Annotated in this window: 96 protein-coding genes and 1 tRNA gene (1 of these 97 running past the window's edge); 68 read left to right on the forward strand and 29 right to left on the reverse strand. The window is 66.5% G+C overall.

The genetic code is table 11. The annotated features are described in order from the left end of the window. The 3 genes from ACEYYA_RS10090 to pepN all read right to left on the reverse strand — a co-directional run. A protein-coding gene (locus tag ACEYYA_RS10090) for a TfoX/Sxy family DNA transformation protein (protein WP_374800212.1) crosses the window boundary here: on the reverse strand, positions 1-101 show its 5' portion. The gene continues 256 nt to the left of window position 1, outside the view; only the first 101 of its 357 coding nucleotides appear in the window; the start codon lies at positions 99-101; the stop codon falls past the left edge of the window. 38 nt (positions 102-139) lie between these two features. Continuing rightward, positions 140-604, reverse strand: a complete 465-nt coding sequence (locus tag ACEYYA_RS10095) for an RrF2 family transcriptional regulator (protein ID WP_374800214.1) — start codon at positions 602-604, stop codon at positions 140-142. 193 nt (positions 605-797) lie between these two features. Next, positions 798-3,350 carry an aminopeptidase N gene (pepN, locus tag ACEYYA_RS10100; protein ID WP_374800216.1) on the reverse strand — a complete coding sequence of 851 codons (2,553 nt, stop codon included), beginning with the start codon at positions 3,348-3,350 and terminating at the stop codon, positions 798-800. 169 nt (positions 3,351-3,519) lie between these two features. Here pepN and ACEYYA_RS10105 point away from each other — a divergent pair, with 169 nt between their 5' ends. The 4 genes from ACEYYA_RS10105 (at position 3,520) to ACEYYA_RS10120 (ending at position 7,370) form a co-directional block, all read left to right on the forward strand. Beyond that, positions 3,520-3,915, forward strand: coding sequence for a hypothetical protein (locus tag ACEYYA_RS10105; RefSeq protein ID WP_374800218.1), 396 nt, complete (start codon positions 3,520-3,522; stop codon positions 3,913-3,915). Positions 3,916-4,091: 176 nt separating this feature from the next. Next, complete coding sequence (locus ACEYYA_RS10110) at positions 4,092-4,562, forward strand: hypothetical protein (RefSeq protein WP_374800220.1); 471 nt, start codon at positions 4,092-4,094, stop codon at positions 4,560-4,562. Between the two features lie 52 nt (positions 4,563-4,614). Further along, the gene (locus ACEYYA_RS10115) at positions 4,615-6,822 is read left to right on the forward strand and encodes a M10 family metallopeptidase C-terminal domain-containing protein (protein WP_374800222.1); all 2,208 of its coding nucleotides are present in this window, start codon (positions 4,615-4,617) and stop codon (positions 6,820-6,822) included. A gap of 89 nt (positions 6,823-6,911) precedes the next feature. Further along, a complete protein-coding gene (locus ACEYYA_RS10120) occupies positions 6,912-7,370 on the forward strand; it encodes a phage regulatory CII family protein (RefSeq protein WP_374800224.1) in 459 nt (152 codons plus the stop codon). A 61-nt stretch (positions 7,371-7,431) separates the two neighbouring features. On the opposite strand, the gene ACEYYA_RS10125 is transcribed toward ACEYYA_RS10120, so the two are convergent. Then, positions 7,432-8,754, reverse strand: a complete 1,323-nt coding sequence (locus tag ACEYYA_RS10125) for a DEAD/DEAH box helicase (RefSeq protein ID WP_374800227.1) — start codon at positions 8,752-8,754, stop codon at positions 7,432-7,434. A gap of 291 nt (positions 8,755-9,045) precedes the next feature. Between ACEYYA_RS10125 and ACEYYA_RS10130 the strand changes: the two genes are divergently transcribed. The 33 genes from ACEYYA_RS10130 to ACEYYA_RS10290 all read left to right on the forward strand — a co-directional run bounded on the left by ACEYYA_RS10130 (position 9,046) and on the right by ACEYYA_RS10290 (position 40,641). Then, entirely contained in the window at positions 9,046-10,206 is a 1,161-nt protein-coding gene (locus ACEYYA_RS10130) for an acyl-CoA dehydrogenase family protein (protein ID WP_374800230.1), read from the forward strand. Next, positions 10,203-11,762 (forward strand): AMP-binding protein, encoded by a 1,560-nt coding sequence (locus tag ACEYYA_RS10135; protein WP_374800232.1) that lies wholly within the window; start codon positions 10,203-10,205, stop codon positions 11,760-11,762. Before ACEYYA_RS10130 ends, ACEYYA_RS10135 begins: the two co-directional genes overlap by 4 nt. Continuing rightward, on the forward strand, positions 11,759-13,363 hold the full coding sequence (locus ACEYYA_RS10140; protein WP_374800234.1) for a carboxyl transferase domain-containing protein: 1,605 nt from the start codon (positions 11,759-11,761) through the stop codon (positions 13,361-13,363). Before ACEYYA_RS10135 ends, ACEYYA_RS10140 begins: the two co-directional genes overlap by 4 nt. Before the next feature lie 2 nt (positions 13,364-13,365). Further along, positions 13,366-13,779: an ASCH domain-containing protein gene (locus ACEYYA_RS10145; protein ID WP_374800236.1), complete on the forward strand. Its 414-nt coding sequence runs from the start codon at positions 13,366-13,368 to the stop codon at positions 13,777-13,779. Further along, entirely contained in the window at positions 13,776-14,198 is a 423-nt protein-coding gene (locus tag ACEYYA_RS10150) for a thermonuclease family protein (protein WP_374800238.1), read from the forward strand. Before ACEYYA_RS10145 ends, ACEYYA_RS10150 begins: the two co-directional genes overlap by 4 nt. 9 nt (positions 14,199-14,207) lie before the next feature. After that, entirely contained in the window at positions 14,208-16,130 is a 1,923-nt protein-coding gene (locus ACEYYA_RS10155) for an ATP-binding protein (protein WP_374800240.1), read from the forward strand. A 45-nt stretch (positions 16,131-16,175) separates the two neighbouring features. Further along, positions 16,176-17,027, forward strand: a complete 852-nt coding sequence (locus tag ACEYYA_RS10160; RefSeq protein ID WP_374800242.1) for a hydroxymethylglutaryl-CoA lyase — start codon at positions 16,176-16,178, stop codon at positions 17,025-17,027. Then, complete coding sequence (locus tag ACEYYA_RS10165) at positions 17,020-17,805, forward strand: crotonase/enoyl-CoA hydratase family protein (protein WP_374800244.1); 786 nt, start codon at positions 17,020-17,022, stop codon at positions 17,803-17,805. The genes ACEYYA_RS10160 and ACEYYA_RS10165 overlap by 8 nt, the downstream gene beginning before the upstream one ends. Positions 17,806-18,070: 265 nt before the next feature. Continuing rightward, the gene (locus tag ACEYYA_RS10170) at positions 18,071-18,436 is read left to right on the forward strand and encodes an NADH-quinone oxidoreductase subunit A (RefSeq protein WP_374800246.1); all 366 of its coding nucleotides are present in this window, start codon (positions 18,071-18,073) and stop codon (positions 18,434-18,436) included. Next, entirely contained in the window at positions 18,427-18,960 is a 534-nt protein-coding gene (locus ACEYYA_RS10175; RefSeq protein ID WP_374800248.1) for a NuoB/complex I 20 kDa subunit family protein, read from the forward strand. Before ACEYYA_RS10170 ends, ACEYYA_RS10175 begins: the two co-directional genes overlap by 10 nt. A gap of 4 nt (positions 18,961-18,964) precedes the next feature. Then, positions 18,965-19,597 carry an NADH-quinone oxidoreductase subunit C gene (locus tag ACEYYA_RS10180; RefSeq protein ID WP_374800250.1) on the forward strand — a complete coding sequence of 211 codons (633 nt, stop codon included), beginning with the start codon at positions 18,965-18,967 and terminating at the stop codon, positions 19,595-19,597. Beyond that, positions 19,597-20,028 (forward strand): thioesterase family protein, encoded by a 432-nt coding sequence (locus ACEYYA_RS10185; protein ID WP_374800252.1) that lies wholly within the window; start codon positions 19,597-19,599, stop codon positions 20,026-20,028. Before ACEYYA_RS10180 ends, ACEYYA_RS10185 begins: the two co-directional genes overlap by 1 nt. A 3-nt stretch (positions 20,029-20,031) precedes the next feature. Beyond that, a complete protein-coding gene (locus tag ACEYYA_RS10190) occupies positions 20,032-21,276 on the forward strand; it encodes an NADH-quinone oxidoreductase subunit D (protein ID WP_374800254.1) in 1,245 nt (414 codons plus the stop codon). Continuing rightward, a complete protein-coding gene (locus ACEYYA_RS10195) occupies positions 21,276-22,463 on the forward strand; it encodes an NADH-quinone oxidoreductase subunit E (protein WP_374800256.1) in 1,188 nt (395 codons plus the stop codon). The genes ACEYYA_RS10190 and ACEYYA_RS10195 overlap by 1 nt, the downstream gene beginning before the upstream one ends. A 24-nt stretch (positions 22,464-22,487) precedes the next feature. Continuing rightward, positions 22,488-23,537, forward strand: coding sequence for a helix-hairpin-helix domain-containing protein (locus ACEYYA_RS10200; RefSeq protein ID WP_374800258.1), 1,050 nt, complete (start codon positions 22,488-22,490; stop codon positions 23,535-23,537). Then, positions 23,534-23,767 carry a DUF5337 family protein gene (locus ACEYYA_RS10205; protein WP_374800260.1) on the forward strand — a complete coding sequence of 78 codons (234 nt, stop codon included), beginning with the start codon at positions 23,534-23,536 and terminating at the stop codon, positions 23,765-23,767. The genes ACEYYA_RS10200 and ACEYYA_RS10205 overlap by 4 nt, the downstream gene beginning before the upstream one ends. Positions 23,768-23,771: 4 nt before the next feature. Then, positions 23,772-25,067, forward strand: a complete 1,296-nt coding sequence (gene nuoF, locus ACEYYA_RS10210) for an NADH-quinone oxidoreductase subunit NuoF (protein WP_374800262.1) — start codon at positions 23,772-23,774, stop codon at positions 25,065-25,067. 107 nt (positions 25,068-25,174) lie between these two features. After that, positions 25,175-25,573, forward strand: a complete 399-nt coding sequence (locus ACEYYA_RS10215; protein WP_374800264.1) for a DUF5333 domain-containing protein — start codon at positions 25,175-25,177, stop codon at positions 25,571-25,573. 1 nt (position 25,574) lies between these two features. Next, positions 25,575-25,976, forward strand: coding sequence for a hypothetical protein (locus ACEYYA_RS10220; protein ID WP_374800266.1), 402 nt, complete (start codon positions 25,575-25,577; stop codon positions 25,974-25,976). A 117-nt stretch (positions 25,977-26,093) separates the two neighbouring features. Further along, positions 26,094-28,115 carry an NADH-quinone oxidoreductase subunit NuoG gene (gene nuoG, locus ACEYYA_RS10225; protein ID WP_374800268.1) on the forward strand — a complete coding sequence of 674 codons (2,022 nt, stop codon included), beginning with the start codon at positions 26,094-26,096 and terminating at the stop codon, positions 28,113-28,115. After that, complete coding sequence (locus ACEYYA_RS10230; RefSeq protein ID WP_374800270.1) at positions 28,115-28,915, forward strand: hypothetical protein; 801 nt, start codon at positions 28,115-28,117, stop codon at positions 28,913-28,915. The genes nuoG and ACEYYA_RS10230 overlap by 1 nt, the downstream gene beginning before the upstream one ends. A 12-nt stretch (positions 28,916-28,927) precedes the next feature. Further along, positions 28,928-29,971 (forward strand): NADH-quinone oxidoreductase subunit NuoH, encoded by a 1,044-nt coding sequence (gene nuoH / locus ACEYYA_RS10235; RefSeq protein ID WP_374800272.1) that lies wholly within the window; start codon positions 28,928-28,930, stop codon positions 29,969-29,971. Between the two features lie 3 nt (positions 29,972-29,974). Next, complete coding sequence (gene nuoI, locus ACEYYA_RS10240; RefSeq protein ID WP_374800274.1) at positions 29,975-30,466, forward strand: NADH-quinone oxidoreductase subunit NuoI; 492 nt, start codon at positions 29,975-29,977, stop codon at positions 30,464-30,466. Then, the gene (locus ACEYYA_RS10245) at positions 30,463-30,852 is read left to right on the forward strand and encodes a carboxymuconolactone decarboxylase family protein (protein WP_374800276.1); all 390 of its coding nucleotides are present in this window, start codon (positions 30,463-30,465) and stop codon (positions 30,850-30,852) included. Before nuoI ends, ACEYYA_RS10245 begins: the two co-directional genes overlap by 4 nt. Next, a complete protein-coding gene (locus ACEYYA_RS10250) occupies positions 30,849-31,256 on the forward strand; it encodes a carboxymuconolactone decarboxylase family protein (RefSeq protein WP_374800278.1) in 408 nt (135 codons plus the stop codon). Before ACEYYA_RS10245 ends, ACEYYA_RS10250 begins: the two co-directional genes overlap by 4 nt. Continuing rightward, positions 31,253-31,855, forward strand: coding sequence for an NADH-quinone oxidoreductase subunit J (locus tag ACEYYA_RS10255; RefSeq protein ID WP_374800280.1), 603 nt, complete (start codon positions 31,253-31,255; stop codon positions 31,853-31,855). The genes ACEYYA_RS10250 and ACEYYA_RS10255 overlap by 4 nt, the downstream gene beginning before the upstream one ends. Before the next feature lie 2 nt (positions 31,856-31,857). Further along, a complete protein-coding gene (gene nuoK / locus ACEYYA_RS10260; protein WP_374800282.1) occupies positions 31,858-32,163 on the forward strand; it encodes an NADH-quinone oxidoreductase subunit NuoK in 306 nt (101 codons plus the stop codon). A gap of 6 nt (positions 32,164-32,169) precedes the next feature. Next, the gene (nuoL, locus tag ACEYYA_RS10265; protein WP_374800284.1) at positions 32,170-34,374 is read left to right on the forward strand and encodes an NADH-quinone oxidoreductase subunit L; all 2,205 of its coding nucleotides are present in this window, start codon (positions 32,170-32,172) and stop codon (positions 34,372-34,374) included. Next, on the forward strand, positions 34,374-35,945 hold the full coding sequence (locus tag ACEYYA_RS10270) for an NADH-quinone oxidoreductase subunit M (RefSeq protein ID WP_374800286.1): 1,572 nt from the start codon (positions 34,374-34,376) through the stop codon (positions 35,943-35,945). The genes nuoL and ACEYYA_RS10270 overlap by 1 nt, the downstream gene beginning before the upstream one ends. 15 nt (positions 35,946-35,960) lie before the next feature. Next, positions 35,961-37,400 (forward strand): NADH-quinone oxidoreductase subunit NuoN, encoded by a 1,440-nt coding sequence (gene nuoN, locus ACEYYA_RS10275; RefSeq protein ID WP_374800288.1) that lies wholly within the window; start codon positions 35,961-35,963, stop codon positions 37,398-37,400. Beyond that, positions 37,390-38,187: a biotin--[acetyl-CoA-carboxylase] ligase gene (locus ACEYYA_RS10280; RefSeq protein WP_374800290.1), complete on the forward strand. Its 798-nt coding sequence runs from the start codon at positions 37,390-37,392 to the stop codon at positions 38,185-38,187. Before nuoN ends, ACEYYA_RS10280 begins: the two co-directional genes overlap by 11 nt. A gap of 1 nt (position 38,188) precedes the next feature. Then, a complete protein-coding gene (locus ACEYYA_RS10285) occupies positions 38,189-38,968 on the forward strand; it encodes a type III pantothenate kinase (protein WP_374800292.1) in 780 nt (259 codons plus the stop codon). Continuing rightward, positions 38,965-40,641, forward strand: a complete 1,677-nt coding sequence (locus tag ACEYYA_RS10290) for a ribonuclease J (protein ID WP_374800294.1) — start codon at positions 38,965-38,967, stop codon at positions 40,639-40,641. The genes ACEYYA_RS10285 and ACEYYA_RS10290 overlap by 4 nt, the downstream gene beginning before the upstream one ends. Before the next feature lie 148 nt (positions 40,642-40,789). Here the strand turns inward: ACEYYA_RS10290 and ppk2 are convergent, their stop codons facing one another. After that, positions 40,790-41,956, reverse strand: coding sequence for a polyphosphate kinase 2 (gene ppk2, locus ACEYYA_RS10295; protein WP_374800296.1), 1,167 nt, complete (start codon positions 41,954-41,956; stop codon positions 40,790-40,792). A 114-nt stretch (positions 41,957-42,070) separates the two neighbouring features. Here ppk2 and ACEYYA_RS10300 point away from each other — a divergent pair, with 114 nt between their 5' ends. The 8 genes from ACEYYA_RS10300 to ACEYYA_RS10335 all read left to right on the forward strand — a co-directional run bounded on the left by ACEYYA_RS10300 (position 42,071) and on the right by ACEYYA_RS10335 (position 50,532). Further along, the gene (locus ACEYYA_RS10300) at positions 42,071-42,718 is read left to right on the forward strand and encodes a glutathione S-transferase family protein (protein WP_374800298.1); all 648 of its coding nucleotides are present in this window, start codon (positions 42,071-42,073) and stop codon (positions 42,716-42,718) included. A 59-nt stretch (positions 42,719-42,777) separates the two neighbouring features. After that, on the forward strand, positions 42,778-43,023 hold the full coding sequence (locus ACEYYA_RS10305) for a type II toxin-antitoxin system Phd/YefM family antitoxin (RefSeq protein WP_374800300.1): 246 nt from the start codon (positions 42,778-42,780) through the stop codon (positions 43,021-43,023). Then, the gene (locus tag ACEYYA_RS10310; RefSeq protein WP_374800302.1) at positions 43,020-43,403 is read left to right on the forward strand and encodes a type II toxin-antitoxin system death-on-curing family toxin; all 384 of its coding nucleotides are present in this window, start codon (positions 43,020-43,022) and stop codon (positions 43,401-43,403) included. The genes ACEYYA_RS10305 and ACEYYA_RS10310 overlap by 4 nt, the downstream gene beginning before the upstream one ends. 75 nt (positions 43,404-43,478) lie before the next feature. Continuing rightward, the gene (gene parE / locus ACEYYA_RS10315; protein ID WP_374800304.1) at positions 43,479-45,428 is read left to right on the forward strand and encodes a DNA topoisomerase IV subunit B; all 1,950 of its coding nucleotides are present in this window, start codon (positions 43,479-43,481) and stop codon (positions 45,426-45,428) included. 182 nt (positions 45,429-45,610) lie between these two features. After that, the gene (locus ACEYYA_RS10320) at positions 45,611-47,182 is read left to right on the forward strand and encodes a Re/Si-specific NAD(P)(+) transhydrogenase subunit alpha (RefSeq protein WP_374800306.1); all 1,572 of its coding nucleotides are present in this window, start codon (positions 45,611-45,613) and stop codon (positions 47,180-47,182) included. A 10-nt stretch (positions 47,183-47,192) separates the two neighbouring features. After that, positions 47,193-48,674, forward strand: a complete 1,482-nt coding sequence (locus ACEYYA_RS10325; protein ID WP_374800308.1) for an NAD(P)(+) transhydrogenase (Re/Si-specific) subunit beta — start codon at positions 47,193-47,195, stop codon at positions 48,672-48,674. A 170-nt stretch (positions 48,675-48,844) separates the two neighbouring features. Continuing rightward, the gene (locus ACEYYA_RS10330) at positions 48,845-50,116 is read left to right on the forward strand and encodes a DUF3422 family protein (RefSeq protein ID WP_374800310.1); all 1,272 of its coding nucleotides are present in this window, start codon (positions 48,845-48,847) and stop codon (positions 50,114-50,116) included. A gap of 95 nt (positions 50,117-50,211) precedes the next feature. Next, on the forward strand, positions 50,212-50,532 hold the full coding sequence (locus ACEYYA_RS10335) for an arsenate reductase family protein (protein WP_374800312.1): 321 nt from the start codon (positions 50,212-50,214) through the stop codon (positions 50,530-50,532). A 54-nt stretch (positions 50,533-50,586) separates the two neighbouring features. Here the strand turns inward: ACEYYA_RS10335 and ACEYYA_RS10340 are convergent, their stop codons facing one another. Both ACEYYA_RS10340 and thrS read right to left on the reverse strand, forming a co-directional pair. Next, complete coding sequence (locus tag ACEYYA_RS10340) at positions 50,587-50,793, reverse strand: cold-shock protein (RefSeq protein WP_374800314.1); 207 nt, start codon at positions 50,791-50,793, stop codon at positions 50,587-50,589. A gap of 199 nt (positions 50,794-50,992) precedes the next feature. Further along, positions 50,993-52,951 (reverse strand): threonine--tRNA ligase, encoded by a 1,959-nt coding sequence (gene thrS, locus ACEYYA_RS10345; protein WP_374800316.1) that lies wholly within the window; start codon positions 52,949-52,951, stop codon positions 50,993-50,995. 198 nt (positions 52,952-53,149) lie between these two features. Here thrS and ACEYYA_RS10350 point away from each other — a divergent pair, with 198 nt between their 5' ends. Together ACEYYA_RS10350 and ACEYYA_RS10355 are read left to right on the forward strand one after the other, a co-directional pair. Further along, positions 53,150-53,902: an alpha/beta hydrolase gene (locus tag ACEYYA_RS10350; RefSeq protein ID WP_374800318.1), complete on the forward strand. Its 753-nt coding sequence runs from the start codon at positions 53,150-53,152 to the stop codon at positions 53,900-53,902. Beyond that, positions 53,890-54,852 (forward strand): alpha/beta hydrolase, encoded by a 963-nt coding sequence (locus tag ACEYYA_RS10355; RefSeq protein WP_374800319.1) that lies wholly within the window; start codon positions 53,890-53,892, stop codon positions 54,850-54,852. Before ACEYYA_RS10350 ends, ACEYYA_RS10355 begins: the two co-directional genes overlap by 13 nt. Positions 54,853-54,867: 15 nt before the next feature. Here ACEYYA_RS10355 and ACEYYA_RS10360 read toward each other — a convergent pair whose 3' ends face one another. The 7 genes from ACEYYA_RS10360 to ACEYYA_RS10390 form a co-directional block, all read right to left on the reverse strand. Then, positions 54,868-56,211, reverse strand: coding sequence for a branched-chain amino acid ABC transporter permease (locus ACEYYA_RS10360; RefSeq protein WP_374800321.1), 1,344 nt, complete (start codon positions 56,209-56,211; stop codon positions 54,868-54,870). An 11-nt stretch (positions 56,212-56,222) separates the two neighbouring features. Continuing rightward, positions 56,223-57,233, reverse strand: coding sequence for a branched-chain amino acid ABC transporter permease (locus ACEYYA_RS10365; RefSeq protein WP_374800323.1), 1,011 nt, complete (start codon positions 57,231-57,233; stop codon positions 56,223-56,225). Continuing rightward, positions 57,233-57,604 (reverse strand): hypothetical protein, encoded by a 372-nt coding sequence (locus ACEYYA_RS10370; RefSeq protein WP_374800325.1) that lies wholly within the window; start codon positions 57,602-57,604, stop codon positions 57,233-57,235. Before ACEYYA_RS10370 ends, ACEYYA_RS10365 begins: the two co-directional genes overlap by 1 nt. 3 nt (positions 57,605-57,607) lie before the next feature. Then, on the reverse strand, positions 57,608-58,435 hold the full coding sequence (locus tag ACEYYA_RS10375; RefSeq protein WP_374800327.1) for an ABC transporter ATP-binding protein: 828 nt from the start codon (positions 58,433-58,435) through the stop codon (positions 57,608-57,610). Then, a complete protein-coding gene (locus ACEYYA_RS10380; protein ID WP_374800329.1) occupies positions 58,432-59,214 on the reverse strand; it encodes an ABC transporter ATP-binding protein in 783 nt (260 codons plus the stop codon). Before ACEYYA_RS10380 ends, ACEYYA_RS10375 begins: the two co-directional genes overlap by 4 nt. A gap of 107 nt (positions 59,215-59,321) precedes the next feature. Further along, a complete protein-coding gene (locus tag ACEYYA_RS10385; protein WP_374800331.1) occupies positions 59,322-60,503 on the reverse strand; it encodes an ABC transporter substrate-binding protein in 1,182 nt (393 codons plus the stop codon). 119 nt (positions 60,504-60,622) lie between these two features. Beyond that, complete coding sequence (locus ACEYYA_RS10390) at positions 60,623-61,660, reverse strand: GlxA family transcriptional regulator (protein ID WP_374800333.1); 1,038 nt, start codon at positions 61,658-61,660, stop codon at positions 60,623-60,625. Between the two features lie 153 nt (positions 61,661-61,813). Here ACEYYA_RS10390 and ACEYYA_RS10395 point away from each other — a divergent pair, with 153 nt between their 5' ends. Next, positions 61,814-63,184 (forward strand): class II 3-deoxy-7-phosphoheptulonate synthase, encoded by a 1,371-nt coding sequence (locus ACEYYA_RS10395; RefSeq protein WP_374800335.1) that lies wholly within the window; start codon positions 61,814-61,816, stop codon positions 63,182-63,184. A 59-nt stretch (positions 63,185-63,243) separates the two neighbouring features. On the opposite strand, the gene ACEYYA_RS10400 is transcribed toward ACEYYA_RS10395, so the two are convergent. Next, positions 63,244-63,993, reverse strand: coding sequence for a PAS domain-containing protein (locus ACEYYA_RS10400; protein WP_374800337.1), 750 nt, complete (start codon positions 63,991-63,993; stop codon positions 63,244-63,246). A 223-nt stretch (positions 63,994-64,216) separates the two neighbouring features. Between ACEYYA_RS10400 and gmk the strand changes: the two genes are divergently transcribed. The 8 genes from gmk to ACEYYA_RS10440 all read left to right on the forward strand — a co-directional run bounded on the left by gmk (position 64,217) and on the right by ACEYYA_RS10440 (position 75,022). Then, entirely contained in the window at positions 64,217-64,846 is a 630-nt protein-coding gene (gene gmk, locus ACEYYA_RS10405; protein ID WP_374800413.1) for a guanylate kinase, read from the forward strand. Next, positions 64,843-65,364 carry a gamma carbonic anhydrase family protein gene (locus ACEYYA_RS10410; protein ID WP_374800339.1) on the forward strand — a complete coding sequence of 174 codons (522 nt, stop codon included), beginning with the start codon at positions 64,843-64,845 and terminating at the stop codon, positions 65,362-65,364. Before gmk ends, ACEYYA_RS10410 begins: the two co-directional genes overlap by 4 nt. A 1-nt stretch (position 65,365) precedes the next feature. Further along, entirely contained in the window at positions 65,366-66,427 is a 1,062-nt protein-coding gene (locus ACEYYA_RS10415; RefSeq protein WP_374800341.1) for a sensor histidine kinase, read from the forward strand. A 165-nt stretch (positions 66,428-66,592) separates the two neighbouring features. After that, the gene (locus tag ACEYYA_RS10420; RefSeq protein WP_374800343.1) at positions 66,593-68,941 is read left to right on the forward strand and encodes a glycogen/starch/alpha-glucan phosphorylase; all 2,349 of its coding nucleotides are present in this window, start codon (positions 66,593-66,595) and stop codon (positions 68,939-68,941) included. A 21-nt stretch (positions 68,942-68,962) separates the two neighbouring features. Next, entirely contained in the window at positions 68,963-70,867 is a 1,905-nt protein-coding gene (gene glgB, locus ACEYYA_RS10425; protein WP_374800345.1) for a 1,4-alpha-glucan branching protein GlgB, read from the forward strand. Between the two features lie 18 nt (positions 70,868-70,885). Continuing rightward, the gene (glgC, locus tag ACEYYA_RS10430) at positions 70,886-72,151 is read left to right on the forward strand and encodes a glucose-1-phosphate adenylyltransferase (RefSeq protein ID WP_374800347.1); all 1,266 of its coding nucleotides are present in this window, start codon (positions 70,886-70,888) and stop codon (positions 72,149-72,151) included. Between the two features lie 216 nt (positions 72,152-72,367). Beyond that, entirely contained in the window at positions 72,368-73,597 is a 1,230-nt protein-coding gene (gene hemA, locus ACEYYA_RS10435; RefSeq protein ID WP_374800349.1) for a 5-aminolevulinate synthase, read from the forward strand. Between the two features lie 135 nt (positions 73,598-73,732). After that, on the forward strand, positions 73,733-75,022 hold the full coding sequence (locus tag ACEYYA_RS10440) for a helix-turn-helix domain-containing protein (RefSeq protein WP_374800415.1): 1,290 nt from the start codon (positions 73,733-73,735) through the stop codon (positions 75,020-75,022). A gap of 726 nt (positions 75,023-75,748) precedes the next feature. Here the strand turns inward: ACEYYA_RS10440 and ACEYYA_RS10445 are convergent. Continuing rightward, positions 75,749-76,498 (reverse strand): helix-turn-helix transcriptional regulator, encoded by a 750-nt coding sequence (locus ACEYYA_RS10445; protein ID WP_374800351.1) that lies wholly within the window; start codon positions 76,496-76,498, stop codon positions 75,749-75,751. 171 nt (positions 76,499-76,669) lie between these two features. Here ACEYYA_RS10445 and ACEYYA_RS10450 point away from each other — a divergent pair, with 171 nt between their 5' ends. Continuing rightward, positions 76,670-77,836 carry an NAD(P)/FAD-dependent oxidoreductase gene (locus ACEYYA_RS10450; protein ID WP_374800353.1) on the forward strand — a complete coding sequence of 389 codons (1,167 nt, stop codon included), beginning with the start codon at positions 76,670-76,672 and terminating at the stop codon, positions 77,834-77,836. Here ACEYYA_RS10450 and ACEYYA_RS10455 read toward each other — a convergent pair. The 5 genes from ACEYYA_RS10455 to glgA all read right to left on the reverse strand — a co-directional run bounded on the left by ACEYYA_RS10455 (position 77,833) and on the right by glgA (position 84,215). Then, positions 77,833-78,261: a protein tyrosine phosphatase family protein gene (locus ACEYYA_RS10455; protein WP_374800355.1), complete on the reverse strand. Its 429-nt coding sequence runs from the start codon at positions 78,259-78,261 to the stop codon at positions 77,833-77,835. The two genes, ACEYYA_RS10450 and ACEYYA_RS10455, sit on opposite strands and share 4 nt — an antisense overlap. Further along, positions 78,261-78,815 carry a thioredoxin family protein gene (locus ACEYYA_RS10460; RefSeq protein WP_374800357.1) on the reverse strand — a complete coding sequence of 185 codons (555 nt, stop codon included), beginning with the start codon at positions 78,813-78,815 and terminating at the stop codon, positions 78,261-78,263. Before ACEYYA_RS10460 ends, ACEYYA_RS10455 begins: the two co-directional genes overlap by 1 nt. A 410-nt stretch (positions 78,816-79,225) precedes the next feature. Further along, the gene (locus ACEYYA_RS10465) at positions 79,226-80,857 is read right to left on the reverse strand and encodes an alpha-D-glucose phosphate-specific phosphoglucomutase (RefSeq protein ID WP_374800359.1); all 1,632 of its coding nucleotides are present in this window, start codon (positions 80,855-80,857) and stop codon (positions 79,226-79,228) included. Next, positions 80,854-82,785 carry a glycogen debranching protein GlgX gene (gene glgX / locus ACEYYA_RS10470; protein ID WP_374800361.1) on the reverse strand — a complete coding sequence of 644 codons (1,932 nt, stop codon included), beginning with the start codon at positions 82,783-82,785 and terminating at the stop codon, positions 80,854-80,856. The genes ACEYYA_RS10465 and glgX overlap by 4 nt, the downstream gene beginning before the upstream one ends. Then, positions 82,782-84,215 (reverse strand): glycogen synthase GlgA, encoded by a 1,434-nt coding sequence (gene glgA, locus ACEYYA_RS10475; protein ID WP_374800363.1) that lies wholly within the window; start codon positions 84,213-84,215, stop codon positions 82,782-82,784. The genes glgX and glgA overlap by 4 nt, the downstream gene beginning before the upstream one ends. Positions 84,216-86,606: 2,391 nt before the next feature. On the opposite strand from glgA, the gene ACEYYA_RS10480 reads away from it, so the two are divergent. Continuing rightward, entirely contained in the window at positions 86,607-87,983 is a 1,377-nt protein-coding gene (locus ACEYYA_RS10480; protein ID WP_374800365.1) for a M20/M25/M40 family metallo-hydrolase, read from the forward strand. Positions 87,984-88,045: 62 nt separating this feature from the next. Here the strand turns inward: ACEYYA_RS10480 and ACEYYA_RS10485 are convergent, their stop codons facing one another. Further along, positions 88,046-90,271, reverse strand: coding sequence for a ComEC/Rec2 family competence protein (locus ACEYYA_RS10485; RefSeq protein ID WP_374800367.1), 2,226 nt, complete (start codon positions 90,269-90,271; stop codon positions 88,046-88,048). Between the two features lie 154 nt (positions 90,272-90,425). Between ACEYYA_RS10485 and gltX the strand changes: the two genes are divergently transcribed. Further along, positions 90,426-91,823 carry a glutamate--tRNA ligase gene (gene gltX, locus ACEYYA_RS10490; protein WP_374800369.1) on the forward strand — a complete coding sequence of 466 codons (1,398 nt, stop codon included), beginning with the start codon at positions 90,426-90,428 and terminating at the stop codon, positions 91,821-91,823. Positions 91,824-91,892: 69 nt separating this feature from the next. Next, positions 91,893-93,188 (forward strand): citrate synthase, encoded by a 1,296-nt coding sequence (gltA, locus tag ACEYYA_RS10495; protein ID WP_374800371.1) that lies wholly within the window; start codon positions 91,893-91,895, stop codon positions 93,186-93,188. 304 nt (positions 93,189-93,492) lie between these two features. On the opposite strand, the gene ACEYYA_RS10500 is transcribed toward gltA, so the two are convergent. Next, positions 93,493-93,939 (reverse strand): DUF2087 domain-containing protein, encoded by a 447-nt coding sequence (locus ACEYYA_RS10500; protein WP_374800373.1) that lies wholly within the window; start codon positions 93,937-93,939, stop codon positions 93,493-93,495. Between the two features lie 62 nt (positions 93,940-94,001). On the opposite strand from ACEYYA_RS10500, the gene ACEYYA_RS10505 reads away from it, so the two are divergent. Continuing rightward, entirely contained in the window at positions 94,002-94,427 is a 426-nt protein-coding gene (locus tag ACEYYA_RS10505) for a DUF1284 domain-containing protein (protein WP_374800375.1), read from the forward strand. Here ACEYYA_RS10505 and ACEYYA_RS10510 read toward each other — a convergent pair. Further along, entirely contained in the window at positions 94,424-94,975 is a 552-nt protein-coding gene (locus tag ACEYYA_RS10510; RefSeq protein ID WP_374800377.1) for a biotin transporter BioY, read from the reverse strand. The two genes, ACEYYA_RS10505 and ACEYYA_RS10510, sit on opposite strands and share 4 nt — an antisense overlap. A gap of 232 nt (positions 94,976-95,207) precedes the next feature. On the opposite strand from ACEYYA_RS10510, the gene ACEYYA_RS10515 reads away from it, so the two are divergent. From ACEYYA_RS10515 to ACEYYA_RS10530, 4 genes are all read left to right on the forward strand, one after another. Next, positions 95,208-95,876 (forward strand): SDR family NAD(P)-dependent oxidoreductase, encoded by a 669-nt coding sequence (locus ACEYYA_RS10515; protein ID WP_374800379.1) that lies wholly within the window; start codon positions 95,208-95,210, stop codon positions 95,874-95,876. 24 nt (positions 95,877-95,900) lie between these two features. After that, positions 95,901-96,704 (forward strand): 5'/3'-nucleotidase SurE, encoded by an 804-nt coding sequence (gene surE, locus ACEYYA_RS10520; RefSeq protein ID WP_374800381.1) that lies wholly within the window; start codon positions 95,901-95,903, stop codon positions 96,702-96,704. A 95-nt stretch (positions 96,705-96,799) separates the two neighbouring features. Continuing rightward, positions 96,800-97,417, forward strand: a complete 618-nt coding sequence (locus ACEYYA_RS10525) for a protein-L-isoaspartate(D-aspartate) O-methyltransferase (RefSeq protein WP_374800417.1) — start codon at positions 96,800-96,802, stop codon at positions 97,415-97,417. Between the two features lie 60 nt (positions 97,418-97,477). Beyond that, a complete protein-coding gene (locus ACEYYA_RS10530; RefSeq protein ID WP_374800383.1) occupies positions 97,478-98,503 on the forward strand; it encodes a peptidoglycan DD-metalloendopeptidase family protein in 1,026 nt (341 codons plus the stop codon). 16 nt (positions 98,504-98,519) lie between these two features. On the opposite strand, the gene ACEYYA_RS10535 is transcribed toward ACEYYA_RS10530, so the two are convergent. The 3 genes from ACEYYA_RS10535 to ACEYYA_RS10545 are packed head-to-tail and all read right to left on the reverse strand — an operon-like array spanning position 98,520 to position 100,664. Then, complete coding sequence (locus tag ACEYYA_RS10535) at positions 98,520-99,317, reverse strand: iron chelate uptake ABC transporter family permease subunit (RefSeq protein ID WP_374800385.1); 798 nt, start codon at positions 99,315-99,317, stop codon at positions 98,520-98,522. Further along, positions 99,307-100,146 (reverse strand): ATP-binding cassette domain-containing protein, encoded by an 840-nt coding sequence (locus ACEYYA_RS10540; protein ID WP_374800387.1) that lies wholly within the window; start codon positions 100,144-100,146, stop codon positions 99,307-99,309. Before ACEYYA_RS10540 ends, ACEYYA_RS10535 begins: the two co-directional genes overlap by 11 nt. After that, positions 100,143-100,664 carry a Fur family transcriptional regulator gene (locus tag ACEYYA_RS10545; RefSeq protein WP_374800389.1) on the reverse strand — a complete coding sequence of 174 codons (522 nt, stop codon included), beginning with the start codon at positions 100,662-100,664 and terminating at the stop codon, positions 100,143-100,145. The genes ACEYYA_RS10540 and ACEYYA_RS10545 overlap by 4 nt, the downstream gene beginning before the upstream one ends. 83 nt (positions 100,665-100,747) lie before the next feature. Here ACEYYA_RS10545 and ACEYYA_RS10550 point away from each other — a divergent pair, with 83 nt between their 5' ends. Then, complete coding sequence (locus tag ACEYYA_RS10550; RefSeq protein WP_374800391.1) at positions 100,748-101,731, forward strand: zinc ABC transporter substrate-binding protein; 984 nt, start codon at positions 100,748-100,750, stop codon at positions 101,729-101,731. Between the two features lie 131 nt (positions 101,732-101,862). Then, positions 101,863-102,060, forward strand: a complete 198-nt coding sequence (hemP, locus tag ACEYYA_RS10555) for a hemin uptake protein HemP (protein ID WP_374800393.1) — start codon at positions 101,863-101,865, stop codon at positions 102,058-102,060. 7 nt (positions 102,061-102,067) lie between these two features. On the opposite strand, the gene ACEYYA_RS10560 is transcribed toward hemP, so the two are convergent. Together ACEYYA_RS10560 and ACEYYA_RS10565 are read right to left on the reverse strand one after the other, a co-directional pair. Then, positions 102,068-102,141, reverse strand: a tRNA-Gly gene (locus ACEYYA_RS10560). Positions 102,142-102,186: 45 nt separating this feature from the next. After that, on the reverse strand, positions 102,187-102,651 hold the full coding sequence (locus tag ACEYYA_RS10565; protein WP_374800395.1) for a nucleoside deaminase: 465 nt from the start codon (positions 102,649-102,651) through the stop codon (positions 102,187-102,189). Positions 102,652-103,117: 466 nt separating this feature from the next. On the opposite strand from ACEYYA_RS10565, the gene ACEYYA_RS10570 reads away from it, so the two are divergent. After that, a partial coding sequence (locus tag ACEYYA_RS10570) for a pseudouridine synthase (RefSeq protein WP_459349877.1) occupies positions 103,118-104,313 on the forward strand: 1,196 nt, incomplete at its 3' end.

Here is a 104,313-nt window from a genome sequence, read left to right on the forward strand (position 1 = left end):
TCGGCATCGCGCACGCCGCCGCGCCGCATTGCCTGCGCCGTGGCGGGGCCGATGCTGCGCAGCGCGATCAGGCTGGCCAGGGCGGGGTCGGTCTCATCCATGCCGCCATCTGACGCGACGGGCAGGGGCGGCGCAAGGCCTAACCGGCGCAGGCCAGTTCCGGGCTGCGCGCGGCCAGCCGCAAGAGATGCTCCAACTGCCGGTTGTCGGCCACCAGATCGGCCAGCGTCAGCCGATCCAGCGAGGCATGGAACGCATCCAGCGCCGCAATCAGCGCATCGCGCAACCGGCAGGCCCCGACCAGCGGGCAGGTATTGCCGCCCTGATCGAAACATTCGGCAAAGGGAATGCCGGTCTCGAAGGCGCGAAACACCGCGCCCACGCCGATCTGATCCATCGGCCGCGCCAGCTGCATCCCCCCGGCACGGCCCCGCTGGGTGTCGATGAAATCAAGCTGCGCCAAGGTGTTGACCACCTGCGCCAGATGGTTTTCCGACGCATTGCAGGCCTGGGCGATTTCGTGTTTGCGCACGATCCGACCGGGGTTGACGGCGCAGACCATCAACACGCGCATCGCCAGATTGGTTCGGGTTGTCAGACGCATCGGCCATCCTTTGCGGAACGTGCCGCGATCCTGCGCGGGCAGGATCGATCTGTCCTTGATGCAAATCAAGCATTTCCGATGGTTCTTTACCGCGACGCCGGGCGCGCGCGGGGGGCGCTGCCCCCCGGTTACGGGCTGTCGGGGGGCGGGCTTGGGCCTGCCCCCCGGATGTTTTGGTCAAGACGAAAGCCCGTCAGCTACCCAGGATGCGGTCGACCATTTCCTGCGTGTCGGGCGACAGGCCCGGCGCGGCTTGCAGGCGGGTCATCGCGGCGCGGGCGCGGGTCTGGCGGGTGGTGTCATAGCGCGGCCAGGTCTCGAAACCGGCGGTCATGCGGGCGGTGGTCTGCGGGTTCACCGGGTCCAGCCGGATCAGCCAATCGGCATAGAAATCATAGCCCGCGCCGGATGCGTGGTGAAAGCCCGCGTGATTGGCCAGAAGCCCGCCCATCACCGCGCGGAACCGGTTGGGATTTTTCCAGTCGAAGTCGGGCCGTTCCGTCAGCGCGCGGGCGATCTGGGCGGCGCGATCGGCAGGGGCATGGGCGACCTGAACGGTGAACCATTTGTTCATCGCCAGCCGGTCGCTGCCGTAGCGGGTGGCGAAATCCGCGAGTTCCGCCTGCGCCGCATCGGCACGCACAAGCGCGGTCAGCGCCGCCAGACGCTCGGTCATGTTGTCGGCTTGCGCGTAAAGCGCGCGGGCGCGGGTGCCGCCGTCCAGCGGCGTCAGCAGCGACAGCGCCGCCAGCCGCAGCGCGCGCCGCCCGGCCGGTTCGGCCTGCGGCGAATAGGGGCCGGGGGTGGCCATCTGGTCATAGATCGCGGCGAGCGCGTCCTGATGCGCCGTGGCAATGGCGCGCGCCAGGGCGCGGCGATCGGACTGGATCGCATCAGGATCGGGGGTGCGGCCCGCAGCATGAAGGCTGGCTGCGATCTCATCTTCGGGCGGCAGCGCCAGGCAAAGGGCGCGGAAGGCCGGATCAAGGCTGTCATCGACGATCAGCCGCCCCAGCCCGTCGATCAGATCGCGCGGGTCTTGGCGGTCAACCAGCACGGCAAGCGCCAGATCGCGCCCGGCCTGCCAGCGGTTGAACGGATCGGTGTCATGGGCCAGCAGAAACGCCGTGCGCGCCGGATCGGGTTCGCGGTGCAGCACCACCGGCGCCGAGAAGTCGCGCAGCACCGAGGCCGTGGGCCGCGCCGGATAGGGACCGAAGCGGAAGGATTGCTTATCTTGCGTCACCTCGCACAGGGTGGTCGGCAGCACCTCATCGCCATTGGGGTTCAAAAGGCCGATGGCGACCGGAATATGGCGGGCGGGCTTTTCGGGCTGGCCCGGCGTCGGCGCGGTTTCCTGGCGGAAGGTCAGCGTCAGGTGGCTGCCGTCCCAATCCTCGGTCAGGTGCAGATGCGGGGTGCCGGCATCGGTATACCAGCGCATGAATTGCGCAAGATCGCGGCCCGATGTGTCGGCAAAGACCTGAAGCCACTGCTCGACCGTGCAGGCCTGGCCGTCATGGCGCGCGAAATAAAGGTCGAGCGCCGCGCGATAGCCCGCAGGCCCGACCAGACGGCGCAGCATGCCCACGATTTCCGCGCCCTTTTCATAGACGGTGGCGGTATAGAAATTGTTGATTTCCACAAAGTGATCGGGGCGCGGCGGATGCGCCAGCGGCCCTGCATCCTCGCGGAACTGGCGGGCGCGCAGGGTGGCGACATCCTCGATCCGCTTGACGGGATGGCTGCGCAGATCGCCGGTGAACTGCTGGTCGCGGAACACCGTCAGCCCCTCTTTCAGGCAAAGCTGGAACCAGTCACGGCAGGTGATGCGGTTGCCGGTCCAGTTGTGGAAATATTCATGGGCGATGATCGCCTCGATCCGTTCGAAATCGGCGTCGGTCTCGGTCTCGGGGGCGGCAAGGACGCGGGCGGCGTTGAAGATGTTCAACCCCTTGTTCTCCATCGCGCCCATGTTGAAATCATCGACCGCGACGATGTTGAACACGTCCAGATCATATTCGCGGCCATAGGCGGCCTCGTCCCATTTCATCGACCGGATCAGGCTGTCCAGCGCCCAGTCGGTGCGGCCCTCGTCGCCGGGGCGGACCCAGACGGCCAGATCGACATCGCGGCCCGACCGGGTCTTGAAGGCCCCGCGCGTGGCGCGCAGATCGCCCGCGACCAAAGCGAACAGATAGGCGGGCTTCGGCCAGGGGTCGTGCCATTCGGCAAAGCCCGCGCCCTGATCGACCGGGTTGCCGTTCGACAACAGCACCGGCAGGTCGCTTTCGATGCGCACCCGGAACGGCGCCATCACATCGGGGCGGTCCGGGTAGAAGGTGATGCGACGAAAGCCCTCGGCCTCGCACTGGGTGCAATAGATGCCGTTCGACAGATAAAGGCCCGACAGCGCGGTGTTGGCCGCCGGATCGATGCGCACCAGCGTTTCAAGGGTGAAGTCGCCCTCGGGCAGGGCGGCGGGGTGGATCGTCAGGGCGCGGTCGGTCAGGTGGTAATCGGCGCGGCCCAGCTTGCGGTCGTCGATGCGGGCGGCCACCAGATCCAGCGCCTCGCCATCCAGCACCAGCGGCTGACCGGGTTCCAGCGGCGACAGGCGAAGGCGCGCCAGCACCTCGGTCGCGGTCGGGTTCAGCCGGAATGTCAGCGCCACACGATCGATCCGCCAGGGATAGGGGCGGTAATCGGCCAGGTGGATGACAGGCTGCGGGCTGGTGGTCGACATCGGGGCCTCGGACGGTTGGGGATGGGTTGGGGCGCAAACAGGCTTACCATGGCGATAAAGGCAGGTTAGACTTGGCGCAACCCGGTGCGACGGCATGTCTTGGATGAGATACGGCCCCGCAGCGGTCCTGCGCGCCATCCCGGCCCGCCCCCGCCATGAGGAGTGAAATATGGCTGATCCGAACAACCGCCCGACCAACAGCTATCGTGCCGAGCCGGTCAAGAAGTCGTCGCCGCTGCCGCTGATCATCGGCATCCTGCTGGCTTTGGCCGTGGCCTATTTCGTGTTGCAGAAGTTCATGACCACCGAAGAACCGGTCGTGGCCCCGGCCGAACAAACCGGGATGACCGGCATGTCGGGCATGGACGGGATGTCGGGCATGAGCGGGATGGATGGCATGTCGGGCATGTCGGGCACCACGGCGCCCGAAACCGCGCCGACCACGACCACGACCACGCCCGCGCCGACCACCACCGCGCCCGCGACCCCAGCGCCGACCACCACCGAGCCGGCGACCCCGGCCCCGACCACGACCGAACCGGCGACCCCGGCGCCGTCGAACTGAGACCCTTGGCGGCGCGCTGAAGCGCCGTGCAACAGGCTGAAAACATGGGGCGCGTGCCGGGAACGGTGCGCGCCTTATGCATGGCTGGCAGAAGGTGATCGGCGGTTTGGCGCGCGACCTGCGGTTGTGCGCCGCAGGGGACTTGTCGTCCCTTGGGTGCGGCGCATAATGACGTCATGACGATGCGACCGCGCCCCCTGCCTGCTGCCCTGATCGCGCCCTTTGGCGCGCGGCTTCTGGCGGGTCTGGCGCTTGGCTTGGGGGCTGCGATGATCCCGACGCAGGCGGCCTTGGCCGCGCAGAGCGTCCAGTATGACTGCCAGGCCGCGGCAGATGTCGCGCCCGCCCGCGCCGCCGAGGCCTGCGCGGCGCTGGCGCTGGCCTTGCAGCGCCGCATGGCCGGCGCCCAGCTTGTTGCGGCCCCCGCGCCCGATGCCGGTTCGGCGCTGCATGTCACGCTGTACCTGGCGCGGCTGGACGGCAACAGCCTGCTGGGCCATATCGGCTGGCAGCAGGGCGCCGCGAAAGGTGCCAGCCCCGAGGCCGGGGCGATGCTGGCCGGGCGCGATCCGGCGGCGGCCTTTCCGGGCGACAGCCTGACGCGGTTTCTGGATCTGGCGTTGCAGCAGGCAGGGCTGCCGCCATAACGCGAACCGCTTTGAATACCCCTGATTTTTCACACATTTTTGGATGACGCCCATGTGCCAGATCTGCACCCAGTTCCGCCCCACCACCCATGATTGCGATTACGCGAACCTTGCCGCGACCGGCGCGACCCAGCCCCGCGCGGCGGGTGAGGTCTGGTCCATCGACCAGATCGCCACGCAACTGACCACCGGCTATTGGGCGCATGCCTGGGGGGGGCGCGGCTGGTCGGCGACCGGCAATGGCACGATCGCCTTCGACGTCAGCACCAGCAAGACGATCACCTGGTCAGGCGCGACGATGACCGCCGATCAGCAGCGGATGATCGGCTGGGCGTTCGAGGCCTGGTCCGAGGCCACCGGTATCACCTTTCAGCGCGTCGCCTCGGGCGGGCAGATCGCCTTTTCCAATACGGGCAGCGGCGCCTATGCCGGGCCGGAATACTATGTCGGCAACACCACCCAAAGCGCCACGGTGAACATCGGCACCGCCTGGTCGGCGACCTATGGCCGCACCATCGACACCTATTCGATGGTGACATTCGTGCATGAGATCGGCCATGCGCTTGGTCTGGGCCATGCCGGGAATTACAACGGATCGGCGCAATACGGCGTGAACCGGCTTTATGACAACGACACCTGGTCGTCCTCGGTCATGAGCTATTTCGCGCAATCCGACATTGGCGGCGTCGATGCCTATCCGCTGACCCCGATGATCGCCGATATCGTGGCGATCCAGCGGCTTTACGGCGCGGGGTCGGTGCGCGCGGGCGACACGACCTATGGCGTCGGCGGCAATGTCGGCGGCTATATCGGCGCGATCCTGGGGCAGATGACCGGGGCGCAACCGCGCGATGGCAATATCTGGTCGGGGGCCAGCCCGGTGGCCTTTACCCTGATCGACACCGGCGGGCGCAATGCGATCAACTTCTCGACCGACACTGCCGCGCAGACGGTCAATCTGAACGCGGGCAGCCAGTCCAGCGTCTATGGCGGCACCAGCAACATGGGCATCGCGCGCGGCACGGTGATCCACGATTACACCGCCGGGTCGGGCAACGACACGATTGTGGGCAATGCGGCGGCGAACCGGCTGGTCGGCGGGGCGGGGAATGACCGGCTGTCGGCGATGGCAGGCAATGACACGCTGGATGGCGGGGCAGGCAACGATTACCTGTCGGGCTACGACGGCAATGATGCGGTCCATGGCGGGGCAGGCGACGATACGCTGGGAGGTGATGGCGGCAACGACACGCTGTGGGGCGGGGCGGGGCGCGACTATCTATTCGGCGGTGCGGGCAACGATCTGGTCATCAGCGGCGGGGGCGGCGATTCCCTGTTGGGGGGCGACGGCAATGACTATCTGATCGCGGACAGCGGCGACGACGTGATCATCGGCGGTGCCGGGGGCGATACGCTGGTGATGAACACCTCGGTGGGTGTCAGGGTCCAGCTTTACATCAACGGCCCGCAATCGACCAACCAGGGCACCGACCGCATTACAGGGGTCGAGCATCTGACCACCGGCGCGGGCAATGACAGCCTGTGGGGAACGGCGGATTCCAACCTGATCCAGTCGGGCGCAGGCAATGACCAGATTTATGGGTTTGACGGTAACGACCTGCTTCTGGGCGGCCTGGGTGATGACCGGATCTGGGCTGGCAACGGCAATGACTCGATCCGGGTCGAGGACGGCGCTGATTATGTGGATGGCGGCGCGGGGGCAGACGTGCTTGAGCTTTACGGCGCCGCAGCCCTGCGGGTGGATCTGGCCGTGACCGGGGCGCAGAATACCGGCTACGGCCTCAAAACCCTGCGCGGCATCGAAAACCTGACCGGTGGCAGCGGCAATGACACGCTGGCGGGTGACGGGCTGGCCAATGTGCTGCGCGGCGGGGCGGGGGCGGATGTGCTGTCTGGCCGGGCGGGCGATGATGTGCTGGTGGGCGGCGCTGGGCGCGACGTGCTGTCGGGGGGTGCGGGGGCGGATACCTTTGTCTTTGCCAGCCGCGCCGATTCCGGTATCGGCGCGAATGCCGATCGCATCACCGATTTCGACGCGCTGGACCGCATTGACCTGCGCGGCACCGGCGTGACCGCCTATCTGGGGGCTGGCGCCTTTACCGGTCAGGCCGGGCAGTTGCGGATGACCGCGACCAGCGGCCAGACCCTGCTGGAGGCCGATCTGAATGGCGACCGGCTTGCCGACTTCGCCCTGGTCGTGGTCGGCACCGGTTTCGATGCGGGGGATCTGCGGTTTTGATCGGTCGCGGCATGTCATGGAATAATCCATGACAATCGTCACGGCATTTCGTATGTAAATTGCGTTTGAACACCACACCGGGAAATGCCGTGTCCGACCCTATTGCCAGCTATCTGAAGAAACATGCCGAAACCCTGGTCAAGGACGTCGGCATCGAAAACGCCGCGCGGCTGTCGGGCAAGTCCAAGGCCACGCTGGGGCGCTATTATTCGGGCGATCCCGAACATGCCGACCGCTTCATGCCGGTCGATGTCGTCGCCCGGCTTGAGGCGGCGGCCAGCTTTCCGCACATGACCTCGGCTTTGGCCGATCTGCGCGGCTTGCAGGTGTCCTACGATCAGGCCAACCGCGATGAGCCGCGCAACATCAACGCCAATGTGGTGTCGCTGTCGCAGCGGTTCGCGCAACTGATGGCCGAATACAACCAGTCGATCGCCGATGGCGTCATCTCGATCAACGAGGCCAAGCGCCTGCTGGCCGAGACCCAGGACATGCAGCGCGTGCTGGTCGAGATCAAGCTGAGCCTGGAACATAACGCCCAGACCTGAGGCGCGCATGAAAACAGCCGCCCCAAGGGGGCGGCTGCGAGGGTGGAGAGCGGCGCGGGGATCAACCCGCGCTTTTCTGTTCCGCCTTCGGCCTGCGCGAGGGGCGGCGCGCCGGGCGCGACTTGGCCTTGGTCGGCGCGTCATGGGCGGTGTTGCGCGGCGCGGGCGCGGCGTCGGCCTTGGGCGCGCCGGTCCCACCCCGGCGCGGACCGCCGCGACGCGGGCCACCGCGACCGGGCTGGGGCGCGGCGGCCTCGGGCGGGGCCTCGCCGCCGATCACCGGGATCTTCGCCTTCATCGCCTTTTCGATGGCGCGCAGATCGCCCACTTCGGCGGGCGAGCAGAACGCCACGGCCCGGCCATCACGACCGGCGCGCGCGGTGCGGCCGATGCGGTGAACATAGTTCTCGGGCACGTTCGGCAGGTCATAGTTATAGACATGCGCAACCTCGGGGATATCCAGCCCCCGCGCCGCGACATCGGTCGCCACCAGCACCTGCGTCTGCCCCGCGCGGAACGCCGACAGCGCCCGTTCGCGCTGCCCCTGGGATTTGTTGCCGTGGATCGCATCCACCGAAAAACCCCATTTTTCCAACAGCTTCGACAGCTTTTCCGAACCATGCTTGGTGCGGCCAAAAACAATCGCCAATTCGCCCGGATGTTTCGAGATATACTCGGCCAGCAGCGTCGCCTTGTCGCCCTGATTGACGAAATGCACGCCCTGGTCGATCGCCTCGGCAGCCTTGCCGGGCGGGTTCACGGCGACGCGCACCGGATCGGTCAGATAGGTCTCGGCCAGCTCATCCATCAGCTTCGGCATGGTGGCCGAAAACAGCATGGTCTGACGCTGTTCGGGCAGGCCGCGCGCGATCCGGCGCAGCGCATGGATGAAGCCGATGTCCAGCATCTGATCGGCCTCGTCCAGCACCAGATAGCCGGTTTCCGACAGGTTGACCGCATGGCGATCCATCAGGTCGATCAGGCGACCGGGGGTGGCCACCAGCACGTCGACGCCGCGCGCCAGCCGTTCGGCCTGGGCGTTGATCGAGGCCCCGCCCACCACGCGGAAGATGCGGATCGGGCTGCCATCGGCAAAGGCGGTCAGATTCTGCGCGATCTGGGTGGCCAGCTCGCGGGTCGGCGCCAGCACCAGGGCGCGCACGGTTTTCGGCGCGGGCTTGCGGCCATAGCTGACCAGCCGCGTCATCATCGGCAGGCCAAAGGCCGCCGTCTTGCCGGTGCCGGTCTGCGCCAGCCCCAGCAGGTCACGCCCCGCGACGATGGCGGGGATCGCCTCGCGCTGGATCGGGGTGGGTTCGTTCAGGCCCAGCTTGGGCAGGTTTTCCAAAATCCGGGGCGCAAGGCCCATATCCTTGAATTGCATCGGTTCTTTCATCCGGCTGCGGCGGCACGATGGCCGCATGGCCCCGGCGTGAAGGTCATTGCCCTGGGAACCTGTTGCGTGGCCCCATCCGCATCATGCGGGGCTGCTCACGCGGCAGCAGGGCAAGGCGGCAGATGTGAGCGCTGCGGCGTGAAAAGTCAAGCCTGTTGACGTATCGCGGCGCCGCCCGGTTTTTGCAGGCTGCGCCTGTCCATACGCAAACGGCGCTTGACCGACTCAGGCGTTTTCGCGCATTATTGAACGGGCGTTCAATAACGGGGGATAACGGCCATGTTCACGGCGGGAATGCAGTTCGATCTGGGCGAAGATGTCAACGCGCTGCGCGACATGGTGCATCGCTGGTCGCAGGACCGGCTGAAGCCGATCGCGGCCGAGGTCGACCAGAGCAACGCCTTTCCGAATGAGCTGTGGTCGGAAATGGGTGAACTGGGCCTTTTGGGCATCACCGTGGCCGAGGAATATGGCGGCTCGGGCATGGGTTATCTGGCCCATGTCGTCGCGGTCGAGGAGATCGCGCGGGCCAGTGCCAGTGTCAGCCTGTCTTACGGGGCGCATTCCAACCTCTGCGTCAACCAGATGAAGCTGAACGGGTCGGATGCGCAAAAGGCCAAATACCTGCCGGGCCTGTGCGATGGCAGCGCCATCGGCGCGCTTGCGATGTCCGAGGCCGGGGCCGGTTCGGATGTCGTCGGCATGAAGCTGCGCGCCGAAAAGCGCAACGGTTACTATGTGCTGAACGGCCACAAATACTGGATCACCAACGGTCCCGATGCCGATACGCTGATCGTCTATGCCAAGACGGACCCCGAGGCGGGGTCCAAGGGCATCACCGCCTTCATCGTCGAAAAGGGCATGAAGGGCTTCACCCAGGCGCCGCATTTCGACAAGCTGGGGATGCGCGGGTCGAACACCGGCGAGCTGATCTTCGACAATTGCGAAGTGCCGTTCGAGAACGTCCTGGGGACCGAGGGCAAGGGCGTGCGCGTGCTGATGTCGGGCCTTGATTACGAACGTCTGGTGCTGTCGGGCATCGGCACCGGCATCATGGCCGCCTGCCTGGATGAGGTCGTCCCCTACCTGAAGGAGCGCCACCAGTTCGGCCAGCCGATCGGCAATTTCCAACTGATGCAGGCGCTTGTGGCCGATATGTATGTCGCGCTGAACACCGCACGCGCCTATGTCTATGAGGTGGCGAAGGCCTGCGACAAGGGCCAGGTCACGCGCCAGGACGCGGCGGGGGCGGTGCTTTACGCATCCGAACAGGCGATGGTGCAATCGCACAAGGCGGTGCAGGCGCTTGGCGGCGCGGGATTCCTGAACGACAGCGTGGTCAGCCGCCTGTTCCGCGATGCGAAGCTGATGGAAATCGGCGCCGGCACCAGCGAGATCCGCCGGATGCTGATCGGCCGCGAGATCATGACCAAGGAATGACCGCCTGGGCCGACCTTGGCTATGAGGAGATGCGCCAGGCCTTCGTCTGGCGCTTTCCCGAGCGTCTGAACATGGCCGATCAATGCCTTGCCGGTGATCCGGGCGATCTGGCGATCATCGACATGACCGAGGGGCGGCGCGATCACACCCGCGCCGAGCTTGCGGCGATGACCGACCGGATGGCGCATCATCTGGCGCCGCATGTCGCGCGGGGCGACCGGGTGGGGGTGTTGCGCACGCAATCCGCCTGGACCGCCGCCGCGCATCTGGCGATCTGGAAGCTGGGTGCGATCTCGGTGCCGCTGTTCAAACTGTTCGGGGATGAGGCGCTGCGGCTGCGGCTGTCCGACAGCGACGCGCGCGTGGTGGTGACCGACCCCGAGGGGCAGGGGATGCTGGCCCCCTTTGCGGTGCAGCCCGTCGTGCCCGAGGCGCTGGATCTGCCCGACGTTGGGCCGTTCCGGGCGGCCGACACCGGTCCCGAGGATCCGGCGGTGCTGATCTATACCTCCGGCACCACCGGCGCGCCCAAGGGGGCGCTGCATGGCCACCGGATGCTGACCGGCCATCTGCCGGGGGTTGAGATGAGCCATGACCGCCTGGGCCAGCCCGGCGATGTGATCTGGACGCCTGCCGACTGGGCCTGGATCGGCGGCCTCTTTGACGTGCTGATGCCGGGCCTTGCGCTGCGGGTGCCGGTGGTGGCCGCCCGCCTGCCGAAGTTCACGCCCGAGGCCGCCCGCGCGGTGATCGACGGATCGGGCGCCAACTGCCTGTTTCTTCCGCCGACCGCGCTGCGCATCCTGAAGGCCGCCGATTTCGCACAGGCCGGGCTGCGCAGCGTCGCCTCGGGCGGCGAACCCTTGGGGGCCGAGATGCTGGCCTGGGGGCGGCGCGCCTTTGGCCTGACCATCAATGAGTTCTACGGCCAGACTGAATGCAACATGGTCGCCAGCAACGCCTGGACGATGTTCCCGCCGCGCCCCGGCTGCCTTGGCAAGGCGGTGCCGGGCTTTGACGTGCAGGTGATCGACGCGCAGGGCCAGCCCACCAAGGCCGAGGGCGACATTGCCATCCGTCGCGGCGCGGGGTCGATGTTTCTGGGCTATTGGAACCGCCCCGATGCCACCGCCGACAAGTTCCGCGACGAGTGGATGGTGACCGGCGACCGCGGCGTGATCGAGGACGGCTACATCCGCTTCCACGGCCGCGACGATGATGTGATCACCAGTGCCGGTTATCGCATCGGTCCCGCCGAGATCGAGGATGTGCTGCTGCAACACCCCGCCGTCGCGGCGGTCGGCGTTGTTGGCAAACCGAATGAACTTCGTACGGAAATTGTCAAGGCGTACATCGTCTTGCGGGATGATGTTCAGGGCACGTCTGAACTTGCGCAGGCGCTGATCGATCATGCCGCCACGCATTGCGCCCGCCATTCCGCGCCGCGCGAAATCACCTTTCTGGATGCCCTGCCGATGACGGTCACGGGCAAGGTCATGCGCCGCGAGCTGCGCAAGATGGCCGAAGACGAACTGCAACAGGGGACCAGTGCATGAAACTTACCTCCTCCGTCCTGACCAATTCCGACGCCTTCCGCGCCAATCGCGCCGCCCATCTGGCGATGCTGGACACCATCGCCCAGGCCGCTGCGGCGGCGACGGCGGGGGGCGGCGACAAGGCGATGGCGCGGCATGTGGCGCGCGGCAAGATGGCGCCGCGCGAACGGGTGGCGAACCTGCTGGACCCCGGCAGCCCGTTTCTGGAAATCGGCGCGACCGCCGCGCATGACATGTATGACAATGCCGCCCCCGGCGCGGGCGTGATCGCGGGTATCGGCCAGGTCCACGGGACCGAGGTGATGGTCGTGTGCAACGATGCCACCGTCAAGGGCGGCACCTATTACCCGATGACCGTCAAGAAACACCTGCGCGCCCAGGAAATCGCCGAACAGAACCATCTGCCCTGCGTCTATCTGGTCGACTCGGGCGGCGCGAACCTGCCCAACCAGGATGAGGTATTCCCCGACCGCGACCATTTCGGCCGCATCTTCTTCAACCAGGCGCAGATGAGCGCGAAGGGTATTCCCCAGATCGCCGTGGTGATGGGTTCGTGCACCGCCGGCGGCGCCTACGTTCCCGCCATGTCGGACGTCACCATCATCGTGCGCGACCAGGGCACCATCTTTCTGGCCGGCCCGCCGCTGGTCAAGGCCGCGACCGGCGAGGTGGTCAGCGCCGAGGATCTGGGCGGCGGCGATGTCCACACCCGCCTGTCGGGCGTGGCCGATTACCTGGCCGAGGATGACGCCCATGCCCTTGCGCTTGCCCGTCGTGCGGTCAGCCATCTGAACCGCCGCAAGCCGACGACCGTGGTCTGGCAGACCCCCGAAGACCCGGCCTATGACCCCGATGAACTGCTGGGCGTCGTGCCGGGCGACCTGCGCACCCCCTATGACATCCGCGAGGTGATCGCGCGCACCGTCGACGGTAGCCGCTTTGACGAGTTCAAGCCGCGCTACGGCGAAACGCTGGTCACGGGATTCGCGCATGTGATGGGCTGCCCGGTCGGCATCGTCGCCAACAACGGCGTGCTGTTTTCCGAGGCCGCGATCAAGGGCGCGCATTTCATCGAACTGTGTTCGCAGCGCAATATCCCGCTGATTTTCCTGCAAAACATCACCGGCTTCATGGTCGGTCGCAAGTATGAAAACGAAGGCATCGCGCGCCACGGCGCCAAGATGGTGACGGCGGTGGCCACGACCAATGTGCCCAAGATCACCATGCTGGTCGGCGGGTCGTTCGGCGCGGGCAACTATGGCATGGCGGGCCGCGCCTACAGCCCCCGGTTCCTGTGGACCTGGCCCAATTCGCGCATCAGCGTGATGGGCGGCGAACAGGCGGCGGGCGTGCTGGCGACGGTCAAGCGCGACGGCATCGAACGCGCGGGCGGGCAATGGTCGGCCGAGGAGGAGGCGACCTTCAAGCGCCCGACGATCGAGATGTTCGACCGCCAAAGCCACCCGCTTTATGCCAGTGCCCGGCTGTGGGACGATGGCGTGATCGACCCGCGCAAGACCCGTCAGGTGCTGGCGCTGTCACTGTCTGCCAGCCTGAACGCACCGATCGAGCCGACGCGCTTCGGCGTGTTCCGGATGTGATGATGACGGTTTGGTCCCGCTATCCCGGCGCGCAGCCGACACGCTTTGGCGACAGTCCCGACCTGTCGGCGCGTCTTTTGTCGCTGATCGCCAGTGGCGCCAAGACCGCGACCTGCGGCGCGCTTGCGCATTATCATGAGGACGGCGATCCGCTGCCCGAGGCCGGGCAGATCATCGTGGCCCTGGATCACGCGGGCCACCCGGCTTTGGTCTATGAGGTGACCGAGGTCGCCATCCGCCCCTTCCGCGACATCCCCGAGGACTTCGCTTTGGCCGAGGGCGAGGGGGATTTCGATGACTGGCGTGCAGGCCATATCGACTATTTCACCCGCAATGGCGGCTTTGACCCCGACATGCCCATCGTCTGCGAACGCCTGCGCCTGATCGAGGTTCTGGAAGGGGGCCGATGCGGATGACCTGGCTGATCCTTCAGGCCCTGGCGATCACCGCGCTGACCGTGGCGGCGCTGTGGCTTTATGTCCATGCGCCGGGGGTGGGGGACGATTGCCGGCTGACCCATGTCCATGACGGCGACACCATTGCGATGGACTGCGGGCAGGGGCAGCTTACGGCGCGGATCGACGGGCTGAACGCGCCTGAAACGCGCGACGCGCAATGTGAAGCCGAACGCGCCGCAGGTCAGCGCGCAACCGCGCGGCTGCGCGCGCTTGTGAACGGTGCTGATCTGAAGATCGTGCGGCAAGGCACTGAAAAATATGGCCGGGATCTGATCCGGCTGTGGATCGACGGGCAGGATGCGGCGGCGATCCTGATCCGCGAAGGGCTGGCCGAACCTTATTTCGGCGGCCGCCGCCGCGACTGGTGCGGACAATAGGGGGACGCGATGTTTTCAAAGATTCTGATGGCTAACCGGGGCGAGATCGCCTGCCGCGTCTTCGACACCTGCCGCCGTCTGGGCGTGGCGACGGTCGCGGTCTATTCCGATGCCGATCGCGGCGCGCGCCATGTGGCGATGGCGGATGAGGCCATCCATATCGGCGGCCCGGCCCCCAGGGACAGCTACCTGCGCGGCGATGCGATCATCGCGGCGGCGCTTGCCACCGGCGCGCAGGCGATCCATCCGGGCTATGGCTTTTTGTCGGAAAACCCCGATTTCGTCGATGCGGTGGAAAAGGCCGGGCTGGTGTTCATCGGCCCGTCCTCCTCGGCGATCCGCGCCATGGGGCTGAAGGACGCGGCCAAGGATCTGATGGCCAAGGCGGGCGTGCCGGTGGTGCCGGGCTATCAGGGCGACAACCAGGACGCCGATCACCTGCGCGATCAGGCCGGTCAGATCGGTTATCCGGTGCTCATCAAGGCCGTCGCGGGCGGCGGCGGCAAGGGGATGCGGCTGGTCGAACGCGAGGCCGATTTCGCCGCCGCCCTGGCCAGTGCGCAGGGCGAGGCCGCGACCGCCTTTGGTAACCCGAACGTGCTGATCGAGAAATACATCACCGCCCCCCGCCATATCGAGGTGCAGGTCTTTGGCGACGGCCAGACTGCGGTGCATCTGTTTGAACGCGATTGCTCGCTGCAACGCCGCCACCAGAAGGTGATCGAGGAAGCCCCGGCGCCGGGCATGACCGAGGCCGTCCGCGCCGCCATGGGCGCTGCCGCCGTCCGCGCGGCCGAGGCCATCGGCTATGCGGGCGCGGGCACGATCGAGTTCATCGTCGACGGCTCGTGCGGCCTGCGCGAGGACGGCTTCTGGTTCATGGAGATGAACACCCGCCTTCAGGTCGAACATCCGGTGACCGAGGCGATTACCGGCGTCGATCTGGTGGAATGGCAACTTCGCGTCGCCAGCGGCGAGGCTTTGCCCAAACGCCAGGACGAGTTGACCATCACCGGCCACGCCTTCGAGGCCCGGCTTTACGCCGAGGATGTGCCCGCCGGCTTCCTGCCCGCCACCGGCACGCTGACGCATCTGCATTTCGCCCCGCAGGCCCGCAACGAGACCGGCGTGCGCCCCGGCGACACGATCAGCCCCTGGTATGACCCGATGATCGCCAAGGTCATCACCCATGGCCCGACCCGCGCCACCGCGCTGCGGTCGCTGGAACGCGCGCTGATGGAAACCGAAGTGGCCGGGTCGGTTACGAACATCGACTTTCTGATCGCGCTGACCCGGCATCAGGGCTTTGGCGCGGGGCAGGTCGATACCGGGCTGATCGGCCGCGACCTTGACGATCTGGTGGCCGCCCGCGCCCCCGAAACGGCGGCGACCGCGCTTGGCGCGCTTGGCCTTGCCGGGCTGACCTCGGGCCAGCCGCTTCAGGGATTTGCGCTGTGGGCGCCGCTCAAACGCACCGTCATGTGGCAGGACGGTCAGGCGCAAGTCGAGGTGCTTGGCCCCGGCCATGCCCGCGTCACCACCGGCGACACCACCCATGAGGCGCACCGCAAGCAGGGCCGCTGGTGGATCGACGATGCGCCGACCTCGGCGCGCGTCGTCAACCATGCGGCGGGCACCTCGGTCTTTGGCTCGACCACGCTGCACCTGACGCCCACCGACCCGCTGGATCGCGCCAGCGAAGACGCCGGATCGGGGCTGACGCTGGCGCCGATGCCGGGCCTCGTGAAGGCGGTATTCGTCAGCGCCGGTCAGGCTGTCGCCACCGGCGACCGGCTGGCCATCCTCGAGGCGATGAAGATGGAACACACCCTGACCGCCAGCCGCGACGGCACCGTGGCCGAAGTGCTGGCCGCTGCGGGCGATCAGGTCGAGGCCGGCGCCCCCCTGATCCGGCTGGAGGATGAGGCGTGATGCCTATTTCCTCTTTGTCCAAATACTCATGCGACGGTGGATCCCATGAACACGGTTGAGATCTTCGAGATGGGCCCCCGCGACGGGCTGCAAAACGAAAAGCGGCTGATTCCGGCGGCGGACAAGATCGCACTGGTCGACCTTCTGTCCACAGCAGGCTTTCGCCGCATCGAGGTCACCAGCTTCGTCAGCCCCAAATGGGTGCCGCAGATGGGCGACGCGGCCGAGGTGATGGCCGGGATCACCCGCCGCCCCGGCACCCGCTATGCGGTGCTGACCCCCAACCTCAAGGGCTATGAGGGCGCGCGCGCCGCCCGCGCCGATGAGGTGGCGATCTTCGCCAGTGCCTCGGAAGGTTTCTCGAAGGCCAATCTGAACGCGACGATTGCCGAAAGTCTGGACCGCTTCGCCCCGGTCGCGGCGGCGGCGCGCGCCGATGGCATCCCGCTGCGCGGCTATGTCAGCGTGGTCACCGATTGCCCCTTTGACGGGCCGACCCCGCCCGCCAATGTCGCCCGCGTCGCCGCCGCGCTGCGCGATCTGGGCTGTTACGAGATCAGCCTTGGCGACACCATCGGCCAGGGCCGCCCCGAGACGATCGACGCGATGCTGGCCGCCGTGCTGGAGGAACTGCCCGCCGACCGTCTGGCGGGCCATTATCACGACACCGCCGGCAGGGCGCTGGACAATACCGACGCAAGCCTTGCGCGCGGCATCCGGGTCTTTGATGCGGCGGTCGGCGGGCTTGGCGGCTGCCCCTATGCGCCGGGTGCTGCGGGCAATGTCGCCACCGAAAAACTGGCCGCCCATCTGGCGGCACAAGGGTATGACACCGGGCTGGAGATGGGCGTTCTGGCCCAGGCCGCCCGCATGGCACAGGAGATGCGACATGGCTGAGACGATCCGGCTGACCACCGATGCGCGCGGCATCGCCACGCTGACGCTGGCGCGGCCCGAGAAGCACAATGCGCTGTCGGGGCAGATGATCGCCGAGATCACCGAGGCGGCGGCGGCTCTGGGCGCGGACGCGGGGGTGCGCGCGGTGATCCTTGCGGCCGATGGCGCCAGCTTTTGCGCGGGTGGCGATCTGGGCTGGATGCGCGACCAGATCGGGGCCAGCGGCGCGCAGCGCGCACTTGAGGCGCGCAAGCTGGCCGGGATGCTGGGGGCGCTGAACAGCCTGCCCAAGCCGCTGATCGGCCGCGTGCAGGGCAATGCCTTCGGCGGCGGCGTCGGCATGGCCTGCGTCTGCGATGTGGCGATTGGCGTGACGGGCGCGAAGTTCGGCCTGACCGAGACCAAGCTGGGCCTGATCCCCGCCACCATCGGCCCCTATGTGCTGGCCCGCATGGGCGAGGCGAACGCGCGCCAGGTGTTCATGTCGGCGCGTCTGTTCGCCGCCGACGAGGCCGCGCGGCTGGGGGTGCTGTCGCGTGTGGTCGCGCCCGAGGATCTGGACGCGGCGATCGAAGCCGAGGTGATCCCCTATCTGTCGACCGCGCCGGGCGCCGTGGCCGAGGCAAAGGCGTTGACGCGCCGGTTCGGCATGGTGATCGACCCCGCCGCCATCGACGATTCCATTGCGGCCCTGGTCGCGCGCTGGGAAAGCCCGGAATCGGCCGAAGGGATCGCGGCCTTCTTTGACAAGCGCAAGGCCAGCTTCGTCGCGGGCTGATCGGGCGGCAGGGGTGCGGGCAGGGGGCTTTGCGCCCCACCGGGCCTGCGGCCCGCCGCCAGGATATCTGCACCAGGAAGAAAGCCGCACAGCCGCCCATGGCGGCGCGTGGCTTGATGAAAGTCAGGGCCTTGTGCCGGGAAAAGCCGTCAATTCCCTGGGCTGGTCCGTTGACCCGGTCGGGGGGGCGGAGTAAACGGGCCGTGAATGGGAAAGCAAGCTGGGACGGCCGGTGGGTCGTTCGCGCGCGAAAGGGCCTGTGATCATGAACGATCTCCTTCGGGAATATCTGCCGATTCTCATCTTTGCGGGTATGGCTGTCGCCCTGGCGCTGGTGCTGATCGCCGCCGCCGCGGTGATCGCGGTGCGCAACCCCGACCCCGAAAAGGTCAGCGCCTATGAATGCGGGTTCAACGCCTTCGACGACGCGCGGATGAAGTTCGACGTCCGCTTCTATCTGGTGTCGATCCTGTTCATCATCTTTGACCTTGAGGTCGCCTTCCTGTTCCCCTGGGCGGTCGCCTTTGGCGGGCTCTCTGATGTCGCCTTCTGGTCGATGATGGTGTTCCTGGGCGTGCTGACCGTGGGCTTTGCCTATGAATGGAAGAAGGGGGCCTTGGAATGGGCGTGATGACGGGTGCCAACACCGCCGGGCCGGACCGTGAGGTCGCCACCCAGGCGCTGAACCGTGAATTGCAGGACAAGGGCTTCCTGCTGACCACGACCGAGGACATCATCAACTGGGCGCGCAACGGCAGCTTGCACTGGATGACCTTCGGCCTTGCCTGCTGCGCGGTCGAGATGATCCAGGCCGCGATGCCGCGTTACGACATGGAACGCTGGGGCACCGCGCCGCGCGCATCCCCGCGCCAGTCCGACCTGATGATCGTCGCGGGCACGCTGACGAACAAGATGGCCCCGGCTTTGCGCAAGGTTTATGACCAGATGCCGGAACCGCGCTATGTCATCAGCATGGGCTCCTGCGCGAATGGCGGCGGCTATTATCATTACAGCTATTCCGTGGTGCGGGGCTGCGACCGCGTGGTGCCGGTGGACATCTATGTGCCCGGCTGCCCGCCCAGTGCCGAAGCGCTGATGTATGGCATCCTGCAATTGCAGCGGAAGATCCGTCGCACCGGCACCCTGGTGAGGTAAAGCCATGACCGTTTCCCACGCCAACCGCCATGTGACCGATGCCGCGCTTGCCGAACTGGCCGCCCATGTCGAGGCAAGCCGCCCGCAAACCGTCGTCGGCACCCAGATCGCCCATGGCGACCTGACCGTGACCATCACCCTGACCGGGCTTTTGGATATGGTCGAGTTCCTGAAGACCGATCCGGCCTGTGCCTTCACCACGCTGGTCGACATCACCGCCGTCGATTACCCGTCGCGCGGCTTGCGCTTCGATGTGGTCTATCACTTCCTGTCGATGACGCGGAACCAGCGTATCCGGCTGATCGTGCAGATCCGCGCCGATGAGATGGTCCCCTCGATCACCGGCATCCACGCGACCGCGAACTGGTTCGAGCGCGAGACGTTCGACATGTTCGGCATCCTGTTCTCGGGCCACCCGGACCTGCGCCGGCTGCTGACCGATTACGGCTTCCGCGGCCATCCGCTGCGCAAGGACTTCCCGACCTCGGGCTATGTCGAGGTGCGCTATGACGAATCGCTGAAGCGCGTCGTCTATGAGCCGGTGAAGCTGGTGCAGGAATATCGCCAGTTCGATTTCCTGTCGCCGTGGGAGGGTGCGAAATACATCCTGCCGGGTGACGAAAAGGCGCAGGGCTGATGAAACCGGGCCTGACCATCGGCGCGACCGGCCAGCACCGCATGGTGGTGGCCCCGCATCATACGGTGCAGCGGCTGTTTGCCGATCAGGGCGCCTTTCCGGCGATGCCTGCGGTGTTCGCCACCGCCTATATGACCGGGCTGATGGAATGGGCATGCGTTGAGCTGATCAAGCCGTTCTATGATGCGGGCGAGGACAGCCTGGGCACCCATGTCGATTTCAGCCATGTCGCGCCGACGCTGCCGGGGCAGACCGTCACCGTCACCGCGACGGTCGAGGCGATCGACGGGCGCAAGATCTGGTTTACCGTCCGCGCCCATGACGGCGTAGACATGATCGGCGAGGGGCGCCACCAACGCGCGCTGATCGCCACGGAACGTTTCAACGAACGGCTGGCCGCCAAACGCGCGGCGGCAGGGCTGGAGGGTTAGGCCATGATGGACGGCGACATCCGCGTGAACAGCTATGACGACGGCAGCAGCGACCTGCTGGGCGGCGAACAGCAGATCCGCAACTTCAACATCAACTTCGGTCCGCAGCACCCTTCGGCCCATGGCGTGCTGCGTCTGGTGCTGGAACTGGATGGCGAGATCGTGGAACGCGCCGATCCGCATGTCGGGCTGTTGCATCGCGGCACCGAAAAGCTGATGGAAAGCCGCACCTATCTGCAATCGCTGCCCTATTTCGACCGGCTGGATTACGTCGCGCCGATGAACCAGGAACATGCCTGGTGTCTGGCGATCGAGCGGCTGACCGGCATCACCCCGCCGCGCCGGGGGCAGTTGATCCGGGTCTTGTATTCCGAAATCGGCCGGGTGCTGAACCACCTGCTGAACACCACCTCGCAGGCGCTGGACGTGGGCGCGCTGACGCCGCCGCTGTGGGGCTATGAGGAACGCGAAAAGCTGATGATCTTTTACGAACGCGCCTGCGGGGCGCGTCTGCACGCGGCCTATTTCCGCCCCGGCGGCGTGCATCAGGATCTGCCGCCCGACCTGTTGGACGATATCGACGCCTGGGCCGATCAGTTCTATGGCGTGATCGACGACATCCACGGCCTCTTGACCGAAAACCGCATCTTCAAGCAGCGCAACGTCGATATCGGCGTGGTCAGCCCGCAGGATGTTCTGGACTGGGGTTTCTCGGGCGTGATGGCGCGCGGGTCGGGCTATGCCTGGGATCTGCGCCGCAGCCAACCCTATGAATTGTATGACGAGTTCGACTTCAAGGTGCCGGTCGGCAAGAACGGCGATTGCTATGATCGCTACCTGCTGCGCATGGAAGAAATGGTGCAGTCGACCAACATGATCAAGCAGGCGACCGCCAAGCTGCGGGCGGCGGACGGGCAGGGCGACGTGCTGGCGCGCGGCAAGCTGACCCCGCCCAAGCGCGGCGACATGAAGCGCGACATGGAAAGCCTGATCCACCATTTCAAACTGTATACCGAGGGGTTCCACGTCCCCGCCGGTCAGGTCTATGCCGCCGTCGAGGCCCCCAAGGGCGAGTTCGGCGTCTATCTGGTGGCCGATGGCACCAACCGCCCCTATCGCGCCAAGATCCGCGCGCCGGGCTATGTCCATCTGCAAAGCGCCGATTACCTGTGCAAGGGCCACCAGCTTGCCGATGTGGCTGCGATCGTCGGCTCATATGATATCGTCTTCGGGGAGATCGACCGCTAATGCTGCGCCGCCTGCATCACGAACAACCCGCCAGCTTTGCCTTTACCCCCGCCAATGAAAAATGGGCGCGGGCGCAGATGACGAAATATCCCGAAGGCCGTCAGGCCAGTGCCATTATCCCGCTTTTGTGGCGCGCCCAGGAACAGGAGGGCTGGCTGAGCCGCCCCGCCATCGAACATGTCGCGACCATGCTGGGGATGCCCTATATCCGCGCGCTTGAGGTGGCGACCTTCTATTTCATGTTCCAGCTCGCCCCCGTGGGTCGGGTCGCACATATCCAGATCTGCGGCACCACCAGCTGCATGATCTGCGGGGCCGAGGATCTGATCGCCGTCTGCCGCGAAAAGATCGCGCCGACGCCGCATACCGTTTCGGCGGATGGCAATTTCAGCTGGGAAGAGGTCGAATGCCTTGGCGCCTGCACCAATGCGCCCATGGCCCAGATCGGCAAGGATTACTATGAAGACCTGACGCCCGACCGGCTGCGGGCGATGATCGACGAATTCAGCGCCGGTCAGGTGCCGGTGCCGGGTCCGCAGAACGGCCGCTGGGCCAGCGAACCCTTGGGCGGGCTGACCAGCCTGACCAGCGTTCCCGGCGCGCGTGAGGCGCATAACGGTTCGGTCGCTTTGGCCGTCGGCATTGGCGATACGGTCAAGCGCATCGACGGCACCGAGGTGCCGCTGCTGACGCCCTGGCTGAACCGGCGCACCGCCGATCAGCAGCCCGACGCGCCGCAGCCCGCCGAGGAGGCGCCCGAGGCGAAACCCTCCGAGGGCAAGCCCGTGGATGCGACCGGCATCACCGTGCAAGAGGCGACCGAAGGTTCGGCCGCGCGGCCCGTGTCGAAATCCGAACCCGAAGGCGCGGTGCCCGATATTGACGGCGGCGCATCCGCAAGCCGTCCGCAGGGCCTGACCGCCGCGCGCGACGGGCAGGCCGATGATCTGAAGCTGATCAAGGGCGTCGGCCCCAAGCTTGAGGCGCTGCTGCACAGCCTGGGCTTTTACCATTTCGACCAGATCGCCGGCTGGACCGGGGCGGAACTCGCCTGGGTCGACAGCAACCTTGAGGGGTTCCATGGCCGCGCGACCCGCGACGACTGGGTGTCGCAGGCGAAACTTCTGGCGGCAGGCGGTCAGACCGACCAGTCGCGCCGTCTGACCGGCAAGGATCAGGACTCGTAATTTCCCCGCAGGGAGGACGACAGGATGACGTGCAAGGCAAGATGCTGGATCTGGGCGGCGGTGGCAGGCATCCTGTCGGCGCTGCTGTTGATGTCGGACGCCCATTTCGGCGTTGTCGCGGCACTGGTGCTGGGTCTGGTGATCTGCGGGATGCTGGGATCGGTGCTGATCTGGCTGTTCTGCGACGGCGCGCCGGTTGGTGATTGGTCTGCCGAGCGTCCGGGCACGCCTGCGGCATTTGCCAATGTCACGGCAAAGGCTGCGGTTGCCGACAAGCCGGTCGAGGCCGCGACCAAGCCTGCGGCCGCTGCCCCTGCGCCCGCTGCGCCTGTAGCCGTTGCCGCGCCTGCCGAGCCTGCGCCGGTTGCCGCCGCGACCCCCGTCGCGCCCGTGCAGCCTGCGGCTGAAAAGCCCGCAGCACAGGCCGCCACCCCTGCCGCCACCCCTGCGGCGGCACCGGCTGCCGATGCCGTCGCCACCGCGCCCGCCGGCTTTGCCGATCTGCCCGCCGATGACGCGGCTGCCGATACGCCTGCCGTCGCCAAACCCCGCCGCGCCGCCGCCTCGCGTGAGCCGGTGGCGCGCAAGCCGGTCAGCAAACCCGCCCGCACCGGTGCCCGCGCCGCCGCCACGCCCCGCGCCGCGACCCCGCGCAAGGCCGCCAAGCCTGCCGCCAAGGCCGAAGTGACGGCCCCGGCGGCGGCAGCGGTGAAGCCCGCGACCAAGCCGAAGCCCGAAAAGGCCGCCAAGGCCGACGCGGTGACGCCCGCCAAGGCCAAAGCCGAAAAGCCCGCCAAGGCCAAGGCTGCGAAAGCCGCCGCGGCTGTCCGTGACGACCTCAAGCGGATCAAGGGGGTCGGGCCGAAAACCGAACTGGCACTGAACGATCAGGGCATCACCACCATGGCCCAGGTCGCGGCGCTGAAAGCCGCCGATATCAAGCGCCTGGATGAGGTTCTGGGCCGCCTTGCGGGGGCCGATGAATTGCGCGACTGGATCGCCCAGGCCAAGATCCTGGCCAAAGGCGGGCAGACCGAGTTTGCGGCCCGCGTTGACAAGGGCGGCGTCTATTGACCCGCCCTCCACCCGTCCCCCGCAGCCCGGCGCAGGCGCGTCAGGCCCGGCGGATCGCGGTGGTGATTGCCCTGACCATGCTGGCGTGGATCGCCGTGCAGGTTCTGGGCCGAACTTGGGGTTGGGAGGGTCGCTACGCCCTTCTGGCCGATCTGGCGGCGATGGCCGCATTTATCTGGGCGCTGGTCTCGACCTGGCGTCTTTGGCGGGGCCAGCGGCCCGAAGGATGAGCGAATGCTGAAGGACCAGGATCGGATCTTTACCAACCTTTACGGGATGCATGACCGCAGCCTGGCGGGCGCGCGGGCGCGCGGGCATTGGGACGGCACCGCCGATCTGATCGCGCGCGGGCGCGATACGCTGATCGAACAGGTCAAGGCATCCGGCCTGCGCGGTCGCGGCGGCGCGGGCTTTCCGACCGGCCTGAAGTGGTCGTTCATGCCGAAAGGCTCGGACGGGCGGCCGTCCTATCTGGTCATCAATGCCGACGAATCCGAGCCCGGCACCTGCAAGGACCGCGAGATCATGCGCCATGATCCGCACACCCTGATCGAGGGTGCGCTGATCGCCAGCTTCGCCATGGGCGCGCATACCTGCTATATCTACCTGCGCGGCGAATACATCCGCGAGCGTGAGGCGCTGCAGGCCGCCATCGATGAATGCTATGACGCGGGGCTTTTGGGCCGGAACGCCGCGAAATCCGGCTGGGATTTCGACCTTTATCTGCATCACGGCGCCGGGGCCTATATCTGCGGCGAGGAAACCGCGCTGATCGAAAGCCTTGAGGGCAAGAAGGGGATGCCGCGGATGAAGCCGCCGTTCCCGGCCGGATCGGGCCTTTACGGCTGCCCGACCACGGTGAACAACGTCGAATCCATCGCCGTGGTGCCGACCATCCTGCGCCGTGGCCCGGAATGGTTCGCCAGCTTCGGCCGCCCGAACAATGCCGGGACAAAGCTGTTCGGCATCTCGGGCCATGTCGAACGCCCCTGCGTTGTCGAAGAGGCGATGTCGATTCCGCTGCGCGAACTGCTGGACCGCCATTGCGGCGGCGTGCGCGGCGGCTGGGGCAACCTCAAGGCCGTCATCCCCGGCGGCTCGTCCGTGCCGCTGCTGACGGCGGCGCAATGCGACGATGCGATCATGGATTTCGACTGGCTGCGCGAACAGCGTTCGGGCCTGGGTACGGCGGCGGTGATCGTGATGGATCAGTCGACCGACATCATCAAGGCGATCTGGCGGCTGTCCAAGTTCTACAAGCACGAAAGCTGTGGCCAATGCACGCCCTGCCGCGAAGGCACTGGCTGGATGATGCGCGTCATGGACCGCCTTGTGCGCGGCGAGGCCGAGATCGAGGAAATCGACATGCTCTTGTCGGTGACCAAGCAGGTCGAGGGCCACACGATCTGCGCCCTGGGCGATGCCGCCGCCTGGCCGATCCAGGGCCTGATCCGCGCCTACCGCGAGGAAATCGAGGACCGCATCAAGGCCCGCAAGACTGGCCGCATGGGGGCGATGGCGGCGGAATGACGGGGGCGCGGGCATATGGCCTCACGCAGGGATCACCGGCCTGTGCAGGGCTGGTGGCCGCGCGTCATGCTAGGACAGGCCATCCTGTCCTTGCAAAGGTATCTGCCATGAAACTGCTATTGACGGTTGCCCTGATCGGTCTGACCGCGCTGCCCGCCGCCGCGCTGGAACCGATCGCCCAGAACACCGCGATCACCGGCAAACTGGTGGCCGCACGCATCGCCGACCGCATCCGGCGGGAATGCGACCGCATCGACGCGCGGCTGATCTATGCCTATTCCGAGGCGCGCGGGCTGAAGCGCGATGCCGAACGCATGGGCTATTCCAGCGCCCAGATCGACGCCTTTCTGGACAGCAATTCCGAACGCGCGCGCATCTATGCCGATGCCGAACGCTGGCTGGCGGGCAAGGGCGCGAAGTCGGGCGATGCCGCCAGCTTCTGCCGCGTGGGCCAAGGCGAGATCGCGGCGAAAACCTATATCGGTTCCTTCCTGAGGGCGCGGTAGCATGGGCGGGCGGGGTATCCTGGCTGTGGTGGGTGTGGCGCTGCTGGCGGCGCCGGTGCCCGCCTGCGCCGATGCCGCGCTGCCCGCCGACTGGCTGGACAGCACCCCCGCCGCCGAGCTGACCGCCGATCTGCTGATCGCCCGCAAGATCGAGGCGCGCTGCCGCAACCTGCGCGTCACCGCCGAGGCCGAGGCGATGATCGACCGTCGCGCCGCCGAACTGTCGTCCTATCTGACCGAACGCCGGCTTGGCCCCTCGGATGCCAGCCGCCGCGTCATCGCCGCCTTCGAGGCGAAACATGCCACGTCATATGCCGGCACCAACAGCCTGTGCCGCGCGGGCTTCGTCGAAATGACCGACGGCAGCCGCATCGGCCATCTTTTGGGGCGGAGGCAGCCATGACCGCCCGCCCCCAGACCCGCCATCACCCCTTCCACGCCCGCGCGGGCGTCTGGCCATTCCCCAATCCCCGCGGCCGGGGGCAGTCACAAGGCCGCCGGGCCGGAAAGTAGGACGAGCATGAGCAATCTTCGCAAGATCATCATCGACGGGATCGAGGTTGAGGTCGATCCGAACCTGACGCTGATCCAGGCCTGTGAACAGGCGGGGATCGAAGTGCCGCGCTTTTGCTATCACGAACGGCTGTCGATCGCCGGCAACTGCCGCATGTGTCTGGTCGAAGTGGTCGGCGGGCCGCCCAAGCCCGCGGCCTCCTGCGCGATGCAGGTGAAAGACCTGCGCCCCGGCCCGAATGGCGAACCCAGCGTCATCAAGACCAACAGCCCGATGGTCAAGAAGGCCCGCGAAGGCGTGATGGAGTTCCTGCTGATCAACCACCCGCTTGACTGCCCGATCTGCGATCAGGGCGGCGAATGCGACCTGCAGGATCAGGCGATGGCTTACGGCGTCGATTTCAGCCGCTACCGCGAACCCAAGCGCGCGGTCGAGGATCTGGATCTTGGCCCGCTGGTCGAAACCCACATGACGCGCTGCATCTCCTGCACCCGCTGCGTGCGTTTCACCACCGAAGTCGCGGGCATCACCCAGATGGGCCAGACCGGTCGCGGCGAGGATGCCGAGATCACCACCTATCTGGGCATGACGCTGGATTCGAACCTTCAAGGCAACGTCATCGACCTGTGCCCGGTCGGCGCGCTTGTCAGCAAACCCTATGCCTTTACCGCGCGCCCGTGGGAACTGACCAAGACCGAATCCATCGACGTGATGGACGCGCTTGGCAGCAATATCCGCGTCGATACCAAGGGGCGCGAGGTGATGCGCATCGTGCCGCGCAACCATGATGGCGTGAACGAGGAATGGCTGTCGGACAAGTCGCGCTTTGTCTGGGACGGGCTGCGCCGTCAGCGCCTTGACCAGCCCTATATCCGCGTGGCGGGCCGCCTGCGCCCGGCCACCTGGCCCGAGGCCCTGGCCGCCACCGCCGCCGCGATGAAGGGCCGCAAGGTCACCGGTCTGGTGGGCGATCTGGTCTCGACCGAGGCCGCCTTCGCGCTGACCTCGCTGGTGCAGGGGATGGGCGGTTCGGTCGAATCCCGCCTGGACGGCGCGCGTCTGCCGGCCGGGCAGCGTGGCGGCTATGCCGGCACCGCGCGGATCGAAGACATTGATAGTGCCAAGCAAATCCTGCTGATCGGCACCAATCCCCGCAATGAGATGCCGGTGCTGAACGCCCGCATCCGCAAGGCCTGGGCGCAGGGTGCCGAGGTCGGGCTGATCGGCGCGCCCGCCGATCTGACCTATGACTACACCCATATCGGCAGCGACCGCGACGCGCTGAAAAAGCTGCTGGGGATGCCCGTCACCGATGCGATGCGCGATGAGGCCTCGATCATCATTCTGGGCCAGCAGGCCCTGAACGAGGCCGATGGCGAGGCCGTGCTGGCCCATGCAGTCGCCTTTGCGGCGGCCACGCAATCGGGCCTGCTGATCCTGCATTCCGCCGCCAGCCGGGTCGGCGCGATGGATGTGGGCGCGGTGACCGAGGGCGGGCTGACCGCCGCGATCGAGGGCGCCGAGGTGATCTTCAACCTGGGCGGCGATGAGGTCGAGATCGAGCCGGGCGCCTTTGTCATCTATCAGGGCAGCCATGGCGACCGGGGCGCGCATCGCGCCGACATCATCCTGCCCGGTGCCGCCTGGACCGAGGAATCGGGGATCTTCGTCAATACCGAGGGCCGCCCGCAGATGGCCAACCGCGCCGGCTTCGCGCCGGGTCAGGCCAAGGAAAACTGGGCGATCCTGCGCGCCTTGTCGGCGGAACTGGGCGCGACCCAGCCTTGGGACAGCCTGGCCGATCTGCGCCGCGCCATGTTCGAGGTGGCGCCGCATCTGGCCCGCATCGGTGAGGTGCCGGAAAACGCCCCCGCCACGCTGGCCGCACGCGACATGGGCCGCGCCGCCTTCCGGTCGGACGCGCGCGATTTCTATCTGACCAACCCGGTCGCGCGGGCCAGCGTACTGATGGCGGAACTGTCGGCCCGTTCGGCGGCCCGTGCCAAACTGACCGAGGCGGCCGAGTAATGACCTGCCGCCGCCGCCCGCTGCGTCCGCTGCCGCGCCGCGCCCGACCTGATGGTCGGCGTCTTGCGGCGCGCGGGCTGCTGCTGGCGGCGCTGATCTGCGGGGCAGGGGCGGCGGCTGCGCAATCCCTGCCGCCGCTGTTTCTGGGGCCGGTGCCGCTGACCGGCGATCCCGGTCTGCCGCCCGCCGTGCTGGCCGCGCCCCAGATCACGCTGCGCACCGCACCCGGCGCGGTGCCCTCGGTGGTCGGGCGCGCCCCCTATGCCGCCGAGGGCTTTCGCCGCCCGCCGCGCAGGCCCGCCGACATGCCGGTGGTGACCACCTTTTCGCCGCGCCCGCCGGAACGCCCGCCCCTGCATGTGCCGCTTGAGGTCGTCGCGCCGCTGCCGCCGCGTGGCATGATCGTGCAGGAGATGCTGCCCGATTTCACCGGCCTGACCGAACATGAGGCCCGCTTTGGCCCGGCCCAGGTCGCCCCGGTCGATGCCGCCCGCGCCGATGATCTGGTGCGCGCGCGCGTCAGTGCCGGTCTGCGTGCCACCGAAGGCAAGGCCGCACTGGACGAGACCGCCGCAGTGGCCTATGCCGCCTGTGCGACGGCAGGTTACGCGGCCGTGAACGGATTTGAATGGCTGCGCCATGTGCGCACGCAGACCGAATCCGTGCGGGGTGGCCGCGCCGCCGAGTCGATTTTTCTGCTTGCCCCCGGACAGCCCGAGGGGCGGGCCATGAACGTCGGGGCGGTGCTGGCCGCCTGCGAACAGAACGGCGTCCCCATCGGGGACAGGACTGGGGAATGAGGTAGGGACACGATGGCTGATTTTCTGGCGACACCCCTTGGGACTTTCCTGCTGATCGCCCTCCAGGGCCTGCTGATCATCGCTTTCGTGATGATTTCGCTGCTTTTTCTGGTGTATGGCGACCGCAAGATCTGGGCCGCCGTGCAGTTGCGGCGCGGTCCGAACGTGGTCGGCCCCTGGGGCGTGCTGCAATCGGTGGCCGACGCGCTGAAATATGTCGTCAAGGAAATCGTCATCCCCGCCGGGGCCGACCGTTTCGTGTTCTTCCTGGCCCCGGTGCTGTCGATGTCGCTGGCGATCCTGGCCTGGGCGGTGATTCCCTTTCACCCCGGCTGGGTTCTGTCCGACATCAACGTGGCGCTGCTGTTCGTCTTTGCCGTCTCCTCGCTTGAGGTTTACGGCGTGATCATGGGCGGCTGGGCCTCGAACTCGAAATATCCGTTCCTTGGCTCGCTGCGATCGGCCGCGCAGATGATTTCCTATGAGGTGTCGCTGGGCCTGATCATCGTCGGCATCATCATCTCGACCGGTTCGATGAACTTTGGCGACATCGTGGCCGCGCAACAGGGCGATTGGGGCCTTTTGAACTGGTATTGGCTGCCGCATCTGCCGATGGTCGTGCTGTTCTTTGTCAGCGCCCTGGCCGAGACCAACCGCCCGCCGTTTGACCTGCCCGAGGCGGAATCGGAACTGGTCGCGGGGTTCATGGTCGAATATTCGTCCACGCCTTACCTGCTGTTCATGGCCGGCGAATACATCGCCATCTTCCTGATGTGCGCGCTGATTTCGCTGTTGTTCTTCGGCGGCTGGCTGTCGCCCATTCCCGGCCTGCCCGATGGCTGGTGGTGGATGGTGGCGAAGATGTGGGTGTTCTTCTTCATGTTCGCCATGGTGAAGGCGATCGTGCCGCGCTATCGCTATGACCAACTGATGCGCATCGGCTGGAAGGTGTTCCTGCCGCTGTCGCTGGCCTGGGTGGTGATCGTGGCCTTCCTGGCCCGTTACGAAGTCCTTGGCGGCTTCTGGGCGCGTTTCAACACTGTGATCGGGGGGTAAGCCATGGCGTTCGATTTCGCCCGAGCCACCAAGTATTTCCTGATGGTCGATTTCATCAAGGGCTTCGGCCTGGGGATGAAATACTTCTTCAAGCCGAAGGCGACGATCAACTATCCCCATGAAAAGGGGCCGCTGTCGCCGCGTTTCCGGGGTGAACACGCGCTGCGCCGCTATCCCAGTGGTGAAGAACGCTGCATCGCCTGCAAATTGTGCGAGGCGATCTGCCCCGCGCAGGCGATCACCATCGACGCCGAACCGCGCGCCGACGGATCGCGCCGGACCACGCGCTATGACATCGACATGACCAAGTGCATCTACTGCGGCTTCTGCCAGGAGGCCTGCCCGGTCGATGCCATCGTCGAAGGCCCGAACTTCGAGTTCGCCACCGAGACCCGCGAAGAGCTGTTCTACGACAAGGCCAAGCTCTTGGCCAATGGCGACCGTTGGGAAGTCGAGATCGCCCGCAACCTGGAACTGGATGCGCCCTACCGATGAGTTCTGACGCCGCATATCAGGCCGGACAGGTGCTGGCGGACCGGCTGAACCCCGGCATGGAGGCCGCCTTGCGCGACCGCTATGACCGCTGGTTGCCAGGTGGTGTCGCCGAGGCGGTGGTGGGGCATGGCTGGGGCGCGGTCTATGCCCGCGACGGGCTGGATCTGAAAACCCGGATGCTGATTACCATCGGCGCCTTGGCCGCGCTCGGCGGCCAGACCCGCCCGCAGCTCAAGGTCAACGTCGCCAATGCCCTGCGCGCCGGGGCCACCGCGCGCGAGGTCAGCGAGGCAATCTTTCAGATGCAGCTTTATGGCGGCCTGCCTGCGATGATCAACGCGCTGAACGCCGCGATCGAAGTCTTTGAGGAGGAGGGCGCGCAATGAACGACGCCTTTCAGAAGATGTTCGCGCAGATGATCCAGTCGGGTCAGGAAATGGCGCGCGCCTTCAACCCGGCGCTTGAGACCTTCAACCCCGGCGCGATGGACAAGATGTTCCCGACGCTGCCCAAGGACATGATGGAAATGTTCTTCGGCCGCACCTTCAACCGCGACGGGCTGGATGCCAAGACGCGGATGCTGGTGTCGGTGGCGGCGCTGACCGTGCTGGGCGCGCAGGCGGAACCGCAGATGCGGCTGACCATCCGCCACGCGCTTGAGGCCGGGGCCACGCAACGCGAGATCGCGGAAGTGATCTGGCAGATGTCGATGTTCGGCGGCTTGCCCGCCATGACCCGCGCGCTGGAAATCGCGCAAAAGGTATTTGCTGAAACGGAGGAAGCCGCATGATGACCTTCGCCTTTTACCTGTTCTCGACGCTGGTCGTCGTGGCGGGCTTCATGGTGGTGATCTCGAAGAACCCGGTGCATTCGGTGCTGTGGCTGATCGCGGCCTTCATTTCGGCCTCGGGGCTGTTCATCCTGCTGGGGGCGGAACTCCTGGCGATGCTGTTGATGATCGTCTATGTCGGCGCGGTCGCGGTGCTGTTCCTGTTCGTGGTGATGATGCTGGACATCGACTTTGCCGCGCTGAAGGGGGAACTGGCGCGCTACATGCCGCTGGGCCTTCTGATCGGCGTGGTGATGATCCTGCAACTGGCGCTTGCCTTTGACGGCTTCACCCCGGCCGAGGGCGCGGCCGCCCTGCATGCCGCGCCGATGCCCGAGGGGATGCACAACACGCAGGCCCTGGGGATGCTGATCTATGATCGCTATGTCTATCTGTTCATGGCTGCGGCCCTGGTGCTGCTGGTTGCCATGATCGGCGCGATCCTGCTGACGCTGCGCCACCGCAAGGATGTGAAGCGTCAGAATGTCGTGGCGCAGATGCACCGCGATCCGGCCAAGGCGATGGATCTGGTCGATGTCAAACCGGGGCAGGGGCTGTAATCATGATCGGACTTTCGCATTACCTTTTCGTGGCCGCGGCCCTGTTCGTGATCGGTGTCTTCGGCATTTTCGTGAACCGCAAGAACGTGATCGTCATCCTGATGTCGATCGAACTGATGCTGCTGGCGGTCAATATCAATCTGGTGGCCTTTTCGTCCTTTGCCGGCGATCTGGCGGGGCAGGTCTTCACCCTGTTCGTGCTGACCGTGGCCGCCGCCGAGGCCGCCATCGGGCTGGCCATCCTTGTGGTCTTCTTCCGCAACCGTGGCACGATCGCGGTTGAGGATGTCAACGTGATGAAGGGCTGATCCACCATGGCGAGCATCATCCTTTTCGCCCCGCTGATCGGCGCCCTGATCGCCGGTTTCGGCTGGCGTGTGATCGGCGAACGCGGCGCGCAGGTCGTGACCATCGCGCTGCTGTTTCTGGCCTGCGCCTTGTCCTGGGTCACCTTCCTGACCCATGACGGCGTGACCACCCATCAGCACATCCTGACCTGGGTGCAGTCGGGCGATCTGAACACCGCCTGGTCGATCCGCGTCGACCGGTTGACCGCGATCATGCTGATCGTCGTCACCTCGGTTTCGGCTTTGGTTCACCTCTATTCGGTGGGCTACATGGCCCATGACGACAACTGGACCGATGACGAACCCTATCGCGCCCGGTTCTTTGCCTATCTGTCGTTCTTCACCTTCACCATGCTGGCCCTGGTGACCGCCGATAACCTGTTGCAGATGTTCTTCGGCTGGGAAGGCGTGGGCGTGGCCTCGTATCTGCTGATCGGCTTCTATTTCAAGAAGAACAGCGCCAATGCCGCGGCGATGAAGGCCTTTATCGTCAACCGCGTCGGTGACTTCGGCTTCATCCTGGGGATCGCCGGGCTTTACTGGCTGACCGGCTCGATCTGGTTCGAGGATATCTTCGCCAAGACCCCCGAACTGGCGCAGACCCAGGTGCATTTCCTGTGGACCGGCTGGAATGCCGCGAACCTGCTGGGCGTGCTGCTGTTCATCGGCGCGATGGGCAAATCGGCGCAGCTTTTCCTGCACACCTGGCTGCCCGATGCGATGGAAGGCCCGACCCCGGTGTCGGCGCTGATCCACGCCGCGACCATGGTGACGGCGGGCGTGTTCCTGGTGTCGCGGATGTCGCCGCTTTACGAATACGCGCCCGAAGCCAAGATGATGATCGTCTATATCGGTGCCGCGACCGCGTTCTTTGCCGCGACCGTCGGCCTGGTGCAGAACGACATCAAGCGCGTCATCGCCTATTCGACCTGTTCGCAGCTTGGCTACATGTTCGTGGCCGCCGGTGTCGGCGTCTATTCGGCGGCGATGTTCCACCTGTTCACCCATGCCTTCTTCAAGGCGATGCTGTTCCTGGGCGCCGGTTCGGTGATCCATGCGATGCATCACGAACAGGATTTGCGCAACTATGGTGGCCTGCGCAAGAAGATCCCGTTTACCTTCTGGGCAATGCTGATCGGCACGCTGGCGATCACCGGTGTCGGCATTCCGCTGACCTATATCGGGTTCGCGGGCTATCTGTCCAAGGATGCGATCATCGAAAGCGCCTTTGCCTCGGGCAATGGGTTTGCGTTCTGGGCCCTGGTCATCGCGGCCTTCATGACCAGCTTCTATAGCTGGCGGCTGATGTTCATGACCTTCTGGGGCAAGCCGCGGGGCGATCATCATGCCCATGACCACGCCCATGAAAGCCCGATGGTGATGCTGATCCCGCTGGCCGCTTTGGCCGTGGGGGCGGTGTTCTCGGGGATGGTCTGGTACAAGGACTTCTTCGGCGACCACAACCGCGTCACGCAATTCTTCGGGATGCCGCATCACGCGGTCGTCGAGGGTGGCGCAGAAGGTGGGGCCGAGGGTGCCGCAACGCATGAGGCCCCGGTGGCCGATGCTCCGGTGGCCGTGGCCGAGGCCCCTGTGGTGACCACCACCGAGCCCCCGGTCCATGTCGCCCCGACCGCGCCCGAGGCCGTCGCCGCTGCCGAACCGGCCGCCGAAGCCATCGACGAGACGACCCATGCCGTCGATCACGCGGCCCCCGCCAGCCATGGCGCGCTGTTCATCCATCCCGACAATCACGTCATGGATGAGGCCCACCATGCGCCGAACTGGGTGAAGCTGTCGCCCTTTGTCGCCATGGTGCTGGGGCTGGCGCTTGCCTGGGTGATGTATATCGCGCGGCCCGATCTGCCCGGCGCGGTCGCCCGCGCGGTGCCGACGCTCTATCGGTTCCTGCTGAACAAATGGTATTTCGATGAACTTTACGACCTGATCTTCGTGCGTCCCGCGCGGTGGCTGGGCCGGACCCTGTGGCGCAGCGGCGACGGGCGGGTCATCGACGGTGCCATCAACGGCGTGGCCCTGGGCCTGATCCCGCGGCTGACCCGTTTCGCCGGTCGCGTCCAGTCCGGCTATCTGTTCCACTATGCCCTGGCCATGGTTCTGGGCATCGTCTTCCTGATGTTCTGGGTCGCGCTGACCGGAGGGGCCCACTGATGTCGAACCTTCTCTCCATCATCACTTTCCTGCCGCTGATGGCGGCGCTGATCCTGGCGCTGTTCCTGAAGGGCGGGACGCCCGCGGCCGATCGCAACGCCAAATGGCTGGCGCTGATCGCCACGACCGCGACCTTTCTGGTGTCGATCTTCCTGTGGACGGGCTTTGATCCGGCCAATACCGGCTTTCAGTTCGTGGAAGACCGCGAATGGATCATGGGCCTGCGCTACAAGATGGGGGTCGACGGGATCTCGGTCCTGTTCGTGTTGCTGACCACCTTCCTGATGCCGCTAACCATCGCGGCCTGCTGGAACGTGGAAACCCGCGTCAAGGAATACATGATCGCCTTTCTGGTGCTGGAAGGGCTGATGATCGGCGTGTTCACCGCGCTGGATCTGGTGCTGTTCTACCTGTTCTTCGAGGCCGGGCTGATCCCGATGTTCCTGATCATCGGCATCTGGGGCGGCAAGGATCGCATCTATGCGGCCTTCAAGTTCTTCCTCTATACCTTCCTTGGCTCGGTGCTGATGCTGGTGGCGATGATCGCCATGTGGCGCGCGGCGGGCACCACCGACATCGTGGCGCTGCTGAACCACAATTTCAGCGCCGAGCCGATGCAGATCGGCGGCTGGTGGATCATCGGCGGGCTGCAAACCCTGCTGTTCCTGGCCTTCTTTGCCAGTTTCGCGGTCAAGATGCCGATGTGGCCGGTGCATACCTGGCTGCCCGATGCGCACGTTCAGGCGCCGACCGCCGGTTCGGTCGTGCTGGCCGCGATCCTGCTGAAGATGGGCGGCTATGGCTTCCTGCGCTTTTCGCTGCCGATGTTCCCGGTCGCGTCCGATCTGTTCGCGCCGATCATTCTGTGGATGTCGGCCATCGCCATCGTCTACACCAGCCTGGTGGCCCTGGCGCAGTCGGACATGAAAAAGCTGATCGCCTACAGCTCGGTCGCGCATATGGGTTATGTCACCATGGGCATCTTCGCCGCGAACCAGCAGGGGATCGACGGCGCGATGTTCCAGATGATCAGCCACGGCTTCGTGTCGGGCGCGCTGTTTTTGTGCGTCGGCGTCATCTATGACCGTATGCACACGCGCGAGATCGACGCCTATGGCGGGCTGGTCACCCGGATGCCGGCCTATGCGCTGATCTTCATGTTCTTCACCATGGCCAACGTCGGCCTGCCCGGCACCTCGGGTTTCGTGGGCGAGTTCCTGACCATCGTCGGCACCTTCCGGGTCAACACCTGGGTCGCTGTGGTGGCCGCGACCGGGGTGATCCTGTCGGCGGCCTATGCGCTTTACCTTTATCGCCGGGTCGTGCTGGGCGAGCTGATCAAGGAGGCGCTGAAGTCGATCACCGACATGACCCCGCGCGAAAAGTGGATCTTCGCACCGCTGGTCATCATGACGCTGCTGCTGGGGGTCTATCCGCGGCTGGTCACCGACCGCATCGGCCCAAGCGTCGCCGCCCTGGTTGCCGATTACAACGCCAGCGTGGCGGATGCCCCGCGTGCCGATTTTGTTGAAACTGTCGCTGTGGCCGAACCGGCCGCCGCCACCCACTAAGACGGGAAGCCTGTGATGTCCAATCTTGATCTTGCCATCGTCTTTCCCGAACTGGTGCTGGCGATCTTTGCCATGGTCGCGCTGATGGTGGGCAGCTATTTCGGCAAGGATCGGCTGGCGATGCCGATCCTGTGGGCCTCGGTGGCGATGCTGGTGGTGATGGCGGCCTGGGATGTGCTGAACGGGCAGGGCGCGCGCACGGGCTTCCACGGCATGTTCGTCGATGATCCCTTTGCGCGCTTTGCCAAGATCACCGTGCTCTTGGGCGCCGCCGCCGTCCTGGCGATGAGCGCCGACCACCTGGTCCGCCGCGGCATGATGCGCTTTGAATACCCGATCCTGATCGTGCTGGCGGTTGTCGGCATGATGATGATGGTGTCGGCGGGCGATCTGATGGCGCTTTACATGGGCCTGGAACTGCAATCGCTGGCGCTTTACGTCGTCGCCGCGCTGCGCCGCGACAGCGCCCGGTCGTCCGAGGCGGGGCTGAAATATTTCGTCCTTGGCTCGCTGTCATCGGGGCTGTTCCTTTATGGCGCCTCGCTGACCTATGGCTTTGCCGGCACGACCGATTTCGCCGGCATCCTGTCGCAGTTGCAGGGCGAACACATCCCCGTCGCGCTGCTGTTCGGGCTGGTGTTCATGCTGACGGGCCTCGCCTTCAAGGTCAGCGCCGTGCCCTTCCACATGTGGACGCCGGATGTCTATGAAGGCTCGCCCACGCCGGTCACCGCCTTCTTTGCCACGGCGCCGAAGATGGCGGCGATGGCGCTGATCGCGCGGCTGATGTGGGATGCCTTCGGCAGCCTGCCCGCGCAATGGGGCCAGATCATCGCGCTGCTGGCGGTGGCCTCGATGTTCCTTGGCTCGATCGCCGCGATCGGTCAGCGCGACATCAAGCGCCTGATGGCCTATTCCTCGATCGCGCATATGGGCTTTGCTTTGGTGGGCCTCGCCACCGGCACCGCGCAAGGGGTGCAGGCGATGCTGATGTATATGGCGATCTATGTGGCCATGAACGTCGGCACCTTCGCCTTCATCCTGTCGATGGAACGCGACGGCCGGCCGGTCACCGACATTGCGGCGCTGAACCTCTATTCGCGCGCGCAGCCGCTGCGGGCCGTTGCGATGCTGGTTCTGCTGTTCAGCCTGGCGGGCGTGCCGCCGATGCTGGGCTTTTTCGCCAAGTTCGGCGTGCTGTCGGCGGCGGTGAATGCCGGCATGGGCTGGCTGGCGCTGCTGGGCGTCATCGCCTCGGTCATCGGTGCCTATTACTATCTGCGCATCGTCTATCTCATGTATTTCGGCGAGGCCGGGGACGGGATCGACGACCGCATGCCGGGGATGCAGTGGCTGATGCTGATGGCCGGTGCGGCGGTGATGATCCTGGGCGTTGTCAGCCTGTTCGGCATCGACACGGCGGCGGCTGTGGCGGCGGAAACGCTTGTCCGCTGATCCCGACATCTGGCCCGAGGGCGTGGCGCTGCACGCCCTTGGCACGGTCGACAGCACGATGGCCGAGGCCGCGCGCCTGGCCCCGCATCTGACCCGCCCGACCTGGGTTCTGGCCGAGCGTCAGACCGCCGGTCGGGGGCGGCGCGGGCGGGCCTGGACGGATCCGCCGGGCAATCTGGCCGCGACCTTGGTGCTGCATCCGGCGGGGCAACCGGCGGATGTGGCGCTCTATTCCTTTGTTGCGGCGCTTGCGGCCTTTGACGCGCTGCGCGACGTGGCCGGGCCATCGGCGCGGCTGGCGATCAAATGGCCCAACGATATCCTGCTGAACGATGGCAAGCTGGTCGGTATCCTGCTGGAGGCGACAGGCACGCCGATCCCCGGTCAGCGCCCCGCCATCGCCATCGGTTTCGGCATCAATCTGGAACAGGCCCCGCCGCCCTCGGTGATCGAGCCGGGCGCGCAGCCTGCCGTCAGTCTGGCGGGCGAATGCGGCATCCGCATCACCCCGCGCGACTTCATCACCTATCTCGCCCGCGCTTTCGACCGCTGGCAGGCGCGCGTGACGGCCGAAGGCTTCGCCCCCGTGCGCGAGGCGTGGCTGGCCCGCGCCGCGCGCCTGGGCCAACAGGTCCGCGCCCGGCTGATGAGTGGCGAGGAAACCGGGATCTTTGAAACCATCGACCCGTCGGGCGCGCTGATCCTGCGGCGCGACGACGGGCGGCGGGTGACCATTGCCGCGGCGGATGTGTTCTTTGCCCGCCCGGCGGATGCGGTGGGGGGCTGATATGCTGTTGTGCATCGACTGCGGCAATACCAACACGGTCTTTGCGATCTGGGACGGCGCGCAGGTGCAGGCCACCTGGCGCATCGCCACCGATCACCGCCGCACGGCGGATGAATATTTCGTCTGGCTGACCACGCTGATGCGGCTGAAGGGGATCGAGGGGCAGATCGGCGCCGCCATCATCAGCTCGACCGCGCCGCGCGTCGTGTTCAACCTGCGGGTGCTGTGCAACCGCTATTTCGACTGCCGCCCGCTGGTCGTCGGCAAGCCCGATTGCGCGCTGCCGGTCGCGCCGCGCGTCGATCAGGGCGCCACGGTCGGGCCGGACCGGCTGGTCAATACGGTGGCGGGTTTCGACCGTCACGGCGGCGATCTGATCCTGGTCGATTTCGGCACCGCCACCACCTTTGACGTGGTGGATGTCGACGGCGCCTATATCGGCGGGGTCATCGCGCCCGGAGTCAACCTGTCGCTTGAGGCGCTGCACAATGGCGCGGCCAGCCTGCCGCATGTCGATGTGACCCGCCCCGACCGGGTGATCGGCACCAATACCGTCACCTGTATTCAATCCGGCGTCTATTGGGGCTATATTGGACTGGTCGAGGGCATCGTCGCCCGCATCCGGGCCGAGCGCGCCCGCCCGATGAAGGTCATCGGAACCGGCGGCCTGGCGCCGTTGTTCGAACAGGGAACCCAGATCTTCGATTCCGTCGAGGACGATCTGACCATTCACGGTCTGGTGCTGATCCACGACCACAACATCGCATTGGAAACCGCATGAGCGACCGTCTGATCTTTCTGCCCCTGGGGGGTGCCGGCGAAATCGGCATGAACTGCTATGTCTTCGGGCATGGCGCGCCGGGGCGGGAACGGCTGATCGTCGTCGATCTGGGCGTGACCTTCCCCGACATGGACACCACCCCCGGCGTCGATCTGATCATGCCTGACATCGACTGGCTGGCGCAGAATGCCGACCGGATCGAGGGCATCTTCATCACCCACGGACATGAGGATCACATCGGCGCGCTTGGCCATCTGTGGGGCCGCCTAAAAGCCCCCGTCCACTGCCGCCGCTTCACCGCCGCCCTGGCCCGCGCCAAGATGGACGAAGCCGGGCATCCGCTGGACGTCATCCATGTGCATGAGGCCCGCCCCGAGGTCATCACCTGCGGCCCGTTCAAGGTGCAGTTCGTCCCGATATCGCATTCGATCCCCGAAAGCTCGGGGCTGATCATCGACAGCGACCTGGGCCGGATCGTGCATACCGGCGATTTCAAGCTGGATGGCAGCCCGGTGGTGGGCGAGGCCTTCGATGCGCAGCTTTGGCACGACATTGCCCGCGAAAAGGGCGGGGTGGATGTGCTGACCTGCGATTCCACCAACGTCTTTTCGCCCTTGCCGGGGCGGTCGGAATCGGTGCTGGCCGGGCCGCTGCGCGATTTCGTTGCCGCGCAAAAGGGCATGGTGGTGGCCACGACCTTCGCCTCGAACGTGGCGCGGCTGAAGACGCTGGCCGAGGCCGGACATGCCGCGGGCCGGTCGGTCTGCATGCTGGGCCGGGCGATGCGCAAGATGCTGACGGCGGCGGTGGAAACCGGCGTCCTGTCCAGCTTTCCCCCCGTCATCGGCCCCGAGGATGCCGCCCAGGTGCCGCGCGAAAGCCTGATGCTGATCGTCACCGGCAGCCAGGGCGAACGCCGCGCCGCATCCGCGCAACTGTCGCGCGGCCGCTATCTGGGGCTTGAGATGAAAGAGGGCGACACCTTCCTGTTTTCCTCGAAAACCATCCCCGGCAATGAACGCGACGTGATCCGCATCATGAACGCCTTTTCGGAAATGGGCGTGGACATCATGACCGACAATGGCGGCATGTATCACGTCTCGGGCCATGCCAACCGCCCTGATCTTGAGGCGATGCACGATCTGATGAAGCCGCGCATCCTGATCCCGATGCATGGCGAACACATGCATCTGCGCGAACATGCGCGGATGGCGATGGCCAAGGGCATCGCCTCGGATGTGATCACCAATGGCATGATGGTCGATCTGGCGGGCGAGAGGCCGCGCGTCGTCGAACATGTCGAGACCGGGCGGACCTATCTGGATGGGACGGTGCTGATCGGCGCGCTGGACGGCGTGGTCCGCGACCGCATCCGCATGGCGCTGAACGGCCATGTCAGCGTGTCGATCATCATCGACGAAGACGACCGCCCGCTGGGTGACGCCTGGGTGGAGGCCATGGGCCTGGCGCCCACCGGCCGCAACGGGCAACCGCTGGAACAGATGATCGAGGCCGAACTGGCCGAGTTCCTGGACAGCGCCGGTGACAAGGTGCTGCTGAACGACGACCGTCTGGCGGAATCGGTGCGCCGGATCGTGCGTCAGGTCTCGATGGAGGAGATCGGCAAGAAGCCCGAGGTCGAGGTCATCACCAGCCGTCTGGTCGCGGACTAGGCCCGACGCGGGGCGCGCGGGCCGGGTCGGGCGCAGAAGCGGGCGGCTACCAGGCCCGCCCAACCGCATCTGCAAGCGGGTTGGCGACCGGGGTGTCGCATGACGATCACGAAAGACGGGCGGCCCCTTGGGACCGCCCGTTCCTGTCTTAGCCCTTGGTGGCGGGGCCCTTGGTGGCGGGCGTGGCGGCTGGCTTTGCCGCCGAACCGGCCCCCGGTTTTGCCGCCGATTTTGCCGCCTCGGATTTCGCCGCAGCGGGTTTCGTCGCAGCATTGGCCTTGCGCGCCGGGGCGGCCTTGCGGACCTCGGGGTGCAGCGCCGCGCCCAGGATGTGATCGGCATGATGCACCACATGGCTGGCATGGCCGACGATCAGCGGATCGGGGCTGCCGACCAGCTCGACATCCTTGTCGGGATAATCCAGCGAGGCCAGGAAATGCTTCATGCAGTTCAGCCGGGCACGCTTCTTGTCGTTCGACTTGACGATGGTCCAGGGCGCATCGGCGGTGTCGGTGTAAAAGAACATCGCCTCTTTCGCCTCGGTATAGTCGTCCCATTTGTCCAGGCTCGCCTTGTCAATGGGCGACAGCTTCCACTGTTTCAGCGGGTCGGTCTCGCGTGCCTTGAAACGGCGGCGCTGTTCGTCGCGGGTAACCGAGAACCAGTATTTGTAAAGCCGGATGCCGGACCGCACCAGCATCCGTTCGAACTCGGGCGCCTGGCGCATGAATTCAAGGTATTCGGTGGGGGTGCAAAAGCCCATCACCCGTTCCACGCCGGCGCGGTTATACCAGGACCGGTCATAGAAAACCATCTCGCCCGCGGTGGGCAAGTGGTTGACATAGCGTTGGAAATACCACTGGCCGCGCTCCTGGTCGGTGGGCTTCTGCAAGGCCACCACACGCGCCAGACGCGGGTTCAGGTGTTCGTTGAACCGCTTGATCGTCCCGCCCTTGCCAGCCGCGTCGCGGCCCTCGAACAGGATCACGAACTTCTGGCCGGTTTCCTGCGCCCAAAGCTGCACCTTCAGCAATTCGGCCTGAAGGCGGGCCTTTTCGGCCTCATAGGGGGCGCGGCCCAGCCGATGCGCATAGGGGTAGCGACCGGATTCGAAACTTTGGCGGATCTGGTTGGCGTCAAGGCGGGGAAAGGCGCGGGGGCCTTCGCTGGCCGGGGCCTCGCCGGTCTGCCCCGCACCGCTGGCGACGGGTTCGGCCGTCCGGGCTGCCGTCTTGGCCGCGCCCGCCTTGTCTGCCGCCGCTTTATCTGCCGCAGCCTTGTCCACCGAGGAGCGGGGCGTTTCTGTCTCGGTCATCGTCAAACCTCTCCCTTTCACGCAAACGATCTGCGCCTTGCCTAGCGCGGCGGGGCGCCTTGTGCTTTGATACGCATCAACAAACTGACAGAAAACCGCAATAATCGGGAAAAAATGCCTATGATCACGCTTTATGGCTGCTATCGCTCGCGCGCCAGCCGGAACCTGTGGCTGCTGGGCGAACTGGGGCGCGACGTGGCCCATGTGCCGGTGGTGCAGCGTTACCGCATCAGCGACGATCAGGCGGCGCGGATGCTGCACACCGCCCATCCCGATTATCTGGCGATCACCGCCACCGGCGCGATCCCGGCACTGGTCGATGGCGACCTGGTGCTGACGGAATCGCTGGCGATCAACCTGCATCTGGCCGAGGGCAGCCCGCTTGGCCCGCGCGACGGGGCCGAGCGCGCGCAGATGATCGCCGCCGCGCTTTACGCCGCCACCGCGCTTGAGGATCACACGCTGGCCATCCAGATGGCCTATGGTGCGGGGCAGGGCGATGGTGCGGCCGTCACCGAAGCCGTCGATCGCCTGCGCCGCCCGCTGGCGGTGATCGAGGCGCAACTGGCCCGCCATGGCCACCCGGTCGGCGGGCGCTTCACCGTGGCCGACATCAACCTGGCCGAGGTGCTGCGCTACGCCCAGCCCCATGCGGCGCTGTGGGCGGATTACCCCGCCACCCGCGACTGGCTGGCCGCCTGCCAATCCCGCCCCGCCTTCCGCGCCATGTGGGCCGCGCGTGAGGCCGAGCTTCTGGCCTGACTTGAAATCCGCGCTGAAATGTATATTGTAATACACAATGCAAGATCAAAGGCCGCGCCATGACCCGTCTTCTGACCAACCATATCGCCACCATGACCGAACTGCGCGAACCCCATAAGGTGCTTGAACGCTCGGGCGGCAAGCCGGTGGCGATCCTGAAGAACTCGGCCTTGGTCGGCTATCTGGTGCCTGCCGAGGCGACCGAGACCGATCACCGCGTCGCCACCCGCGAGGAAGTGCTGGAAAGCCTGCGGCGCACCCGCGCGCGGTCGCAGCCGGTTCTTGATTACCTGCGCGACAAATGAGCCTGCGACTTCTGGATGTCGACCTGGTGGTCCTGATCCACGATCAGGTTCTGAACCCCGGCGAGTTGCAGGGGCTGGCGCGCGACAAATCGCTGGCCGGGGCCTTGTCGCGGGTCGAAAACCGGCTGGCTTACGGGATGGTGGGCGATGCCTTTGATCTGGCGGCGCTTTACGCAATGGCGATTGCGCAGGGCCATTGCTTCAACGACGCCAACAAGCGCACGGCCTTTCGCGCGCTGCATGTCTGCCTGGACATGAACGGCATCGACCTGCCCGATGTCGCCGATGAGGTTCTGGGCGACCGCATCATTGCCCTTGCCCAAGGCCAGATCGACGATGGCGACCTGGCCGAATGGCTGCGCGACCTGGCGCCGCGTTAGGGGCGGCTTGCCGACTTGCACCCGCACCGCGCGGCGTGGTCTAATGCCCCCTCACAAGAACCATAAGAGCAGATCATGGCCGACGACCTTTTGTCCCCCGCGCAGGAAACCTATGACGCCTCATCCATCGAGGTGCTTGAGGGGCTTGAGCCGGTGCGCAAGCGGCCCGGCATGTATATCGGCGGCACCGACGAACGCGCGCTGCATCATCTGGTGGCCGAGATCCTGGACAATGCGATGGACGAGGCGGTCGCCGGTCACGCCAGCCGCATCGAGGTCGAGCTGGCCGCCGATTACACCGTCACCATCCGCGACAATGGCCGCGGCATTCCCATTGACCCGCACCCGAAGTTTCCCGGCAAATCCGCGCTTGAGGTGATCTTGTGCACGCTGCACGCGGGCGGCAAGTTCTCGGGCGATGCCTACCAGACCTCGGGCGGGTTGCACGGGGTCGGGGCCTCGGTCGTCAATGCGCTGTCCGACAGCATGGTGGTGCAGGTCGCCCGCAACCGCGAGCTTTACGAACAGCGGTTCTCGCGCGGGATCCCGCAGGGGCCGGTCGAAGAGATCGGCGCCGCCCCGAACCGGCGCGGCACCAGCGTCAGCTTTCACGCCGATGAACAGATATTCGGCCACCACCGCTTCCGCCCAGGCCGGATGATGAAGATGGTGCGGTCGAAAGCCTATCTGTTCTCAGGCGTCGAAATCCGCTGGAAATCCGAGATCCCCGATGGCGACATGCCGATGGAGGCGACCTTCCATTTCCCCGGCGGGCTGTCCGATTACCTGATCGAGACGCTTGAGGGTGCGACGACCTATGCCGACCGCCCGTTCGCGGGCAAGGTCGGCTTTCAGGAAAAGTTCGGCGTGCCGGGCAGCGTGGAATGGGCAATCAACTGGACGCCCGCGCGCGACGGCTTCATCCAGTCCTATTGCAACACCGTCCCCACGCCCGAGGGCGGCACGCATGAGGCGGGCTTCTGGGCCGCGATCCTCAAGGGTATCCGCGCCCATGGCGAACGCGCCGGCAACAAGAAGGTCGCCAATGTCACCCGCGACGACCTGCTGACCGGCGGCTGCGCCCTGGTGTCCTGCTTCATCCGCGAACCCGAATTCGTCGGCCAGACCAAGGACCGCCTGGCCACGGTCGAGGCGCAGCGGCTGGTCGAGGGCGCGGTCAAGGACCATTTCGACAACTGGCTGGCCGCCGATCCGAAATCGGCCGGCGCGATCCTGGATTTCCTGATCCTGCGTGCCGAGGAACGCCTGCGCCGCCGTCAGGAAAAGGAAACGCAGCGCAAATCCGCGACCAAGCGGCTGCGGCTGCCGGGCAAGCTGGTCGATTGTTCGGCCACCAACCGCGACGGCACCGAATTGTTCATCGTCGAGGGCGACAGCGCCGGTGGCAGCGCCAAGATGGCGCGCGACCGGGCGAAACAGGCGCTGCTGCCCCTGCGCGGCAAGATCCTGAACGTGCTGGGCGCGGCCAGCTCCAAGCTGGGGCAGAACCAGGAAATCAACGACCTTTGCCAGGCGCTTGGTGTCGGCATGGGCACCAAGTTCAACGTCGACGATCTGCGCTATGACAAGATCATCATCATGACCGATGCCGATGTCGACGGCGCCCACATCGCCAGCCTGCTGATGACGTTCTTCTTTACCCAGATGCGGCCCTTGATCGACCGCGGGCATCTGTATCTGGCCTGCCCGCCGCTGTATCGGCTGACGCAAGGCGCGCAGCGGGTCTATGTCGGGTCGGATGCCGAAAAGGACGATCTGATGGCGGCGGGCCTTGGCGGGCGCGGCAAGATCGACGTGCAGCGATTCAAGGGCCTGGGCGAAATGGACGCCAAGGATCTGCGCGACACCACGATGGACCCCAACACCCGCCGCCTGATCCGCGTCAGCATCGACGACGACCCCGATGCCGGCGATCTGGTCGAACGGCTGATGGGCAAGAAACCCGAACTGCGGTTCGAGTTCATCACCGAGCGCGCCCGCTTCGTGGAAGAGCTTGACGTCTAGACCTTTCTGCGGCTGCATCACGTCACGTCCATTCGTCGCAGAACGGCAGGCTGCCGGTTGCCTTGCGCAACAATATTGCGTGATGATATGGGGGATCAGGCCATTTCGGACCGTCCGCGCGGCGGCCGTCCGGTGCGGTCGGGAACAGCCGCGCGCATCGCGCGAAACGAAAGGGAGACGCCGTGAAGATCGGGGCACCGAAGGAAATCCATCCGGGCGAGGCGCGCGTCGCCATCACACCCGAAAGCGCCGCGCAGTTGCATAAGCTGGGCCATGAAACCTTCGTCGAATCCGGGGCGGGCAAGGCGGCCGGCTTTTCGGATGCCGATTATCAGGCGGCGGGCGTCACCGTGGAAAAGACCGCCGCGGCGCTGTTCAAGGCGGTCGATGTGGTGGCCAAGGTCCGCCCCCCCGAGGAGGTCGAGGTCAAGCGCCTGAAGCAGGGCCAGACGCTGATCTCGTTCTTCTATCCCGCGCAGAACAAGGATCTGATGGATCTGGCCAACCGCCAGGGCGCCAGCGTCATCGCCATGGACATGGTGCCGCGCATCTCGCGCGCGCAGAAGATGGATGCGCTGTCGTCGATGGCCAATATCGCGGGCTACCGCGCCGTGATCGAGGCGGCGAACAACTTTGGCCGGTTCTTCACCGGTCAGGTGACGGCGGCGGGCAAGGTGCCGCCGGCAAAGGTGCTGGTCGTCGGCGCGGGCGTCGCGGGTCTGGCCGCGATCGGCACCGCCGTCAGCCTGGGCGCGGTCGTGCATGCCTTCGACGTGCGCCCCGAGGTGGCCGAACAGATCGAATCGATGGGCGCCGAGTTCGTGTTCCTTGAGTTCGAACCGGCCCAGGACGGCGCGGCGACGGGCGGCTATGCCGCCCCCTCATCCCCCGAGTTCCGCGAAAAGCAGTTGGCGAAGTTCCGCGAACTGGCGCCGCAGATGGATATCGTCATCACCACCGCCCTGATCCCCGGCCGCGATGCTCCCGTCTTGTGGACCAAGGATATGGTCGAGGCGATGAAGCCCGGCAGCGTCATCATCGACCTCGCCGCCGAAAAGGGCGGCAACTGCGAACTGACCGTCCCAGAGCAGAAGATCGTCACCCCGAATGGCGTGACCATCGTCGGCTATACCGACTTCCCGTCGCGCATGGCGACCCAGGCGTCGAACCTTTATGGCAACAATATCCGGCACATGATGGCCGATCTGACGCCCGGCAAGGACGGCCAGATCGTGCATAACATGGAAGACGACGTGATCCGCGGCGCGACCATCGCGCATCAAGGCGCCGTCACCTTCCCGCCGCCGCCCCCCAAGGTGGCCGCGATTGCCGCCGCCAAGCCCAAGGACAAGCCGAAAGAGCTGACCCCCGAGGAACGTCGCGCCCAGGAAACCGCCGCCTTCAAGGCCCAGACCCGCAGCCAGGTCACGCTGCTGGCCGTCGCCGGTCTGGCGATGCTGGCGGTCGGCATGGTCGCCCCCGCCAGCTTCCTTCAGCATTTCATCGTCTTCGTGCTGTCGGTCTTCATCGGCTTCCAGGTGATCTGGAATGTCAGCCATTCGCTGCATACGCCGCTGATGGCGGTGACGAACGCCATTTCCTCGATCATCATCGTCGGTGCGCTGATGCAGATCGGTTCGGGGTCGTGGCTGGTCGTGATCCTTGCGGCGCTGTCGGTGCTGATGGCCGGGGTCAACATCTTTGGCGGCTTCCTGGTCACGCGCCGGATGCTGGCCATGTTCCAGAAATCGTAAGGGGATCGTCATGGCAAATCTGATCGAACTTCCCGCCATCGCGGTCCATGACCTGCCGGCCTATGGGCTGACGACGGCGGCCTATGTGGTGGCGGCGGTGCTGTTCATCCTGTCGTTGGGCGGCCTCTCGGGCCAGGAAAGCGCCAAGCGCGCGGTGTGGTATGGCATTGTCGGCATGGGGCTGGCGGTGGTGGCCACGCTGATCGGGCCGGGCGCGGGCAACTGGTTCCTGTCGCTGGTGATGCTGGCGATTGGCGGCGCGGGCGGCTGGTATGTCGCCAAGCGCGTGCAGATGACCGAGATGCCGCAGCTTGTGGCGGCCATGCACAGCCTGGTGGGCCTCGCCGCGGTCTTTGTCGGCTATAACGCCCATCTTGAGATGATGCGCGTGCTGCGCCTGCGGGCCGAGGATGCCGCCTATGTCTTCAAGGGCTTCGCCGCCGTGCTGGCCCACAAGACTCCGGCCGAACTGACCATGCTGCGCGCCGAGGTGTTCCTGGGCGTGTTTATCGGTGCGGTGACCTTCACCGGCTCGGTCGTGGCCTTTGGCAAGCTGGCCGGCCGCATCGACGGCAAGCCGAAAAAGCTGCCGGGCGGACATATGCTGAATGCCGGTTCGGCGGCGCTGTCGCTGCTGTTCATGGTGCTTTACATGAACGGCGCGGGTATCTGGACACTGCTCTTGATGACGCTGCTGGCGCTGTTCATCGGCTATCACCTGATCATGGGCATCGGCGGCGCCGACATGCCGGTGGTCGTGTCGATGCTGAACAGCTATTCCGGTTGGGCGGCGGCGGCCATCGGCTTCACCCTGGGCAATGACCTTCTGATCGTGGTCGGCGCCCTGGTCGGCTCTTCGGGCGCGATCCTGTCCTATATCATGTGCAAGGCGATGAACCGGTCGTTCATCAGCGTGATCCTGGGCGGCTTTGGCGGCGAAACCGGCCCGGCCATGGCGATCGAGGGCGAACAGATCGCCATCGACGCCGAGGGCGTGGCGGCGGCGCTGAACGAGGCGGATTCGGTCATCATCGTGCCGGGCTATGGCATGGCGGTGGCCCAGGCCCAGCAAAGCGTGTCCGAGCTGACCCGTAAGCTGCGCGCCAAGGGCAAGGAGGTCCGCTTCGCCATTCACCCGGTCGCAGGCCGCCTGCCGGGCCATATGAACGTGCTGCTGGCCGAGGCGAAAGTGCCCTATGACATCGTTCTGGAAATGGACGAGATCAACGAGGACTTCCCCAATACCGACGTGGTGATCGTCATCGGCAGCAATGACATCGTGAACCCGGCCGCGCAAGAAGACCCGAACAGCCCCATCGCCGGGATGCCGGTGCTGGAGGTCTGGAAGGCGAAACAGGTCTTCGTCAGCAAGCGCGGCCAGGGAACCGGCTATTCCGGGATCGAAAACCCCTTGTTCTACAAGGAAAATACCCGGATGTTCTATGGCGATGCGAAAAAGTCGCTCGATGGCCTGCTGCCGATGATCGACTGAAGCAGGCGGGGGGCGACTGCCCCTTGCCAGATCGCGGACGGAGGGGGCTTCGCGCCCCCTCCGAACCACCCCCGCGGAGTATTCATGAACAGAAGAAAGCCACTTCTTCTGTTCCTAAATACTCCCGCCGGAGGCTCTGCCATCGCCGCAGCGATGCGGCCGGGGATCATATGATGACCGATATCGACCATCCGCAACGCTATGCCCTGGTGAATGAACTTCACGCGCGGCCCTCGCCCCGGTTGAGCGCCCCCTGCGAGGCCGTGTATCTGGCCTTCAAGGAGCCGCGCGATGCCGCCAGCCGCGACCGCGCGCGCGACCGGGCGCATCTGGCGGCACTGACGGGTGAGGCGGTCGGCGATGACGCGACCCATGACATGCGGCAGATGGGCGGCGCGGTGATCCGCTGGGAAAGCTATGCCGAGTTCGTCAGCTATACCGCCTTCCGTGACGGGCTGACCCAGCCGCCGTTTGACCCGGCCCAGGCCGCGATCTTCCCCGAGGATTGGCAGGCCGTCGCGCCGGGCAAGCGGTTGGCCTCGGTCCTGGTGCGGGTCGAGGACATGCCCGAGGATCCGGGCGCGGTCGACGCCCGCATCAGCGACTGGTTTTCCGCCGACAGCCTGACCGCCGCGACGGCCATCGACGGTGCGGCCATCATCGCCACCGATTTCCGCATCGACCCCGCCGGCCACATGCGCTTTGCCGTCTTCGTTCGCCCCGGCACCGGGCCGGGGCGCATCGGCCGCATCGTCCAGCGGCTGCTGGAGATCGAAACCTATCGCGCCATGGCGATGCTGGGCCTGAAACGTGCCCGCGACGTGACCGCGCGGCTGAATGCGATCGAGCCGGAACTGGCGGCGCTTGTCGAGCACATGGCCGATCAGTCGCGCCCGTCGGAAGCCACGTTGCACGACCTGCTGGGCATTTCGGCTCGGCTGGAAAGCCTGGCGATGCAGCTGTCCTTCCGCTTCGGCGCGACCCCCGCCTATGAGGCGATCGTGCATGACCGGATCCGCGGCCTGCGAGAAGAGCGTTTCGCCGGTCGCCAGACCTTTGATGAGTTCATGTCGCGCCGCTTTGAACCGGCGATGCGCACCGTCCGCAGCGCCGAGCGCAGGCTTCAGGCGATGATCGAACGCGCCGCGCGGGCCGGTGAGTTGCTGGGCACGCGGGTCGATGTCGAACGCGCCGCGCAGAACCAGAACCTTCTGGAAAGCATGGATGCGCGCGCCGATCTGCAACTGCGGCTTCAGGAAACGGTCGAGGGCCTGTCGGTCGTGGCGATCAGCTATTACGCCGTCAGCCTGGCGGGCTATCTGCTTTATCCGCTGGCCAAGCCCCTGCACATCAGCAAGGAAGTGATGCTGGCCGGCATCGTCCCCCTTGTCGTCATCTGTGTCTGGCTTATGGTGCGGCACATCAAGAACCGCATCCACTAAGGACAGATCATGCGCAAGACCTTGAAAACCCTGACCATTCTGGCCGCGCTGACGGCGCTTGCGGGCTGCGGTGTGCCGTTCGTGCCGTTCATCTGATGCAGATTTGGGGCATCACCACCTGCGACACGGTGCGCAAGGCGCGGGCCGCGCTGCCCGGTGCCGATTTCCGCGACATCCGCACCGATCCGCTGTCCGCGGATGAACGGGCCGAGCTGATCGCGGCCTTTGGCGACACGATCATCAACCGCGCCTCGCTGACCTGGCGCAAGCTGGATGAGGGCGCGCGCGGGCAGGGGCCGGATGCGCTTTTGTCCGCCCATCCCACGCTGATGAAGCGCCCGGTGATCCGCGACGATCAGGGCCGCCTGCATCTGGGCTGGACCAAGGCGGTGCAGGCCGATCTGGGCGTCGCCTGATCCCATGAAAAACGGCCCGCGCAACGCGGGCCGTTCGCGCGCATGGGGCGCCGATTACAGCAGTTGCAGATCGCTGGCCGAGGCGCGCCCGTCGCGGCCCGACTGCAATTCATAGCTGACTTTCTGGTTGTCGTTCAGCCCCTTCAGGCCCGCACGTTCGACAGCCGAGATGTGCACGAACACATCCTTGCCGCCGTCATCGGGCGCGATGAAGCCATAACCTTTGGTGGTGTTGAACCATTTCACGGTGCCGGTGGCCATCCGTCTTCTCCCTTTCAGTGATCCCGGTTGCAACGCGCGACCGGGCCGTGCAGCCAGGCCTTCGGTCGTCCGGCATGCCCCGAAAGGGGAGGCGGTAGAAAGTCTGAAGTCACGCAAGCCAAAGCGTGACAGATTCGCCTGCAAAGGCAAGAAAAATCCGTCGCTCTGGCTGCGTGACCCGCAGATTGGACGAAACGGTTCAGGTCTCGGTCGGGCGCAGATCGGGCGGCAGTGCATCGCGCGCCAGTTCCGCCACCAGATCATCCAGCGCCATCGTCCGCGACCCGTCCTGCCCCAGACGGCGCACCGAGACGCTGCGGCTTTCGACCTCGCGCCCGCCCAGTGCCAGGATCACCGGCACCTTGCCGACCGAATGTTCGCGCACCTTGTAGTTGATCTTTTCGTTGCGCGTATCGGCCTCGGCCCGGACACCGGCGCGGCGCAGGGCCTCGACCACTTCGGTGACGTAATCATCGGCATCCGACACGATCGAGGCGACCACGACCTGACGCGGGGCCAGCCAGAAGGGCAGCTTGCCTGCGTGGTTTTCGATCATCATACCGATGAAGCGTTCAAAGCTGCCCAGAACCGCGCGGTGCAGCATGATCGGGCGATGGCGGTTGCCATCCTCGCCGATATAGCTGGCATCCAGACGTTCGGGCAGGTTCGGGTCCAGTTGCAGCGTGCCGCACTGCCAGTCGCGCCCGATGGCGTCGGTCAGCACGAATTCCAGCTTGGGCGCATAAAAGGCGCCCTCGCCGGGGAAGATCTCATAGCTGTGGCCGGCGGCGGTGACGGCATTGGCCAAAGCCGCCTCCATCCGGTCCCAGCTTTCCTCGCTGCCCACCCGCTTTTCCGGTCGCGTGGACAGTTTGATGCGCCACGTCTGAAAGCCCAGATCGGTATAGATCTGCGACAGGAATTCGATGAACTTCCGGCTTTCGGCCTCGACCTGATCGAAGGTGCAGAAGATATGCGCGTCGTCCTGGGTAAAGCCGCGCACCCGCATGATGCCATGCAGCGCGCCCGAAGGTTCATAGCGCGCGCAGGATCCGAATTCGGCCATGCGCAGGGGCAGGTCGCGATAGGATTTGATGCCGACATTGAAGATCTGCACATGGCAGGGGCAGTTCATCGGCTTCAGCGCGTTGACGGTTTTCGTCTTGGCATGTTCCTCATCGACTTCGACGATGAACATGTTTTCCTGATAGTTGTCCCAATGGCCACTGGCTTCCCACAGCTTGCGGTTCACCACCTGCGGGGTGTTCACCTCGACATAGCCGCCCGCGCGTTGGCGGCGGCGCATGTAATCCTGCAACTGGGTGTAGATCGTCCAGCCGTTCGGATGCCAGAACACCTGGCCCGGCGCCTCCTCCTGCATGTGGAACAGGTCCATCTCGCGGCCCAGCTTGCGGTGGTCGCGCTTGGCTGCCTCCTCCATCATCGTGGTATAGGTCTTCAGCTCATCGCGGTTACGGAAGGCCACGCCGTAGATGCGTTGCAGCATGGGGCGGGTGTTGTCGCCCAGCCAATAGGCGGCGGACACATGCGTCAGCTTGAAGGCATCGGCGGGCAGTTGGCCGGTGTGCTGCAAATGCGGGCCCCGGCACAGATCCTGCCAGTCGCCATGCCAATACATGCGGATATCCTGGCCTTCGGGGATGCGGTCGATCAGCTCGATCTTGTAGGGCTCGCCCGCTGCCTCATAATGGGCGATGGCACGGGCGCGGTCCCAGACCTCGGTGCGGATCGGGTCGCGGGCGTTGATGATCTGCTTCATCTTCGCCTCGATCGCGCCCAGATCCTCGGGGGTGAAGGGTTCGGCGCGGTCGAAATCGTAAAACCAGCCGTTATCGCGCACTGGGCCGATGGTCACCTTGACGTCGGGCCACAGCTCTTGCACCGCGCGCGCCATCACATGCGCCAGGTCGTGCCGGATCAGTTCCAGCGCCGGAACCGGGTCTTTCAGCGTGTTGATCGACAGCCGCGCGTCGCGGGTGATCGGCCAGGCCAGATCCCAATGCGCATCGTCAAGCTGGGCCGAGATCGCGGCCTTTGAAAGGCTCGGGGCAATGGATTGCGCCACCTCGGCGGCGGTGATGCCTGCGGGATAGCTGCGGATATTGCCATCGGGGAATGTCAGGGAAATATCGGCCATCGTGCCGTTCTCCTCGTCGGTTTGGCGCCCACGGAACGCCCGGTTGCGGGTATGTGGCGGCGTGATGCGCCCTTTGCGCGTCCCTGTCAACCGGGGTAAGGGTGGCGGGGACGGATGAGTATTTGGGCAAAGCGGAAATGGGCTTCCTCTTTGTCCAAATACTCAAGCCACATCGCCATCCGCGCAGGGGAAAGAATGATGCCGCAGTTCCTTGACACCGCCAGCGGGCGCCGCCTGGCCCATCACAAGACCGAAGGGTGCGGCCCGACCGTGGTGTTTCTGGGCGGGTTCAAATCCGACATGGAGGGGACCAAGGCCCTCGCTTTGGAGGCCTGGGCGCGGGCGCGGGGGCAGGCCTTTCTGCGCTTCGATTATTCCGGGCATGGGCAATCCTCGGGCGCGTTCACCGATGGCTGCATCGGCGATTGGGCGGCGGACGCGCGGGCCGCGATTGACGCGCTGACCGAGGGGCCGGTGGTGCTGGTCGGATCATCCATGGGCGGCTGGATCAGCCTGCTGATCGCGCGCGATCATCTGGGCGCGCGGCTGGCCGGCCTTGTCACAATCGCCGCCGCCCCGGATTTCACCGAAGCGGGCTTCTGGGCCGGGTTCTCAGATGCCGAGCGTGCGCAGGTGATGGATGAGGGCCAGATCGCGCTGCCCAGCGATTACGGCGATGAGCCCTATGTCATCACCCGCCGCCTGATCGAAGATGGCCGCGATCATCTGGTGATGACAGAGGCGCTGCATCTGCCCTGTCCGGTGCGGCTGTTGCAGGGCACCGATGATGCCGATGTGCCGATGGATTGGGCGCTGGATCTGCTGGATCACGCCACCGGGCCGGACATCCGCCTGACCCTGGTCAAGGGCGCCGACCACCGCTTTTCAACCGATCCCTGCCTGCGGCTGATCGAGACCGCGGTGGCCGAGGTGCTGACATGCGCCGGTTGATGGGCGCGGCGGCCTTTGGCGCGCTGCTGGTCGGCGCGGTCTTTGCCATCGGCCCGCGTGAGCCGGTCCATCTGACCCCGCGCGCCGGGGCCGCCGATCTGGGTGCGGACCTTGCCGCCGACATTGCCGCGCATGAGGCGGGGGTCGATCCCGATCTGGCGGCGCGCGTGATCTGGGCCGGGGCGCCGGGCGCCCAGACCGACTGGGCGGTGATCTATCTGCACGGCTTTTCCGCCACGCCGCAGGAAATCCGCCCGGTTCCCGACCGGGTGGCGGCTGGCCTTGGCGCGAACCTCTATTTCGCGCGGCTGGCCGGGCATGGCCAGGGTGGCGACGCGATGGCTGGCCCCACCGTGCGCGACTGGATGGACGACACGGCGCGGGCCTTGGCGATCGGGCATCGGCTGGGGCGGCGGGTGCTGGTCATCGCCACCTCGACCGGCGGGACGCTGGCGGCCGAGGCCGCGCGTCAGCAGGGTCTGGGCGGGCAGATCGACGCCCTGGTGCTGATCTCGCCCAATTTCGGGCTGAACAGTTCGGCGGCGACGATTCTGACCTGGCCCTTTGCGCGCCATTGGGGGCCGCTGGTTGCCGGGCGGGAACGCTGCTTCGACCCGATCAACGCCGATCATGCGCGGTTCTGGACGACCTGCTATCCGACGGTCGCACTGTTTCCGATGGCGGCTTTGGCTGATCACGCGGCGCGGGGCGATTACGCGGATGCGCGCCAGCCGCTTCTGGTGCTGACCGCAGGGGCCGATCAGGTGGTCTCGCCCGCGACGACCGCGCAGGTCGCGGCCCGCTGGGGTGGGCCGGTCACAGCGCAGCAGCTTGTGATGGGGCCGGGCGATGATCCCTATGCCCATGTGATCGCGGGCGACATCCTTAGCCCCTCGCAGACCGGGCCGGTCAGCGATCTGATCCTGGATTGGGCGCGGGCCATCGACTGACCCGCGCCCGGTCTTTCAGCGTTCCGGCAGCAGCCCGCGCGGCGCGAAACGCAGCACCAGAAGCAGGATCAGCCCCATCGTCAGCAGGCGCATATGCGCGGCGCTGTTCAGCAGGTGCGATTTCAGCCAGCCCTCGGCCATGCCCGAGGTGACAAGCTGCATCAGCGCGCCACCCCAAGGCTCGACCTTGATCCACAGATACCAGATCAGCATCCCGCCCAGCACCGCGCCCCAGTTGTTGCCCGACCCGCCGACGATCACCATCACCCAGATCAGAAAGGTATAGCGCAGCGGGTTATAGGTGGTGGGCGTCATCTGCCCGTCCAGCGTGATCATCATGGCGCCAGCCAGGCCGATGACGGCAGCGCCCAGGATGAAGATCTGCAAATGCCGGCCGGTGACGTTCTTGCCCATCGCGCCTGCGGCGGTCTCATTATCGCGGATGGCGCGCATCATCCGGCCCCAGGGGCTGCGCAGGGCCAGTTCCGCCAGCACGATCAGCGCCACCAGAACCGCCGCGAACAGGCCCGCGTAAAGCACCTTGACCCAGATGGTCGAAGCGGTCGTGACATCCATCCCCCAACCGGCCGCGCGTTCGACGAATGCCGGGTCGGCTTGCAGCTCGATCTCATAGGGGACGGGGCGCGGGATGCCGACGACGTTCTTGACGCCGCGGGCCAGCCAATCCTCGTTCTTCAGGATGGCCACGATGATCTCGCCGATGCCCAGGGTGGCGATGGCCAGATAGTCCGACCGCAGCCCAAGCGCGGTCTTGGCGACGATCCAGGCGGCCCCGGCGGCAAACAGCGCGCCGACCGGCCAGGCCAGCAGAACCGGCAGGCCAAGCCCGCCGATATGCCCGGCACCCGAGGGGTTGTTCGATTCAATCGCCGCGACCGCCGGGTCCAGCACATAGCGATAGATCGCCAGCCCGACGACCAGCAGCGCCAGCACCGCCCAGGGACGCGCCCGGCTGCGCGACATCCGCCCCCAGGTCCAGATCGCGGCGGCGACGGTCAGCAGGCCGATCGCCAGACCGGCGAACAGCCGCGGCATCCCGGCCTCCCACGCGCCGGGAACCGAGGGCATGGCGATCAACGCCGGTGCCAGCCCGCCAAGCGCGACAAATCCGACGACCCCGGTGTTGAACAGCCCCGCATAGCCCCATTGCATGTTCACGCCCAAGGCCATGATGGCCGAGATCAGCCCCATATTCAGAATGCCCAGCGAGGTGTTCCAATTGCCCGAGAACAGGCTGTTCGAGACCGTACCCTCCAGCACAAAGAGCAGCGCCAATGCCGCAAACAGCACCGGTGCGCGCCAGACCGAACCGGCCGCTTCCTGACGTTTTCCAGCCATGACCAGCCCCCCTAGACCGACTTGCCGCGGAACAGCCCGGTGGGCTTGATCAGCAACACAATGATAAGAATGACGAAGCTGACCGCGAACTTGTATTCGGTGGACAGCAGTTGCAGCATGGAATCGGGCTGCCAGCCCTCTGGCCCCAGATAGCCCACGACCTTGCGGAAGGCATAGGTCACGCCGACTTCCGAGAAGGCCACGACAAAGCCCCCGGCGATGGCGCCCAGCGGGCTGCCCAGGCCGCCGACGATGGCGGCGGCGAAGATCGGCAGCAGAAGCTGGAAATAGTTGAAGGCCTTGAACGACTTGTCCAGCCCGTAAAGCGTGCCCGCGATCACCGCAAGCGCCGAGGCGATGACCCAGGTCATGCGCACCACGCGGTCGGGGTTGATGCCCGACAAAAGCGCCAGATCCTCATTGTCGGAATAGGCGCGCATGGATTTGCCGGTGCGGGTCTTGTTCAGGAACCAGAACAGCACCCAGACGCAGATCGCGGCGGTGACCAGCGTCAGCACCTGGTTGGTGCGCAGGGCCAGGCCTTCGTCCAGCCCCGTCGCCTCGCGGAAGTCGCGGACGTTGATCAGGAACCGGGCGCTGTCGTCGAACTGGATTTCCTCGACGCCGATCAGAAAGCGGGTGACGCCGTTCATTACGAACATCACCCCGATCGAGGCGATGACAAGGATCACCGGATCGGACCGGCGTTGGCGGTAGAACTGATAGACCACCTTGTCGGTCGCCAGCACCAGAAGCGCGGTCACCGCAATGCCGATGGGCAGCGCCAAAAGCGCGGTCGGCAGCGGGCCAAGGCTGATGCCCGCGGCTTGCAGCCCCCAGGTCGCCATGATCGTCGCCGCGGTGCCAAAGGCCATGGTGTCGCCATGGGCAAAGTTCGAGAACCGCAGGATGCCATAGATCAGCGTCACCCCCAAAGCCCCAAGCGCCAGTTGCGCGCCATAGACCGAGGCCGGGATGATGACGAAATTGAGAAGCGCCACCAGGGCGTTGAGAAAGTCCATCACGCGGCTTCCTTGCAATGGCCGACATAGGTGATCGACATCACCGGGTCGGTCAGATGGGTGGTGTAACGCGCCGCACCATCAGCGCCGATGCTGACCAGACGGGCGGGCAGGGTGGTCCCCGCATCCAGCGCAAGCGCGCCGCCGTGACGCTGGCCGCGCAGTTGCGCGGTCTCGGCATCGTCGCGCAGTTCGGCGGTCACGGCGTCCGGCGCATCAGTGACGTTCAGCGTCAGCGCATAGCCCGAGGCGGCGCAATCGCCGTCCAGGCATTCGGTGGCAAAGGCGCAGTCCAGAATCTGCGCCGGACCCGCCACCGCCAGCCCCGGAAGGGCGGCCGCGATCAGCGCGGCAATCGAAAGGTTGCGCATCGCCTAGCCCCCCAGGAAGGTGCGGCGCACCTCGTCATCGGCCATCAGCTCGCGCCCGGTGCCGGTGTATTTGTTGGCGCCCTGCACCAGCACATAGCCGACATCGGCAATTTCCAGAGCCTGACGGGCGTTCTGTTCGACCATCAGGATGGAAATGCCGGTGCGCGCAACCTCGATGATGCGGTCGAACAATTCGTCCATGACGATCGGGCTGACCCCGGCGGTGGGTTCGTCCAGCATCAAGACCTTGGGCTGGGTCATCAGCGCCCGGCCCACGGCGACCTGCTGGCGCTGCCCGCCCGACAATTCGCCCGCATTCTGGTGGCGTTTCTCGCGCAGGATCGGGAACAGCTCATAGACCTGTTCGATGGTCTGGCGGAAATCGTCCTGGCGCAGGAAGGCACCCATTTCCAGGTTTTCCTGAACGCTCATGGTCGGGAAGACGTTGTTGACCTGCGGCACGAAGCCCATGCCTTTGGCCACCCGGTCCTGCGGCGACAGCGCGGTAATGTCCTCGCCATCCAGAACGACGCGGCCCTGGCGCAGGGTCAGCATCCCGAACACGGCCTTCATCGCGGTCGATTTGCCCGCGCCGTTCGGCCCGACGATGACGGCGATCTTGCCGCGTTCGACGGCCAGCGTGCAGCCGTGCAGGATGTCGGCCGCGCCATAGCCGCCGGTCATCGCCTCACCGATCAGGAAGGGGTCGCCAGCGTGCGCCGGGGCGACGGGGCCGGATTTGCGGCTGGTGTCGATGCTGCCCCGGCCATGGGTGTTGACGATGGAAGCGTCGCGGTTGCCGCGCCCGCCGAATTCACTGGCTCCGCTCATGCGCCCACCATGTCCTTGTTTTTCAGGCCGCGGCCCAGATAGGCCTCGATCACGGCCTCGTTTTCCATGATATGCGCGGCGGGGCCTTCGGCCAGCACCTTGCCCTCGGCCATGACGATCACCGGATCGCACAGGCGGCCGATGAAATCCATGTCGTGTTCGATCACGCAGAACGTATAGCCACGCTCGCGGTTCAGCCGCACGATGGCATCACCGATGGTGTTCAGCAGCGTGCGATTCACCCCGGCGCCGACCTCATCCAGAAAGACGATCTTGGCCTCGACCATCATGCAGCGGCCCAGTTCCAGCAGCTTCTTCTGCCCGCCCGACAGGTTGCCCGCCTTTTCATCGGCGACATGGGTGATGGTCAGGAAATCCAGCACCTCATCGGCCTTGGCGCGCAGGGCGCGTTCTTCCTCGCGGATGCGGCCACGGCGGGTCCAGGTGTTCAGGATGCTTTCGCCGGTCTGACCGGCAGGCACCATCATCAGGTTTTCCCGCACGCTCATCGAGGCGAACTCATGCGCGATCTGGAAGGTGCGCAGCAAGCCCTTGTGAAACAGGGCGTGGGGGGGCAGGCCGGTGATGTCCTCGCCATCCATGATGACGCGGCCGCTGGTCGGCTTGTGGACCCCGGCGATGACGTTGAACAAGGTGGATTTGCCCGCGCCATTCGGGCCGATCAGCCCGGTGATCGAGCCGGTGGCGATCTCAAGGCTCGCCCCGTCGACGGCACGGAAGCCGCCGAACTGTTTGCAAAGATTTTCAACCCGGATCATGGGGTCCCCTGATATTCTTCACATCTGATGTGAAGTTCGCCGTTCAACGGCTTGTTTTTATGGAAAAGCAGCCCGGAGATGATCCGGGCTGCCGATCTTGGTCAGGCTTAGTGGAAGGTCACGGTGGTGAACTTGCCATCCTTGACTTCGGTTTCGCGGAAGCTGCCGGCGCTTTCGCCGTTGCCCACGAACTCGACCGAGCTGGCGCCGTCATAGTCGATGTCGGTGCCAGCGGCCAGCAGCTCAAGCCCCTTGGCCAGCTCGCCGGGCAGGATCTTTTCGCCGGGCGCGTTGGCCACGTCCATCACCTTGTCTTTCCAGACTTTCGGATCGGACGAGTTGGCAGCCTGCATGGCCAGCAGCATCAGCGCACCGGCGTCATAGGCCTCACCCGAATAGGGCGAGTTCGGATCGAAACCGGCGGCTTTCGCCATTTCCTCGAACTTGGCGCGGCCGGGGCCGTCCGAGGCCGGGTTGATGCCGATCGAGCCGTCCAGCTCCTTGCCGAACTTTTCTTCCAGACCGCTGCCGACCATGCCGTCGGGCAGGACGAACTTGTCGAACGCGCCCTGATCGATCGAGCCGCGCAGGATGCCCGCGCCGCCCTGGTCGGCGTAACCCGCCACGACCAGCGCCTGACCACCACCGGCGGCCAGTGCGCCGACTTCGGCCGAGTAATCCGCCTTGCCATCGTCATGCGGCGCCGAAACGGTCACCTTGCCGCCCTTGGCCGCGAAGGCCGCGGCAAAGCTGTCGGCCAGGCCCTTGCCATAGTCGTTGTTGGTAAAGGTGACGGCGACTTCCTTGATGTCCTTGGCGATCAAGAGATCGGCCAGAACTTCGCCCTGACGCGCGTCCGAAGGCGCGGTGCGGAAGAACAGCCCGCCATCTTCCAGGTTCGACAGCGCGGGCGAAGTGGCCGAGGGCGAGATCATGACAACGCCGTTCGGCATGGCGACGTTCTGCAACGAGGCCGTCGCCTCGCCCGAGCACATGCCGCCGACGATACCCTTGACGCCTTCGGTGGTGATCAGCTTTTCGACGCCCGCGGTGGCCGCGGCGGCATCGGTGCAGGTGGAATCGCTGCGCACCGCGACAACGGTGGTGCCGCCCAGCAGCTTGCCTGATTCCGAGACCTCTTTATAGGCCAGCTCGGCGCCGCCCGCCATGTGCGGGGCCATGGATTCCAGCGGGCCGGTGAAGCCCAGCGAGACACCCATCTTGATCTCTTCGGCGCTGGCGGCGCCCGCAACCAATGCGGCGACCGAGGCCAGAAGCAGTTTTTTCATGTTGTAACTCCCGTGTTGGAACAAGTTCCTGTCGGCGACATTAACGTGGCCGACAGAAAAGAAAAGCCGCAACGGGTGTTTTGAACCGATCTGTTCGCGCGCCGGGAAAAGCGGCGGTCTTAGTCCAGATCGTCGTCGAAGGTTGCATCGGCCATCGGGCCGATCTCGACCTCGGGCGCCTCGTCCTCGGGTCCGCCAAGCGCGCCGCGTTCGCGGTAAGGCGTGCTGCCATATTGCGCGCGGTAGCATTTGGAAAAATGCGACGGGCTGGCAAAGCCGCAGGCAAGCGCCACCTCGATCACCGGAAGATCGGTCTGCATCAACAGGTTACGCGCCTTGGCCAGACGGATTTCCATGTAATAGCGTTTCGGGCTGCGGTGCAGATAGCGGCGGAACAGCCGTTCCAGCTGGCGCGTCGACATGCCGACCTGTTCGGCCAGGATCGCCGGGCTGATCGGGTCTTCCAGGTTCGCCTCCATCCGGCCGATCACCTGCGCCAGCTTGCCATGGCGCACGCCGATCCGGGTGGGGATCGACAGCCGCTGGCTGTCCTGGCCGGTGCGGATGGTGGTATAGATCAATTGGTCGGCGACGGTCGCGGCCAGTTCCTCGCCATGGTCGGTGGCGATCAGGCGCAGCATCAGATCGGTCGAGGCCATGCCGCCCGCGCAGGTCAACCGCTTGCCGTCGATCACGAAGACCGACTTGACCAGTTCGACCCGCGGAAAATCCTCGGCGAAACCGTCCTGATTTTCCCAGTGGATCGTGGCGCGGCGATCCTCGAGCAGGCCCGCGCGGGCGAGCGCCCAGGCGCCGGTGCACAGCCCGCCCACCGGGCCGCCGCGACGGGCGCGGGCGCGCAGCCAGTTCAGCACCGGCCGCGTCGTCGCATCGGCCACGTCGATGCCGCCGATCACCAGAATCGTATCGTCGGGCGTCAGGTCGTCGGCGTCATCGGCGCCAAGCCCGCCATCCAGCCCGATGCGCGCGCCATTGGAACAGCGCGCCTCAAGCCCGCCTTCGCCCAACAGCCGCCATGTATAAAGCGTGCGCCCGGCGGCGCGATTGGCCAGCCGCAGCGGCTCGACCGCGCCGGCCAGCGACATCATCGTGAAGCGGTCCAGAAGGACGAAGAAAAAGCGGCGTGGCTTGGACATGATCGCCAGTCATCCTGCTTTTGCCGCGACCTTGCAAGGGGGGGCGTGGAGGCCGCCGGGCACTTCGCAGGCGCGGCGTTTGCGCGAACGGGAACGGTTTGCAACCCCCCGGCGGGCTGGCTATAAGCACGCGCAGATCATGTGGGGGTTGCCATGGCGCAGGCTTGGACGAAATCGGATTGGCGGGCGAAGCCGCGGGTGCAGATGCCCGATTACCTGGATGCTGACGCCCTGGCGCAGGTCGAGGGGCAACTGGGCAAATACCCGCCGCTGGTCTTCGCCGGTGAGGTGCGCCGCCTGAAGCGGTCGCTGGCCGAGGTCGCGGCGGGCCGCGCCTTCCTGTTGCAGGGCGGCGACTGCGCCGAATCCTTCGCCGAGTTTTCCGCCGACAACATCCGCGACACGTTCAAGGTGCTGTTGCAGATGGCGGTCGTGCTGACCTGGGGCGCCAAACTGCCGGTGGTCAAGGTCGGGCGCATGGCCGGGCAATTTGCCAAGCCGCGCAGCGCCCCGATGGAGGCGATGGGCGGGGTCGAGCTGCCCAGCTATCGCGGCGACATCATCAACGGCTTCGACTTCACCCCCGAAGCGCGCATCCCCGATCCGGGCCGGATGCTGCAAGCCTATACCCAGGCCGCCGCCAGCCTGAACCTGCTGCGCGCCTTCTCGACCGGCGGTTATGCCGACATGCACCGCGTGCAGACGTGGATCGCCGGGTTTGCCGAAGGCGCCGAGGCCACCCGCTACCGCGAGATCGCCACCCGCATCGCCGACACGATGGAGTTCATGCGGGCGACCGGCGTGACCTCGGACAATGTGCCGGAACTGGGCAGCGTCGATTTCTACACCAGCCACGAGGCCCTGCTGCTGGAATATGAAGAGGCTCTGGCCCGCATCGACAGCACCACCGGCCTGCCGGTCGCGGGGTCGGGTCACATGATCTGGATCGGTGACCGCACCCGCCAGGTCGATGGCGCGCATGTCGAGTTCTGCCGGGGCGTGCAGAACCCGATTGGGCTGAAATGCGGTCCCTCGATCAGCGAAAGCGATCTCAAGGCGCTGATCGCCAAGCTGAATCCGGCGAATGAACCGGGTCGGCTGACGCTGATCGCGCGGTTCGGGGCGGGCAGCGTCGGCGACCACCTGCCGCGCCTGATCCGCGCCGTGCAAGAGGAAGGCGCGAATGTCGTCTGGACCTGCGACCCGATGCACGGCAACACGATCAAATCGGCCTCGGGCTTCAAGACCCGGCCCTTTGAATCGGTGCTGCGCGAAGTGCGCGAGTTCTTCGCGGTTCACAAGGCCGAGGGCACGATCCCCGGCGGCGTGCATTTCGAGATGACCGGCCAGGATGTCACCGAATGCACCGGCGGCGTGTCGGCGGTGACGGATGAGGATCTGTCCTCGCGCTATCATACCGCCTGCGACCCGCGTCTGAACGCCAGTCAGTCGCTGGAACTGGCCTTCCTGGTGGCCGAGGAATTGCAGGACCGGCGCCGGTCGGAATTGGCTGCGGCGCTGTAAGCTGCTGGTATGAAAAGAAAAACGGGCCGTCCGAGGGGGCGGCCCGTAACTTTTGGCACTCAGGTGACAATATGGAACCGGGCGCGGCGTCCCTCGGGTGTGTCGGGGCCGGGGCCGCGCGGAGCTGGCCGGAGAGCGGCCGGGGGCGCTTCGGCCTGCGGCGGGGCTTGGGGTGGGGCAGCTTTCGGCAGATCGGGGCGCGGCCCGGTCGGCGCACCGGGGATCACCGCAAAGGCTTGGGCCGTGGCGATGCCAAAGCGGCGCGGCGCGCGGCCCGGCGGGCCTTCGGCGATCAGGCAGCCAAGCGCGCGCGTCACATCGCCCAGATCGGACCGCAGCGGCATCAGCAGCATCCGCGCGGGCAACGCGGGGCGGCCGAAACCCGGTTCGGCCTCAAGCCGAAGTTCGACAATCTCGGGGCCGGAAAAGACTTGTTCCAGAAGGGCTTGCAGCCTTGACCTCGCATCCGGTGTGAAGAAAGATGCCAGCGGCATCCCGCGCACCTCCATCCCCATCAGGTCGTTCAGATGCATCCCGGCGATGCGGAACCGTGCATGGCCCGCCGCCACCCGTTCGAGGATGAAGGCATATTCCAGCGTGCGTTCGATCGCGCGAGGGTCGATCTGGGCGCGTTCGGGCACGGCGCGGCCGCGCAGCAGGCCCTGCCAATAGCTGCGCAACTCGGTGATGGTGCGATGCGCGATCCGGCGGTCGAAATCGGCCAGCGGCAGGATGCGGGGATCCCCCGGCGGCGGTTGCCCCACCGTGCCGCCGTTCTGTTCCCCGCCGCCGTGAAAATCCTGACCCATGACCCTGTTCCTTCACCGACCCGTCCGCCATCAGCCTTGGGCCTGCGCCGATCATAGCCGATCCGGGCCGGGATTTCAGGACTTTCTTGCCAAATAGTTAACGCAGTCCCGTTGCCCCCGCAGCCCCATGCACCTTGACCTTGGCCCATCGCTGCGGGATGGAAGGGCAGGCTGACGGAGGCTGCGCATGACCCAAGACCCGACCCGCGCCACACCCATTGCCCTGGAACGGCGGGGGCTTTTGCTGATCCTCTCCTCGCCCTCGGGCGCGGGGAAATCCACCCTGTCGCGGCGGCTGATGGACTGGGATCCCAGCATGTGCTTTTCGGTCAGCGCCACCACGCGCCCGCCGCGCGCGGGCGAGGTCGACGGGCAGCATTACCATTTCCTGACCCTCGACCGGTTTCGGACGCTGGTCGATAGCGGCGGGATGCTGGAACATGCGCAGGTCTTTGGCAATTTCTACGGCAGCCCGCGCGCCCCGGTCGATGCGGCGATGGCGCGGGGCTGCGACACGCTGTTCGACGTCGACTGGCAGGGCGGCCAGCAGATCCGCAACTCGGCGCTTGGGCGCGATGTGGTGTCGGTCTTCATCCTGCCGCCCTCGATTGCCGAACTGGAACGCCGCCTGCGGGCGCGCGGGCAGGATAGCGACGCGGTGATCCGGGCGCGGATGGACAAGTCGATGGCCGAGATCAGCCACTGGGCCGAATATGATTACGTGCTGGTCAATGACGATATCGACGCCTGTTTCGACGACCTGACCGCCATCATCCGGGCCGAGCGGCTGAAGCGCGACCGCCGCACCGGGCTGACCCCGTTCCTGCGCGCATTGGACAAGGAAGCGTCATGATCTTTGAACTGGATGGCCACCGCCCGCAGATCGCGGAGGACGCCTTTGTCGCCCATGACGCCAATCTGATCGGCAAGATCGTCGTGGGGCCGCGCGCAAGCATCTGGTTCGGCTGCACGCTGCGCGGCGACAATGAGGTGATCAAGGTCGGGGACGGGTCGAACCTTCAGGAAAACGTGGTCTGCCATACCGACATGGGCTTTCCGCTGGTGATCGGCGCGAATTGCACCATCGGCCACAAGGCGATGCTGCACGGCTGCACCATCGGTGACGGCGCGCTGATCGGCATGGGCGCGACCATCCTGAACGGCGCGATGATCGGCGAAGGCTGCCTGATCGGCGCGGGCGCCCTGGTGACCGAGGGCAAGGTGATCCCGCCCGGATCGCTGGTGATGGGCGCGCCGGGCAAGGTGGTGCGCGATCTGGACGAGGCCGCGCGCCAGCGGCTGATCGCCAGTGCGCTGCATTATCAGCACAACGCCGCGCGCTTCCGCGCCGGGCTGAAGCGGATCGACTGAGATGGACGGATTGCTGACCGCCAGCCTGCTGGAGGCCCTGCCGGTGCCGGTCATCCTGACCGATGCCGAGGCGCGGATCATGGCCGCCAATGCCGCGATGCGCGCCTTTCTGGGCGATGATCTGGTGGGGCGGCCCTTCGTCACCGTGCTGCGCCAGCCCGGCATCAATGCCGCGTTGGAGGCGGTGCTGGCGGGCCAGGGGCCGCGCGGTCTGCGCACCACCATTGCCGGCCCCACGCGCGAGATGGTGGCCGATGTCAGCGCCTCGCGCGTCGAGGGGACGGCCGGGCAGGGCGCGCTGATCGTCTTGCAAGACACGACCGCGCTGGAACATGCCGAGGCGATGCGGCGGGATTTCGTGGCCAATGTCAGCCATGAATTGCGCACGCCCCTGACCGCGCTGATGGGTTTCATCGAGACCCTGCGCGGGCCTGCGCGCGATGATGCCGCCGCGCGCGACCGGTTCCTGACGATCATGGAGCGCGAGGCCGGGCGGATGAACCGGCTGGTGGCGGATCTCTTGTCGCTCAGCCGGGTCGAATCCGAGGAACGCCGCCGCCCCGCCGCGCGGCTGGATCTGGCGGCGCTGATCCGGGGCTGCGCGTTGACGCTGCGCCCGCAGGCCGAGGCGGCAGGCGTCAGCTTCGCCAGCGAGGGTCTGGGCGATCCCGTCCCAGTGCCGGGCGATGCTGACCAGTTGACGCAGCTGTTCACCAACCTGATCGAGAACGCGCTGAAATACGGCGCATCGGGCGGCGAGATCCGCCTGCGCCTGACCCGCATCCCGCGTGAGCCGGTGCTGCGCGGCCCCGCCATCCAGGTCGAGGTCATCGACAAGGGCGAGGGGATCGACCCGATCCACCTGCCGCGCCTGACCGAACGCTTTTACCGCGTCGACACCCACCGGTCGCGCGAAAAGGGCGGCACAGGGCTGGGGCTGGCCATCGTCAAGCACATCATCAACCGCCATCGCGGGCGGCTGAAGATCACCAGCCGCAAGGGACATGGCAGCACCTTCACCGTGCTCTTGCCCGAGACGGCGAGCCTGCCCGGCGACGGGTGATCCACCCAAGGAATATCTTGACGACACCGGCCCATGCGTTGAAAAGCGCGATGTTGGCGGTAACATTCGCTGAAATTGCCCGTTTTTGCCCGAGGATCGTTTCCCGTGACCCAATCCGCAGCCCCCGTTTCTGCCCCCGTCTCTGCCCCCGTCTCTGCCGCAGAATTGACCCAGGCGATCCGCCATCACCTGACCTTCACCATGGGCAAGGATGAGGCCCATGCCAGCCTTTACGACTGGCGGATGGCCTTGTCCTTCGCGCTGCGCGACCGGATCGTGGCGCCCTGGTTCGCGGCCACGCGCAAGGCCTATGACAACGGGTTGAAGCGGGTCTATTACCTGTCGATGGAGTTCCTGATCGGCCGCCTGATTGAGGATGCCGCGATGAACCTGGGGCTTTACGATATCGCGCGCGATGCGCTGACCGGGTTGGGTCAGGATTTCGACGCGGTGGTCAAGGATGAACCCGATGCGGCGCTTGGCAATGGCGGGCTGGGGCGGTTGGCGGCCTGCTATCTGGAAAGCATGGCGACGCTGGGTTGCCCCAGCTATGGCTATGGCATCCGCTATGAACATGGCCTGTTCGCGCAGGATTTCGACCATGGCCGCCAGATCGAGCGCCCCGAACACTGGCTGAGCCAACGCCACCCGTGGGAGTTCGAGCGCCCCGAAGCCACCTATCGCGTGACCTTTGGCGGGCATGTGTCGAACAACTATTGGCACCCCGCCCAATCGGTTCTGGCCGAGGCCAGCGACACCCCGGTGATCGGCTGGCAGGGCCGCTGGGCCAATACGCTGCGGCTGTGGTCGGCCAAGGCCGAACATGGCTTTGACCTGGCGCGGTTCAACGCCGGGGATTACGCGGCGGCGGCGGCGCCCGAGGCCTTCGCGCGCACGCTGTCGCGGGTGCTTTACCCTGATGATACGACCTGGGCGGGCAAGGAATTGCGGCTGAAGCAGGAATATTTCCTGACCTCGGCCGCCGTTCAGGACATCCTGCGCCGCTATCTGGATCACCATACCGACCTGACGCGGCTGCCCGATCACGTCGCCATCCAGATGAACGATACCCATCCCGCCATCGCCGGGGCGGAGCTGGTGCGGATCCTGCATGATATCCACGCCGTCGATTTCGCCCCCGCGCTGGAGATCGCGACCCGTTGCCTGGGCTTTACCAACCACACCCTGCTGCCCGAGGCGCTGGAATGCTGGCCCGAGGATCTGATGCGTCAGGTGCTGCCGCGTCATCTGGACATCATCGCCCGCATTGATGAGGCGCACCGTGCCGCCCATCCGAACCGCCCCGGCCATGTCGGCGCGCTGCGTGACGGGCAGGTGCATATGGGCGATCTGGCCTTCATGACCGCGCACAAGGTGAATGGCGTCTCGGCTTTGCATACCGATCTGGTGAAGTCGCAACTGTTTCCCGATCTGGGCGCGCTGCATCCGGGCCGCATCGTCAATGTGACCAATGGCGTGACCCCGCGCCGCTGGCTGCGGCTGGCCAACCCCGGCCTGTCGGCGCTGATCACCGAGGCGATCGGCGCGGGATGGGAGGCGGACCTGGACCGGCTGGCCGAACTGAAGCCCCTGGCCGATGACGCCGGTTTCCGCGCCGATTTCCGCCGCGCCAAGGCCGCGCGGAAAGAGGCCGTGGCCCCCTGGTTGTCGGTGGTGGCGGGGGCCGGGGTCAACCCGGCGGCGATGTTTGACGTGCAGGTCAAGCGGATCCACGAATACAAGCGTCAGTTGATGAACATCCTGCAAGCGGTCGCGGATTGGGACCGGATCAAGGCGGGGCAGGGCCGGGGCGTCCCGCGCCTGCGGGTGTTCGGCGGCAAGGCCGCGCCGGGCTATGCCATGGCCAAGGACATCATCCGACTGATCAATGACGTGGCGCGCACGGTGAATGCCGATGCCGCGACCCGCGATCAGCTACTGATCGCCTATCCGGCCAATTACAACGTCACCATGGCCGAAAAGCTGATCCCGGCGGCGGACCTGTCCGAGCAGATCTCGACCGCGGGGAAAGAGGCATCCGGCACCGGCAACATGAAATTCGCGCTGAACGGCGCGCTGACCATCGGCACGCTGGACGGCGCCAATGTCGAGATCCGCGATCATGTGGGGGCCGAGAACTTCATCCTGTTCGGCATGACCGCCGATCAGGTGCAGGAGCGCCGCCAGATCGCTGGCCATGCCGCGCAGGCGATTGCCGCCAGCCCGGTGCTGCAACGGGTGATCGCGCTGATCGAGGCGGGCACCTTCAACCCCGACGATCCGGCGCGCTATCACGGGCTGATGGGCAATCTGCGCCACCACGACTATTTCATGGTGGCATCGGATTTCGATGCCTATGACGCGGCCCAGGCCGAGGCCGACCGCCGCTTTGCCCAGCCCGAGGAATGGGCGCGCCAGGCCATCCTGAATGTCGCAGGCATGGGCTTTTTCTCGTCTGACCGGGCGGTTCGTGCTTACATGAAAGACATCTGGGGGGCCGAGTCGGCGCTTTAGGGTCACGGGCAGGGGGGCGATATGGCCAGATCGGTGCGCGGCAAGGGGACGGGGGCGGAAAAGGCCGGGGCGAAGGCTGTGGCACCCAAGGCCCCGCCCGCATCCGCTGCCACCGGCCCCGCCCGCAACCGCTATTGGCACCGGCGCGGCGCCTTGCCCTGGCCCGAGGGCTGCGACTTTGCCGTCTGGGCACCCAATGCCCGCGATGTCTGCGTGATCGGCGATTTCAACGGCTGGCAATGGCACGCCAACCCGCTGTCGCGCGGCGATGACGGCGTGTGGCGGGGGTGGGTGCATGGCGCCCGGCCCGGCCAGCGATACAAATACGGCATCATCGGATCGGACGGGCAGGCCCGCGAAAAGGCCGATCCGGTCGCGCTGCAAATGGAGGTGCCGCCCGGCACCGCATCCATCATCCGCGACCTGCCGCCGCCGCCCGCGCCGAACCCCGACCGCGCCCGGCGTCTGGACCGCGCCGCGCCGATTTCCGCCTATGAGGTGCATCTGCCCAGCTGGGATCGCCATGCCGACGGGTCCAGCCTGAACTGGGACGAACTGGCCGCGCGGCTGATCCCCTATGCCGCGGGGCTGAACTTCACGCATCTGGAATTGCTGCCGATCAGCGAATATCCCTTTGGCGGGTCATGGGGTTATCAGCCGGTGGGCATGTTCGCGCCGACCGGCCGGCTGGGCGATCCCGACGGGCTGCGCCGCTTTGTCGCTGCCGCCCATGCGGCGGGTCTGGGCGTCATCCTGGACTGGGTGCCCGGACATTTCCCCACCGATGCGCATGGTCTGGCGCATTTCGACGGCCCCGCGCTTTACGAATATGCCGACCCGCGCCTTGGCTATCATCAGGATTGGAACACCCATATCTATGACTTTGGCCGGTGGGAGGTCGCGGATTTCCTGACCGAAAGCGCCGTCTATTGGGTGGAGAACTACAATATCGATGCGCTGCGGGTCGATGCGGTGGCATCCATGCTCTATCGCGATTATTCGCGCGACGGCGACAATTGGCTGCCCAATGTCAATGGCGGGAACGAGAACTACGAGGCCGCCGACCTGCTGCGCCGCGTCGCCCGCGCGCTGCCCCATGGCGCGGTGACGATTGCCGAGGAATCGACCGCCTATGCCGGTGTGACCCTGCCGCCCGATGCGGGGGGGCTGGGCTTCACCTATAAATGGGCGATGGGCTGGATGAATGACGGGCTGCGCTATCTGGCGGAAGACCCGATCAACCGGTTCTGGCACCATAACCTGCTGACGTTCTTCAGCCTGTATCGCAATGCCGAGAACTTCCTGCTGCCGATCAGCCATGATGAGGTCGTTCATGGCAAGGGCACGCTGCTGACCCGCATCCCCGAGGTGGCGGGGCCGGACAGTCGCTTTCCGACGCTGCGGACCTTTCTCGCGCTGATGTGGGCCACGCCCGGCAAGAAGCTGTTGTTCATGGGGCAAGAGTTCGCCAGTTTCCGCGAATGGAACCATGACGACCGGCTGGATTGGTGGCTGCTGGATCACCGGCTGCATCAGGGCGCGCAGGCGCTGATCGGCGATCTGAACGCGATCTACCGCGACATTCCCGCCCTGCATCGCGGCGATTGCCGCCCCGATGGCATGTATTGGATCGCGGCGGATGAGGCGGCGACATCGACCTATGCCTTTGCGCGCTATGCCGAGGGGGAAGCGCCGGTCGTGGTGCTGATCAATTTCGGCACCAGCCCGCTGGAGGGCTACCGCCTTGGCCTGCCGCAGGGCGGCGACTGGCGGGTGATCCTGAACACCGATCACGAGATCTATGGCGGTCAGGGCAGGGGGGCCAGTGGCACGATCCCCGCCGAACACCGCCCCGCCCATAACCAGCCCGCCAGCCTGATGCTGGATCTGGCGCCCGAAAGTGCGATTTTCCTGACCCCTGTGTGATACCGGAAGGACATGGCCATGCCGCAACCGAACCGCCGCCTGACGTCGCAAACCATGGCCTTTGTCCTTGCGGGCGGTCGTGGATCGCGGCTGAAGGAACTGACCGACACCCGTGCCAAGCCGGCCGTCTATTTCGGCGGCAAGACCCGGATCATCGACTTTGCGCTGTCGAATGCGCTGAACAGCGGCATCCGCAAGATGGCGATCGCCACCCAATACAAGGCGCACAGCCTGATCCGCCACATCCAGCGCGGCTGGGGCTTTTTCCGGGCCGAGCGCAACGAATATCTGGATATCCTGCCCGCCAGCCAGCAGCATGACGATGAAAACTGGTATCGCGGCACCGCCGATGCGGTGGCCCAGAATATCGACATCATCGACAGCTATAACGTGAAGTATCTGATCGTGCTGGCCGGCGATCACATCTACAAGATGGATTACGAGGTGATGCTGGAACAGCATGTGGCGACCGGGGCCGATGTGACCATCGGCTGCCTGACCGTGCCGCGCGCCGAGGCCACGGCCTTTGGCGTCATGCAGGTGGATGCTACCGGCCAGATCACCGACTTTCTGGAAAAGCCGCAACAGCCGCCGGGGATTCCGGGCGATCCCGATCATGCGCTTGCCTCGATGGGGATCTATGTCTTTGACTGGGCCTTGCTGCGCGATCTGCTGCTGAAGGATGCCGCCGACCCCAATTCCAGCCGCGATTTCGGCCATGACATCATCCCGCAGGTGGTCAAGTCGGGCAAGGCCATGGCGCATCGCTTTGCCGAAAGCTGCGTGAAATCGGGGCTGGAAACCGAACCCTATTGGCGCGACGTCGGCACCATTGACGCCTTCTGGCAGGCCAACATCGACCTGACCGATTTCGTGCCCAAGCTGGATCTGTATGACAACCAATGGCCGATCTGGACCTATGCCGAGATCGTGCCGCCGGCGAAGTTCATCCATGATGAGGATGACCGGCGTGGCAGCGCGATTTCCTCGCTGGTGTCGGGCAATTGCATCGTCTCGGGGGCCGAGGTGCGCCAAAGCCTGCTGTTCACCGGGGTCCGGGCGCACAGCTATTCGTCGCTGGATGGGGCCGTGGTGCTGCCCTATGTGCAGGTCGGGCGGCACGCCGAACTGCGCAGATGCGTGATCGACCGGGGCGTGCAGATCCCCGAGGGGCTGGTCGTGGGCCAGGATCCCGCCGAGGATGCAAAGTGGTTCCGCGTGTCCGAGGGGGGCGTGGTGCTGATCACCCAGGCGATGCTGGACAAGCGCGCGGCCGCGATGTGACGGTGCCGATGTGACGGTGCAAAGGCGCGCGGGGCAGGGTCCACGCGCCGCCTTGCGACACTTTCGCATCATCCCTTTGGGGGCGTGACAATTTATCCCTCGAAAAAGTCGCATTTGACACTTATCAAGGTGGGGCCTCACTTTCAGGTCTAGCCTGGAACCCAGCAAAAGCCCCGCGACCCAGACCATCGGTGCGCGGCAGCAAGGGAAAAGCCAATGAACTACGATTCCGCTTTGGACCGCGCCATTCAACGTCTGCATGACGAAGGCCGCTATCGCACCTTCATCGACATCGAACGTGACCGTGGCCACTATCCGCGCGCCGTGTGGAATCGCCCCGATGGCCAGCGTCAGGACATCGCGGTCTGGTGTGGCAACGATTATCTGGGCATGGGCCAGAACCCGGTCGTGCTGGCCGCCATGCACGAGGCGCTGGAGGCGGTCGGCGCAGGCTCGGGCGGCACGCGCAACATTTCCGGCACCACCACCTATCACAAGCGGCTTGAGGCCGAGATCGCCGATCTGCATGGCAAGGAAGCGGCCCTGGTGTTTTCGTCGGCCTATATCGCCAACGACGCCACGCTGTCGACGCTGCCCACGCTGTTTCCGGGGCTGATCATCTATTCCGATGCGCTGAACCATGCCTCGATGATCGAGGGGATCCGGCGCAACGGTGGCCAGAAGCGCATCTTCCGCCACAACGATCTGGCGCATCTGCGGCAGCTTCTGGAACAGGACGACCCGGCCGCGCCCAAGCTGATCGCCTTTGAATCGATCTATTCGATGGATGGCGATTTCGGCCCGATCGAGGGCTTTTGCGATCTGGCCGATGAGTTCGGCACCCTGACCTATCTGGACGAGGTTCACGCCGTCGGCATGTATGGCCCGCGCGGTGGCGGGGTGGCCGAACGCGACGGTCTGATGGGGCGGATCGACATCATCAACGGCACGCTGGGCAAGGCCTTCGGCGTGTTCGGTGGCTATATCGCGGCCTCGGCGCGGATGGTCGATGCGGTGCGCAGCTATGCGCCGGGCTTCATCTTTACCACCTCGCTGCCGCCTGCGGTTGCGGCGGGGGCGGCGGCCAGCATCGCCTTTCTGAAATCCGATGAGGGCCAGAAGCTGCGCGATCTGCAACAACAGCACGCCCGCATCCTGAAAACCCGGCTGAAGGCCATGGGTCTGCCGATCATCGACCACGGCAGCCATATCGTGCCGGTCCACGTCGGCGATCCGGTGCATTGCAAGATGATTTCCGACATGCTGCTGGCCGATTACGGCGTCTATGTGCAGCCGATCAACTTCCCGACGGTGCCGCGCGGCACCGAGCGGCTGCGCTTTACCCCCGGCCCGGTGCATCTGCCCTGCGAAATCGAAAAGCTGGTGCGGGCGCTGAACGATCTGTGGGCCCATTGTGCGCTGAATCGTGCCGAACTGAGCGCCTGACCGTTTTTCTGCGGGTGCAAGAAGCCTCGGAAGATGGTAACGGTTTCGTAAGAGGTGATGGGCCATATTGGGCCGAATCGCCCTATGTGCAAGATTCGGGGCTATCAGGGGCAAGCGATGGGCGTGCGTGACGCCATGAACGGGGCCAAGCGAACCGCAGCGGCGGTCATACCGCAGCAGGATGTGGCGGCTGATGCCGCGCGCAGCTTTGACGATTTTGAATTGCGTCTGGGCGATGTGATGCGCGGGGAACGCGCCACCCTGTCGAAATCCCTGCTGGATGTGCAGCGCGAACTGCGCATCAAGGCCAGCTATATCGCGGCCATCGAAAACACCGATATTTCGGCCTTTGACGCGCCCAGCTTCATTGCCGGTTACGTGCGCAGCTATGCCCGCTATCTGGGCATGGACCCGGACTGGGCCTTTGACCGGTTTTGTCGTGAATCGGGTTTTCAGCCGGTGCATGGGATGGCCGCCGCCGCCTCGGGGCCAAAGCCGCAGCGCCGCCCGTCCGACCCGATCGAGGCCTTGGCCAATCCGAACCCCCTTTTCCTGCCGCCCAAGCAAAGTTTCTGGGCGCAGTTTGAACCGCGCGCGCTTGGCTCGATCCTGGTGCTGGGCCTGTTGGTGGCGGGTGTCGGCTATGGCGGCTGGTCGGTCCTGCAAGAGGTGCAAAAGGTGCATCTGGCCGCCGTCGATCAGGCGCCGGGCGTGGTGGGTGAGCTGGACCCGCTGGACGGTGCCTTGAAGCCCGGCCCGTCCGATGGCGCGACTGGCCCGGATCTGGCGATGAACCTGCCGCAGCCCGAATCGATTGACCGCACCTATCGCCCGCAGGCGCTGGACGTGCCGCAACTGACCGCGCGGGATGAGCCGATCTCGGCGCTGGACCCCGCGCAGACGGGCGCCCTGGCCGGTCTGACGCCGCCCGCCACCACGACCACGCCCGCCGATCCCGCAGCCGGCGCCGTTCTGGCCGAGGCAACGCAGCCCACCGCGCCCGGTGCCGTCCGCACCATCGCCGCTGACGCCCCCGAGGTCGAGATTCTGGCCGTCCGCCCGTCCTGGGTGCGGGTGCAGGGGGCCGACGGCACGGTGATCTTTGAAAAGATCCTGGATGCCGGTGAACGCTTTGCCCTGCCCAAGCTGGAACAGCCGCCAGTCTTGCGCGCGGGCAATTCGGGTTCGGTCTATTTCGCGGTCAACGGCCAGACCTATGGCCCCGCCGCGCCGGGCGCGCAGGTGGTCAAGAATCTGGAATTGTCGCCCGCCGCGCTGACCGGAAAATATGCCTTGGCCGACATGACCAAGGATGAGGATCTGGCCCGCCTGGTCGCGCAACTGACCGCCATGCCGGGCACCGTCCCCGGCGCAGCGCCGGCGGCCACAGCGGCGCCGACGACATCAACCCCGACCGCGCCCTAGGCCGCCACGCGATCTCCGCCGTCGGCTTTGGTCGATATGTCATGCTGGGCCGGTTCTCTGTGACTCAGCCAACGCCCCGACAGGTGATCGCAAAGCACCACACGACCTTCGCGCCAGCTTGCCGGCAGCGCCAAGGATCAATGCCGACCGCCATCACCTTCCTCGGCGCATCAGGCTGGCGCCGCCGACGCAATGATGGATGTCGACCAGCGCTTCCACGCTATCCGCAATCAACCTGGTCGTTATCCGCAATCAACCTGGTCGCGAAGGCGAGCAGGCACAGCCGGCGCACGCCTGGGCGGTCAAGACAGATGACCTCACACCGAGGCCAAGCAGCACCGGTCGGCCATCGGTAACCGCGCGATCATTGCTTCCGCGCAGTCTTGGCCGACAGACCGCCACCGTCCTGTAGCCCGTGATTCCAACCGGACTGCCCGCCATCGGGACCATGGTGATAGCCACGACGCTGCACAAAGTCGGGTGCGCGCCGTCGATGGTCAGAGGGGCCAGAATGTCATCCGTCAAAGGCGGGGCCGTTCCGCGTCGCCACCACCCGAAGCCACCATTCTGACGGTGCCTTGTCGGGGTGCCTTGTCGGGGCTGCTTGCCACGGCAGCCTCCTGCCCTTGTCCAGCCCGGCGATGCGCGCCGTCGTCGTTCCGCGCCGAACTTCTTGTGAATTGGCAGCTATTGGTCAACTTGTTGAGGAATAAATAAAAAAACCCATCAAACCTTGCTGTGCCTGCCCGGCAGGTTGAAGATGTGGTCGCGCAAGGTCGCCGTCATCACCGCCTGTGTCGTGGTCTCGGCCCCCAGCATCTGCCGCGCCAGCCGCAGGTGCTTTTCCACCGTCGCGGGGCGCAGCCCGAGGATCGCCGCCACATCAGCCACCGTTTTTCCGACCGCAACCCACTCCAGCACCTCGCGTTGGCGCGGTGAAAGGATCGGGTCGTGCCCGGCAAAGCGGCCGTCGGGCGGCGGCATCGTGGTGATCCGCAGATGCGCGATCTGACACAGCGCATGGATGACCGCACCCTGATCGACCCAGACCTGTTCAAGCTGATGTTGCCGCAAGCCCGATGCCGCCAGCGACATCAGCCCGTGGTGCTGGCCCGGCGGTTGCAGCACGATCAGGTAACCGGCGCGAAGGCCATGGCGCAGCCACAGCGTCCGCCCCTCAAGCAGCGAGGCGGCGCTGCTCCGCTCCTCGGCGCGGCGCACCAGATCGCGCCACGACGTTACGCCGCGCGGCAGGTTCGATCCGTAATCCGTCCAGAACCGGGCGAAATGCCCGTCGGAAAACAGTTCGGCCAGAAAACGCGGCTCATGATGCGCGATCAGATGGGTGCGGCCTGCCAGTTGCATCTGCCGACCGGCCACCACCCGGCGATAAGCATAGACGATGCCGTCAATCCCGAAGGCACCCAATTCCCGGATCAGCAGTCGCCCCACCTGTTGCGCGGTGGGAAGGGTCATGGCCTCTTCAATGAAACCGATCAGTCGATGTGTCATACAATGGATTCGTTAAAAAGGGTGCTCCCCGTCGCCCATTGTTGCCGCCTGCGCGCGCGACGCAAGTGGAGAATACAAGCGACTTTCCCCGCAATTCGGCCCAGGATGGGCGCCACGGGCAACGGGGACGGATAGATGCGATTCGACGTGGTGGTGATCGGCGGCGCGGTGATGGGCGCGGCCACGGCGTTCTTCCTGACGCGGATGCAGCCGGGCCTGCGCGTCGCGGTGATCGAGCGTGACCCAAGCTTTGCCCGCGCCGCAACCGCGCTGTCGGTGGCCTCGATCCGCAGCCAGTTCTCGACCCCGGTGAACGTCGCCATATCCCGCTTTGGCATTGATTTCATTCGTGATTTCGGATCATGGACGGGGCAGGGTGGGGATCTGGGCCTGCGAGAGAATGGCTATCTGTTCCTGACTGCCAGTGCGCAGCGCGCCGATCTGATGGAGGATCACGCCGCGATGCAGCGCAGCCTGGGCGCCGCAACCGAAGTGCTTTCCCCGACCGAGATCGCCGCCCGTTGGCCTTGGCTGTCGGTCGAGGGGCTGGTCGCGGGCAGTTTCGGCCCCCGCGATGAGGGGTGGTTTGACAATATGGGCCTGCTCAATGGCCTCAGGGCGGCGGCGCGCGGGCAGGGGGCGATGATGCTGACCGGGCAGGTCACCGGTTTTGACCGGCAGGGCCAGCGTCTGATCGCGGCGCGTCTGGAGGATGGGCAGCGGATCGAGGGGGAGGTGTTCGTCAATTGCGCCGGCACCCGCGCCGCCGATCTGATGGCCGATCTGGGCGCGCCGATCCCGGTCGAGCCGCGCAAGCGGACCGTGTTTGTGATCGACGCGCCCGGCGCACGGCACCCTGATGCCCCGCTGCTGATCGATCCCGGCGGGTTTTATCTGCGCCCGGAGGGCCAGCAGTGGATCACCGCGACGGTGCCCGAGGGCGACGGCCCGGTCTCACCCGAGGATTTCACCCCCGAGGCCGACCAGTTCGAGGCGCAGATCTGGCCGCGCCTGTGGGAACGTGCGCCCGGGTTCGAGGCGGTGCGGGTCAAACGCTTCTGGACCGGGCAGTATGACTACAACCTGCTGGATCAGAACGCCATTCTTGGTCGCGATCCGCGCTTGGATAACCTGTTCATTGCAAACGGTTTTTCGGGGCATGGCTTGCAGCAGTCGCCAGCCGTCGGCCGCGGGCTGGCCGAGCTGATCCTGACCGGCGGATGGGTCAGCCTGGATCTTCAGGATCTGTCGGTCGACCGGGTGCTGGCCAACCGTCCGCTGCGCGAGGTGGGCGTGGTCTAGCGTCCGGCCTCGGCGGCGCGAAGCAGGGGTTCGTGCTGGCGCAAGTCATAGCCCGCCGCCGCGCCCCGCGCGATGATCTGATCGGCGGGCAGGCGACCCGCCTGCGCCAAAGCCCACAGGTTGCAGGACCGCGTGCCCGACCGGCAATAAGCCAGCACCGGGCCGGGCAGCCTGTCCAGCGCGGCGGCGAAATCGGCGACCAGTTCGGGCGTCAGCAGACCCGGCACATAGGGCAGGTGGATATAATCCAGCCCGGCGCGCGCGGCAGTCTGGGCCATCACAGCGTCGCGCAGCTCTGGGTCGACTTCCTCGTCAGGGCGGTTGTTGATGATGCTGCGAAAGCCCGACTGGGCAAGCGTTTCGACATCAGCAATGTCGATTTGCGGGCTGACCCATAGGCTTTCGGTGAGCTGCCGCAGATCCATCACGCATCCTTCCATTTGATCGAACAGCCCATCGAGGCGATCTGTTCGCGCGGTCCCTGGCCGGTTTCGGCGACCTGCTTCATCGCCAGAAACAGATCGCGCCGCGCGTCAGCGGCCCCGGCCTGACGCCCCGACGCGTCCAGCCGACCGCGATACTGCAGCCCGCCACCCGCATCAAAGCCAAAGAAATCGGGCGTGCAGGCCGCGCCATAGGCCCGCGCAACATCCTGATTTTCATCATAAAGATATGGAAAGCTGAAGCCTCGATCGGCTGCCAGACGGGCCATTTCCTCAAAGCCGTCCTCGGGATAGGCGGTCGCGTCATTCGAGGAAATCGCCGCAACGCCGATCCCCAGGGCGCGCAGATCGCGCGCGTCGCGCAAGATCCGGTCCAGCACCGATTGCACATAGGGGCAATGGTTGCAGATGAACATGATCAGCGTGCCATTTGGGCCACGAACATCTGCCAGCGACCAGATGCGGCCATCGGTGCCGGGCAAGGAAAAGTCCGGCGCGGGCCAGCCAAAATCACAAACGGGGGGCGAAACGGCCATGTCGTCTTCATTCCTGTTCTGAGGTTCTGCGTGTAACACCTTGATCTTATTTTATATGTGCATCACGCGCTGCGTCTGTCGATGATCAGTTTGCCCGAAAGCGATGGGGTCACGCAACCGCACATCAACGGCATCCGACAAAGGTTCGGGTCGCGGGCTGCCAGGCGAAGCTCACAAGTGATGTCAGCAATGGGCTGCAATACCATGAATAGTCACGGAAACTGTGCATAGTGCGCAGAATGCGCCAACTTCACAGAAAGTCTGAGCATTGCCCGCCAATACTATGATTTTACAGCAAGTCATGTTTCGTATCGCAATTGATGTCAGGCGGCCGGTTCCGACCCCGGATCAGCCAATATTTGACATAATACTGATTATCGGACTATTGCATCAACGCGCGCGGCCGCCCCTCAGGTCACCACATCCGGGCCGTCGCGGCCCACTGACCCGGGCAGCCCCGTCAGTTCCGCAGCCGTGGCGATGACCGGGGCCAGTGCGGCCTGAACCTCATGGTCCAGCGCTGTGGGGTCGTCGGTAAACCGCTCAAGATAGAGGCGCAGCGTCGTGCCCTCGGTGCCGGTGCCGGATTGGCGCAGGACCACGCGGCTGCCGTCGTCAAAGATCACCCGCAGCCCTTGGCGCATCGAGACCGAGCCGTCGACCGGGTCGTGATAGCTGAACTCATCGGCCTGCTCGACGCGCAGACCGGCGACGGTCTGGCCGGCCAGGCCCGGCAGCCGGTCGCGTAGCCCGTCAAAGACCGGCGCGGCGGTGGCGGTCGGGATCGCCTCATAATCGTGGCGCGAATAATAGTTGCGGCCAAAGCGCGCCCAATGCGCGGCCAGCAGGTCACCAACCCCCTGCCCGGTCGCAGCCAGGATATTCAGCCAGACCAGCACCGCCCACAGCCCGTCCTTTTCACGAACATGGTCGCTACCCGTGCCGAAACTCTCCTCGCCGCAGATGGTCACGCGGCCGGCGTCCAGCAGATTGCCGAAGAACTTCCAGCCGGTCGGCGTCTCATGCGCCTCGATCCGCATCGCCGCCGCTACCCGATCCGCCGCGCCCGAGGTCGGCATCGACCGCGCCACGCCCGCGATGCCGCCGCGATAGCCGGGGCACAGATGCGCGTTCGCCGCGATCACCGCCAGGCTGTCCGAGGGGCTGACATAGGCGCCGCGCCCGACGATCATGTTGCGGTCGCCGTCGCCATCCGAGGCCGCGCCGAAATCGGGCGCATCGGGGCCGAACATGGTCTCCATCAGCTCGGCCGCCCAAGTCGGGTTCGGGTCGGGATGCAGCCCGCCGAAATCCGGCAAGGGCTGCGACCGGATCACGCTGCCTTTCGGCGCGCCCAATCGATTTTCAATGATTTCAACGGCATAAGGACCAGTGATGGCGCACATCGCATCAAAGACGATGCGGTGGCCGGCCTTCAGCCAGGCGCGGATCGCGTCGAAATCGACCAGCGTCTCCATCAGATCGGCGTAATCAGCGACCGGATCGACGACCTGCACGATCATCTCGCCCAGACGGCTTTCGCCCAGCACCGACAGATCGACCGGGCCTTCGTCAAGGCGTTGATATTGCGTGATATCCTGGGTGCGCGCATAGATCGCCTCGGTCACCGCCTCGGGCGCGGGGCCGCCATTGGCGATGTTGTATTTCACCCCGAAGTCGCCGTCCTCGCCGCCCGGATTATGGCTGGCGGACAGGATGATGCCGCCATCCGCCCCGCTCTGCCGGATCAGGTTCGAGGCGGCGGGCGTCGACAGCCAGCCGTTCTGCCCGACGATCACCCGCGCCGCGCCATTGGCGGCGGCCATCGACAGGATCACCTGCACCGCCTGATCGCCAAAGAACCGCCCGTCGCCGCCCAGCACCAGCACCTTGCCGCTCAGCCCGCCGATCGCATCGAAGGTCGCCTGAACAAAGTTCTCCAGATAGCCGGGCTGGCGGAAGGTCGCGGTCTTGGCCCGCAGGCCCGAGGTGCCGGGCCGCTGACCGCTGATCGGCTGGGTGGGGATGGTCTGAACAGTCATCGGGGCGTGAACTCCACAAGACAAAGAACCGCTTGCGCGGGAACCGGGATGGTGCCGGACAGGATCTGTGCGCCATCTGGGGCCAAGGCCTGCGCGCTGTCCAGCAGGATTTGCCAGCGTCCGGGCGGCAACACCGCCTGCCCCGGACCGCCCGCGTTGAAGATCGCAATGCCGCCGGGCGCGCGTGCCATCAGCAGCCGCAGATCAGGATCGCCCCAATCGGCAATCGGCTGGCCATGCCCGTGGTGCCAGGTGACCTGCCCCTCCAGAAGCCCCCGCAGCCGCGCCGCGCGCGCTGTGAAATCGCGCAGCGTGGCATCGGCACCGGGCCAGTCCAGCCAGCCAAGGGTATTGTCTTGCGCATAGGCATTGTTGTTGCCCTGCTGGCTGTCGCCGATCTCATCCCCGCCGCGCAGCATGGCCACGCCCTGCCCCAGCATCAGGCTGGCCAGCATCGCCCGCACCCGCGCCGCGCGCGCGTCACGGATCCTGGGGTCGTCACTTGGGCCTTCGGTGCCGAAATTGTCGGAGATGTTGTGATCGTGGCCGTCGCGGTTGCCCTCGCCATTGGCCTCGTTGTGCTTGTGGGCATAGGCGGTCAGATCGGCCAGCGTAAAGCCGTCATGGGCGCTGACAAAGTTCACGCTGCGCCCGGCCAGTCCCAGATCGGCCGAGCCGCCAAGACGCGCCGCGAACTCACCCGCCTGGCCGCTGTCGCCGCGCCAGAACCGGCGCGCGCTGTCACGGAAGCGGTCGTTCCATTCCAGAAACGGATGCGGAAAGCGGCCCAGTTGATAGCCGCCCGGTCCCAGATCCCAAGGCTCGGCGATCAGCGTGACCTGCGACAGCAGCGGGTCTTGCCGCAGTGCCGACAGGAACGCCGCATGGGGGTGAAACGCGCCGTCGATCCCGCGGCCCAGGATCGCGCCCAGATCAAAGCGAAAGCCCGCCACGCCGTAATCGCTGACCCAGTGGCGCAGCGCGTCCATCGCCAGCCGCAGCATCGCCGGATGGGCCAGGTTCAGCGTGTTGCCGCAGCCGGTGTCATTGATCAGCGCGCCCCCCGGCGCGATCCGGTAATAGCTGGCATTGTCGATGCCGCGAAGGCTGACCATCGGGCCGTGGATGTCGCCCTCGCCCGTGTGGTTCAGCACGATATCCAGAATGGTGCCGATCCCCTGCCCCGCCAGGCTGGCGATGGCCGCCGCCAGCCCCTCTCCATAGCGGGGTTCGGGCGCCATCAACGCGATCGGCTGATAGCCCCAGTAATTCGACAGCCCGATGCGCACCAGATGCGGATCGTCGATGAAGGCGGTGACCGGCAGCAGCTCAAGATGGGTGACGCCAAGTTCTTGAAGATGCGTGACAATCGCGGGATCGGCCAGGCCCGCATAGCGCCCTCGCCCGCCCCGCGCGACATCAGGGTGGCGCATGGTCAGGCCCTTGGCATGGGCCTCATAGATCAGGCGGGGCGGGGTCGCGGGTCCGCGCGCGACCGGCGCGGGGGCGATGACGACGGCCTTGGGGGCAAAGGTCGCGCTGTCGGCGGGGTCGGGCCGCCCCTCGGGGGTCACGCCACGCAGCGCGGGATGGGCGCGCAGGCCGGGCGTGTCGGCGGGCGGCAGGATGCGGCGGGCATAGGGATCCAGCAGCAGCTTGGCGGGGTTGAACAGATGCCCCTGCCCCGGATCGAACGGCCCGTGGACGCGAAAGCCGTAAACGGCCCCCTCGGCCAGGCCCGGGGCAAAGCCGTGCCAGATGTCGCCGCTGCGCGCAGGCAGGCTGGCGCGCGCGATCTCGACCAGGCCATCGGCGCTGAACAGGCACAGATCGACGCGCGTGGCATGGGCCGAAAACAGCGCGAAATTGACGCCGCCATCAACGGGATGGGCGCCCAGGCGCCGCGGGTCGCCGGGTCGCAGGATCATGCGCCGATCAGGCCCCGGTAAAGCCGCGCATAGGCCCGCGCCGAAGCCGCCCAGCCGAAATCGGCGCGCATCGCATTCTGCTGCATCTGCCGGAACAGATCGGCATCGGCATGGATCGCCAGCAGCCGCCGGAACGCCTGCGACAGCGCCAGTGCATCGGTGGGCAGCATCATCACCCCGGTCGCGTGATCGCGCTGCGCGGGCGTGGCGTCGATCACGCTGTCCCACAGGCCCCCGGTCGCCGCGACCACCGGCAGCGCGCCGTAACGCAAGGCGTAAAGCTGGGTCAGCCCGCACGGCTCAAAGCGCGAGGGCACCAGAACCGCATCTGCGCCGGCATACATGCGATGGCTCAGCGCCTCATCATAGCCCAGTCGCAGGCCGATGCGGCCGGGATGGTGTGCGGCCAGATCGGTCATCGCCGCCTCCAAACCCGGATCACCGCTGCCCAGCATCGCCAAGGTGCCGCCGCCATCCAGCAGCGCGGCGGCGGCATCGGGGATCAGGTCGATGCCCTTTTGATGGCTGAAGCGGCTGACCAGCACGACCAGCGGCCCGCGCGCCGGATCAAGGCCGAACTCCGCCATCAGGCGCGCGCGGTTTTCGGCCTTGCCGGCCAGGTTGTCGGCGGTGAAGGGTGCGATTTCGGGGTCGGTCGCGGGGTTCCAGATGGCGGTGTCGATGCCGTTCAGAATGCCCGACAGGACGCCCGCGCGGGCGGCGATCACCCCCTCAAGCCCCATGCCGAACTCGGGTCGCATCAGTTCCTGCGCATAGCGCGGCGAGACGGTGGTGATCGCGGATGCAGTGATCAGCCCCGCCTTCAGGGTCGAGATCTGGCCCCAATACTCATACCCCTCGCGCGTGAAGCGATGCGCGGGCAGGTTCAGCGCGGCCAGCCGGTCGGCCGGGGCATTGCCCTGAAACGCCATGTTGTGAATGGTGATGACGGATGGCGTGTCGATCCCCTGCTCGACCAGATAGGCCGGCGCCAGGCCCGCCTGCCAGTCATGGGCATGCAGCAGATCGGGCCGCCAGCCCTGGCCATCGCCCTGCGCACACAGCTTTGCCGCGATCTCGCACAGTGCCGCGAAGCGTTCGGGATTGTCGGGGTAATCGCCCGCCGCACTGTTGTAGATGCCGCCGGGCCGGTCAAACAGATGCGGCGCATCCAGCAGATAGGCCTGCCAGCCCGCGCCCGGCACCTGACCCATGACCAGCCGCGCCGGCCCATCCTGCACCGCGCCCGACCAGACCACGCGCGGCGCGGCCAGCCGGGCGATCAGGCCCGGATAGGCGGGGATCATCACCCGCATGTCGCAGCCCTCAGCGGCAAGCGCACCGGGCAGCGCGCCCACGACATCGGCCAGCCCGCCGGTCTTGACCAGCGGCGCGGCCTCGGAGGCGACGGAAAGGATGCGATGCGACATCGGAAAGCCTGCGCGAAAGGTCAACCAGACTGGCAGCTTAGCGATCCGATCGGCGCAACGCCAGCCCCGGGCGACAGGCGCACCCCTGGCGGGTTTAGCGCGCAAGATCTGCCGTTCTTTCTTGTCCAAATACGCATCCGACAGCGCAAGGTGGCACCGACAGATGCGTATTTGTGCAAGAAAGAAGGGCAAGCCGCGGGGCCGGATGGGCAGCGGGACGCCGAAGCTGGAACCGGATCGTCGCGACACGGGGGGCTTTGGCGCGTCTTGGCGGTGATCGCGGAGCGGGTGGCGCAAGGTGATGGGGCGTCGCAGACGGTGGCACGGGGTCGGGGTAGGCGCGTGGCGTGGACGGCTGCAAGGCGGCGCGTCTGGCCCCGTCCAAGGGGCGCCAAGGCGATCACCCGGGGGGCGTGCTTCGACGTGGCGCGGGCCTGTTCGGGGCCGGGCTAACGCCGTCCGCTGCGCGGGCAATCTGCGATAGCCAGGTGATCGTGCGAGGCCTTGTCGTCGGGGCCATTGTTGGCGTCAGGCCGGTTCGAAACGCGCCGAGTGCGCGGGGCCTGACGCCCATGTCGCGGGGCCGCCCATAGGTGCGCTCGCTGGCAAAGTGGCGTCTCTCCTTTGCCCGGAGTGATGCCGGACACGATCCCGTCAAGACATGTCACCCGTCCATCGCTTGTGCCGCCAATATCAGGCGCATCACCGCGATGCAGCCGACAGCCTTGGCTCGCGGGTCGAGCAGGACGTGCGTTCTGTTTCGAGAAGCATTTTTATCGCTCGCGCCGCGGCGACGGGCGGCGCGATCCTGCCGGCGCCGATCCCGCGCCGGATCACTCGTGCCCTCACGCCCCGCCCCAGGTGTCGTGGGCCGCCCCGGAGTCCGCACCATCGCCTCCGCCCAGGCTACCGCGTGCGCGATCCCTTGACCGAGCATCCTCAGTCCATGCCCTGCCGCCACGTTCAGCGGCAACGGCCGCACGACGCTCTGGTTCGCCCGCGAGTTCGGCGGGTCGACTTGTGTGCATCCGCGCCCGAACAGGAGTGTGATGGCGTGGCCACTATGTCGGGCCTGGGCAAGGCTGTGACCATCAGGTCGACCCGCGGGGCCGCGCTTTGAAAGGGAGTTTTAATCGTGTGGCCGCGATGAGGGGCTGTGCAAGGCTGTGCCATCCATCGCGCTTCAGTCACCGTTCACCCGCAACGCGCAGCTAAGCCACGGCACGCCCCATTTCGCGGGCTTGCTCGAACCTATGCTCTGTTCCGCAAAGCGGTGGCGTCACCTTGGTCGCCTTGGCAACGACGACCGGCGCGCGATCCTGCGACCTTTCTTTCCGCGACAAGCGCCGGTGCCGCCGAGGTCGGCCACAATGACGCCGGCGACTTGGTGGCTGTGGCTTGTCTCGGAGATAGATCCGAAGGCACACATTCTTGGGCAGAGGGGTGTCACCGTTCGGCCCACGTGAGCGGTGGCACGATCCCGTCAAAGCGCGTCCCATGCCTATCGCTGGCCTTCGCATTCAGCCGCAACGCGTAGCAGGCTGCCCGCTTGCTGACGGCTTGGCCTTCGGCGGGAGGCTGTTCTCGCCAAACCTCATGCGCGCATCTTCGGCGCGGCAACGCAAATCTTTGGTCGGCCTACCGGGTTCGCGTCGCGCGGCGCATATCGACCCCACACTCTGCCCCTGCCCGCCTGTCCACGCGCGGCACGGCAGCGGATGTGTCGAAGCAAGGCCCCGGCCGATGACATCGCACTGACACGCCGATGCAGCCAGTCCTGGCCTGTGAGCGCGCAGCAGGGCATCAATTTGCCAGACCATCAGCCTTCGCGGCAAATTCCCCACTCCACGCGCAGCACGGCAGCGGATGTGTCGAAGCAAGGCCCCGGCCGATGACGTCGCCCTGACACGGCGATGTGGCCGGTCCTTGCCTGTGAGCGCGCAGCAGGGCATCAAGCTGCCAGACCATCAGCCTTCACGGCAAATCCGCACGCCAGCACGCGGCGCTGCAGCGGATGTGTCGAAGCAAGGCCCCGGCCGATGACGACGCCCTGACACGCCGATGTGGCCGGTCCTGTCCTGTGAGCGCGCAGCAGGCCGCCAAGCTGCCAGGCCATCAGCCCTAGCGGCAAATCCACACGCCAGCACGCGGCAATACGGTCGGTGCGACACGCTGCGCGACCCGGCAGGCGCCCTGCGGATGAATTGACACGCCCGCCCGATTTGCGCAGCCCCGAAGCCCGACCCAGCCCGCCGCGCCGCCTCCGCCCAGGCCTCGGCTTTTCACATCGTTCCGTGCCCGCGCTCTCGGCGCGCCTGATGAACGCCTGGCCCCTTGCCCTTGGCGCCTGTGCCTGCGACTGTCGCGGCCAAGCTGACAAAGGACCATCCGATGACCGATCTTGACGCCACCCTGGCCCGCATTGACACCGATCTGCCGCAGTCGATCGACCGGCTGATGGATCTGATCCGCATCCCCTCGATCTCGACCGACCCGGCCTATCGCGGTGATTGCGCGCGCGCGGCGGATTGGCTGGTGGCGCAGCTGACCGATCTGGGCTTTCAGGCGGAATCGATGCCCACCCCCGGTCATCCGATGGTCGTCGCGCGCCATCAGGGGCCGGGTCGCCACATCCTGTTTTACGGCCATTACGACGTGCAGCCCGTCGATCCGCTGGATCTGTGGGACCGCGCGCCCTTTGATCCGGCGTTGATCGACGGGCCGCGCGGGCAGGCGATCCATGGCCGGGGGGCCTCGGATGACAAGGGGCAACTGATGACTTTCATCGAGGCCTGCCGCGCCTGGAAGGCCGTGCATGGGACGCTGCCCGGCAACCTCACGATCTTTCTTGAGGGTGAGGAGGAATCCGGTTCGCCCTCGCTGATCCCGTTCCTGACCGCGCACAAGGATCGGTTGGCCGCCGATATCGCGCTGATTTGCGACACCGATCTTTATGCCGATGGGCGGCCCTCGATCGTGACCATGCTGCGCGGTCTGGTGGGCGAAGAGGTCACCATCCGCGCGGCGCGGCGCGATCTGCATTCGGGGATGTATGGCGGCCTGGCCCAGAACCCGGCCCGCATCCTGGCGCGGATCATCGCGGGGCTGCATGATGAGACCGGGCGGGTCACGCTGCCGGGCTTTTATGACGGCGTGGACCCGCTGCCGCAGGCGATCGCCGACGACTGGCAGGCGCTTGATTTCGATGCCGCCGCCTTTCTGGGCGATGTCGGCCTGTCGCTGCCCGCGGGCGAGCGCGGGCGCAGTCCGTTGGAAATGGTCTGGTCGCAACCGACCTGCGAGGTGAACGGCATCACCGGGGGCTATACCGGGGACGGCTTCAAGACGGTGCTGCCCGGCGTGGCGCGCGCGAAGATCTCGCTCCGGCTGGTCGGGCGGCAGGATCCGCAGGCGATCCGCGCGGCCTTCCGTGACTATGTGCGCGCGCAACTGCCTGCCGATGTCACGGTCGAGTTCTCCGATCATGGCGCGTCGCCCGCCTCGGTCATGTCGATCGACGATCCCGCCTTCGCCGCCGCCCGCGCCGCCCTGTCCGAGGAATGGGGCCGTGAGGCGGCCTTTATCGGCTCGGGCGGGTCGATCCCGGTCGCGGGGGATTTTCAGCGCATCCTGGGCATGGATTCGATGCTGATCGGCTTTGCCCGTCCCGATGATCGCATCCATTCTCCGAATGAGAAATATGACGTGGAAAGCTTCCACAAGGGGATGCGCAGCTGGGCGCGGATCCTGGCGCGGCTGACGGCATAGGTTTGCAAGCGCCGCGACAAGCGCGCGGGCGAGCCAGCACAGGCATCGCGTGGCCCGACGGGTCATGGCGGGCGGCCCCTCCCTGCGGAGGCCGCGAGCCGGGGCGTGGTGGTCCGCTCGGGCGCGCGGCGCCTTGGGGCGGGCGACCAAAGCCGCGCGGCGCTGTTGGCTGGTTGGATCGTCCAGCCGCCCTGCCCGTCCGGGTCAAGGGCAAGGGCGCCGCTGGTCCGCAGTGCCTTCTGTCCTATCAGCAGGCAGCGGCGGTCGCGCCCGTCATCGGTCGGCTGGTCGGTGACGATCAGCACCCTGTCCGTGCAGGCCGCGTCCACCAGATTGACGGCCTTCTTGCCGGTCAGGTGAAGCACCCTCCAGCCGCCGATCCGGGCTTCGCGCGCGTGGCGGGGGCCGTCAAAGGCGGGGCGCGCGGCGGCCTCATCCGGGGTGGCGATATCGCCATCCTCGGCCAGCCAGGTTTCCGCGACAAAGCCCCCGCCGCGCTGCTTTGACAGCACCCGGCCCGCGGCGGTCATCATGCCGATCTGCTCGGCCTCGGGGGCGATCAGGATCAGCGGGCGCGGGGTCAGTGTCCAGCCTAGCGCGGAAGCAGAGATGACCCCCAGAGCGGCCAGCCGCAGCCCGCCGCGCGTCAGCACCACGACACATGCGCCAAAGCCCAGCACCGGGACCACCCACCAGGCGGGCGATGGCGCGGCCCAGACCGCGCCCTGAAGATCGGCGACCGCCTGGCCGACCGCCAGCATCCAGCGCGTGCCCAGCCCCATCACCCACAGCGCCGGTTGCGCAAGGCCCAGCGGGGCCAGCAGCGCCGCGATTACCCCCGCCGGCATCACCACCGCACCCATGACCGGCACGACCAGAAGATTGGCCAGCAGCCCGTAGGCCGCCATCCGGTTGAAATGCGCCGCCGCCAGTGGCGACGTGACCGTGCTGGCGATCAGCGACGAGACGACCAGCAGGGCGACTGGCCGCAACAGGGCTGGCACCCTTTCCTGCATCCGTCGCCAGGGATCAGCCGACAGGATCAGCGCGGCGGTCGCGGCGAAGGACATCTGAAAGCCCGGCTCGGTCAGGCTTTCGGGCTGCGCGATCAGGATGATCAGCGCCGCAATCGCCAAGGCCCGGAGGGACAGCGCGCGGCGATCCGCCAGCACCGCGCCCAGCATCACCGCCACCATGACAAAGGCGCGCTCGGTCGCCACGTTCGGCCCCGCCAGCCACATGTAAAGCGCCGCGGCGATCAAAGCCGTCAGGGCCGCGATCTTTTGCACGGGCTGGCGCTGCACCAGCCCGCCCACAGCCCCGCCCACAGCCCCGCCCGCCGCCGCCAGCCCGGCCAAAGCCAGCCGCACCGCCGCGAACACAAAGCCCGCCAGCATCCCCATATGCAGCCCCGAGATCGACACGATGTGATAAAGGTTCGAGGCCCGCATCATCGCATTCGTGGCCTCGGCAATGCCCGACCGATCACCGGTCATCAGCGCCGAGGCCACCGCCCCCGCCTGCCCGCCGATCGCTTCCTGCATCGCCGCCGAGAGGCGCAGCCGCAGCCGGTCCGCCGCAAGGTTGAGGCTCGCCAGCCCCGGCGCATCCGGTGCAGGCGCGGCGCGCAGCACCGGGTTGCGGCTATAGCCGACCGCGCCCAGCCGGTCGAACCAGGCCTGCCTGCGGAAATCGAAACTGCCCGGCGCCGCCGGACCCGAGGGCGGCCCAAGATGACCGGTCAGCATCACCCGGCTGCCAAGCCCCGGTAGATCGCGCGCCATGGCGGCCAGATCATCACCGCCCCCGCCCATCAGCGAGACCCGCACCTGCGCGGGCAGCCGCGCCGGGGCCACGTCGCGCAAGTTCACCTGATCCAGCGTCAGCCGCAGCCGGTCGCGGGCGGATCGGTCAATGCCGATCAGCCTCCCCTCGATCGGGCCGTAATAGCGAAAGCCCAGCACTGGGGCCGCAACGTGATGGGCGCGGTATCCGGCCAGCGAAAAGCCGGCAGCGATCAGCGCGATTGCCATACCCGCCAGCCGCAGCCCCGGGCTTTGACGCGCAACCGCCAGCCCGGCCAGCATCAGCGCGATGGCCGCACCATAGGGCAGCGCGCCGGGTTCAAAAGGCAGCGCGAACCACAGGCCGATCCCCAGCGACAGCAGCACCGGCAGCCACAGGAACATCTGCCCCGTGTCGAGCATCTGGCCCGCCGCACGTCGCGCCGGACCCGCCGTGATCCGCCCTGCCCCCGCCTGCATCCGCCCGTCCCGACCCCGCGACATGTCCCCGTTGCGCGCCGGTATCAGGGTCGGTTTCTGGACAGCCCCGCCCGAAAGCCCTAAACCCGCGCCCAACCGGTCTAGGGCCAAACCCTTGCCGAATGGTTAACATCCGCCCCGCTTCCGGCCCTGCCGCCGCATTTTTTCACAGGCCCCCATGACCCAGCACCCCGATCAACGCCCTGTCGTGACCCGCTTTGCGCCCTCGCCCACCGGCTACCTGCATATCGGGGGCGCGCGCACGGCGCTGTTCAACTGGCTTTACGCGCGCGGTCGCGGTGGTCAGTTTCTGCTGCGGATCGAGGATACCGACCGCGAACGATCCACCCCCGAGGCCACGGCGGCAATCCTGCAAGGCCTTGAATGGCTTGGGCTTGATTGGGATGGCGAGCCGATCAGCCAGTTCGCCCGCAAGGATCGTCACGCCGAAATCGCGCGCGAGATGCTGGCGCGTGGCAGCGCCTACAAGTGCTTCTCGACCCCCGAGGAGATCGCCACCTGGCGTGAGGCGCATCCGAACCAGACCTTCCAAAGCCCCTGGCGCGACCGCACCGATCACCCTGACGCGCCCTTCGCCATCCGCCTGCGCGCGCCGCGCGACGGCGAAACGGTGATCGAGGATGCGGTGCAGGGCCGCGTGACCTTCCGCAACGATCAACTGGATGACATGGTGCTGCTGCGCAGCGACGGCACGCCCACCTATATGCTGGCGGTGGTGGTCGACGATCACGACATGGGCGTGACCCATGTCATTCGCGGTGATGACCACCTGACCAATGCCGCGCGGCAGCGTCAGATCTATGATGCGATGGGCTGGCAGGCGCCGGTTTTCGCCCATATCCCGCTGATTCATGGCGAGGATGGCAAGAAATTGTCGAAACGCCATGGCGCGGTCGGGCTGCATGAATATCAGGCGCTTGGCTATCCGGCGGCGGCGTTGCGCAACTATCTGGCGCGCCTGGGTTGGAGCCATGGCGATGATGAAATCTTCACCGATGCGCAGGCCCGCGACTGGTTCGACCTGCCGGGAATCGGTCGCGCCCCGGCGCGGCTGGATTTCAAGAAGCTGGCCCATACTTCGGGTCAGCAGATCGCGATGATGGATGATGCCGATCTTCTGCCTGAAATTGAGGCATTCCTTGCCGCGACGCAGCAAGCGCCGCTGACCCTTGTGCAGCGTCAGCGCCTGGCTGCCGCCCTGCCCGAGTTGAAACAGCGTGCGAAGTCCATCATCGAACTGCTTGAAAAGGCGCGCTTTGCACTGACTGCGCGTCCGCTGGATCTGGATGACAAGGCGCAGGCTGCGCTTGATCCGGTATCCCGTGGTATACTGAAAGAATTGACGCTGCGCCTGCAAGATGCTAGGTGGAACCGTGAGCTTCTCGAACAGATCGCTGCCGAGATTGCCGAGGCGCATGGGCTGGGGCTGGGCAAGATCGCGGCCCCGCTGCGCGCCGCACTGGCGGGTCGCACGGCAACGCCCAGTGTCTTTGACATGATGCTGGTGCTGGGTCGTGACGAGACGCTGGCCCGGATTGCCGATCAGGCCGGTTGACCCGGCCACGGCGGAAACGATGAAACCGCGCGGTGCCAACCGGCCCGGCGACAGGGTAAGAGGAACGCAATGGCCGAAACCACCAAGACTGCCACGCTGAGCTTTGACGGGAAAAGTTTCGAACTGCCCATGCTGTCGCCGACCGTCGGGCCTGATGTCGTCGACATCCGCAAGCTTTACGCTGATGCCGACATCTTCACCTATGACCCCGGTTTCACCTCGACCGCCGCGTGCGAAAGCACGATCACCTATATCGATGGCGACAAGGGCGAACTGCTGTATCGCGGCTATCCGATCGAGCAACTGGCCGACGATAGCCATTATCTTGAGGTCTGCTATCTGCTGCTGTACGGCGAGCTGCCCAGCAAGACCCAGCTGCATGATTTTGAAAGCCGCGTGACCCGGCACACGATGGTGCATGAACAGATGCACTATTTCTTCCGGGGGTTCCGTCGCGACAGTCACCCGATGGCGACGATGGTGGGCGTGGTCGGGGCGATGTCGGCGTTCTATCACGACTCGGTCGATGTGAACGATCCCGTCCAGCGTGAGGTCGCGGCGATCCGCATGGTCGCCAAGCTGCCGACGATTGCCGCGATGGCCTATAAATACTCGATCGGCCAGCCCTTCGTCTATCCGCGCAACGATCTGGATTACGCCGCGAACTTCCTGCACATGTGCTTCAGCGTGCCGGCCGAGCCGTATCACGTCGATCCGCGTCTGGCCAAGGCGATGAACCGGATCATGATGCTGCATGCCGATCACGAACAGAACGCCTCGACCTCGACCGTGCGTCTGGCCGGGTCGTCGGGGGCGAACCCCTTTGCCTGTATCGCGGCGGGCATCGCCTGCCTGTGGGGGCCTGCGCATGGCGGCGCCAACCAGGCCTGTCTGGAAATGCTGCGCGAGATCGGCACCGTCGACCGCATCCCGGAATATATCGCGCGCGCCAAGGACAAGAACGATCCGTTCCGCCTGATGGGCTTTGGTCACCGCGTCTACAAGAACTTCGACCCGCGCGCCAAGGTGATGAAGGAAAGCGCCGACGAGGTGCTGGAGCTCTTGGGCATCCACAACAACCCGACGCTGCAAGTCGCGAAAGAGTTGGAGCGGATCGCGCTGGAAGATCCCTATTTCGTCGACAAGAAGCTGTATCCGAACGTTGACTTCTATTCCGGCATCATCCTGGAGGCGATGGGCTTCCCGACCTCGATGTTCACGCCGATCTTCGCGCTGTCGCGCACTGTTGGCTGGATTTCGCAGTGGAAGGAAATGCTGGCCGACAAGGGCCAGAAGATCGGCCGCCCGCGGCAGCTTTACATCGGCGCGCCGCGCCGGGATTATGTCGACGTCGCAAAGCGTTAATCGACGATCTTCAGAAATGATCTCAACGCCGCCCATAGGGCGGCGTTGGTCGTTCTGGTCTGGTCGTGGACGGGGTGGCTGCGCCTGTGCCGTGGTCTCAGGCCGCGGGCAGATCAACGGAAATGATCAAGGATTATGTAGACGTCACATCGCCTTAAGGGGCGATCTTCATAAGCGCTCTCAACGTCGCGCCGACTTGCCGCGCCTCTTTCTGGGATTGTGCATCTATCACAGGGTGTTAGGCGGCACTCCTCAGAACCGGTCTCAACACCGCCCGATGGATGAAGTTGGTCGTTTCATCCGATCAGATCGGCCGCAGGCGCGACAGCAGCGCAAGCGCCTCCGCGTCGGGGCGCTGTTCGATGCGCCGCCAGACCGCACCGTCGCGGGTGCGCTCGGCCAGCCGGTGATCGATCAGCGACCGGCGCAGCAGCGCGTGATCGCCGAAGAAGTGCGCGGCCTTCAGGATGGCGTTCACCTGCGGCTCGCTTTGATCCTGACGCGCGGGCAGCCGCGCCCACATCGCCCACAGGCACAGCCGCTGCACCTGGGTCTGCGCGGGCCATCGCGTCAGCCGCCCCTGGGCGTCGAAACAGCGCAGGGCGCGCTCGACACGGGCCATGTCGCAGGGCTGGGCGACGGCCGCCGCCGCGATCCGCCGCGCGGCGCTGTTGCTGGCACGCAGATGTTGCAGGTTGCGAAACCCGGCCCCCCGCGCCAGCCAGTTCATCATCGCCTGATGGCCGGGCACGGCCCCGGCGCGCGCCCGTCCATCCCCTTGTCCGTGCGCGCGCGACGTGGCAGGCCAAGGCGATGACAGACCACCCCATTCCGCTGCGCCCCCATCATGTGCTGTGCCTGATCGGCTGGCAGGGGCGCGGCTATGCGCCCGGGTTCACGGCCAATATGAACCGGCTGTCGCGGGCCTTGCGGGTCGCACCGGATCGCCCGTTGCGGGTGACCGGGCGCGCGGATGCCATCTGCGCGCCCTGCCCGCACCGGATCGGCACCGGCTGCGCGGCGGGCGACCGGATCACCGATCTGGATGCCCGCCACGCCGATGCGCTGGATCTGAGGGCCGGGCAGATCCTGACTTGGGATCAGGCTTTGGCCCGCGCGCTGCGGCTGGAGCCCGACGATCTGGACCGGATCTGCGCGGGCTGTCAGTGGCTGGATCTGGGGCTTTGCAAAGCCGCGCTGTCGGCGCTGAAGGCGGGCCGCGCCGCCCCCGCGCCTTAGCGCATCGCCCGCCAGCCGCCGTGGATCATCAGCGCCGCAAGCGCCGCCTTGACCACCATCCCCGCCAGAAACGGCGTCGCGCCGGCGGCGATCGCCGCGCCCCAGCCCATGCCCAGCACCAGCTTCAGCACCACCACGCCCGGCACGAACAGCAGCGCCGCCGGGATCAGCGCCGCCAGAAACAGCCGCGCCAGCCCGCGGTCCAGGCCGCGCTCGACCAGCCAGCCGGTCAGCCAGGCCATGCCGACAAAGCCCCACAGGAACCCCGCCGTCGGCCCGATCAGCGGCGCGATGCCACCCGCGCCATTGGCGAAAACCGGCAGGCCGATCGCGCCCTCGGCCAGATAGGCGATCACCGTGGCCGCCGCCAGACGCGCTCCATAGGCCAGCCCGATCAGCGAAATCGCCAGTGTTTGCAGCGTCATCGGCACCGGCACCATCGGCAGCGTGATCTGCGCCGACAGCGCGATCAGCCCCGACCCGGCCAGCACCATCATCACCATCTGCGCCCGGCTGTGCGCGGGCAGCGCGGCTTTCATCAAGGTCATCGTCGTCTCCTTTCGATCCTCAAGCCCGCGATGATCGCCGCGCGCGACCTTGCGTCAACCGCGCCCGATGGCGAAGTTGCAAGGCTGGAAACACTTTGCGCCGCCCGCCATGCTTTCTGCAAAACTGCCCTGCTGCAAAGCGACGCGGGCCGGATCACGGCCTTGCGCCAGCCCCCGGCAGGTGCGAAACAGCGCCCGCATAGAAAGACAGCCAGCAAGACAGGATGATCCGATGAAAACCGCACTCGTCACCGGCGCCTCACGCGGGTTGGGCCGCGCCATCGCCGAACGGCTGGGGGCCGAGGGCTGGCAGGTCATCGCCGTCGCCCGCACCACCGGCGCGCTTGAGGAGCTGGACGATGCGATCCGCGCCAAGGGCGGCGCGCCCGCCGTGCTGGTGCCGCTGGACCTGACCGACCCCGCCGCCTGCGATTACATGGCCCGGCATTTGGGCGAGCGTTTCGGCGGCCTTGATCTGTGGGTCCATGCCGCGATCCATGCCACGCCCATGGCCCCGGCCGGCCATATCGACGCCAAGGACATGACCAAGGCGATCGCCACCAACCTGGCCTGTCCCGCGCATCTGATCCCGCTGATCGAGCCGATGCTGCTGGCCCGTCAGGGCACCGCGCTGTTCTTTGACGACCCCGCCGGTGGGGAAAAGTTCTTTGGCGCTTACGGCGCAACCAAGGCCGCGCAGATCGCGCTTGTGACAAGCTGGCAGCGTGAGGCCGCCCGCATCGGCCCGCGCGTCGTGCTGGCCCGGCCGCAGCCGATGCCGACCGCCACCCGCGCGCGTTTTTACCCCGGCGAGGATCGCGCCCCGCTGGCCGATCCGCAGGCCGAGGCGGCGCGCATCCTGGCCGCGCTCTCGCTTGCCCTGCCCGGCACGGATGGTTAGAACCGGGCAAAGGAAAGGGCCGACATGCGCATTCTGGTGACGAACGACGACGGGATTTCGGCGCCGGGTCTGGCGGTTCTGGAACGCATCGCCGCCGAGGTCGCAGGCCCGGATGGCGAGGTCTGGGTCGCCGCCCCGGCCTTTGAACAATCGGGCGTCGCGCACAAGATCAGTTACACGCATCCGATGATGGTCGCCCGGCTGGAGGATCGCCGCTATGTCGCCGAGGGCAGCCCCGCCGATTGCGTGATCGCCGCGCTGCATGACTTCATGGCCGGATCGCCGCCCGATCTGGTGCTGTCGGGCGTCAATCGCGGCAACAATTCGGCGGAAAACGCGCTGTATTCCGGCACCCTTGGCGGCGCGATGGAGGCCGCGCTTCAGGGCGTGCGCGCCATTGCCCTTTCGCAATATCTGGGACCGGAAACCTTTCGCGCCGACGACCCCTATGAGGCGGCGGCGCTGCATGGCGCGGGTATCGTGCGGGCGCTGATCGACCATGCGCCCTGGGATCAGACCGCCGATTACTGCCTGTTTTACAACGTCAATTTCCCGCCCGTTCCGGCGGCGGGCGTCAAGGGCGTGCGGATCTGCCCGCAGGGTTTCCGACAGGGCGTCGATTTCGGCGTGCAGGCGCAGGAAAGCCCGACGGGGCGGCGGTTTCTGTGGATCAAGGGCGGGCGGCAGGATGTGCCGGCCACGCCCGGATCGGATGCCGATCTGAACATGCAGGGCTATGTCTCGGTCACGCCGATGCGCGCCGATCTGACCGCGCATGACCAGATGGCCGGGGCGATCGCCGCGCTGAAGGGCGTGTTCGGCGCATGACCGGGGCCGACCCCGGCGAGGGTAAGGGCGCAGTTAAGCGCGATGACCCCGATCTGGGTCCGGGCGATCCCGGCATCACCTTGGCTGAACGGCAGATGCGCTTTCTGTTCGCGCTGCGCCGGCAGGGCGTGACCGATGCCCGCGTTCTGGCCGCGATGGAACGCATCGACCGCGGTGCCTTCGTGCGCGGCACCTTTGCCGAGCGCGCCTATGAGGACATGCCGCTGCCGATTGCCTGCGGGCAGACGATCAGCCAGCCCTCGGTGGTCGGGCTGATGAGCCAGGCGCTTCAGGTCGGCCCCCGCGACACCGTGCTGGAGGTGGGCACCGGATCGGGCTATCAGGCCGCCGTCCTGTCGGTGCTGGCGCGCCGCGTCCATACCATCGACCGCCACAAGGTGCTGGTGCGCGAGGCCGAGGCGATCTTTGCGGGCCTTGGCATCTCGAACATCACCGCGCGGCATGGTGATGGCACGCGGGGCCTGCCCGATCAGGCGCCCTTTGATCGCATTCTGGTGACCGCCGCCGCCGAAGACCCGCCTGGCCCGCTCTTGGCGCAGTTGAAGATCGGCGGTATCATGGTGCTGCCGGTCGGCCAGTCCGATGCCGTGCAGACCCTGATCCGCGTGACGCGCGGGGCCGATGGCCTGGATTACCAGGAATTGCGCCCGGTGCGGTTCGTGCCGCTGGTCGAGGGGCTGGGGCAGGATTAGGCCCGGCCCGGTATTCATCCAAAGGCCCGGCAAACGGGGCCGCGACATGAGGCAAGACAGATGATGAAGGCTTTCCCCAAGATGGGCGCGCGGCAGGCCGTGCGGCAGGGTATGATGGTCGCGGCACTGGCGCTGCTGGCCGGTTGCGGCGGCGAGGTGGGCGGCTTTCCGGTGCCCGACCTGCGCGGCGCGCTGCCCAACGATCCGCTGAACCCCGGCGCGGGTGGCGGGGCCGTCGCGGTGGGCGCCCCGGCGGCGGGTGGAGTGGTCACAGACGCCTTTGCCGGTCAGGGCACGCGCGATCCGCTGGCGGGCGGCATCGGCACAACGCCGGGTGGCGTGGTGATGGCCAATCCCGGCGCGCCGACGCCGCCTGTGACGGGTTCGGGCAATACCGTGACCGCCGCCGCACCCGCCGCTGCGGTCCCCGCCGCTGCCGCGCAAAGCCACACCGTCGTCGCCGGTGAGACCGCCTATTCGGTGGCGCGCAAATACGGCATCAGCGTGCAGCAACTGGCTGCCGCCAATGGCCTGTCCGAGGCCGCGGCGATCCGCATCGGCCAGCGGCTGACGATCCCCGCCGCAGGCGCTGCCGTCGCCGCGACCGTCACCGCGCCGGGTGTCGGATCGCCGACGCCGGTGCCGCCCTCGGCCAGTGCGCCCCTGCCGCGCGACAATCCGCAGCGCGCCAATGCGCCGGTGAACGCGCCGCAGACCGATCTGGGATCGACGCGGACGGCGGCCTCCTCGGGTCGGCTGGCGATGCCCGCGCAAGGCTCGGTCGTGCGCGCCTACAAGAAGGGTAGCAATGACGGCATCGACATCGCCGCCCCCGCAGGCAGCGCGGTCAAGGCGGCGGGCGCGGGCACCGTCGCGGCGATCACCAAGGACACCGGCCAGGTGCCGATCGTGGTGGTGCGCCATTCCAACGGGCTGATGACGGTCTACGCCAATATCGACGGCGTGGCGGTGAAAAAGGGCGATAGCGTCAGCGCCGGTCAGACGCTAGGCAAGGCGCGGTCCGGCCCGGTGCATTTCGAGGTCCGCAAGGGCTTCGACAGCGTGGACCCGGCCAACTACCTGTAACGCCGCGCGCCCGCCGCTATGAGGCGCGCGGGCGCAGCGCCGCCGCCGTGGCGGTGACGCCAAAGACCAGGGCGGCGGCGGCCACGATGGACGGCCCCGCCGGTGTGTCCAGCCGCAGCGAGGCCCACAGCCCCGCCGCCACCGATCCCATGCCGATCAGCGTCGCGGTCAGCGCCATGCCCTCGGGCGTGCGGGCCAGCGGGCGGGCGGCGGCGGCGGGGATGATCAACAGCGCGGTAATCAGCAGCGCGCCGACGATCTTGATCGCGACCGCCACGACGATGGCCAAAGCCAGCGTCAGAACCAGCCGTTCGCGCGCCGGGTTCAGACCGGCGGCGCGGGCCAGTTCCTCGTTCAGGGTGGCGGTCAGCAAAGGCCGCCACCGCCACAGGATCAGCGCCAGCACCAGCCCCGCGCCGCCCCATATCACCGCCAGATCGCCCCGCCCGACCGCCAGGATGTCGCCAAACAGCCAGGACGACAGATCGGTGCGCGCGCCCGGCACGAAAGAGATCGCCACCAGGCCAAAGGCAAGCGCGGCATGGGCGATGACCCCCAAAGCGGTGTCCATCGCGTGACCGCGCCCGGCCAGATGCGCGACGATCACCGCCGCCATCAGCGCCACCGCCAACGTGCCCGCCGTCACCGACAGGCCAAAGCCAAGTGCAAGCGCCACCCCCAGGATCGCCGCATGGGCCGTCGCATCGCCGAAATAGGCCATCCGCCGCCAGACGACAAAGGCCCCTAAAGGCCCCGCCGCAAGCGCGACCGCCAGCCCCGCCAGCCCGGCGCGGATCAGGAAATCATCCAGCATGATGGTGGCCCCTTTCCGCGCCCTCGGCGGGGTGGTGGTGATCGTCATGGCTGTGGGGATGGGCCACATGCGGGGCGCTGTGATCGTGGCCGTGGCCATCATCATGGTCGTGGTCATGGTCGTGATCGTGGCGGTAAAGGGCCAGCATCCCCTGCCCCTCGGCCCCGAACAGGGCGCGATATTCGGGGGCAAGCGCCACCGCCTGCGGGCTGCCCTGACAGCAGATATGGCCGTTCAGGCAGATCACCCGGTCGGTCGCGCCCATCACCACATGCAGGTCGTGGCTGACCAGCAGCACGCCCGCGCCGGTCTGCGCGCGCACCTCGGCGATCAGCCGGTAAAAGCCGATCATGCCGGGCTGATCCAGACCTTGCGTCGGCTCATCCAGGATCAGCAGATCGGGCCGCGCCAGCAGCGCGCGGGCCAGCAGCACGCGCTGGAACTGGCCGCCCGACAGCCGCGCCATCTGCCGGTCCATCAGGCCCGGCACGCCGGTGCGGGTCAGCGCGGCCTCGGCGTCTGCATCGCGCACCGGATCGGGCAGCGACAGGAACCGGCGCACCGTCATCGGCAGGTTGGCATCCAGCGCCAGACGCTGCGGCACATAGCCGATGCGCAGGCCGGGCGCGCGGGTGATGGACCCCGCCGCCGGGCGCTCCAGCCCGATCAGCGCGCGGATCAGCGTCGATTTGCCCGACCCGTTCGGCCCGACCACGGTGACGATCTCACCCCGGTGCAGGGCCAGATCGACCCCCGACAGCACGGTCGCCGCGCCATGGCGCACCGCCAGCCCGCTGGCGCAGATCAGCGCGTCATCCGTCAGGCTCATGCCGGTTCCCCCGCCGCGGCGCGGCAGCCGCCGCACAGGCCCTGCGCCTCGATCGAGCTGCGTTCGACGGAAAAGCCCATCTCGGCCCCGGCGGCGTCCAGCATGGCGCGCAAGGGCGTCGAGGGCGCCTCGGCCACCGCGTGACAGGCGCGGCAGATCAGGAACACCGGCGCATGATCGGCCCCCGGACAGGTGCAGGCGGCAAAGGCGTTCAGGCGGCGGATGCGATGCGCCAGCCCGTGTTCGACCAGGAAATCCAGCGCCCGATAGGCGACCGGCGGCTGATGGCCGAAGCCCTCGGCCGACAGCCGTTCCAGCACCTCATAGGCGCCCAGGGCGCGGTGGCTTTCGGCCAGGATTTCCAGCGTGCGACGGCGCACCGGGGTCAGCCGCAGGCCACGGTCGCGCGCCAATGCCTCGGCCTGGGCCAGGATCGCGCCCCGGCAGGCGTGGTGATCGTGGTCGCGAAACGCCAGATCGGCATCGGGGTGATCCTTGGCGGGGTGATCATGGGCCATATGTTATATTATCACTTTTTGATTGCCGTGATGATATAACATCCATAAGATGCAAGCCCCAGACTGACAAGCCGGAGAAAAGCATGACCCGCCCGACCGCCGCCCTGCCCGCCTCGTTCATTGCAGCCTTGGCCCTGACCGCCGCCCCGGCCCTTGCCGCGCCGCAGGTGGTGACCGATATTCCCGCCGTGCAATCGCTGACCGCAGCGGTGATGCAGGGGGTGGGGGAGCCTGCGCTGCTTTTGGACCGTGGCGCCTCGCCGCATCATTTCCAGTTGCGGCCCAGCCAGGCGGCGGCGCTGGACGGGGCCGATCTGGTGATCTGGCTTAGCCCCCATCTGACGCCCTGGATGGCGCGGGCGGTGACGGCGCTGCCCAAGGCCGATGCCGTGCTGCAACTGGATCAGGCGCCGGGGCTTTATACCCAGGCCTATGGCGCGGAGGATGATGACGGCGGCCATGGGGGCCACGACGATCATGGCCACGCGCACGACCACGACCATGACCACGGGCATGACCATGACCACGACGGCCACGACCATTCCGGCACCGATCCGCATCTGTGGCTGGACCCGTCCAATGCGCGGCTGTGGCTGGGGGTGATCCGCGACCGGCTGGCCGCGATCGACCCCGAGAATGCCGCGACCTATGCCGCCAATGCCGAACGCGCCGATGCCGAGCTGGCGGCACTGGACGGCGAACTGGCGGCGCAACTCGCCCCGATCAAGGACAAGCCCTTTGCGGTGTTCCATGATGCCTATGGCTATTTCACCGGCCATTACGGCCTGCGCCCGGCGGTCTCGGTTGCGCTTGGCGATGCAGCGCTGCCCGGCGCGCAGCGGCTGGCGGGGCTGCGCGACCAGATGGCCGAGGGTCATGTCGCCTGCGCCTTCCCCGAGGCCCAGCACGACCCCAAGCTGATCGACCAGTTGATCGAGGGCACCGCCGTCACCCGGGGCGCCGCGCTGGACCCCTCGGGCAGCACGCTGGAACCGGGGGCGGCGCTTTACCCGGCATTGCTGCGCGGCATGGCCCAGGTTTTGACCGACTGCCTGGCCGGGAAATAGGCGGTTTTCCGCGCCAATACCCCACCCCTGCCCCTGCCCCGGTGCCGCCCCGCACCGGGGCTTTTTCATGCGGCTTGCATAACCCGATTAATTCTGTCAGTCTTTGTGGGCAACCCAGCCGGAGACCCGACATGAGCGCCCCCGAACGCAACACCTTTGATCTGACCGTCGCCAGCCGCGCCAATCCCTGCCCGCTGGATCTGACCCGCCTGCCGCTTTACGACGCGCGGCAACTGACCAAATCCGGCGTGCAGGCGCTGATCGCACTGGACGATCAGGTCTATACCCTGCGCATCACCCGCGCGGGCAAGCTGATCCTGACAAAGTAAGGGGGTCTGGAGCGGGTGACGGGAATCGAACCCGTATCTCTAGCTTGGAAGGCTAGGGTCTTACCATTACACAACACCCGCGCCCGCCCCCTATAATCGGGCGGGCGCAGTCTTTGCAAGACGCCTTTACGGGCCGGGCAGTCGCCGCGCGGCGAAGAAGTCGCGCAACAGGCGGGCGGCGCGGTCCTCGTCGATGCCGTCGATCACCTCGGGGCGGTGGTGGCATTGCGGATGGGAAAACACCCGCGCGCCATGCACGACGCCGCCCGATTTCGGGTCGGGCGCGGCATAGACCAGCCGCGCGATGCGGGCATTGGCGATGGCGGCGGCGCACATCGGACAGGGTTCCAGCGTCACATAGATGACATGGCCGGGCAGCCGGTCGCTGCCCGCGCGCGCGCAGGCCGCGCGCAGGGCCACGATCTCGGCATGGGCGGTCGGGTCGCGATCTTCGCGGGTGCGGTTGCCCGCAGCGGCGACGACGCGGCCATCTGGGGCCACGATCACCGCGCCCACTGGCACCTCGCCGCGCGCGGCTGCGGCGGCGGCCTGATCCAGCGCCGCCTGCATATGGGTCCGAAATCCGCTCATCCGGCCAGATGGCCGCAGCGACGGGGCTTGCGCAAGGGCCAAAGCGCAGGCAAAGGGCAGACAAGTTCAGGAGATTGCGATGACCCCCACCGAAAAAGCGGCTGACGACGGCCTGCCCGAGGACGACACCCCCAGCCCGGCCGATGCTGCGGCGGAGGCTGCGGTCACGGATGAGGCGGCCGATGATGTCGAGCTGGCCGATGGCGATGACGAGGCGGACGACGACCTTGGCGACGATGATGACGACGCCGGTTATGACGGCGACGATGATGACGACGCCGGTTATGACGGCGACGACGATGACGATGACTACGACGGCGACGGCGACGACGACGATGACGACGATGACGGCGACGACGACGACGATGATGACGACGCCGACGATGACGACGATGACGTCCCGGCCACCAGCGATGCAGCCGACCCTGCCCCGCCGCGCGCCGAGGGCGACCGCATCGCCAAGGTCATGGCGCGCGCCGGTGTCGCCAGCCGCCGCGATGCCGAACGCCTGATCCTTGAGGGGCGGGTCAAGGTCAACGGCCAGCCTGTCACCAGCCCGGCGCTGGATGTCAAACCCAGCGACCGGGTGACGCTGGATGGCAAGCCGATCGAGGCCCCGCAGGAAACCCGGCTGTGGCTCTATTACAAGCCGATCGGGCTTGTGACATCGGAAAAGGATGAAAAGGGCCGCCAGACGGTGTTCGACAGCCTGCCGCGCGAAATGCCGCGGGTGATGAGCGTGGGGCGGCTTGACCTGAACTCGGAAGGCCTGCTGCTGCTGACCAATGACGGCGGGCTGAAGCGGCGGCTGGAACTGCCCGAAACCGGCTGGCTGCGCAAATACCGCGTGCGCGTGAACGGTCAGCCGAACGACCTGACCTTTGATCCGCTGCGTCGCGGCATCGTCATCGACGGTGAGGATTTTCAGCCGATGGAGGTCAAGCTGGACCGCCAGCAGGGCGCGAATGCCTGGCTGACCGTCGGCATCCGCGAGGGCAAGAACCGCGAGATCCGCCGCGCCATGGCCGCCGTCGGCCTGACCGTCAACCGCCTGATCCGCGTCAGTTACGGCCCGTTCCGGCTGGACAAGATGGAGGCGGGCCAGGTCGCCGAGGTCAAGCGCCGCGTGCTGCGCGACCAGTTGGGCGCGCTTTTGACCGGCGAGGAGGAGGCGCCGCGCAAGGACCGGTCCGACAAGCCCCGCAAACCCCGCAGCCGCCCGACCCAGGGCGGCGAGGGCGGCGAACGCCGGTCGTTTGGCGACCGCCCGCCGCGTGAGGGTGTTGAGCGTCGGTCGTTTGGCGACCGGCCCGAACGTGGCTCCTTCGGCGACCGCCCGCGCAAGCCCTACGGCGACCGTCCGCCGCGTGCCGAAGGGTCCGAGGATCGGCCCCGCAAGCCTTACGGCGACCGGCCCGAGCGGGGTTCCTTCGGCGACCGCCCGCGCAAGCCTTACGGCGACCGTCCGCCGCGCGCTGAGGGGTCCGAGGATCGGCCCCGCAAGCCTTACGGTGACCGCCCCGAACGGGGTTCCTTCGGTGACCGCCCGCGCAAGCCTTACGGCGACCGTCCGCCGCGCGCCGAAGGGTCCGAGGATCGGCCCCGCAAGCCTTACGGTGACCGCCCCGAACGGGGTTCCTTCGGTGACCGCCCGCGCAAGCC

The sequence above is a fragment of the Paracoccus zhouxuedongae genome, from assembly GCF_041927815.1.
Classification (GTDB): domain Bacteria; phylum Pseudomonadota; class Alphaproteobacteria; order Rhodobacterales; family Rhodobacteraceae; genus Paracoccus.

Coding starts and splice junctions, on each gene's coding strand:
- ACEYYA_RS10095 (WP_374800214.1), bottom strand. CDS start 604: ATGCGTCTGACAACCCGAACCAATCTGGCGATGCGCGTGTTGATGGTC.
- pepN (WP_374800216.1), bottom strand. CDS start 3,350: ATGTCGACCACCAGCCCGCAGCCTGTCATCCACCTGGCCGATTACCGC.
- ACEYYA_RS10105 (WP_374800218.1), top strand. CDS start 3,520: ATGGCTGATCCGAACAACCGCCCGACCAACAGCTATCGTGCCGAGCCG.
- ACEYYA_RS10110 (WP_374800220.1), top strand. CDS start 4,092: ATGACGATGCGACCGCGCCCCCTGCCTGCTGCCCTGATCGCGCCCTTT.
- ACEYYA_RS10115 (WP_374800222.1), top strand. CDS start 4,615: ATGTGCCAGATCTGCACCCAGTTCCGCCCCACCACCCATGATTGCGAT.
- ACEYYA_RS10125 (WP_374800227.1), bottom strand. CDS start 8,754: ATGCAATTCAAGGATATGGGCCTTGCGCCCCGGATTTTGGAAAACCTG.
- ACEYYA_RS10130 (WP_374800230.1), top strand. CDS start 9,046: ATGTTCACGGCGGGAATGCAGTTCGATCTGGGCGAAGATGTCAACGCG.
- ACEYYA_RS10135 (WP_374800232.1), top strand. CDS start 10,203: ATGACCGCCTGGGCCGACCTTGGCTATGAGGAGATGCGCCAGGCCTTC.
- ACEYYA_RS10140 (WP_374800234.1), top strand. CDS start 11,759: ATGAAACTTACCTCCTCCGTCCTGACCAATTCCGACGCCTTCCGCGCC.
- ACEYYA_RS10145 (WP_374800236.1), top strand. CDS start 13,366: ATGACGGTTTGGTCCCGCTATCCCGGCGCGCAGCCGACACGCTTTGGC.
- ACEYYA_RS10150 (WP_374800238.1), top strand. CDS start 13,776: ATGACCTGGCTGATCCTTCAGGCCCTGGCGATCACCGCGCTGACCGTG.
- ACEYYA_RS10155 (WP_374800240.1), top strand. CDS start 14,208: ATGTTTTCAAAGATTCTGATGGCTAACCGGGGCGAGATCGCCTGCCGC.
- ACEYYA_RS10160 (WP_374800242.1), top strand. CDS start 16,176: ATGAACACGGTTGAGATCTTCGAGATGGGCCCCCGCGACGGGCTGCAA.
- ACEYYA_RS10165 (WP_374800244.1), top strand. CDS start 17,020: ATGGCTGAGACGATCCGGCTGACCACCGATGCGCGCGGCATCGCCACG.
- ACEYYA_RS10170 (WP_374800246.1), top strand. CDS start 18,071: ATGAACGATCTCCTTCGGGAATATCTGCCGATTCTCATCTTTGCGGGT.
- ACEYYA_RS10175 (WP_374800248.1), top strand. CDS start 18,427: ATGGGCGTGATGACGGGTGCCAACACCGCCGGGCCGGACCGTGAGGTC.
- ACEYYA_RS10180 (WP_374800250.1), top strand. CDS start 18,965: ATGACCGTTTCCCACGCCAACCGCCATGTGACCGATGCCGCGCTTGCC.
- ACEYYA_RS10185 (WP_374800252.1), top strand. CDS start 19,597: ATGAAACCGGGCCTGACCATCGGCGCGACCGGCCAGCACCGCATGGTG.
- ACEYYA_RS10190 (WP_374800254.1), top strand. CDS start 20,032: ATGATGGACGGCGACATCCGCGTGAACAGCTATGACGACGGCAGCAGC.
- ACEYYA_RS10195 (WP_374800256.1), top strand. CDS start 21,276: ATGCTGCGCCGCCTGCATCACGAACAACCCGCCAGCTTTGCCTTTACC.
- ACEYYA_RS10200 (WP_374800258.1), top strand. CDS start 22,488: ATGACGTGCAAGGCAAGATGCTGGATCTGGGCGGCGGTGGCAGGCATC.
- nuoF (WP_374800262.1), top strand. CDS start 23,772: ATGCTGAAGGACCAGGATCGGATCTTTACCAACCTTTACGGGATGCAT.
- ACEYYA_RS10215 (WP_374800264.1), top strand. CDS start 25,175: ATGAAACTGCTATTGACGGTTGCCCTGATCGGTCTGACCGCGCTGCCC.
- ACEYYA_RS10220 (WP_374800266.1), top strand. CDS start 25,575: ATGGGCGGGCGGGGTATCCTGGCTGTGGTGGGTGTGGCGCTGCTGGCG.
- nuoG (WP_374800268.1), top strand. CDS start 26,094: ATGAGCAATCTTCGCAAGATCATCATCGACGGGATCGAGGTTGAGGTC.
- ACEYYA_RS10230 (WP_374800270.1), top strand. CDS start 28,115: ATGACCTGCCGCCGCCGCCCGCTGCGTCCGCTGCCGCGCCGCGCCCGA.
- nuoH (WP_374800272.1), top strand. CDS start 28,928: ATGGCTGATTTTCTGGCGACACCCCTTGGGACTTTCCTGCTGATCGCC.
- nuoI (WP_374800274.1), top strand. CDS start 29,975: ATGGCGTTCGATTTCGCCCGAGCCACCAAGTATTTCCTGATGGTCGAT.
- ACEYYA_RS10245 (WP_374800276.1), top strand. CDS start 30,463: ATGAGTTCTGACGCCGCATATCAGGCCGGACAGGTGCTGGCGGACCGG.
- ACEYYA_RS10250 (WP_374800278.1), top strand. CDS start 30,849: ATGAACGACGCCTTTCAGAAGATGTTCGCGCAGATGATCCAGTCGGGT.
- ACEYYA_RS10255 (WP_374800280.1), top strand. CDS start 31,253: ATGATGACCTTCGCCTTTTACCTGTTCTCGACGCTGGTCGTCGTGGCG.
- nuoK (WP_374800282.1), top strand. CDS start 31,858: ATGATCGGACTTTCGCATTACCTTTTCGTGGCCGCGGCCCTGTTCGTG.
- nuoL (WP_374800284.1), top strand. CDS start 32,170: ATGGCGAGCATCATCCTTTTCGCCCCGCTGATCGGCGCCCTGATCGCC.
- ACEYYA_RS10270 (WP_374800286.1), top strand. CDS start 34,374: ATGTCGAACCTTCTCTCCATCATCACTTTCCTGCCGCTGATGGCGGCG.
- nuoN (WP_374800288.1), top strand. CDS start 35,961: ATGTCCAATCTTGATCTTGCCATCGTCTTTCCCGAACTGGTGCTGGCG.
- ACEYYA_RS10285 (WP_374800292.1), top strand. CDS start 38,189: ATGCTGTTGTGCATCGACTGCGGCAATACCAACACGGTCTTTGCGATC.
- ACEYYA_RS10290 (WP_374800294.1), top strand. CDS start 38,965: ATGAGCGACCGTCTGATCTTTCTGCCCCTGGGGGGTGCCGGCGAAATC.
- ppk2 (WP_374800296.1), bottom strand. CDS start 41,956: ATGACCGAGACAGAAACGCCCCGCTCCTCGGTGGACAAGGCTGCGGCA.
- ACEYYA_RS10300 (WP_374800298.1), top strand. CDS start 42,071: ATGCCTATGATCACGCTTTATGGCTGCTATCGCTCGCGCGCCAGCCGG.
- ACEYYA_RS10305 (WP_374800300.1), top strand. CDS start 42,778: ATGACCCGTCTTCTGACCAACCATATCGCCACCATGACCGAACTGCGC.
- ACEYYA_RS10310 (WP_374800302.1), top strand. CDS start 43,020: ATGAGCCTGCGACTTCTGGATGTCGACCTGGTGGTCCTGATCCACGAT.
- parE (WP_374800304.1), top strand. CDS start 43,479: ATGGCCGACGACCTTTTGTCCCCCGCGCAGGAAACCTATGACGCCTCA.
- ACEYYA_RS10325 (WP_374800308.1), top strand. CDS start 47,193: ATGGCAAATCTGATCGAACTTCCCGCCATCGCGGTCCATGACCTGCCG.
- ACEYYA_RS10330 (WP_374800310.1), top strand. CDS start 48,845: ATGATGACCGATATCGACCATCCGCAACGCTATGCCCTGGTGAATGAA.
- ACEYYA_RS10335 (WP_374800312.1), top strand. CDS start 50,212: ATGCAGATTTGGGGCATCACCACCTGCGACACGGTGCGCAAGGCGCGG.
- ACEYYA_RS10340 (WP_374800314.1), bottom strand. CDS start 50,793: ATGGCCACCGGCACCGTGAAATGGTTCAACACCACCAAAGGTTATGGC.
- thrS (WP_374800316.1), bottom strand. CDS start 52,951: ATGGCCGATATTTCCCTGACATTCCCCGATGGCAATATCCGCAGCTAT.
- ACEYYA_RS10350 (WP_374800318.1), top strand. CDS start 53,150: ATGCCGCAGTTCCTTGACACCGCCAGCGGGCGCCGCCTGGCCCATCAC.
- ACEYYA_RS10355 (WP_374800319.1), top strand. CDS start 53,890: ATGCGCCGGTTGATGGGCGCGGCGGCCTTTGGCGCGCTGCTGGTCGGC.
- ACEYYA_RS10360 (WP_374800321.1), bottom strand. CDS start 56,211: ATGGCTGGAAAACGTCAGGAAGCGGCCGGTTCGGTCTGGCGCGCACCG.
- ACEYYA_RS10365 (WP_374800323.1), bottom strand. CDS start 57,233: ATGGACTTTCTCAACGCCCTGGTGGCGCTTCTCAATTTCGTCATCATC.
- ACEYYA_RS10370 (WP_374800325.1), bottom strand. CDS start 57,604: ATGCGCAACCTTTCGATTGCCGCGCTGATCGCGGCCGCCCTTCCGGGG.
- ACEYYA_RS10375 (WP_374800327.1), bottom strand. CDS start 58,435: ATGAGCGGAGCCAGTGAATTCGGCGGGCGCGGCAACCGCGACGCTTCC.
- ACEYYA_RS10380 (WP_374800329.1), bottom strand. CDS start 59,214: ATGATCCGGGTTGAAAATCTTTGCAAACAGTTCGGCGGCTTCCGTGCC.
- ACEYYA_RS10385 (WP_374800331.1), bottom strand. CDS start 60,503: ATGAAAAAACTGCTTCTGGCCTCGGTCGCCGCATTGGTTGCGGGCGCC.
- ACEYYA_RS10390 (WP_374800333.1), bottom strand. CDS start 61,660: ATGTCCAAGCCACGCCGCTTTTTCTTCGTCCTTCTGGACCGCTTCACG.
- ACEYYA_RS10395 (WP_374800335.1), top strand. CDS start 61,814: ATGGCGCAGGCTTGGACGAAATCGGATTGGCGGGCGAAGCCGCGGGTG.
- ACEYYA_RS10400 (WP_374800337.1), bottom strand. CDS start 63,993: ATGGGTCAGGATTTTCACGGCGGCGGGGAACAGAACGGCGGCACGGTG.
- ACEYYA_RS10410 (WP_374800339.1), top strand. CDS start 64,843: ATGATCTTTGAACTGGATGGCCACCGCCCGCAGATCGCGGAGGACGCC.
- ACEYYA_RS10415 (WP_374800341.1), top strand. CDS start 65,366: ATGGACGGATTGCTGACCGCCAGCCTGCTGGAGGCCCTGCCGGTGCCG.
- glgB (WP_374800345.1), top strand. CDS start 68,963: ATGGCCAGATCGGTGCGCGGCAAGGGGACGGGGGCGGAAAAGGCCGGG.
- glgC (WP_374800347.1), top strand. CDS start 70,886: ATGCCGCAACCGAACCGCCGCCTGACGTCGCAAACCATGGCCTTTGTC.
- hemA (WP_374800349.1), top strand. CDS start 72,368: ATGAACTACGATTCCGCTTTGGACCGCGCCATTCAACGTCTGCATGAC.
- ACEYYA_RS10440 (WP_374800415.1), top strand. CDS start 73,733: ATGAACGGGGCCAAGCGAACCGCAGCGGCGGTCATACCGCAGCAGGAT.
- ACEYYA_RS10445 (WP_374800351.1), bottom strand. CDS start 76,498: ATGACCCTTCCCACCGCGCAACAGGTGGGGCGACTGCTGATCCGGGAA.
- ACEYYA_RS10450 (WP_374800353.1), top strand. CDS start 76,670: ATGCGATTCGACGTGGTGGTGATCGGCGGCGCGGTGATGGGCGCGGCC.
- ACEYYA_RS10455 (WP_374800355.1), bottom strand. CDS start 78,261: ATGGATCTGCGGCAGCTCACCGAAAGCCTATGGGTCAGCCCGCAAATC.
- ACEYYA_RS10460 (WP_374800357.1), bottom strand. CDS start 78,815: ATGGCCGTTTCGCCCCCCGTTTGTGATTTTGGCTGGCCCGCGCCGGAC.
- ACEYYA_RS10465 (WP_374800359.1), bottom strand. CDS start 80,857: ATGACTGTTCAGACCATCCCCACCCAGCCGATCAGCGGTCAGCGGCCC.
- glgX (WP_374800361.1), bottom strand. CDS start 82,785: ATGATCCTGCGACCCGGCGACCCGCGGCGCCTGGGCGCCCATCCCGTT.
- glgA (WP_374800363.1), bottom strand. CDS start 84,215: ATGTCGCATCGCATCCTTTCCGTCGCCTCCGAGGCCGCGCCGCTGGTC.
- ACEYYA_RS10480 (WP_374800365.1), top strand. CDS start 86,607: ATGACCGATCTTGACGCCACCCTGGCCCGCATTGACACCGATCTGCCG.
- ACEYYA_RS10485 (WP_374800367.1), bottom strand. CDS start 90,271: ATGTCGCGGGGTCGGGACGGGCGGATGCAGGCGGGGGCAGGGCGGATC.
- gltX (WP_374800369.1), top strand. CDS start 90,426: ATGACCCAGCACCCCGATCAACGCCCTGTCGTGACCCGCTTTGCGCCC.
- gltA (WP_374800371.1), top strand. CDS start 91,893: ATGGCCGAAACCACCAAGACTGCCACGCTGAGCTTTGACGGGAAAAGT.
- ACEYYA_RS10505 (WP_374800375.1), top strand. CDS start 94,002: ATGACAGACCACCCCATTCCGCTGCGCCCCCATCATGTGCTGTGCCTG.
- ACEYYA_RS10510 (WP_374800377.1), bottom strand. CDS start 94,975: ATGACCTTGATGAAAGCCGCGCTGCCCGCGCACAGCCGGGCGCAGATG.
- ACEYYA_RS10515 (WP_374800379.1), top strand. CDS start 95,208: ATGAAAACCGCACTCGTCACCGGCGCCTCACGCGGGTTGGGCCGCGCC.
- surE (WP_374800381.1), top strand. CDS start 95,901: ATGCGCATTCTGGTGACGAACGACGACGGGATTTCGGCGCCGGGTCTG.
- ACEYYA_RS10525 (WP_374800417.1), top strand. CDS start 96,800: ATGCGCTTTCTGTTCGCGCTGCGCCGGCAGGGCGTGACCGATGCCCGC.
- ACEYYA_RS10530 (WP_374800383.1), top strand. CDS start 97,478: ATGATGAAGGCTTTCCCCAAGATGGGCGCGCGGCAGGCCGTGCGGCAG.
- ACEYYA_RS10535 (WP_374800385.1), bottom strand. CDS start 99,317: ATGCTGGATGATTTCCTGATCCGCGCCGGGCTGGCGGGGCTGGCGGTC.
- ACEYYA_RS10540 (WP_374800387.1), bottom strand. CDS start 100,146: ATGAGCCTGACGGATGACGCGCTGATCTGCGCCAGCGGGCTGGCGGTG.
- ACEYYA_RS10545 (WP_374800389.1), bottom strand. CDS start 100,664: ATGGCCCATGATCACCCCGCCAAGGATCACCCCGATGCCGATCTGGCG.
- ACEYYA_RS10550 (WP_374800391.1), top strand. CDS start 100,748: ATGACCCGCCCGACCGCCGCCCTGCCCGCCTCGTTCATTGCAGCCTTG.
- hemP (WP_374800393.1), top strand. CDS start 101,863: ATGAGCGCCCCCGAACGCAACACCTTTGATCTGACCGTCGCCAGCCGC.
- ACEYYA_RS10565 (WP_374800395.1), bottom strand. CDS start 102,651: ATGAGCGGATTTCGGACCCATATGCAGGCGGCGCTGGATCAGGCCGCC.